Raw genomic sequence first — 111,528 nt, forward strand, 5'->3', positions numbered from 1 at the left:
CGGGGGTCGGGGGGGGGGGGGGGGGGGGGGGGGGGGGCGGGGGGGGGGGGGGGGGGGGCCGGGGGGCGGGGGGGCGGGGCGGGGGGGGGGGCGGGGGGGCCCCCCCCCCCCCCCACGCCGGAGGGATCACTTCACGCGCCCGTACCAGACGCTCTTGGTCCAGATCTTCTGGAGCCGCACCACGTCCCCGCTCTTCGGGGAGTGCCAGAGCTTGTTCTTACCCGCGTAGATACCCACGTGGTAGACGCTGCTGCCCGAGTGGAAGAACACCAGGTCCCCCGCCTTGCGGTTCTTGGCGGAGATGTGGCGCGTCTTGTTGTACTGCTGGGCGGCCGTGCGCGGGAGCTTCTTGCCCGCCTTCTTGAACGCGTACAGCGTCAGCCCCGAGCAGTCGAACCGGTGCGGTCCGGTGGCCCCGTACTTGTAGGGAGAACCCTTCTTGGAGGCCGCTATCTGGAGTGCCTTCGTCGCCGGCGTGGCCGCCGCCGCTTCGGACGTGAAGCCGGGCGCCACGATCGAGCCGCCCACGGCGGCGATGGTGAGGGCCGAGGCCGTACCGGCCCGGACCATCAGCGACGGGACACGATTGAGCGCAGTCATGCGCAACCCTTCGTCAGCCGCCTGTGAAGGATGACCTGTCGGATTCGGGCTGGCGAAGTTGCCCGGCCGCTGACGCGGCTTCACCCCAAGGGCTGCTCGGACCCGGTCATGGCGTGACCGTCCCGGCGACCCGTCGTGCTTGGGTCCTCCACTCCTGCCGATCCACTCCTGTCGACCGGTCATCCGGGCGGCGGCAGGACTCGGCGTCCGCCCGGATCGCCCCGCCGCTGCGGCGGGGGCTTGTCGTCAGACAGGGATCTTGACGCATGGTTGTCCCAAAATCCCAACGGAACCGGGGATTTGTGTTGTTACTCACCACTCACCCGTTCGGGTGGACACGTCCGTGTTCGAGCCGCCGTCCACGGCCGCGCGGACGGCCGGACCAGGGAGGGAACGCCCCATTCCGTCCCATGGCCACGCGCGTTGCGCAACCGGGAGGGGCCGAAAAAAGGATCCGTGTCTACTCCGAACAGGGGTACGTCGTTCGGGCCGTTTCGACTCGGTCGCGGACGCTCCGCCGGCAACGCGGGCGACCAGGCGGCCGGAACCGTCTCAACTCGCGGTGTCCGGGGGGAGGGTGACCCGCGCCGTGCGCCGCTCGCCGTCCAGGACCCGCAGCGCCCGGGCCAGCGTGCCGGCGTGCAGTTCCGTCTCGCCCCGCTGGTGCATCACGGCCAGCGCGTCCCGCAGCGCGGTCGCCTTGCCGACCAGGGCCTGGGCGGCGCGCAGCCCGCGGTAGGTGTCGCCGGGCAGCGCCGGGTTGATGCGGCCGAGCAGGTCGACGACGTCCAGGTAGCGGTCGATCAACTCCGCCTCGGCGCGGGTCAGGGCGGGCAGCGGAGGCAGTTCGGGAGGCAGCACCGGCCCTCACCGTCCCGTCGGCGCGGCCGGGCGGGCCGTGCGGTCGGGCACGATCCGGTCCACCAGGCCGTACTCCACCGCCTCCCCGGCGGTGAGGATCCGGTCCCGAGTGATGTCCGCGCTCACCTGCTCACGGGTGCGGCCGGTGTGGCGGGCGAGCAACTCCTCCATGCGCGCCCGCATGCGCGTCAGTTCGCCGGCTAGGACGGCCAGATCACCGGCCCGGCCTTGAACCGGCTCGGACAGTGCCGGCTGACGGAGCGTCATGCGGGCGTGTGCCAGCGTGCATCGCTTGCCGGGGGTGCCCGCCGCCAGCAGCACCGCGGCGACCGGGCCCGCCTGGCCCAGGCAGACCGTCTCCACGTCGCAGGAGAGGTACCGCATCGTGTCGTGGATCGCCGTCATCGCGTGGAAGCTGCCGCCGGGCGCGTTGATGTACAGCGAGATGTCGCGGTCCGGCGCCCGGTGCTCCAGGTGCACGAGCCGGGCGATCACGTCGTTCGCCGACGTCTCGTCCAACGGCGTGCCCAGGAAGACGATCCGCTCCTCCAGGAGGTCGGGGAGCGGATCCGTCGGCCGGGGGCCGGCCCCCGTGCGTCCGGTGAACTCGGGCATCACGGGGCGGGCGGGCGGTCGGTCCATGGCGAACCCCTCCTCGCGGGCAGGGCCGTCCCCGGCGACGGCGACAGCTGTCTCTGTAAAAAATGTACAGGACGTACGGAACGTTATGCTGGGGTCATGGCCTACGAGATTCCGGTGACGCAAGCCAGGGCTGAACTCGCCGACCTGATCAACCGCGTGGTGTACGCCGGGGAGCGCGTCGTCGTCACCCGGCACGGCAAGCCCCTTGTCGCCCTCGTCTCCGCCGACGACCTGCGGCGACTGGAGGAGGCCCCGGAGCACGCCGAGCCGGCCGAGGAGCAGGTGATCAGCGCGGTGTCCACCGTCCGTGAGGTCGCGTCCGGCTCCGGCAAACGGCAGCGCTTCGGGATCGCGGCGGAACACCGCGGGCCGGGCCCCGCCTAGCCTGCCCTCCGGCCCGAGCAGGACCGTGCACGCCCGTCCGCTGCGGCAGGGGTGCACGGTTGCTTCCGTCCGGACGGTCCGCTTCCGCGGGCCGCCCCGACTTGGGGCTAGCCGACGGCCATCGGTTCCCGCGCGTCGGCCGCGGGTGTCCCGGCCCGCCTGCGCGAGCGCAGCGCCCCGCCGAGCAGCACGGCACCCAGGCCCAGCGCCGCCCACCAGGCCAGCGTCAGGGCGGGCCCGGTGGCCGCCGCGCCGTCGAAGTACGACACCGAGCGCAGCAGGGTCGTGCCCGCGCCGGGCGGCAGCCACTGGCCGATCGCGCCGGCCGGCTCGGGCAGCATCTGCGGTGCCGACGCGGCGCCGGAGAAGGGGTTGCCGAGCAGCATCACCACACCAGCGGCGACGCCGATGCCGGCGGGGCCCATCAGCGCGGCGAGTCCGGCCACGGCGCCGCTGACCGCCAGCGACGACAGTCCGAGCACGGCCGCCTCCGCCCACCAGTCGCCGGTGAGCACCCCGAGCCAGCTGTGTGCGATCCCGGCCGCGATCACGCCCACCAGGGCGGAGGCCCCGAGCAGCGCCGCGGCGGCCCGCGTCCCGCGCAGTCCGAGCAGGGTGACCACCGCGCCCGCCGCGATGCCGGCCAGCGCCAGGGGCAGGACGGACGCGGTGAGCGCCGCGCCCCGCGGGTCGCTCTCGGGAGCGGCCACCACGTCGACCGTCCTGACCCGCGTGCCCTGCGCGGCGGCCGGACCGGTCACCGCCTGCTGGAGCAGTTGCGCCACGGCCGGGCCCGCGGCGGAGGCCGTGAGCAGCTTCGGCCCCTGGGGCGTGACCACCAGCGCGCCGTACACCGCGCGATCCTCCACGGCGTCCCGGGCGGCGGCCTCGTCGGTGTAGCGGTGGATCTCGAACGCGCCCTCGTGTCCCGCCAGCTCCCGCTCCAGCCGGTCCGCCGCGGCGGACGGTCCGGCGACGCCCAGCGGCAGGTCGCGGGGCGCGGTGCGGGCGGCGGGCCAGGCGAAGGCCCATAGGGCGAGGGCGGCCAGGACGGGAACGAGGACGACGACCGCGATCAGTCGGCGGTTCGGGGTGTGGGACATGAGGGTCTCCTGCGAGCGGCGGACCGGCCGGACGGCGGTCGACTTAAAAAGAAGGATCGTTCGTTTTGCTCTGCCACCACCGTGCTCCGCCGGTCGTGGGTTGTCAAGAATGAATATTCGTTTTACGTTGTGGACCATGGCCCGCGTGTCCCAGGAACACCTCGACGCCCGCCGCCGCCAGATCCTCGACGGCGCCGCGCTCTGCTTCGCCCGCAACGGCTTCCATGCCACGTCCATGCAGGACGTGCTGAAGGAGGTCGGCCTCTCCGCCGGCGCGGTCTACCGCTACTTCAGCGGCAAGGAGGAACTGATCGGCGCGATCGTCAACGAGGTGCTCGGCTCGGTCCGCGCCGCCTTCGAGGACGCGCTGCGCCAGAGTCCGCCCCCGCCGCCGGACGAACTCGTCGCCACCGTCCTCGGCACGGTGCTCGCCGCCCGCGAGTCCCTGGTCCTCGACGGCAGGCCCGCCCTCCCGCGCCTCGTGATCCAGGTGTGGCCGGAGACGCTGCGCAACGAGGAACTGGCGGCCGTCCTCAGGGAGGGCTACGGCTCCGTCCGCGCGGCCTGGGCGAAGATCGTGGAGGACTACCAGCGGGCCGGGATGATGCGCCCGGAGGTCGAGCCGGACCACGTGGCCCGCACGATGATCGCCGCCGTGCTCGGGTTCATCGCCCAGCAGTCCCTCTTCGGGCCCGCCCCGGTCGAGATCCTCCGTGACGGGCTGCGGGCCCTGATGAGCATGCCGGACGGCCGCGCCCCGGCCGGGGGATCACAGCCCGGTTAACCTGCCCGAAACGCGGTCCAACTAGCCTGCCGCTCCACGCCACCTGGCACTTTGCCCCGTGGCCGCGGCACCCGGGCCCCGCACGGTCCGGAGCGAGGACTGTGAGGTGGGACGTGCAGCTGACCCCGCACGAACAAGAGCGACTGCTGATCCACGTGGCGGCCGACGTCGCCGGGAAGCGCCGGGCCCGCGGCCTGCGGCTCAACCACCCCGAGGCGATCGCCCTCATCACGTCGCACGTCCTCGAAGGCGCGCGCGACGGCCGCACCGTCGCCGAACTCATGTCCTCCGGACGCACGCTGCTCACCCGGGACGACGTCATGGAGGGCGTCCCGGAGATGATCCACGACGTCCAGGTCGAGGCCACCTTCCCGGACGGCACCAAGCTCGTCACCGTCCACGAGCCGATCGTCTGAGGGGCCGCGTGATCCCCGGAGAGTTCCTCTTCGCCGAGGACCCGATCGCCTGCAACGAGGGCCGTGAGATCACCCGGCTCACCGTCCTCAACGCCGCCGACCGGCCCGTCCAGGTCGGCTCCCACTACCACTTCGCCGAGGCCAACCCCGGCCTGGAGTTCGACCGCGCGGCGGCGCGCGGCAAGCGGCTGAACGCCGCCGCCGGCACGGCCGTGCGCTTCGAGCCCGGGATCCCCGTCGACGTCGAACTCGTCCCGCTCACCGGCGCCCGGGTCGTGCCCGGCCTGCGCGGGGAGACCGGAGGTGCCCTCGATGCCTGAGCTCTCGCGTGCCGCGTACGCCGACCTGTTCGGCCCGACGACCGGCGACCGGATCCGGCTCGCCGACACCGACCTGCTCGTGGAGATCGAGGAGGACCGCTCCGGCGGGCCCGGGCGTGCCGGGGACGAGGCCGTGTTCGGCGGCGGCAAGGTCATCCGCGAGTCCATGGGCCAGTCGCGCGCCACCCGGGCGGAGGGTACCCCGGACACCGTGATCACCGGCGCGGTGATCATCGACCACTGGGGGATCGTCAAGGCCGATGTCGGCATCCGCGACGGCCGCATCACCGGCATCGGCAAGGCCGGCAACCCCGACACCATGGACGGCGTCCACCCGGACCTGGTCATCGGCCCGGAGACCGAGATCATCGCCGGCAACGGGCGGATCCTCACGGCCGGCGCGATCGACGCGCACGTCCACTTCATCTGCCCCCAGATCGCGGACGAGGCCCTGGCCTCGGGCATCACCACCCTGGTCGGCGGCGGCACCGGCCCGGCGGAGGGCTCCAAGGCGACGACCGTGACCCCCGGCCCCTGGCACCTGGCCCGGATGCTGGAGGCGATGGAGGCCCACCCGCTCAACATCGGGTTGCTCGGCAAGGGCAACACCGTCTCCCACGAGGCGATGCTGTCGCAGATCCGGGGCGGCGCGCTCGGGCTGAAGCTGCACGAGGACTGGGGCTCCACCCCGGCCGTCATCGACGCCTCGCTGACCGTCGCCGAGCGCACGGGCATCCAGGTCGCCATCCACACGGACACCCTGAACGAGGCCGGGTTCGTCGGCGACACGCTCGCCGCCGTCGCCGGCCGGGGCATCCACGCCTACCACACCGAGGGCGCGGGCGGCGGGCACGCGCCGGACATCATGACCGTGGTCTCCGAGGCGCACGTGCTGCCCAGCTCCACCAACCCGACCCGGCCCTTCACCGTCAACACCGCCGAGGAACACCTCGACATGCTGATGGTGTGTCACCACCTCAACCCGGCCGTGCCGGAGGACCTGGCGTTCGCCGAGTCCCGGATCAGGCCCTCGACCATCGGCGCCGAGGACGTGCTGCACGACCTCGGCGCGATCTCCATCATCTCCTCCGACGCGCAGGCGATGGGCCGCGTGGGCGAGGTGGTGCTGCGGACCTGGCAGACCGCCCACGTGATGAAGCGGCGGCGCGGCGCGCTGCCCGGCGACGGCCGGGCCGACAACCACCGGGTGCGCCGCTACGTCGCCAAGTACACGATCAACCCCGCGCTCGCGCAGGGCCTCGCCCGTGAGATCGGGTCGGTGGAGCGCGGCAAACTGGCCGACCTGGTGCTCTGGGAGCCCGCGTTCTTCGGCGTCAAGCCGCACCTTGTCGTCAAGGGCGGGCAGATCGCGTACGCGCAGATGGGCGACGCGAACGCCTCCATCCCGACCCCGCAACCGGTCCTGCCGCGCCCCATGTTCGGCGCGATCGGCCGGGCGCCCGCGGCCAACTCCGTCAACTTCGTCGCTCCCTTGGCCGTGGAGGACGGGCTGCCGGAACGGCTGGGGCTCGGCAAGCGGTTCGTGGCCATCGAGTCGACCCGCTCGGTCACCAAGGCCGACATGCGCGAGAACGACGCGCGGCCCGACGTGCGGGTCGATCCCGACAGCTTCGCCGTGCACATCGACGGAGAGCTGGTCGAGGCGACGCCCGCGGCCGAACTGCCCATGGCCCAGCGCTACTTCCTCTTCTGACGGCGGGGTCCCGATGTCACGTGCGGCACTGCTCGTCCTGGCCGACGGCCGGTTCCCCGCCGGTGGTCACGCGCACTCCGGCGGGGCCGAGGAGGCCGTCGAGGCCGGGCGGATCAGCGGGGCGGCGAGCCTGGCGGACTTCTGCCGGGGGCGGCTGCACACGGCCGGGCTGGTGTCGGCGGCGCTCGCGGCGGCCGCGGCGCTCGGCATCGACCCGGTCACGCTGGACGGCGCGGCCGACGCCCGTACGCCCTCGCCCGCGCTGCGGGCCGCCGCGCGCAGGCTCGGACGGCAGCTGATGCGGGCCGCCCGGGCCACGTGGCCGTCCGCCGAACTGGACGCCCTGGGCCGGGAGTTCCCCAAGGGCGCGCATCAGCCGGTGGTCCTCGGACTCACGGCGCGGGCGGCGGGCCTGGGGCCGGTGGACGCGGCGTACTGCGCGGCGTACGAGAGCGTGAGCGGACCGGCCACGGCGACGGTGCGGCTGCTGAGCCTGGACCCCTTCGACGCGACGAGGGTGCTGGCCCGGCTGGCCCCCGAGCTGGACCGGGTCGCCGACCGGGCGGTCGAGGCGGCCCGGAGGGTCGTCGACGAAGGGGCCGACGCGCTGCCCGCCGCTTCCGCGCCGCTGCTGGAGATCGGCGCGGAGCGGCACGCGGGCTGGCCCGTACGGCTGTTCGCCTCCTAGCCGCCCCCGGGGGAGCGCGGAACCGCGCGACCGGCCCCCGCCCGCCCGCACCCGGTACCAGACCCGTCACCGCACAGTCCGCCGCCCGCCACCCGGGCCCGCACCACCAGGAGCCGCACATGCACCTCGACCACGACCACGACGGCCCCGCCGCGGTGAGCGCCGACGCCCGCCGCCCCGACGGCGGCCGCCGAGCTCTGCGCATCGGACTCGGCGGTCCCGTGGGCTCGGGGAAGACCGCCACCGTCGCCGCGCTCTGCCGGGCGCTGCGCGACGAACTGGCGCTCGCCGTCGTCACCAACGACATCTACACGCGGGAGGACGCCGAGTTCCTGCTCCGGGAGGCCGTCCTGCCGCCCGAGCGGATCACCGCCGTCGAGACGGGGGCCTGCCCGCACACCGCGATCCGGGACGACATCTCGGCGAACCTGGAGGCGGTGGAGGATCTGGAGGAGGCGGCCGGGCCGCTGGACCTGGTGCTCGTGGAGTCCGGCGGGGACAACCTCACCGCCACCTTCTCCCAAGGGCTCGTCGACGCGCAGATCTTCGTCATCGACGTGGCCGGGGGCGACGACATCCCGCGCAAGGGCGGACCCGGCGTCACCACCGCCGACCTGCTCGTCGTGAACAAGACCGACCTCGCCCCGCACGTCGGCTCCGACCTGGCGCGCATGGCGGCCGACGCCAAGGCGCAGCGCGGCGATCTGCCGGTGGTCTTCCAGTCGCTGCGCGGCGAGAGCGGCGTCGCCGACGTCGCCGCGTGGGTGCGGGGCCGGCTCGCCGCGTGGACGGCCGGGGCGTGAACGCGGCCGGGGTGCGGTCCGTGGCGCGGTTCGCCGCCCGGGACGACGGCCGGGGCGGGACCGCGCTGCCCGTACTGGAGAGCGACGGGCCGCTGGCGCTGCGGCGCACCCGGGCCACCGGCGCCGGCGCGCGGGTCATGCTGGTCGGCGCCATGAGCGGCCCGCTCGGCGGCGACCACTTCACCGTGCGCGGCCGGGTCGGCCACGGTGCGCGGCTGTCCGTCGGGTCGGCCGCCGCGACCATCGCGCTGCCCGGCCAGAGCAAGGGCGAGGCCCGCTACGACGTCCGGCTCGACGTCGCCGACCACGCCGAACTGCACTGGCTGCCCGAACAGTTGATCTCCGCGCAGGGCAGTGACCTGTACGTCACGACCCGGGTCGAACTCGCCGCGACGGCCCGGCTCGTGCTGCGCGAGGAGCAGGTGCTGGGGCGGGCCGGTGAACGGCCCGGACGCCTCACCAGCCGGCTGGCCGTGCGGGTGGCCGGGCGGCTCGTGCTCGACCAGGAACTGGCCTGCGGGCCCGGGGCGCCGGGCGGCTGGGACGGACCGGCCGTCCTCGCCGGGCACCGGGCGGTGGGGCAACTCGTGGTGGTTCGTCCGGAGTTCGCCATCGAGCCGGTGGAGGGCGCGATGCTCGGCCCGACCGCGGCGCTCATGCCGCTCGCCGGCCCCGCCGCCCTGGTCACCGCGGTGGCCCCGGACGCCCTGAAGCTGCGGCGGCTGCTCGACGAGGCCCTCGCGCTGCTCGGGTAGCCGTCCGCCCAGCAGAAGCGGTGCTCCGTTTATCGGATTGGCAAAGAAGGGCGCCCGCCCCTGTCGCCGGGACCCTCGCACCGGCAAGGATCCCCCGTACTGATCGCAACTTCGTACGGGGAGGTCCCACTTGAGGGGTACGAGACCGAAGAGGCGGGTGGCGGCGCTCGGCTCGGCCGGCGCGCTCGTCACGGCCACGCTGATAGCCGGCGCCGTCGCGGCGCCCACGGCGAACGCGAGCGCGGGCAGCGGCCCCGGCCAGGACCGCGAGGCCCGGGGCGCCGCCATCGCCGCCGACCGCGCCGCGCGAGCCGGCATCGACTGGCAGGACTGCCCCGCCGACTGGAACCTGGCCAAGCCGATCCAGTGCGGGTACGTCACCGTGCCGCTCGACTACGCCAAGCCGTACGGCAAGCAGATCAAGCTCGCCGTGGACCGCATCGGCAACACGGGCACGAAGGCCGAGCGGCAGGGCGCGCTCATCTACAACCCCGGTGGCCCCGGCGGCTCCGGGCTGCGCTTCCCGGCCCGGGTCACCAACAAGAACCCGATCTGGGCCAACGCGGCCAAGGCGTACGACTTCGTGGGCTTCGACCCGCGCGGCGTCGGCAAGTCGACGCCGATCTCCTGCGTCGACCCGCAGGAGTTCGTCAAGGCGCCCAAGCCGGACCCGGTGCCGGACTCCGAGGCCGACAAGCTCGCCCAGCGCAAGCTGGCCCGCGAGTACGCCGAGGGGTGCGCGGAGCGCAGCGGCTGGATGCTGCCGCACATGACCACGCCGAACACCGCGCGCGACCTCGACGTCATCCGCGCCGCCCTCGGCGAGAAGAAGCTCAACTTCCTCGGCGTCTCCTACGGCACCTACCTCGGCGCCGTCTACGGCACGCTCTTCCCCGGCCACGTGCGCCGCATGGTCGTCGACAGCGTCGTCAACCCCTCCCGCGAGAAGATCTGGTACCAGGCCAACCTGGACCAGGACGTCGCCTTCGAGGGCCGCTGGAAGGACTGGCAGGACTGGGTCGCGAAGAACGACGCGACCTACCACCTCGGCGACACCCGCGCCGAGGTCGAGCAGCAGTGGCTGAAGCTGCGCGCCACCGCGAAGAAGAGCCCCATCGGCGGGGTCGTCGGCCCGGCCGAGCTGATCTCCTTCTTCCAGGGCGCCCCGTACTACGACTCCTCCTGGGCGCCGGTCGCCTCGGTCTTCAGCAAGTACGTCGCCGGGGACACCCAGGCGCTCGTCGACGCCGCCGCGCCCGACCTGTCGGACACCGCGGGCAACGCCGCCTCCGAGAACGGCAACGCCGTGTACACGGCCGTGGAGTGCGCCGACGCCAAGTGGCCCACCAGCTGGCGGAAGTGGGACCGGGACAACACCCGGCTCCACCGGGACCACCCGTTCCTCACCTGGGCCAACGCGTGGATGAACCTCCCGTGCGCCACCTGGCCGGTCAAGCAGCAGACGCCGCTGAACGTGAAGACCGGCAAGGGCCTGCCACCGGTGCTGATCGTGCAGTCCGAGCGTGACGCGGCCACCCCGTACGAGGGTGCCGTCGAACTGCACCAGCGGTTCAAGGGCTCGCGCCTGATCACCGAGAAGGACGCCGGCTCCCACGGCGTCACCGGCCTGACCAACCCGTGCATCAACACGCGGGTCGACGCCTACCTGCTCACGGGCGAACTGGACGGCGCGGACGTGACGTGCGCGCCGCACGCCACGCCGAAGCCGTAGCGGCACCGCGGGCGATGACGTGGGGCGGCCGGATCTCCGGCCGCCCCACACTCATGCCCTCGCCGCGAGGACGACGCGGGCGGAGGTCAACCCTGCGCGCTCCGCCGGAACTTGCGCTGTCTGGCCGCGGCCTCCTCGGCCTTCACGTCGGCCGCGTACCGGTCCACGTACTCCTGCTCGGACAGCGACAGGATCGCGTACATGATCTCGTCGGTGATGGCGCGCAGGACGGCCTTCTCGTTCTCCATGCCCTCGTAGCGGGAGAAGTCGAGGGGCTCGCCGAAGCGGATCACGACCGGGTGGATGTTCGGGATGACCTTGCCGGGCGGCTGCGCCTCGAACGTGCCGATCATCGCGCAGGGCACGACCGGGACACCGGCCTTGAGGGCCATCACCGCGACCCCGACCTTGCCCTTGTACAGGCGGCCGTCGTGCGAACGGGTGCCCTCGGGGTAGATGCCGAGCAACTCGTCCCTGCCCAGCACGCCGAGGCCCTCGCGGATGGCCGCCTGCCCCGCGTCCTTGCCGGAGCGGTCGACGGGGATCTGCCCCGCGCTGCGGAAGAAGAAGGCCGTCAGGCGGCCCTTGATCCCCGGGCCGGTGAAGTACTCGGCCTTCGCGAGGAAGGTGATGCGCCGCTTGAGGACGGCGGGCATCAGGAAGTGGTCGGAGAACGACAGGTGGTTGCCGGCGATGATCGCGGCGCCCTCCGCCGGCACGTGCTCCAGACCCTCTATTCGAGGCCGGAAGACCAGTCTCAGCAGCGGACCCAGCAGCACGTATTTCAGCAGGTAGTAGAACAAAGCGGGCGCTCCTCGACTCGGGCGGGGGACTCAACCGCCGCGTTCCAGCAGGTCAACCGGCATGTCGTGGGGTGCCAGTGTAGGTGCAGGGGCAGTCGCCGGGCACCTCGTGCGGCAGGGCCGCGCGGATCCTTCACGCTTTGACTGATGGTCAGTCAGGTTGCGGCACGGCGCGGGGTGCCTGTCCGGCCCCTGGCCCGCGCGGCCCCGCCGAGTAATCTGCGGAGCATGCGCATCTCTGTTTCCTCGGACATGGACGAGCCCGTCGCCCGCTCCCTCGTGGCCGCGCTGCGCGACCGGGGGCACGAGGTGCGCCCGCACGGCGCGCTCCGCCCCGGCGACGACCCGCAGTGGGCGGTGTGCTCCGAGGCCGCGGCCCGCGAGGTCGCCGACGGGACGGCCGACCAGGCCGTGGTGTGCTGCTGGACCGGCACGGGCGCCTCGATCGCCGCCAACAAGGTGCCCGGCGTCCGGGCGGCCCTGTGCACGGACGCCTACACGGCCGACGGGGCGCGCCGCTGGAACGACGCCAACGTGCTCGCCCTCAGTCTGCGGCTGACGTCCGAGCCGCTGCTGAAGGAGATCCTCGACGCCTGGTTCGGGGGAGCGCCCAGCACGGACGCCGAGGACCGGCAGAACGTGGACCGGGTGCGCCTGCTCGACCACGGCAGGACCCGGATGTGACGGTCACAGCCGCACGATGACCAGCGCCGTGTCGTCCGTGGCGCCGCCGGGCGGCAGCAGTTCCAGCAGCACGGTGTCGGCGAGGGTCTCCGGGTCCTGGTCGCGGTGGCGGCGCAGGGCGTCGGCGAGGCGGGCCAGCCCCGCGTCGATGTCCTCACGGCGCCGCTCGATCAGGCCGTCGGTGTAGAGCACCAGGGTGGCGCCCGGCGCGAACCGGGTCTCCGCCTGGGGCCGCGGGATCGGATCGGGCCGGGCGTCGAGCGGTGTGTCCGTGGCCCGGTCGAGGAAACGCGTGCGGCCGTCCGGGTGGACCAGCACGGGCGGGGGGTGGCCGGCGCTGCTGTAGGCGATGGTGCGCCGGTCGAAGTCGATGAAGGTCGTCACCGCCGTCGCCGACTCGGCGCCGTCGACCACATGCGCGTAGCGCCCGAGCACGTCCAGCGCCTGGGCCGGGCCCGCGGCGACCCGGGAGGCCGCGCTGAGCGCGCTGCGCAGCTGCCCCATGACACCGGCCGCCGCCAGCCCGTGCCCGACCACGTCGCCCACGGACACGCCGATCCGGCGGCCGCCGACCAGGTCGACCAGGTCGTACCAGTCCCCGCAGACGTTGAGCGCGCCCACGGCCGGGCGGTAGCGGACGGCGGCCCGGTGGTGGCGGCTGACCTGGCGCCGTGCGGGCAGCATCGCCTCCTGCAGCGCCAGCGCCACCTCCCGCTCCCGGGAGTGCGCCCGCCGCAGCCGCTCGTTGAGCTCCTGCAGCTCACGGGCGCGGGTGTACAGCTCCGCCTCCAGCACCCGCGCGCGGCCGTTGCGGCCCCCGGTGCGGCCCCGGGCGCGGAACAGCTCCGTGACCTCCTCGACGCGGTGCACGATCAGCACCACCTTCCCGTCGGGGCCCAGCACCGGGGTGTTCACCGGGCTCCAGTACCGCTCCTCCCACTCGCCGGGGCGGTCCGCATGCTCGACGTCGTAGCGCTGCAGCGCCATGGTGTCGCGCTCGCCGGTGGCCAGGACCCGGTACAGCGAGGCCTCCAGGTTGCGCATGCCGGTCGCGGCCGGGTCGTTGGGGTTGTCGGGGAAGACGTCGAAGACATGGCGGCCGACCAGCCGCGCGCGGGAGCGGCCGGTGCCCCGGACGAACTCCTCGTTGACGTCCGCGTACACCAGCTCGGGCGTCAGGAGTGCCACCATGCCGGGCAGGGACTGGAACACCGCCGCGTAGTCGATCGCCGCCTCCGCCATGGCCACCGCCTCACCGCTGCCTGAATCACACCAGTTTCGCACGGTATGGACGAACGCCGCCGGGTGTCACTCCGCGGCGGGCGTCAGCGGCTGCTCGGCCCAGATGATCTTCCCTTCGGGGATGAAGCGGGTGCCCCACCGCTGGGTGAGCTGGGACACCAGCAGCAGTCCGCGCCCGCCCTCGTCCGTCGTGCGAGGGTGGCGCAGATGGGGTGCGGTGGCGCCGCTGTCGAACACCTCGCACACCAGGGCGCGCTCCCGGATCAGCCGGAGCCGGATGGGCCCGGAGGAGTACCGGATGGCGTTGGTGACCAGCTCGCTGACCACCAGCTCCGTGGTGAAGACCAGCTCGTCCAGGCCCCAGCGCGCCAGCTGCCGGGTGGCCGTGCGGCGGGCCTCGGCGACCACGGCCGGGTCGGAGGGCAGTTCCCACGCCGCCACCTGCCCGCTGCCGAGACGTTTCGTCCGGGCCATCAGCAGGGCCACGTCGTCGTACGGACGGGCCGGCACCAGGGCGTCGACCACCGTCCGGCAGTGCGTGTCGAGCGGACCCGCCTGTTCCAGCGCCCGGCGCAGCCGCTCCCGGCCGGCGTCGACGGCCCAGGTCTCGCCGCGGGCCAGCAGCCCGTCGGTGTGCAGGGCGAGCGTGCTGCCCTCCGGCAGGGTCAGCTCGACCGCCTCGAAGGGCGGGCCGCCCACGCCGAGCGACGGGCCCTGCGGGAGATCGACGAACGCGACCGAACCGTCGGGCCGCACCACCGCCGGGGCCGGCTGGCCCGCCGCGGCCATCGCACACCCGCCGTCGACCGGGTCGTACACGGCGTACAGGCATCCGGCGCCCACGGACCGCCCGCCGCCGGCGCCCCCCGCCCCCGGCTCGGCCCCCTCCTCCCGCGCGGACCGTGCCACCAGGTCGTCCAGGTGCGCCAGCACCTCCTCGGGCGGCAGATCCAGCGCGGCCAGGGTCCGCACGGCGGTCCGCAGCTGCCCCATGGCCGCCGCGGCGTCGATGCCGTGCCCGGGCACCTCGCCCACGACGAGCGCGACCCGCGCCCCGGACAGCGGGATCAGGTCGTACCAGTCGCCGCCCAGCCCGGTCAGTTCGTCCGCCGGCCGGTAGCACGCGGCGACCTCGACGGCGTCCTGCTCGGGCAGCCGGTGGGGGAGCAGACTGCGCTGCAGGACGAGCGCGGCGTCCCGCTCGCGGGTGTAGCGGTGGGCGTTGTCCAGGCAGACGGCCGCGCGGGCGACGAGGTCCTCCGCCAGGCGCAGGTCCTCCGCGTCGAAGGGTTCGCGGTGGGTGCGCCGGTAGAAGCCGGTGACGCCCAGGGTGGTGCCGCGCGACCGGATCGGCACGGTCATCACGCTGTGCAGGCCCAGTTCCCGGAAGGTGGCCCGGCGGCCGCCCGGGGCGTCGGTCGTCCAGTCCCGGGCCGACGGGTCGAGCCGCTCCGCGCGCCAGGACCGGCCCGAGGTCAGGCAGCGCACCGGGGGCGAGCCGGCCGGGTAGGTCGCCACGTCACCGACCGGCACCACCACCGCCGGCAGATCGTCGTCCGCGCAGCGGTGGCCCGCGCGGCGCAGCGCCACCGGCTCCGCCGTGTCCGGCAGCGGCCCGGGCGCCAGCTCACCGCCGCCCAGCACCGTCTCCAGCAGGTCCACGGAGACGAAGTCGGCCAGTCCCGGCACCGCCACGTCGGCCAGCTCCTGCGCGGTGCGCATCAGGTCCAGGCTGCGGCCGATGTTCTCACCGGCCCGGTCCAGCAGCGCCAGCCGCTGCCGCGCCCGGTGCCGCTCGGTCATGTCCACGACCGTGTAGTAGACGCCTATCGGGTTGCCCCGGTCGTCCTCCAGGCGGGTGAAGGACAGCATGTGCGCCGTCTCCCGCAGCGGCGCCGACCGCACATGCCCCACGTGCTCGTAGCCGACGACCGGCTCGCCCGTCTCCAGCACGTGCCGCATCTGCGCCTCGACCGCCTGCGCGTCCAGACCCGGCTGCACGTCCGCGAACCGCAGACCGAGCCGGCGCGGGGCCGGTCCGCCGCCGAACTGCTCCAGGGCGGTGTTGGACCACACGAACCGCAGGTCCGTGTCCACGATCGCGATCCCCACCGGGGCGTCGGAGACCATTCGCTCCAGCACCGTACGGCTCATGTCCCAGCCGGGTGCGCCGGCCAGCTCCGACAGCAGCACCAGCCAGCGGAAGCCGCCGTGGGCCTCCTCGGCCGGGGCGATCCGGGCCGCGACCCGCACCGGCCCCCCGTCCTTGCGGCGGGCCGTCAGCAACCCGCGCCAGCCGCCGTCCCTGCGGCACCGCTCGACCAGGTCCGGCACCCGCTGCGCGTCCTCCGCGACCAGCAGGTCGGCGAGTTTCCGGCCCACCGCCTCACCGGCCCGGTACCCCAGCAGACGCCGGGCGTCGTCGGTCCAGCCCGTCACCACGCCCTGCGGATCGAGCAGCAGGGGCGCCGCGTCGGCCACGTCGAACCGCTGCCGGGCAGTGCCGTACTCCTCGTCTGCGCCCACGGCCGACCTCTCTGTCGCTGAGAGTGGTCTACCACCTCTTGCCCCCATCTTCACCCTTCCGGTGAAAGCGGGCGGCTTGTGCAGGGCCGGTCGGGGAGGCGCGGGCCGGGCGGCCGCCCGGCCGGCCCACGCCCTTCCGGCCGCCTACCCGAGGACCTTCTCCAGGGCCCCGAGCGCCCCCTGCAGCTCCTCGCCGGTGATGGTCAGCGGAGGTGCCAGGCGGATCGTCGAGCCGTGGGTGTCCTTCACCAGGACCCCCTCGCGCATGAGGCGCTCACTGATCTCGCGGCCGGTGCCGAGCGCGGGGTCGATGTCGACGCCCGCCCACAGGCCGCGCGCGCGGAAGCCGACCACGCCCCGGCCGACCAGCCCCGCCAGGCCCTCGCGCAGGAGCACGCCCAGCTCGGCCGCCCGCCGCTGGAACTCGCCCGTCTCCAGCAGTTCCACCACCGCCGTGCCGACCGCGGCGGCCAGCGGGTTGCCGCCGAAGGTCGAACCGTGCTCACCCGGGTGCAGCACCCCGAGCACCTCCCGGCGCCCGACGACCGCCGACACCGGCACGATGCCGCCGCCCAGCGCCTTGCCCAGCAGCACCACGTCCGGCACCACCGACTCGTGCTCGACCGCCAGCGTGCGGCCCGTCCGGCCGAGCCCGGACTGGATCTCGTCCGCCACGAACAGACAGCCCTTGCGGCGGGTCAGCTCCCGCACGCCCGCCAGATAGCCGTCGTCCGGGACGATCACCCCGGCCTCGCCCTGGATCGGCTCGATCAGCACCGCCGCCGTCGTCTCGTCGACCGCCGCCTCCAGCGCGGCCAGGTCGTTGTACGGCACGATCCGGAACCCCGGGGTGAAGGGCCCGAAGCCGGTGCGCGCGGTCTCGTCCGTGGAGAAGGAGACGATCGTCGTCGTCCGGCCGTGGAAGTTGTCCGCCGCCACCACGATCGTGGCCCGGTCCGCCGGGACGCCCTTGACGTCGTAGGCCCACTTGCGGGCCACCTTCACCCCGCTCTCCACCGCCTCCGCGCCGGTGTTCATGGGCAGCACCATGTCCTGTCCGGTGAGCGCGGACAGCCGCTCGGCGAACTCCGCGAGCCGGTCGTTGTGGAAGGCCCGCGAGGTCAGGGTCAGCCGGTCGAGCTGGCGGTGCGCCGCCTCGACCAGCGCCGGGTGCCGGTGGCCGAAGTTCAGGGCGGAGTAACCGGCCAGCATGTCCAGGTAACGGCGGCCCTCCACGTCCTCCACCCAGGTGCCCTCCGCGCGGGCGACGACCACGGGCAGCGGGTGGTAGTTGTGCGCGAGGACCGGCTCCTCCGCGCGGATGAGCTCCTCGGAGCCGCGACCGCCCCGCGCGCCGGGGTTCTCCTGCGGGCCACGGGTGGTGACGGGTGCGGTCATGAGCGGATCTCCCGGATCTCCTGGGTGCAGCACTTGATGCCGCCCCCGGCCTTGTGGAACTCGGACAGGTCGACGGGGACGGGGACGTAGCCGCGGTCGGCCAGCTGCCCGGCCAGGCCCGTCGCCCCGGGTGAGATGAAGACGTGGCGCCCGTCGGAGACGGAATTGAGCCCGAACGCCATCGCGTCCTCGCGGGTGGCGAGCACCGCGTCCGGGTACAGCCGGGCCAGCACCTCACGGCTGCCCGGCGAGAACGCCCCGGGGTAGTACGCGACGTTCTCCTCGTCGAGGACGAACAGGGCCGTGTCCAGGTGGTAGAAGTACGGATCCACCAGCGTCAGGCCGATCACCGGCACCCCGAAGTACTCCTGCGCCTCGCTGTGCGCCTGCCGGGTCGTGCGGAATCCCGTCCCGGCGAGGATCCAGCGCCCGGCGGGGACCAGATCGCCCTCGCCCTCGCAGACGGATTCGGGGTGGTAGACCTCGTAGCCCTCCGTCTTGAACCACGCCTCGTAGGGCACGGACTCGGGCCGGCGCTCGGGCGCGTGGAAGAGCGAGCCGAAGACGCGGCCGTCGACCACGACCGCCGCGTTCGCGGCGAAGACCATGTCGGGCAGGCCTGGAACGGGTTTCACACTGTCCACGGTATGGCCGTGGGCACGGTAGGTGTCGACCAGCGCCTGCCACTGGTCCAGGGCCCGGAGCACGTCGACGGGTTCGCCGGGGTGCATCCAGGGGTTGATCGCGTACTGCACGGCGAAGTGTCTGGGTTCGCAGACGAGGTAGCGCCGCCGGCGCGGCACACGGGAGTCGGGCACGAAGGGGTCCCTCCGCTTCCTCACGGTGTGTGACTGGGGGTTGACACAACGGTAGGAACTGACGGCGGGGGCGGACAAGAAACAAAGCTTGCGCGTCCACGCAGGAACGCTGCGTCTTCCGGCCGGTCGGCGCACGACCGCTGCGCCGGCCGCGGGGCTACTCGGGCGCCGGGTGGCTGGCCCCGGCCTCCGGACTCTCCGGCAGCAGATGGGACAGCACCATCACACTGATCGTCTTCCGGATGAACGGCTCCTGCCGGATCCGCTCCAGCACCTCCTCGAAGTGCTCCACGTCCCGCGCGCGCACGTGCAGCAGCGCGTCCGCGCCGCCGGTCACCGTCATCGCCGCGGCGATCTCCGGGTAGTCGCGCACCACCTCCGCCAGCCGCCGGGGCGGAGCGGCGCCCTCGCAGTACACCTCGACGTAGGCCTCCGTGCGCCAGCCCAGCGCCGACGGCTTCACCGTCGCCGTGAACCCGGTGATCACGCCCGTCTCCCGCAGCCGGTCGACCCGCCGCTTGACCGCCGTGGCCGACAGCCCGATCGCCGTGCCGATCTCCGCGAACGACGTCCGGGCGTTCGCCATCAGGGCCGTGACGATCTTCCGGTCGAGTTCGTCGAACGCCGGGGACGGCCTGCTGTTCATGCGGGCACTGTATCCACGTGTCCGCACGGCGGGGATCGCCCCTACACTCCGGGTTCATGCTGCGCGCCCTGGCTGTCGACGACGAACGCCCCTCGCTGGAGGAACTCCTCTACCTGCTGCGGGCCGATCCCCGCATCGGCAGCGCGGAGGGCGCCGGTGACGCGACCGAGGCACTGCGCCGCATCAACCGCGCGCTGGAGTCCGGCCCGGGCGGGCCCGAGGCCATCGACGTCGTCTTCCTCGACATCCAGATGCCCGGCCTCGACGGCCTCGACCTGGCCCGGCTGCTCACCGGCTTCGCCCGACCGCCGCTGATCGTGTTCGTCACCGCCCACGAGGACTTCGCCGTCCAGGCCTTCGACCTCAAGGCCGTCGACTACGTCCTCAAGCCCGTCCGCAAGGAACGCCTCGCCGAGGCCGTCCGCCGGGCGGCCGAGCTGCGCGGCGCCACGCCCCGCATCCCGGTGAGCGAACCCGACCCGGACCACATACCCGTCGAGCTCGGCGGCGTGACCCGCTTCGTCGCCGTCGAGGACATCACCCACGTCGAGGCCCAGGGCGACTACGCCCGCCTGCACACCGACAAGGGCAGCCACCTGGTGCGCATCCCGCTGTCCACCCTGGAGGAGCGCTGGCGCTCGCGCGGCTTCGTCCGCATCCACCGCCGCCACCTCGTCGCCCTGCGCCACATCGGCGAACTCCGCCTCGACGCCGGCACCGTCAGTGTCCTCGTCGGCTCCGAGGAGTTGCAGGTCAGCCGCCGCCACACCCGCGAACTGCGCGACCTGCTCATGAGGAGGACGTGACGGTGCCCCAGGACCACACCGAACGCCGCGTCGTCGTCACCGGCCCGCCCCGGCAGATCCGCAGGACGTCCGGTTACTACCGCCCGCGCACCGAGATCGACGAGCAGACCACCCTCGGCCACACCTACGTCCGCTCCCTGATGCGCACCCAGCTGCGCGCCGCCCTCACCGTCCTCGCCGTCCTCGGCCTGCTCGTCGGCCCGCTCCCGCTGCTCTTCGCCGCCCTGCCCGGCGCCCGCCGCCTGGAGTGGGCCGTCCTCGGCTTCGGCCTCTACCTCCCACTGGTCCTGCTCGCCCGCTGGTACGTCCGCCGCGCCGAGCGCAACGAGCGCGACTTCGTCCGCCTCGTCGAGGACCGCTGACGCCCCGCCCATGAACTCCAGCTACGCCGTCCCCGCCGTCGCCCTGGTCGTCGTCGCCACGGTCCTCGTCGGAGCCTTCGGCCTGCGCATCTCCCGCACCACCTCCGACTTCTACGTCGCCTCGCGCACCGTCGGCCCGCGGCTGAACGCCGCCGCCATCAGCGGCGAGTACCTCTCCGCCGCCTCCTTCCTCGGCATAGCGGGCCTGGTCCTGGTCCAGGGCCCCGACATGCTCTGGTACCCGGTCGGCTACACCGCCGGCTACCTCGTCCTGCTGCTCTTCGTCGCCGCCCCGCTGCGCCGCTCCGGCGCCTACACGCTCCCCGACTTCGCCGAGGCCCGCCTCGCCTCCCAGGCCGTACGGCGGCTCGCCGGGGCCTTCGTCGTCGGCGTCGGCTGGCTCTACCTGCTGCCCCAGCTCCAGGGCGCCGGGCTCACCCTGACCGTGCTGACCGGGGCGCCCGACTGGCTCGGCGGTGTGATCGTCGCCGTCGTCGTCACCGCCACCGTCGCCGCCGGCGGCATGCGCAGCATCACCTTCGTCCAGGCCTTCCAGTACTGGCTCAAGCTCACCGCCCTGCTCGTCCCCGCCCTCTTCCTGGTCCTGGCGTGGCAGGGCGACGGCGCCCCCCGGAACGCCTTCGACGAACCGGCCGCCTTCCGCGAGCAGCGGGTCGTCCGCGTCGACGACAGCGTCGACCTCAGACTGGAGCGCCCCCTGACCGTCACGGTCACCGGCACCGTCGACGGCCGCACCCACACCGGCACCCGCCTCGACTTGCCCGCCGGCACCCACCACATCGAGCGCGGCACCCGCCTCCTCTTCGCCGCCGGCGCCCCCGTCCCCGAGGCCCGGCGGACCGGCGGCGGCGACCTGTCCCCGTCCCAGGCCGAGAGCCGCGCCGAACGTCCCCTGTACGCCACCTACGGGCTGATCCTCGCCACGTTCCTCGGCACCATGGGCCTGCCGCACGTCGTGGTCCGCTTCTACACCAGCCCGCACGGCGTCGCCGCCCGCCGCACCACCGTCGCCGTCCTCGGCCTGATCGGCGCCTTCTACCTCCTGCCCCCCGTCTACGGCGCCCTGGGCCGCCTCTACGCCCCCGAACTGACCCTCACCGGGGACCCGGACGCCGCCGTCCTGCTGCTGCCCGACCGGATGATCGGGGGAGTGGGCGGCGACCTCCTCGGCGCCCTGGTCGCGGGCGGCGCCTTCGCCGCGTTCCTGTCCACCGCCTCGGGCCTGACCATGGCGGTGGCGGGCGTCCTCACCCAGGACGTGCTGCCCTCCCGGGGCGTACGGCACTTCCGGCTCGGGACGGTCCTCGCCATGGCCGTGCCCCTCGCGGCGAGCGTCCTGGTCGGCGGGCTCCCGGTCGCCGACGCGGTCGGGCTCGCCTTCGCCGTGTCCGCGTCCTCGTTCTGCCCGCTGCTCGTGCTGGGCATCTGGTGGCGGCGGCTGACCCCGCCCGGCGCCGCCGCCGGAATGCTGGTCGGGGGCGGCTCCGCCCTGCTCGCGGTCGCCGCGACCATGGCCGGCTACCCCGGCCGGGGCGCCGCCCTGCACGCGCTGCTCGCCTGGCCCGCCCTGTGGTCGGTGCCGCTGGGCTTCCTCACGATGATCCTGGTGTCCCTCGCCACCCCCGCCCGCGTCCCGCCCGACACGGCCGCGGTCCTGGCCCGCTTCCACCTGCCCGAGGAACTGCGCACGGAGGTGAGCGCATGAGCGACTTCCTGGCCGGTCTGTGCGTCGCCGTGCTCCCGGTCCTGGCCCTCGGCGTCTGGCTCGGCCGGCGCACCGCCCGGGCCGACAGCCTCGCCGGTCTCGGCACCCCCGTCGAGCACGCCACCTTCGAGACCCTGCACACCGCCTCCCTCGCCGCGCCCCCGCTGCGGGCCGGCCTCACGGAGGAGACCGCCCGCAAGTCCGCCCGCAAACTGCGCTCCCTGCTCGGCACCGACGCCCTCTGCCTCACCGACCGCGAACAGGTCCTGGTCTGGGACGGCGACGGCGCCCACCACCGCACCGAGATCATGGAACGCCTCGCGGGCCCCCTGGACACCGGCCGCGGCGAGGCCTTCGCACTGACCTGCGACCGTCTGGACTGCTCGGTGCGCTGGGCGGTCGTCGCCCCGCTCACCGTCGACGACCGGGTGCACGGCGCCCTGGTCGCCTGCGCGCCCCGCGAGTCCGCCGTCCTGGTCCGGGCCGCCGGCGAGGTGGCCCGCTGGGTGTCGGTCCAGCTGGAACTGGCCGACCTGGACCGGTCGCGCACCCGGCTCATCGAGGCCGAGATCAAGGCACTGCGCGCCCAGATCTCCCCGCACTTCATCTTCAACTCGCTCGCCGTGATCGCGAGCTTCGTGCGCACCGACCCCGAGCGCGCCCGCGAACTGCTCCTGGAATTCGCCGACTTCACCCGCTACTCGTTCCGCCGGCACGGCGACTTCACGACCCTCGCCGACGAGCTGCACGCCATCGACCACTATCTGGCCCTGGTGCGCGCCCGCTTCGGCGACCGGCTGTCCGTGACCCTCCAGATAGCGCCGGAGGTGCTGCCGGTCGCCCTGCCCTTCCTGTGCCTGCAGCCGCTCGTCGAGAACGCCGTCAAGCACGGCCTGGAGGGCAAGGCCGTCCCCCCGGGCAAGTGCCACATCCAGATCACCGCCCAGGACGCCGGAGCCGAGGCCCTGGTCGTCATCGAGGACGACGGCGCGGGCATGGACCCCGGACTGCTGCGCCGCATCCTCGCCCGCGAGGCCAGCCCCTCGGGCGGCATCGGCCTGTCCAATGTCGACGACCGGCTCCGCCAGGTCTACGGCGACGACCACGGCCTGGTCATCGAGACCGCCGTCGGCGCCGGCATGAAGATCACCGTCCGCCTGCCGAAGTACCAGCCGGGCGTGCACTCGGCGGGCCGGCTGACCCGGGAGTGAGCCGTCAGGTGCTGCGCGTGGTGACCACCATGCCCAGGGTGATCAGGCCCAGCACGACCCAGCCGAACCACAGCCAGCCGTTGCTGCCGAGCGCCACCGTGTAGGCCGTCACCACGACGAGGCCGCCCACGGTGAGCACCCCCATGGTCTTCGTCCCGCTGGAGCCGTTGGTGGAACCGTTCGTGGAACCTGGCATCGCGGCACCCTCCTCGTGGTCCGGTCCCTCCATGGTGCCTGGCGGGCGCCCGGCGCGCACGGGCCCGGTGCGAGCCGGTTTCAGCGCCCCTGCGTGTTCAGCGAGGCCAGATAGGCGTTGTACGCCTCCAGCTCCTTGTCGCCGTCCCGCTCGGCGGCCCGGTCCGTGCGCCGGGCCTGACGCTGCTCCGAGGCGTACCACTGGAACAGCAGCGCGATCAGGACCAGCACCGACGGGATCTCGCTGAACGCCCAGGCGATGCCGCCCGCCGCGTTCTGGTCGGACAGCGCCTCGATGCCGAGGGAGGCGGGCGGGTTCTCGAACGTCGTCACCATCGGCTGGGACGCCATCATCAGCGCGATCCCGAAGAACGCGTGGAACGGCATGCCCGCGAACAGCTCCAGCATCCGCATCAGGTAGCCCGGCCGGTGCGGGCCCGGGTCCACGCCCATGATCGGCCAGAAGAACACCAGGCCGACGGCGAGGAAGTGCACCATCATCGCGATGTGCCCGGCCTTGGAGCCCATCAGCGTGTCGAACAGCGGGGTGAAGTACAGCCCGTACAGGCTCGCGATGAACAGCGGGATCGTGAACGCCGGGTGCGTGACGATCCGCATGTACCGGCTGTGCAGGAACATCAGCAGCAGCTCGCGCGGCCCCTTGCGGCCCCGCCCCGCCGTCGGCAGCGCCCGCAGCGCCAGCGTGATCGGTGCCCCGAGCAGGATGAGGATGGGCGAGACCATGCTGATCACCATGTGCTGCACCATGTGCACGCTGAACATGACCATGCCGTAGTCGTTCAGCCCGGTGCACATCATGAGCATGATGCTCAGCACGCCCAGGGCGTAGGCGACGGTCCGGCCGACGGGCCACTTGTCCCCGCGCCGCACCAGCCGCACCACGCCCCAGCCGTACAGCGCCAGGCCCACCAGGCAGGCGACGAGGAAGAACGGGTCCGCCGACCATTCCAGACCACGCCCCAGCGTGAACGGCGGCAGATCCATCGTCATGCCGTGCCCGCTGTGATCCATTCCGCCGGCTCCTGTTTCGTGGGGGTGTGCAGCAAGTTGTCCGCCCCCAAGAGTAGAACCGCCCCCGGTCTCCGCCACGACCGGGGGCGGTGCGCCACGTCAGGGGCGCGGGGAACTGCGCGAGCAACCACCCGCGACGCGCGCTCGACGGCTCAGAGAACGGTCTCCGCCTCCGCGTACCGCTCGTCCGGCACGGTCTTCAGCGTCTCCACGGCCTGAGCCAGCGGCACCATCACGATGTCGGTCCCGCGCAGCGCGGTCATCTGCCCGAACTCACCCCGGTGCACGGCCTCCACCGCGTGCCACCCGAACCGCGTGGCCAGCACCCGGTCGTAGGCGGTCGGCGTACCGCCCCGCTGCACATGCCCGAGGATGACCGGCCGGGCCTCCTTGCCCAGCCGCCGCTCCAGCTCGACGGAGAGCTGCCGGGCGATCCCGGCGAACCGCTCGTGCCCGTAGATGTCCTTGCCGCCCTCGTCGAACTCCATGGTCCCGGCGCGCGGCTTGGCGCCCTCCGCGGCCACCACGATCGCGAAGCGCTTGCCCGCCTCGAACCGCTCGCCGACCCGCCGGGTCAGTTCCTCTATGTCGAAGGGCCGCTCCGGCACCACGATGGCGTGCGCGCCGGCCGCCATGCCGGAGTGCAGCGCGATCCAGCCGGTGTGCCGCCCCATGACCTCGACCACGAGGACCCGCTGGTGCGACTCGGCCGTGGTCTTCAGGCGGTCCAGCGCCTCGGTCGCCACCCCGACGGCCGTGTCGAAGCCGAACGTGACGTCGGTGACCGCGATGTCGTTGTCGATCGTCTTCGGCACGCCCACCACGGGCAGACCGCTGTCCGACATCAGCCGCGCGGCCTTGAGCGTGCCCTCGCCGCCGATGGGGATGATCGCGTCGAGACCGAGCTCCTGGACATGGCCCCTGGCCCGCTCCACACCGTCCCGCAGATGGGAGGGCTGGACCCGGGAGGAGCCGAGAATCGTGCCGCCGCGGGCGAGGATGCCCCCCACCGCGTCGAGGTCGAGCTTGAGGTAGTCGCACTCCAGGAGGCCCTTCCAGCCGTCCCGGAAGCCGATGACCTCGTCGCCGTGGTCGACGACGGCGCGGTGCACGACGGACCGGATGACGGCGTTCAGGCCGGGGCAGTCGCCGCCGGACGTGAGGACACCAATGCGCATAGCCCGAAAAACCTTATCGACGTGGGCCGGGACCGGACCGCGTTGTCCGGCTGGAATCCCCGCCACCCTAGCGGCTCCCAGGGGCCGGACCGAAGCACGCGTCCGCCTGCTGGACGACCCCGCTCACCTGTGCGGACGGGCCGTCATACGGGCTGTTGACCAGCAGGTTGACGCGTGCCCCGGACACGCTGCGGCGCTGTCCCTACGCGGGCTGCTGAGCAGCGGCGATGCGCTCGTTGCGCAGCGCCTCGTACCAGCGGTCGTCGGTCGGCGGCAGCGCGTTGACGTCGAGGGCCAGCTTCAGCAGCAGGTCCGCGATCAGCGGGTTGCGCGCGAGCACCGGACCGTGCATGTACGTGCCGAACACGGTGTCGTTGTACGCGCCCTCCGTGCCGTCGCCCGTGCCGTTGCCGTTGCCGAACCGCACCCGGGCGAGCGGGCGGGCGGTGGGGCCGAGGTGGGTGACGCCCTGGTGGTTCTCGAAGCCGGTCAGCGGCGGCAGCCCGAGGCGCTCGTCGACGTCGCCCAGCACGTCACCGACGCACCGCGCGCCCTCGCCGCGCACCGACACCACGTCCAGCAGCCCGAGGCCGGGCTCGCGCTGACCGAGGTCGTTGATGAACTCGTGGCCGAGGATCTGGTAGCCCGCGCACACCGAGAACACGATGGCGCCGTTCTCCACGGCCCGGGTCAGTCCGCCGTCCCGGCGCAGCCGCTCGGCCGCGAGCCGCTGCGGCCGGTCCTCACCGCCGCCGATCAGGTAGATGTCGCCGGAGGTCGGGATCGGCTGGTCGCTGCGCACGTCCAGCCGGGCCACGTCCAGGCCGCGCTGCCGCGCCCGGCGCTCCACCACGAGGACGTTGCCCTGGTCGCCGTAGGTGCTGAGCAGGTCGGGATAGATCCAGACGATGCGCAGTTGGTTGTCGCTCACAAAAGTCCCCTGACGTCTCGTGCTCAGTTGCCGACGCGGCGGCGCAGGTCCTGGAACGCGGTGTAGTTGGCGATGACCTCGATCCGGCCCGGCGGGCACGCGGCCACGGCCTGGTCGAGGTTGTCGTAGACCTGGAAGTTCTGGTCGGCCACCTCCAGGCGTACCGCCAGGTCGAGCCTGCGGTCGCCGATGACGCAGATCGGGTGGCCGGACAGGCGCGTGTAGTCGACGTCCCACAGCCAGGAGGTGTCGGTGCCGTCGGCGGAGCGCGCGTTCACCGACAGGATGACCGGCGTGGGCGGGGGGTCGATCAGCGAGAACGTCTCCAGCCAGCCGGCCGGGTTCTTCGCGAGCAGCAGGCGCAGGTCACGGCCCTGGAACTGGACGACGTCGTACCGTCCGGCGACCGCCTGCACCTGGTACATGCGCTCCAGCGCGACCTGCGGCGGCACCCCGAACACGGCGGCGACGGCGGCCGAGGAGGCGGCGTTGGCCTTGTTGGCGCGGCCGGGCAGCTGGAGGTGGATCGGCCAGGCCGAGCCGTGCGGGTCGAGGACGTGGTCGCCGGAGAGCGCCCAGCTCGGCGTCGGACGGCGGAAGCCGCACTCGCCGCAGAACCAGTCGTCGCCCGGACGCTGCATCACACCGCCGCAGGACGGGCAGGACCAGGCGTCGTCCTTCCACATCTGCCCGGCGGCGACCCAGATCACGTTGGGGGAGGAGGACGCCGCCCACACCACCAGCGGGTCGTCGCAGTTGGCCACGACGACGGCCTTGGAGCCGGCCAGTCCCTCGCGCCAGTTCTCGGCGAGCATGCGGGTCTCGGCGGCGCGGTCGAGCTGGTCGCGCGAGAGGTTCAGCAGCGCGATGCACTTCGGGGCGGTGTCCCGGGCGACGCCGGCCAGGTACTTCTCGTCGACCTCGATGACGCCGTACCGGGCGTCGGAGCCGCCGGCGAGCGCCGAGGTGATGCCGGCCGGCATGTTGGCGCCGAGCGCGTTGGAGACCACCGGTCCCGCCGCGCGCAGGGCCTCGGCGATGAGCCGGGTGGTGGTGGTCTTGCCGTTGGTCGCCGAGACCAGGATCACGTCCAGGTTCTGGGCCAGCCGGGCGAGGAGGTCGGGGTCGAGTTTCAGCGCCACCCGGCCGCCGATGACCGATCCGCTGCCGCGTCCCGCCGCACGGGACGCCGCTGCGACCGCCTTGCCCGCGGTCACGGCCAGCTTGGCCCGCGGCGAGAGCGGGTCCGAGTTGCCTGCCATCAGTTCTCGATCCTCCTTGCGTACGCGCCGCGCCTTGAAGCCTGACGGCCACGTGGTGTGGACCTCAGCCTATCGAGATCCATTCGCACTCCCGAACCGCGGCACTGTGGCGAACTCGTGTGGGAGGCGCGCACCGACAGGACCTTACTCTTGCGGCCATGCGACGAAGCCCCATCCCCGGCGCCCGCGGCCGCGTGAGACCCCTCACCCTGCACGGCGACCCCGTCCTGCACGCGCCCTGCGCGGAGGTCACCGACTTCGGTCCCGAACTCAAGCGGCTGGTCGAGGACTTGTTCGCCACGATGTACGCCGCCCAGGGCGTCGGGCTGGCCGCCAACCAGATCGGCGAGCCGCTGCGGGTCTTCGTCTACGACTGTCCCGACGACGAGGACGTCCGCCACCTCGGCCACGTGGTCAACCCCCGCCTCGTCGAGGCGGACGGGGTGGTGATCCGCGGCCCGGAGGGCTGCCTGTCCCTGCCGGGCCTGGAAGCGGGCACGGAACGTCACGACCACGCGGTGGTCGAGGGCGTCACGATGACCGGCGACCCCGTCACGGTCCACGGCACGGGCTTCTTCGCCCGCTGCCTGCAGCACGAGTGCGACCACCTGGAGGGCCGCGTCTACGCGGACCGACTGACGGGCCGGCGCCACCGCAGGCTGATGCGCCAGGTGGCCAGGGCTCCATGGCGCCGAGTGGGTGAGTGACCCCGGGGGCGCGGGGAACTGCGCGACCAGCCCTCACCGGCCCGCAGTCGGCCCACGACGGTCAGAACCCCGGGCCTCCCACCCGATCCCCGGCAGCCGCCAGCCGGCCCCACAGCAGATCGGCGAGACTGCGCACCAATTCCGCGCGGGAGCACGGCCGTTCTCCGAGCCACCAGTCCCCGGCCGCGTGCATCATGCCGACGATCCCGTGCCCCCACACCCGCGCCAGCCGCTGCCCGCCCGGCCCGAGGTCCAGCCGCTCCTCGATGACCTGTGCCAGCTCCTCGCCCATCCGCCGCAGCAGCGGAGCACTGTGCTTGCCGACGTCGAACCCCGGGTCGCCCGGCTGGCCGCCCTCGGCCGGGTGCATCAGGAAGCGGTAGACCTGGGGCCGCGCCTCGATCGCCGCCAGGTACGTGTCCAGCGTCGCCTCGACCCGCTCGCGCCGGTCCGCCGGCGCGTCCAGCGCCGCCCGCAGCGAGTCCAGCAGCGCGTCGGTGTGCCGTTTGGCAAGGGCCGCGTAAAGTCCGCCCTTGTCGCCGAAGTGCCGGTAGAGGATCGGCTTGGTGATGCCGGCCTCCGCCGCGATCGCGTTCATCGAGGCCTGCGGGCCGTCGCGCAGCACCACCCGGTCGGCGGCCTCCAGCAGTTCACGCCGCCGGCGGTCGGCGGACCGTTGCTGGTCGGTCCGCTGCGTGGTGTCCATGTGCTCTCCCCACCCGTGCTGTTTCGCTGACGCTTGCGCAAACTAACACTGAAGCATGTTCCGGACGCCGAAAGGGTGCCGGACGTTCGACAGGAGTTGACGCGGACTACCCACCGGTAACAGACTGCTGTTACCGCAAGTAACATGCACGTGTGCCGCTGGAGGGGACCGACATGGCCGAGTTCACCATGGAGCTCAACGACGAACAGAAGGAGGTCCGCGACTGGCTCCACGGCTTCGCCGCCGACGTGATCCGGCCCGCGGCCGCCGAATGGGACGAGCGTGAGGAGACTCCCTGGCCGGTCATCCAGGAAGCAGCCAAGGTCGGCATCTACTCCCTGGACTTCTACGCCCAGCAGTACTTCGACCCCACCGGCCTCGGCATCCCCATGGCGATGGAGGAGCTGTTCTGGGGCGACGCGGGCATCGCCCTGTCCATCGTCGGCACCGGCCTCGCCGCCGTCGGCGTCCTCGCCAACGGCACCGAGGAGCAGATCGGCACCTGGATCCCGCAGATGTACGGCGACGCGAACGACGTCAAGGTCGCCGCCTTCTGCTCCTCCGAGCCCGACGCCGGCTCCGACGTCGCCTCCATGCGCACCCGGGCCGTCTACGACGAGGCCAAGGACGAGTGGGTGATCAACGGCACCAAGACCTGGGCGACCAACGGCGGCATCGCCAACGTCCATGTCGTGGTCGCGGTCGTCGACCCCGAGCTCGGCTCCAAGGGCCACGCCTCCTTCATCATCCCGCCGGGCACCGAGGGCCTGTCCCAGGGCCAGAAGTTCAAGAAGCACGGCATCCGGGCCTCGCACACCGCCGAGGTCATCCTCGACAACGTGCGCGTCCCCGGCTCCTGCCTGCTCGGCGGCAAGGAGAAGCTCGACGAGCGGCTCGCCCGGGCCCGTGAGAAGGCGAAGCAGGGCGGGGAGCGCGTGAAGAACGCGGCCATGGCCACCTTCGAGGCCTCGCGCCCCGCCGTCGGCGCCATGGCCGTCGGCACCGCCCGCGCCGCCTACGAGGTCGCCCTGGACTACGCCACCACCCGCGAGCAGTTCGGCCGGCCGATCGTCGACAACCAGGGCGTGGCGTTCCAGCTCGCGGACATGCGCACCTCCATCGACGCGGCCCGCCTGCTGGTCTGGCGCGCCTCCTGGATGGCGATCAACGGCAAGCCGTTCACGGCCGCCGAGGGCTCGATGTCCAAGCTGTTCGCCAGCGAGACGGCCAAGAAGGTCACCGCCCAGGCCATCCAGATCCTGGGCGGCAACGGCTACACCCGGGAGTACCCGGTCGAGCGCATGCACCGCGACGCGGCGATCTACACGATCTTCGAGGGCACGAGCGAGATCCAGCGCCTGGTCATCGCCCGCACCCTCGCCGGCGTGCCCATCCGCTGACGTCCGCTAGCGGTGCCTGAGCGGCGTCAGCTGCTCGATGTCGTACCGCGCCCGGAGCTCCTCGATCGCCGCGTGGTCCGGCGGGCCCCCGCCGCCGAGGATCTCCAGCAGTTCCTCGAAGTACCGCTCGTGGTCCGGCGGCGGGCTCGCCTGGAAGAACATCTTCGCGGGCTCGTCCGTCGGATTGGCGAACGCGTGCGGGCACCCCGGGGGCACGACGATCACCGTGCCCGGGGTCGCCCGCACCACCCGGTTGCCGGACGCGGACTCCCACGTCCGCCAGTTGTCGGGCGTGCGGACCCGAGGCTCGAAGGCGAGCACGTCCAGCTCGCCCTCGAGGACGTAGAACAACTCCTCGCTGCGGGTGTGCACATGGGCTCCGACGTCGAAGCCCGGCGGCACCACCACCTCGAAGGTGGAGGCCATGCGGGAGTGGGTGCCGGTCACCTTGAAGGTCACGTGCTGGGCGGGGGCCTGCACGACCCGCCCCTGACCCGGCGGGACGAGCAGGCCTTCCGTCGCCGTCATCGCCGGCTCACCACGTGACGGGCAGGGCCTCGGGCCCGCGGATCAGCGCGCCCTTCTTGAAGGGCACGTCCTCGGCCGGCACGGCGAGCCGCAGCCCCGGTACGCCGTCGAGGAGCGCGTCGACCAGGAGTTCCGACTCCAGCCGGGCCAGCATGCCGCCCGGGCAGTAGTGCGGGCCGAAGCCGAACGAGACGTGCGGGTTCGGACTGCGGGAGAAGTCGATGGTCTCCGGGTCGGGGAAGACCTCCGGATCGCGGTTGGCGGCCAGGTACGACACGTAGACCGCGTCGCCCTCCCGGATCCGCGCACCCCCGATCTCCACGTCCTCCAAGGCGATCCGCGACAGCCCGACCGCGTTGCGGTGGGGGATCCAGCGCAGCAGTTCGTCGATGGCCCGCGGGCGGATCTCCGGCTCCGCCCGCAGCCGCTCGGCGAGGTCGGGCCGGGTCAGCAGCACGTAGAACATCTGGCCGCTGTTGTTGGTGACCGCCTCGCCGCCGATCTGCAGCAGCACGGCGAGCCCGACCGCCTCCTCCAGGGTGACCTCGCCCCGGCCGACCGCCGCCCCGAGCAGCGAGGTCACGTCCTCGCCGGTGCCGCCCTCGCGCTGGCCGATCAGGTCCGCGAAGTAGGCGCCCATCTGCTTCTTCGCCTTCTCGCTGACCTCGGCGCCGTGCGCGGAGGACAGGATCAGCTGCGTCCAGGTGTGCATGTCGTGCCGGTCGGCGGCCGGGACGCCCATCAGCTCGCAGATCACCGCGATGGGGAACGGGGCGAGCACGGCCTCGGTGAGATCGGCGGGCGGCCCGTCCTGGAGCATCTCGTCGACCAGTTCCGCCAGCATCCGGCGGGACCGCTCGCGCACCCGCTCCACCCCGCGCGCCGTGAAGGCGGCGGCGACGCTGCGCCGCAGCCGGGTGTGGTCCGGCGGGTCGAGGAAGCCGACCGCGCCCCGGGACGGGATGAAATGCGGGGCCAGCCGTGTGACCTGCCGGTCCATGACGGCCTCGCGGCCGAAGCGCGGGTCGTTGGTCACCGTGCGCACATCGTCGTAGCGGGTGACCAGCCAGGCCCAGCCCTCGCCGTTGGGCAGCTTGATGCGGGTGACCGGGCCCTCGTCCATCAGCTCGCGCAGGACCGGGTCGAAGTCCGTTCCGGACAGGTCCAGTGCGGGCCAGTCCCGGACCGGGGGAGGGGTCCGGGTGATCGTCTCTTCGCTCATGTCACTTCGTCTCGTCCGCGCGGTGCCAGCGGCCCAGGGCCATCTCGGCGGTGATGCCGGGTCCGAACCCGGCCAGCAGCCCGCGCGCCCCGTGCTCCGGGCCGCCCTCGTCGAACAGCCGGCGCAGCGCGTCCAGGACGACGGCGCTGGCGATGTTGCCGTACTCGGTGAGCGTGGCCCGGCTGAAGCGGAAGGCGTGCGGGTCGACGTGCAGGAAGGTGCTGAGGTCGTCGAGGATGCGGGGCCCACCCGCGTGGACTATGTAGAAGTCCAGGTCGGTGGCGTCCCAGCGGTGGTCGGCTGCCAGGTCCTTCAGCGCCGGCGCGAGCGGCTCCATGGTGGCCGGCACCCGCTTGTCCAGCAGGAAGTGGAAGCCGGTCGCCTTCACGTCGTACATGATCCACTCCTCGGTCTTGGGGATCAGGTACGAACCGTTGCGCTCCAGGCTGACGCCCACGCCGCCCCGGCCGCGCACCGCGGCGGCCGCGATGCCGTCGCCGAACAGGCCGTTGGACAGCAGCGAGCCGACCCCGATGTCGGTGGGCTGGTAGCACAGCGAGCAGAACTCGCAGGCCACGATGAGCGCGTTGGCCTCGGGGTAGGCCGTGCAGAAGTCGTGGGCCCGGTTGATCGCCGCGCCGCCGGCCGCGCAGCCCAGCTGGGCTATCGGCAGCTGCCGGGTGGTCGGGTCGAAGCCCATCTCGTTGATCAGCCAGGCCGTGAGCGAGGGCATCATGAAGCCCGTGCACGACACGTAGATGATCAGGTCGACGTCGGTGGGCAGCAGCTGCGCGTCGTCGAGGGCCCGCTGGATGACCGCGGGCACCCGTGCCTTTGCCTCGGCCTCGTAGAGCTTGTTGCGCTCCTCGAACCCGGGGTGCTTCAGGGTTTCCTCGATGGGCTGCACGATGCGCCGCGTGCGCACGCCGGTGTTCTCGATCAGCCGGAGGGCCAGCGGCAGTTGGGGGTGGTCGGCGTGGCGCTCACGCGCCAGCTCAAGCGTCTCCTCCATCGTGATCACGTGCTCTGGAACGGACACCGAAGGTCTGCACAAAGTCGCCATGAACCGTGCCTGCTTTCGCCTCCCGGAAGGCCCTTCGCCCCCCGGTCAGAAGGTGGTTCACCTCTAGGGGTGGTCCACCCACGATCACCCTTCGGCCATCGGACTTCGCGTCGGACTACTCCGTCTCGGGGACCGCGTGCCACGCTCGAACCGGCACCCACACCACGGAGGACGCCATGACGCACCCGGCCCGGGACCTGCTGCGCAGGACCACGGCGGCCCTCGCCCCCGCCCCGCGGGCCAACCCGCTGGTCCCCCTGATCGCCGCCGGCACGGCACCCCGCGCCGCGCTCGCCGCGCTCGCCCTGGAACAGAGCTGGGTGATCCCCGCGGACCGCCGCGCGTTCGAGCACCTGGCGGCCCGCTCCGAGGCGGCCGACCCCGAGGCGGGGGCCTTCTTCGCGGCCCTCGCGCAGGGCGAGGAGCTGGCGGGCGAGCGGCTGGTCGCCTTCGCGCGGGCGTGCGGTGCCCAGGAGGCGTCGTACGAGCCGCTCCCCGGCGCCCAGGCGTACCCCGCGTACGTGGCCTGGCTGGCGCTGAACGCCGCACCGGCGGACGCCGTCCTGGCCCTGACGGCCAACTTCTCGGCGTGGGGCGGCTATTGCGCGACCATCGCCACGGCCCTGCGGGAGCGCTACGGCTTCACGGACGAGGCGTGCGCCTTCTTCGACTTCTTCGCCGAGCCGTCACCCGACCTGGACCGGCTGGCGGAGACGGCGGTGGGCGCGGCCCTGGACGCCGGGCGCCTCGACGAGCGGCGCGCGCACACCTACGGCCGCCTCCTGCAGCAGTACGAGGCGAGCTTCTGGTCGGCGCTCAGCGCGACGGAGTCCCCCTGAGCGCCAGGGCCTGTCGTTCGGATCAGGTCGCGCGTCCGCGGCGTGATCCAGACGACACGGCCTAGGTCGCGGTCCCGCTGCTGTGCGCGATGCAGGCCACGTCGATGCGGTCGGCCAGCTTGGCCAGCTCGATGGCCAGTTCGGCCACCGTGTCCTCGTCCAGGCCCGACTCCCCGCCCTCCACCAGCCGCACCCACCGGCCCCCCACGGTCCGCAGGAGCTTGCTGACATCCGCGGCAGCCACCTGCAAGGTACCGCGGTCGTCGACGATCAGAGGCAGAGTCACTTCGCGGTTCACAGACGGGATCGTAGCCCCGCAACACTCACGCACCATGCCAAACGGTGGTGATGTTGCAGAACTCGCGGATTCCGTGCCCGGACAGCTCACGCCCGTAGCCGGAACGCTTCACCCCGCCGAACGGGAACGCCGGGTGGGACGCCGTCATCCCGTTGAAGAACACGCCCCCGGCCTCCAGGTCCCGGGCGAACCGGTCCACCTCGGCCTCGTCGCGGGTCCACACGTTGGAACTCAGGCCGAAGGGCGAGTCGTTTGCGAGCAGCACCGCCTCGTCCAGGTCGGCCACCCGGTACAGCGTGGCGACCGGCCCGAACGCCTCCTCCCGGTGGATGCGCATCTCGCGCGTGATGCCGGCCAGGATCGTCGGCGCGTAGTACCAGCCGGGCCCTTCCGGCCGTTCGCCACCGCACAGCACCTCCGCTCCGCCGCGCACCGCGTCGTCGACCAGTTCCTCCAGGTCGCGCAGCCCCTGCTCGCTGGCCAGCGGCCCGACCTCGGTGTCCTCGGACAGCGGGTCGCCGACCCTCAGCGCCCGCATGCCCGCGGCGAAGCGCTCGGCGAAGGCGTCGTAGACGTCCGCGTGCACGATGAAGCGCTTGGCGGCGATGCAGGACTGGCCGGTGTTCTGCACCCGCGCGGTCACCGCCACCTGCGCGGCCCGCTCGAGGTCGGCGGAGGGCATCACGACGAACGGGTCGCTGCCGCCCAGCTCCAGCACCGTCTTCTTGATCATCTCGCCGGCGGTGGAGGCGACCGCGCGGCCCGCCGGCTCGCTGCCGGTGAGCGTGGCGGCCTTGACCCGCTCGTCGCGCAGGATGTCGTCCACCGCGGCGGAGCCGATCAGCAGGGTCTGGAAGCAGCCCTCGGTGAAGCCCGCCCGGTGGAAGAGGTCCTCCAGGTACAGGGCGGTCTGCGGGACGTTGGAGGCGTGCTTGAGCAGGCCGACGTTGCCCGCCATCAGCGCGGGCGCCGCGAAGCGCACCACCTGCCACAGCGGGAAGTTCCACGGCATGACCGCCAGCACCGGGCCGAGCGGACGGTAGCGGACCCGCACGTGCGAGGCGCCGGAGTCCTTGACGTCGGCGTCGGCCGGTTCCTCGTCGGCGAGCAGTTCCTCGGCGTGGTCGGCGTACCAGCGCATCGCCTTGGCGCACTTCGCCGCCTCGGCCCGGGCCTGCTGGATCGGCTTGCCCATCTCGGTGGTCATCACCCGGGCGATGTCCTGCTGGTCCTCGTCGAGGAGGTCGGCGGCCCGGTGCAGCAGCCGGGCCCGCTCGCCGAAGGTCGTCGTCCGGTACGTGCGGAACGTGGCCTCCGCGAGCCGGAGCCGGCGCTCGATCTCCTCCTCGCCCATGGCCTGGTACGTCTTGAGCGTCTCGCCGTTCGCCGGGTTGACCGTTGCGATGGGCATGGCTGACCTCCCTCGGAGCGGGCTGTGTCTCGACCTTCCCGCGCGGCGGAGGGGACCGCAACGCGGGAACGTCTCCTCAGGGCGAGTGCTCCGCCAGGCGGTCGAGAAACGCCGCCTGGGCCGTGACGATCACCTCGCGGGCCCGCTCCAGCCCGAACCACGCCACCCGGTCCAGCTCCGGGAACTCCCGCAGCTGCCCGGAGCGCGGCGGCCACTCCATCCGGAACGTGCCGGGCACGATCGTCGCCGGGTCGAGATCCGCCGCGACCGCCCAGGCCGTGACGATCTTGCCGTTGGCCTGGCGGACCTCGCCGAGGTCGATGGCCTCCCCGTCGGGCGGGGGCAGCCCCAGTTCCTCGCGGAACTCGCGCCGGGCCGCGTCCCAGGCGGACTCGCCGGGCTCGTACTCGCCCTTGGGCACGGTCCACGCCCCGGCGTCGCGCCGGGCGAAGAACGGGCCGCCCATGTGGCCGAGCAGGACCTCGGGGCCGGAGCCGGAGGGGCGGAAGAGCAGCAGTCCCGCGCTGCGCTTCACGGCCTCACCTCCGGATGGGCGGCCAGCAGCGTCTCCACCGTGTCGGCGTCCTCCGGGCGCTTGTCCTCGCGGTAGCGGATCACGCGGGCGAAGCGCAGGGTGACGCCGGCCGGGTAGCGGGTGGAGCGCTGCAGGCCGTCGTAGGCGATCTCGACGACGAGTTCCGGGCGGACGGTGACGACGTGGCCGTCGTCGTCGACGGCGAGTTCCCGCAGCCGCTCGGTCTGCCAGGCCAGCATCGCGTCGGTCATGCCCTTGAAGGTCTTGCCGAGCATGGCGAGACCGCCGTCGGCGGTGCGGGCGGCCAGGTGGAGGTTGGAGAGTTTGCCGGTGCGCCGGCCGTGGCCCCACTCGGCGGCCAGGACGACCAGGTCGAGGGTGTGGACCGGCTTGACCTTCAGCCAGGACGCACCGCGCCGGCCCGCGCTGTAGGAGGCGTCGAGGGCCTTGGCGACCACACCCTCGTGGCCGCGCCCGATGGTGTCGGCGAGGAACTCCTCCGCCGACGGCGTCTCGTCCGGCCCGGACACCAGCGTGCGCCGCACCCGCATCGGCTCGGGGACGAGCCGGGCCAGCTCGGCGTGCCGCTCGGTGAACGGCAGATCGAGCAGGTCGCGGCCGTCGACCGACAGCGCGTCGAAGAAGACGGGGGAGACCGGCACCGCGCGGGCGGCCGTCGCCACGTCCGTGCGCGAGCCGACGCGCCCGGCGGTCTCCTGGAACGAACGGGGGCGCCCGTCCTCGTCGAAGGAGATGACCTCGCCGTCCAGGATGAACCGCTCCCCGCGCAACTCCAGCGCGGCCGCGGTCACTTCGGGCAGCCGGTCGGTGATGTCGTCGAGGGTGCGGGTGTACAGGCGCACGGTGCCGCCGTCGCGGTGCACCTGGACCCGGATGCCGTCCAGCTTCTCCTCCACCGCGCACGCGCCCAATTTCGCCACGGCCTCGGCGACGGAGGAGGCGCTGTGCGCCAGCATCGGCAGCACCGGGCGGCCGACCGTGAGGCGGAACCGGTCGAGGGAGGCCGGGCCGTCCGCGAGCAGGGCCTCGGCGACCGCCTGGAGGGAACCGGCGAGCATCACGGCCCGCCGTACGTCCGCGCTCGGCGCCCCGGTCGCCTGGACCAGGCCCTCGACCGCCACCGCGTCCAGCGCGCCCTGCCGTACCTCGCCGGTGAGCAGCCCGAGCAGGAACCGCTGCTCGTCCTCGGTGGCCGCGCCCATCAACTCCCCGACCAGGCGGGTGCGTTCCGCCTGGGAGCCGGGACCGGACACCTCGGCGAGCCGCGACAGCCGGGCGTCGACGTCCCGCACGGTCAGGCTCGGCTCCGCCGCCGGGTCGACCGGGCGGCCCAGCACCTTCCAGCCCACGCCGATCCGGCCCTGCGGCAGCCGCCCGGCCAGATACGGGATGACGATCGGCACGTCCTCCGCCTCGGCGTCCCGGAAGAGCTCCGCGAGCAGAGCCGTCTTCCGGGACCGCGCCGAGGTGGCGGCGACCTCCTGGGACACTCGGGCCAGCCGGTGCAGCAGCATGCAGCCATGGTGCACCGCAGGCGGTGCCCTTACACCTGGGCGGGCCGGTGCGCCCGCGGTCGCGGAAGCTCTCAGACGGCGTCCAGGTCCGCCATCAGCAGATCCCCGACGATCGCCGACGCGGCCCGGTACCCGCCGCTCGCCGCGTGCACGACCTGCTCGGCGAAGCCGATCGCGTTGCCCGCGGCCCACACACCCGGCACGGTCGTCAGTCCGGTCGCGTCGACCACCGGGTACGCGCCGAACGGCGTCTCGTGCAGCTCGGCGCCCAGCCGCTCCAGCAGACCGGTCTGCGGCACGGGCCGCGGGGCGGTGAACACCACTGAGCGGGCGTGCGCCGTACCGTCCGCGAGCCGCACCCCGGTGAGCCGGTCCTCCTCGATCACCAGCTCCGCCACCTCCCCGGGCACCACGTCCACCCGGGCCGCGGCGAGCCGGCGCAGGTCCTCGTCGGACAGCTCCGCCTCGGAGACCGTGTGCAGGAAGAGCCGCACGTCCTTCGACCACTGCGACACCATCAGCGCCTGGTGCACGCTCGCCGGGCTCGTCGCGAGCACCCCGAACGGCTGGTCGCGCACCTCCCAGCCGTGGCAGAACGGGCAGTGCAGCACGTCCCGCCCGAACCGCTCGGCGACCCCGGGCACCGGGGGCAGCTCGTCCTTCAGCCCGGTCGCGACCACCAGCCGCCGGGCCCGCACGGTGCGGCCACCGGCCAGCACCACGGCGAAGTCCTCGGCGCGCTCGACGTCCACCACCCGGTCGCGTACCAGTTCGACGCCGTAGCGCGCGATCTCCTCCCGGCCGATCGCCAGGAACTCGGCGGGCGGCATCCCGTCGCGCGACAGGTAGCCCTGCATGTGCGCCGCGGGGGCGTTGCGCGGCTCGCCCGCGTCGACGACCAGCGTGCGGTGCCGCGCCCGCCCCAGCACCAGCGCCGCGGACAGGCCCGCCGCGCCCCCGCCGACGACGACCACTGCGTACTTCTCGGTCATGTGACCACCTCCGCTGCCGAGCGTCGCTCCAGCGGTACGGGATTGACAAACACGTTTGCCGAAACTGCAATACGAGCATGACCACGGACGAGGTACTCGCGGGCGTAGGCCCCCGGCTGCGGCAGATGCGCAAGGAACGGGAGGTGACCCTGGCCGAGCTCTCCGAGGCCACCGGCATCTCCGTCAGCACCCTCTCGCGGCTGGAGTCCGGGCTGCGCAAACCCAGTCTGGAACTGCTGCTGCCGATCGCGCGCGCCCACCAGGTGGCGCTCGACGAACTGGTCGGGGCGCCGCCGGCCGGCGATCCCCGGGTGCGCGCGAAGCCGATCGTGATGTTCGGCCGCACCCACTGGCCGCTCACCCGCCAGCCCGGCGGCCTCCAGGCGTACAAGGTGCTCGAACCGCAGCGCAGCCTGGAGCCCGAACCGCGCACGCACGAGGGCTACGAGTGGCTGTACGTGCTGTCCGGGAAGCTGCGGCTGGTGCTGGGGGAGCACGACGTGGTGCTCACGGCCGGGGAGGCCGCCGAGTTCGACACCCGCGTGCCGCACTGGTTCGGGTCGACGGGGGAGGGGCCCGTGGAGTTCCTCAGCCTGTTCGGGCCGCAGGGGGAGCGGATGCATGTGCGGGCGCGGCCGAAGCGGCCGTGACGCACGCGATACCGCACGGCGGGACTCTTCCCGGGAAGACGGTTCCCTGATCGGCAAGCGACCGCTTAGTATGCGAACGACCCCGGTCAGACGAAGCAGTCCCCCGTGGAGGCACCGCATGCAGGCATGGCACGTGCACGAGAACGGCGAGCCGAGCGAGGTGATGCGGCTCGAGGAGGCGGAGCCGCCCACGCCCGGCGAGGGCCAGGTGCTGCTGAGGGTGCGCGCCGCGAACGTCAACTTCCCCGACGCCCTGCTGTGCCGCGGCCAGTACCAGGTCAGGCCGCCGCTGCCGTTCACGCCGGGCGTGGAGATCTGCGGCGAGACCGAGGACGGCCGCCGGGTGATCGCCAACCCGGTGCTGCCCCACGGCGGCTTCGCGGAGTACACCGTCGCCGACGCCGCCGCCCTGCTGCCCGCCCCGGACGCCCTCGACGACGCCGAGGCCGCAGCCCTGCACATCGGCTACCAGACCGGCTGGTTCGGCCTGCACCGCCGGGCCGCCCTCCAGGCCGGGGAGACCCTGCTCGTCCACGCTGCCGCAGGAGGGGTCGGCAGCGCGGCCGTGCAGCTCGGGAAGGCCGCCGGCGCCACCGTCATCGGTGTCGTCGGCGGCTCCGGGAAGGCGGCCGTCGCCAAGGAGCTGGGCTGCGACGTGGTCGTCGACCGGCGTACCGAGGACGTCGTCGCCGCCGTCAAGGCGGCCACCGGCGGCCGGGGCGCCGACGTGATCTACGACCCGGTCGGCGGCGAGGCCTACACCCAGTCCGCCAAGACCGTCGCCTTCGAGGGCCGGATCGTCGTCGTCGGCTTCGCCGGCGGCACCATCCCCAACCCGCACCTCAACCACGCCCTGGTGAAGAACTACTCGATCCTGGGCCTGCACTGGGGCCTGTACAACACCAAGAACCCGCAGCTGGTCCGGCGCTGCCACGAGGAGCTCACCGAACTGGCGGCCCGGGGCGCGATCAAGCCGCTGGTCAGCGAGCGCGTGCCGCTCGGCGAGGCGGCCGCCGCCGTGCAGCGCGTGGCGGACGGCCGCACCACCGGCCGGATCGCCGTCGTCATGGAGGAGCCGGCATGACCACCGCCGAGGAACTGCGCGACACGACCCGCGCGTTGCTGGCCGCCCACCCGCCGGCCTCCACCGACCGCCTGGACTTCCTGCGCGCCCGCTTCGACGCCGGGCTGGCCTGGGTGCACTTCCCGCAGGGCCTCGGCGGGCTCGGCGCCGCCCGCTCCCTGCAGGCGGTCGTCGACGCCGAACTGGCCGCGGCCGGAGCGCCCGACAACGACCCCCGGCGCATCGGCATCGGCCTCGGCATGGCCGCCCCGACGATCCTCCAGTACGGCACCGAGGAGCAGCAGCGGCGCTACCTGCGGCCGCTGTGGACCGGGGAGGAGGTCTGGTGCCAGCTGTTCAGCGAGCCGGGCGCCGGTTCCGACCTGGCCGCGCTGGGCACCCGGGCCGTGCGGGAGGGCGACCACTGGGTGGTCAACGGGCAGAAGGTCTGGACGTCCAGCGCCCACATCGCCCGCTGGGCCATCCTCATCGCCCGCACCGACCCGGACGTGCCCAAGCACCGCGGCATCACCTACTTCGTCTGCGACATGACCGACCCGGGCGTCGAGGTGCGCCCGCTGCGGCAGATCACCGGCGAGGCCGAGTTCAACGAGGTGTTCCTCACCGACGTCCGCATCCCGGACTCCCGGCGCCTCGGCGCGATCGGCGACGGCTGGAAGGTCGCGCAGACCACGCTGAACAACGAGCGCGTCGCCATCGGCGGCATGCGGCTGCCCCGCGAGGGCGGCATGATCGGCCCCGCCGCGAAGACCTGGCGCGAGCGGCCCGAGCTGCGCACCCACGACCTGCACCAGCGGCTGCTGAAGCTCTGGGTGGAGGCCGAGGTCTCCCGCGTCACCGCCGAGCGGCTGCGCCAGCAACTCGTCGCCGGCCAGCCCGGCCCCGAGGGCGCCGGCATGAAGCTCGCCTTCGCCCGCCTCAACCAGGAGATCAGCGGCCTTGAGGTGGAACTCCTCGGCGAGGAGGGCCTGCTGTACGACGACTGGACCATGCGGCGCCCGGAACTGGTCGACTTCACCGGACGCGAGGCCGGCTACCGCTACCTGCGCTCCAAGGGCAACAGCATCGAGGGCGGGACCAGCGAGGTCCTGCTCAACATCGTCGCCGAGCGCGTCCTCGGCCTGCCCCCCGAGCCGCGCACCGACAAGGACGTCGCCTGGAAGGACCTCGCCCGATGAGCGACCTGCTGTACGCAGAAGAGGAAGAGGCGCTGCGCGCCGCCGTCCGCGACCTGCTCACCGACCACTGCGACGCGCCCGGCGTCATCGCCCGCACCGAGTCGGACACCCCGCACCACCGGGCCCTGTGGAAGGCCCTCACCGACGGCATGGGCCTCGCCGGACTGCTGGTGCCCGAGGAACTCGACGGCCAGGGCGCCACCCACCGCGAAGCCGCCGTGGTGCTGGAGGAACTGGGCCGCGCGGTCGCGCCCGTGCCGTACCTGACGAGCGCGGTCGTCGCCACCGAGGCCCTGCTGGCCTGCGGCGCCGACGACCTGCTCCGCGAACTCGCGACCGGAACGACGATCGGCGCCCTCGCGGTCGCCCTCAACGTCGCACCCGGCGCCGCCCACCGGACCGCCCGGCTCGACAACGGCCTGCTGCACGGTGAACTGACCGGCATCGCCGACGCCGCCGTCGCCGACGTCCTGCTCGTCCCCGCCGACGACGGCGGCCTCTACGCGGTCGACGCGGCCGCCGCGACCGTCACCCCGCAGACCTCGCTGGACCTGACCCGGCCCCTCGCCACCGTCACCCTCGACCAGGTCCCGGGCCGGCTGCTGGGCGACGCCGGACCCGCCGTCCGCCGCGCCCTGCGCGCCGGAGCCGGGCTCCTCGCCTCCGAACAACTCGGCCTCGCCGACTGGACGCTGACGGAGACCGTCCGCTACCTGAAGGAACGCAAGCAGTTCAACCGCCCCGTCGGCGGCTTCCAGGCGCTCAAGCACCGCCTCGCCCAGCTCTGGCTGGAGGTCGTCAACCTCCGCGCCGCCGCCCGCAACGCCGCCGACGCCCTGACGACCGGCGAGGACACCGACATCGCGGTCACCGTCGCCCAGGCCTACGCGGCACCGGTCGCGGTCCACGCCGCCGAGGAGGCCCTGCAACTGCACGGCGGCCTCGGCATGACATGGGAGCACCCGGTCCACCTCTACCTGAAGCGGGCGAAGGCCGACTCGATCGCCTACGGCACCGCGGGCGCCCATCGCGAGGCGCTCGCCCGCCTGGTGGACCTCCAGGCTCCCTGACGCCCACCTGACCGGCGACCGGGAACCTCCGGCTGGCCCGCGCGTGAAGCCCGTCCCACCTGGGGCGGGCTTCTCGGTGCGCCGTGCCCCGGCACGGCGGCGGTCCGGCCAACTCCGCACCCGCACCTGCCCCTTGGCGCCGTCCCGACCCCATACTCACAGGGTTCCCGTACGGCACCTCCAGGGAGGCAGAGCATGGCCCTCACCACCCGTCGCAGAGCCCTCACCACCCTCGGCGCGGCCCTCGCGGGCTCGATCGCCCTTCCCGCAACCCACGCCGTGGCCGGTGAACGAGGCCACCGGCCACGCCCGTTGTGGCGGGCCCACGCCCACAACGACTACGAGCATCCACGCCCGCTGTCCGACGCCCTGGACCACCGCTTCGGCAGTGTCGAGGCCGACATCCACCTCGTCGGCGACCAGCTCCTCGTCGCCCATGACCCGGAGGACCTGGACCCGTCCCGCACGCTGGAGTCCCTCTACCTCGACCCGCTCGCGGCCCGCGTCCGGGCCAACCACGGCTCGGTGTACCGGGGCCACCGCGGCTCACTGCAACTGCTGATCGACATCAAGACCGAGGGCTCGTCGACGTACCTGGAGCTCGACCGGCATCTGCGGCGCTACCGGCACCTGTTCACCACCTGCGCCCACGGCCGCGTCCACCACGGCGCGGTCACCGCCGTGATCTCCGGCGACCGCGCCGCCCGCGCCCCCATGGAGGCCCAGACCGTCCGGCGCGCCTTCTACGACGGCCGGCTCGCCGACCTCGGCGGCCCGGCCCCGGCCTCCTTCATTCCGCTGATCAGCGACAACTGGACGCTCAACTTCACCTGGCGGGGCGAGGGCCCGTTCCCCGACGCCGAGCGGCTCAAGCTGCGGGGCATCGTCGAAGCCGCCCACCGGAGCGGCCGGAGGGTGCGTTTCTGGGCGACCCCCGATCTGCCCGGACCCGCCCGCGACGCGGTCTGGGGCGAACTGCTCGCCGCCGGCGTCGACCACCTCAACACCGACGACCTCGCCGGCCTGGAGGCGTTCCTCGACGCCCGCCGGACGGCCTAGAGGCGAGCCGAACACCACACGTTCGGCGGACAGGTCAGCCGCCCGGACGAACCCTCCGCTACGCCACACTTACGGCCGAACGCCGTGAACCGGACAAGGCGGCGTGGCGGAGGAGTCGACGATGGCCATTTCCATCTCTGTGGTGCTGCTGCTCGTGATCCTGGCGGTGATCTTCCTGCGCAATGGCGGGCTGAAGTTCTCCCATGCGCTGGTCTGCCTGCTGCTCGGCTTCTATCTGGCGAGCACCAGCATCGCCCCCACCATCCACAGCGGCCTCACGGCGACGGCGGACATCGTCAGCAGCCTGCGTCCCTGACGGCCTTCACTGACTCACGGTCCTCACTGACGGTTCTCACGGTGCCGAGAACACGCCGATGCCGTTGGGGACGGCCCGTTCGGCGCCGCCGCTGGGGTGGTTGCGCACCGTGACCGCGCTCGCGCCGGGCTTCCGGGCGACCAGCGTCGACGAGCCGCCGCCGTCCAGGCTGAACGCGTCGGCCGCCCCCAGCTTCCGCATGGTGTCGGCCACTTCGGCGATCGTCAGCCCAGTGCGGTAGGCGGCGGCTCCGTCCAGCGCGAGCAGCAGCACCCGCCGCCCGCCGTCGGCGATGCCCACCGCCGTGCGGACGGCCGACGTCGTGTCGTCCAGCCCCGTCAGCGGCCGCCCGCCCGAGAGCACCGGGTAGCCGCCGAGCGCGAGGCGGTACGCGGCGCCGTCCGTGGCCGCCACCAGACGGTGCTCGACCTCGACCGCCGCACCGGTGGAGAGCTTGCGCAGCTGCTGGGCCCCCGCCTCCCGGCCGACCAGCACCGTGGTCCCCGCGGCGATGGCACCGCTGCCCGGGGTGTCGGCCGCCGAGACGACCTTGCCGTCGCGGACCGTCACCTCGTACGTGTCCGTGCTGCAGGGCGCGGCCCGGTCCGTGTCCGTGCCGCAGGTGGCACGCACCCGGGAGACGCTGCCCCACTCGGACGTGAAGGCCCCGACCGAACCGACCGGCAGCGCGTACTGGTTGAGCCCGCCGAGCGGCAGCTGGCCCTCGGCCGTACGGACCGAACCGTCCAGGGCCAGCCGGTCCAGCCGCGCCACGCCGTCGGTGCCGACGCCGAACACGTCCTCGGTCGTGGTGCCGGGCGGCAGCGCCGGCCCGAACCGCTGCCCCTTGGGAACAGCCGCCTTCAGCGTCCGCCCGGCCGCGATCGCCGGACCCACGCTCGCCCCCGTCACCTCCACCCCTGGGTGCTGCGCCTCGCTGATGTTGAAGAAGTCGCCGTTCACACCGGCGACCGCCCCCTGGGCATCGGCCATCCGAGAGACCTGCGCCCGGGAGGCCACCGCCCCCGGATACAGCAGATCCACCTTCACCTGCGGGTTGCCCAGGTCCACCCGCACCACGTGCGCGCGGGTCACCCCCTTCGCCGCCTTGATGTCGAACTGCTCGTAAGTGACGCCCGGCGCGACCCGCACGGCCTTCTGGACGGCGCCGGCCGGTGCCGCCCCCGCCAGGGCCGCACCGGCCAGCGCGCCGAACGCCGTGAGAAGCGCCAGCACCGCTCGTCCCGCTCCGCGTCTGTGACGACCTGTCACCGTGCCCCCTGATGTCTCGTCAGCTGTCCCGACACTCAGGGGCAGTGCACCAGACCGCGCGGGCCGTGGGGGTGGCTGGGCGCCGACCACGCGGGAACGGCTGAAAAAACGCACTCCTCCGGGTGCTTCAGCGGTCGCCCGTTCCGGTGCCGTACGGCGTGAAACGCGCCGGCGCGTGGTCGATCGGCAGACCGGGTCGCCACGCCGTGAGCGCCTGCGCGCTGCACACGAAGAGCTGCTCCGGCAGCCGGTCGAGCGCGAACCAGCGCCAGCGGCCCACGCTCTCCCCGGGCTGGTCCGAGGGCTCGCCCCGCCAGGCGGTGACCCGGGCGGCCACGGTCACCCGGACGACACCGCCCGCGTCGTCCAGGAGCGTCCCGAGCAGCCGGACGTCCTCCGGCCGGGCCACGAGGCCGGTCTCCTCGCCCAGCTCGCGCACCACCGCCTCCTGCAGCGACTCCCCGGGCTCCACCGTGCCGCCCGGCAGCTCCCACGTGCCGTGCCGGTGCCGCCCGAGCAGCAGTCCGCGCGGTCCGTGCAGGACGGCACCCACCCCGAGCGCCGCGTGCGCCACCGGCGGCTTGCCGGTGCGCGGCCGGGAGGAGACCCGGACGGGCCGTGTCACCCGGAACAGCCGGTAGGACGCCCGGTTGCCCGGCTCGGGCGCGTCCAGCACGTCGACATGCTCCACGCGCAGCCCGTACTCGGTGAGCAGGGCCGTCCACAACCCGGTCGTGAGGACCCACATGTGCACCGTGACGTTCCCGCCGCCGGCCAGCCGCAGGGTTTCGGGCCGGGCGGCCACCCGGTCCGACGGGCCGTCACCCCGGGAGTTGGTGTGCAGCACGGTGAAGCAGAGCCTGCCGCCCGGCTTCAGTGCCCCGGCCAGGACGGGCAGCAGCCGGTGCGGGCCGATGTACGGGACGGCGTTGACGGAGTAGACGACGTCGTACGGCTCCGCCGTGCGCAGATGCTCCACCGCGTCGGCCAGGATCAGCCGCAGCCCGGGCAGGGAGCCGTACCGGGCGCGGGCCCGTTCGTACTGGCCGGCCGAGGCGTCGACCGCGTCCACCCGCGCGCCGTGAGCCCTGACCAGATGGGCCGCGTGCCGGGCCGGACCGCACCCGAGGTCCAGCACCCGCCGGCCCGCCAGCTCCCCGAGCACCTCCACGCCCGGGCCCCCGCCCTCGAAGCCCCAGTCGACGCGGACCGCCTCGGGCAGCACCGTGCCGCGCTCCAGGTGGTGGATGCCGTACGCATGCCATGCCTCGGCGTTGACGGCCTCGGGTCGTCCGGTCGCCACGTCTCAGCCACCCGCCACGGCGTCGCGCGGCAGCACGGTGACCCGGTGGAAGTTGCATCCGGGCTGCGCGGGCTCGGCGGCCGCCGGTCGGGTCTGGTGGGCCTTGAGGGCGCTGCTCACGAGTGTGAGCAGCAGGTCGACGTCCGCCTCGCAGTCGAGGTGGACCGTCACCCACCCGGAACCGGGGAGCAGGTGGATGGCGCTCGACCCGGACAGGTCGTAGCGGAGGCGCTGGATGGCCCGGCGGGTGAGGTGGAGGTCCACGTCCCGGTCCGAGTGGAAGTGGACGATCTCGTCGCGGGCGGAACGGAGCGCCCGTCCGGTGCCGCAACTCGCCGGGCCCGCCGACAGATCGGGCCAGGCCTGCAGACGCTCCAGGGCGCGCTGGGCCAGAGTCATGCTCCCATCGTCGCCCGCTCACCGCGCCGCAACCAGTGGTTGAGTGATTTGTAACCGGGACGTGAGGCGGGCCGACCTCCCCACCGGCCGGGTGCTCAGGCCGATTTGACGAGTCTGAGGTAGCGCTTCCAGTCCCAGTGCCGGCCCGGATCCGTGTGGTCGCTGCCCGGTACCTCGTGGTGGCCGATGATGTGCGCGCGGTTCCGGGGGATGCCGTACCGCGCGCAGATCGCCGCCGTGAGCCGGGCCGACCGCTCGTACATGGCGTCGGTGAAGTACCTCGGCTGGTTCACCCAGCCTTCGTGCTCGATGCCGATGCTGCGGGTGTTGTAGTCCCAGTTCCCCGCGTGCCAGGCGATGTCGGCCTCGCGCACGCACTGCGCCACGTGCCCGTCGGAGGAGCGCACCACGTAGTGCGCGGACACCCTCTGTGCGGGGTTGCGGAAGACGGACAGGGTGCCGGAGTACGTCGTCTGGGCGACGTGGATGACCACATAGTGCAGCGGATGGGCTCGGGGGCGGTTCGACGGCGTGTAGTTGGCGCGGCTCGCCGGGTGCCACGCCGCTCCGGGATGGTCGACGGCCTGTGGCCGGGCCGCGGCACGCGTGTCGTGGAGCAGGGCGGAGGGGACGGCGGTGAGAGCGGCTCCGAGGAGGAGTCCGCGCCTGCTGGGGAGGGAGGTTGTCCGGTCCATGATGGTGCCTTCCGGGTCCGACGGGGCAGGGGTCACTTGCTCTCGCTCGCTCCCGTGCGGGGAGCGGTGGACGGAGCGGCGGCCCGGTGCGGCCGCGGCCCGCCTGGATCAAGTTACGGCGCCGGCCGGGTGCTCCGAGGGACACGAGGCGTTTCGGTGGAGGGGCCTGGGATTGTGGACAACTCGCTCACCCGGTCGGGTGATTGCGGCAGGTGGATGCCGTACCCGGGCGTGTGACAGGGGGGTTGGCGCGGGGGTGCGCCTGTGCGTGAGCGGTGATCGGCGAGTGGGGATCGGCGAGTGGGGATCGGTAGTCGGTCGGTGACCGGCAATCGGCGGCTGGTGATCGGTGATCGGTGATCGGCTACCGGTGGCGGGCAGCCGTTCGTCGGTGTGGACCGGTGCCTCGGCACCGCCTGCCGGGCGCGGTCGTCAGGTCCGCTCGGCGACGGCGGCCGGATCGTCCAGCACCGCTCGTACGACCGAATGCGCCGCTCCGAGCAGCGGTCCCTCCGGGCCCAGCCGGGACACGGACACGGGACACACCGGTCCGGCGGTGCGCCGGGCCAGCTCGTCCTGGAGCGCGGGCAGCAGCCACGGCGCCAGCCCGGACAGCTCCCCGCCGAGCACCACGCTCTCGGGGTCGAGAAGGTTGACCGCGCCGGTCAGGGCGATGCCGAGCGCGGTGCCCGCCTCGCGCAGGGCCCGGCGAACCTCCGTGTCGCCCTCCGCCGCGCGTCCCGCGAGCAGACCGACCCGGTCCTCGTCCGGCTCCAGGCCGGCCGCGCGCAGCACCGCCTCCTCACCGGCGTACTGCTCCAGACACCCGCGGCCCCCGCACGCGCACGGAGGGCCGTCGGGCCGGACCGGCACATGTCCCAGCTCGCCCGCGAAGCCGCGCGTTCCGCGCAGCAGCCCGCCGTCCACCACGACCGCCGCGCCGATGCCGATCTCCGCCGACACGTGCAGGAAGTCGCGCGGGGTGCCCTCGCCGAGCCAGAGTTCCGCCAGGGCGCCGAAGTTCGCCTCGTTGTCCACGGTCAGCGGGAGGTCCGCGGGCAGCAGCGCACCGAGGTCCGTGTCGTGCCAGTCGAGGTTCGGGGCGCGGACCACGGTCCTGGCGTCACGCGCCACCAGGCCCGGTACGGCCACGGCGAGTCCGGCGGGCCACAACCCCTCGTCCTCCGCCTCGGCGACGACCCGGCGGATCAGTTCGGTGAGTTCGGCGAGCACCGGTTCGGGGGAGCGGCCGCGGTTCGCGCCCTGGCGTATCGCCCGGGCCCGGGTCGTACCGCGCAGGTCGACGGCGCAGACCGCGAGGTGGTCGACGCCGACCTCCGCACCGATCCCGGCCGGGCCCCGTCCGCTGACCGCGAGCGCGGAGCCGGGGCGGCCCACGCGGCCGGGGCGCTCGGGCCCGAGTTCCTCGAGCAGGCCCGAGCGGATCAGTTCGTCGACGAGCGTGGACACCGCCGCCCGGGTCAGGCCGATCCGCGAGGCGACGGCGGCCCGGGACAACGGCCCCTCGGCGCGCACAGTGTGCAGGACGCGGGCGAGATTGCGGCGGCGCATGCCCTGCTGGGTGTCGGGCAGCGCGCGGCCCGGCCCGGCGGGGTGGGGCTCGGACGGCGCGCGTCCCGGCCCGGCCGGACGGGTCTCGTGCAGCGGTGCGGTCATGCCTGACGCCAGTCCTCAGTGGATGTCGGTGGGCCGCTCCAGCAGCGGAGCCGCGTCGGAGAGTACCCCGGCGATCCGGGCCAGCGTCTCCTCGTCCCGCTCCACGGCGTCGAGGACAGGTCCGGCCGCCGTGTCCCACCGCCGTGCGACCGCAGCCGGGTCCTCCCCGGTGAGCAGCCCGGCCGCCTGCGCGGCGGCCCCCAGCGCCACCAGTTCCTTCGCCTCGGGCACCTGCACCGGACGCCCCGACAGCCGCCGTACGGTGTCCTGCCAGGCCCTGCCCCGGGCGCCGCCGCCGATCAGCAGCAGGGGCGCCGAGCGGTCGGCGTCCTCGTCGAGGACCAGGTCGAGCGCGCCCAGCAGGGAGTGGACGGCCCCGTCGTAGGCGGCCTGGAGGAGCTGGCCGGCCGTCGTGTCGTGGCGCAGGCCGTGCAGCACGCCGGAGGCGTTCGGCAGGTTCGGGGTGCGTTCGCCGTCCAGGAAGGGCAGCAGCGTGACGGCCGTGCCGGGTTCGACGGCCTCGCGGTCCAGGCCCAGCAGCGTCGCGATCCGGTCGACGGCGAGCGTGCAGTTGAGGGTGCAGGCCAGCGGGAGCCAGTCGCCGCGGGCGTCGGCGAAGCCCGCCACCGTGCCGCTCGGGTCGGCGGGCCGGTGGCGCGACACGGCGTACACCGTGCCCGAGGTGCCGAGGCTCATCACCGGCGTGCCCGGACGCACGCCCAGCCCCAGCGCGGCCGCGGCGTTGTCGCCGGTGCCCGGCGCGACCAGGGTCCCCTTGGAGAACGGCAGATCATGGCTGTCACGCACCGTGCCCGCCACCTCGCCGGGCCGGACCACCCGCGGCAGCAGGGCCGGGTCGAGTCCCACGTGCGCCAGGATCTCCTCGTCGTACGCCTCCGTCCCGGACGCCCACCAGCCCGTGCCCGAGGCGTCGCCGCGGTCGGTCGTGCCCTGGCCCGTGAGCCGCTCGGTCAGGTAGTCGTGGGGGAGGCGCACGGCCCTCGTGGCGCGCACCGCGTCCGGTTCGTGCTCCGCCAGCCAGGCCCACTTGGTGACGGTGAACGAGGCGGCCAGGACGCTTCCGGTCCGCTCCGCCCAGAACTTCGCCCCGCCGAGTTCCTCCGTGAGCCGGCGGGCCTGCGGCGCCGAGCGCACGTCGTTCCACAGCAGGGCCGGGCGCACCGGCTCGCCCCGCTCGTCCAGGGTGACCAGGCCGTGTTGCTGGCCGCCCACCGACACGGCGGCGGCCTCGTGCGCGGCCTCCCCGCACTGGTGCAGGGCCTCGCGCAGCGCGTCCCACCACTGGCGCGGGTCGCTCTCGCGGCCGGCCCCCGAGGAGACCGTGTGCGGCGCCTGGCCGCTCGCGACGACCCGGCCGGTGGCCACGTCGACGACCAGCGCCTTGGTGGACTGGGTGGACGAGTCCACGCCGACGACGAGCGGACCCTCGGCTGCTGACATCGGGCTTCTCCCTACTGCGCGCGGCACGTGTCTTCGTTCTGAAGGCACGTCGTCTCTTCCCAGAGAGGTGTTCGCATACTAATTTGTAAATCGGCATGACGAAATACCCTCAGCGAGCAAGGAGCCGCGGCATGAGCTACCAGCCCACCCCCGAGGACAAATTCACCTTCGGCTTGTGGACCGTCGGCTGGCAGGGACGGGACCCCTTCGGCGACGCCACGCGGCGTGCCCTCGACCCGGTCGAGACGGTGCAGCGCCTGGCCGAGCTCGGCGCCCACGGCGTCACCTTCCACGACGACGACCTGATCCCCTTCGGCTCGAGCGACACCGAGCGCGAGGCCCACATCAAGCGCTTCCGGCAGGCGCTGGACGCCACCGGCATGAAGGTGCCGATGGCCACCACCAACCTCTTCACGCACCCGGTGTTCAAGGACGGCGCGTTCACCGCCAACGACCGCGACGTGCGCCGTTACGCGCTGCGCAAGACCATCCGCAACATCGACCTCGCCGTCGAGCTCGGCGCCGAGGTGTACGTGGCCTGGGGCGGCCGCGAGGGCGCCGAGTCGGGCGCCGCGAAGGACGTCCGCGCGGCCCTGGACCGGATGAAGGAGGCCTTCGACCTGCTGGGTGAGTACGTCACCTCCCAGGGCTACGACCTGCGCTTCGCGATCGAGCCCAAGCCGAACGAGCCGCGCGGCGACATCCTGCTGCCGACGGTCGGCCACGCCCTGGCGTTCATCGAGCGTCTGGAGCGTCCGGAGCTGTACGGCGTGAACCCCGAGGTCGGGCACGAGCAGATGGCCGGGCTGAACTTCCCGCACGGCATCGCGCAGGCGCTGTGGGCGGGCAAGCTGTTCCACATCGACCTCAACGGCCAGTCCGGCATCAAGTACGACCAGGACCTGCGGTTCGGCGCCGGTGACCTGCGCGCCGCGTTCTGGCTCGTCGACCTGCTGGAGTCGGCCGGATACGCCGGTCCCCGCCACTTCGACTTCAAGCCGCCGCGGACCGAGGACCTCGACGGCGTATGGGCCTCGGCTGCCGGCTGCATGCGCAACTACCTCATCCTCAAGGAGCGCGCGTCCGCGTTCCGTGCCGACCCGGAGGTCCAGGAGGCCCTGCGGGCGGCCCGCCTGGACGAGCTGGCCCAGCCGACCGCCGCGGACGGCCTGCAGGCCCTGCTCGACGACCGCTCGGCCTTCGAGACGTTCGACGTCGAGGCGGCCGCGGCCCGCGGCATGGCCTTCGAGCGCCTGGACCAGCTGGCCATGGACCACCTGCTGGGCGCGCGCGGCTGATCCCCGTGCGCGGGGGTGGGCGCGGGGTCCGCTGCACGCGCGTGTGCTGTCGAGGCTGTCCAGGCTCCACGGGGTGGGGTTCTGGCGGTCGGTCGCCACGCGCGTGGCGGCGACCGACCGCCGGACAGCGCACGCGCGCGTGGTGTCGGCGGTGAGCCGTGCACGCGCGCGTCGTGCCGGTGGTCAGTCGCGCACGCGCGCGTGGTGTGGGCGGTGAGCCGCGTACACCTGCGTCGTGCCCGCGTCTCACCCGCCTGTGCGGGCCCTGCGGCCGGTCGGGGTGGCTGGGCGGGGTGGCCGGTCGGGGTGGCCGGCCGACGACGCCGTGCTCGCTGTCGCCGGCATCGACTGGGCGCGGTTCGCCGTCGTGCACCGGAACCATGCGGTCCGTGCCATGAGTCCGTATCAGCTTCCGCGCGCCCCTCCCGCGGCGAGCGGTACGCCGCGACTCTGGTCCGTATGGCCATGCCGCCCGTACCGCCCCGTCCGCCCGGTCCTCCCCGGCGCCGGAACCCGCTGTTCCTGCTGCTGGCCCTGCTCGTGGCCGTCGCAGCCGTGTCCCTCGTGGTGCTGATGGCCTCGGGACGTGACGACTCGCCGGACGAGGACGAACCGCCCGGCGCGGGCTCGAGCGGCACGTCCGCGCCCTCCATCGGCATTCCCACCCGGCTGCCGAGCGGCCTGCCGACCTCATTGCCCTCGGGGTTTCCGACCCGGCTGCCGAGCGACCTGCCCAGTGACCTGCCGACCCGGCTGCCGAGTGATCTGCCCAGCCATCTGCCCAGCGGGCTGGAATCGCTTGTTCCGTCCCTGGACCTCGGTCAGTGAGCTACTGCCCTGAGCCCGGCGCGGCCGCCTCGGCGGCGAGTTGCGCCGACACCAGTGCCGTGGCCGGGTCCAGGGTCGCTGCTCCGGCGGGCAGCCAGCGGCCGCCTTCCTTGCGGTAGGGCCACCACCGGCCGTCCCGGCCGAGGCGCAACTGGACCGGTGCGCCGGTGGCCGTCCAGCGGTTCGCCCGCGCCCGCAGCCCGGGCCGTTCGTCCGCGTCCCAGGCCGAGTCCAGGGCGGCACGCGCGCGTGCGAGCACCTCGCCCTCCACGCGCCACTCCTCGTCGAGGACGGACAGCGCTTGAGCACCACCGAGGCGCCACGCACGGACGGCGGCCGCCAGCCCTTCCCGGCCGCGGCCGGAGCCGTCGGCGAGACGGTCCGCCACCTCCCGGCCGGGAGCGGTCTCCTGCCCTGCGGACGCCTCCTGCCCGGCCTCGCCCGCGGCCAGCCGCACCGCGTCCTGCTCGGGCGTCAGTTCCGCCTCGAAGACACCCCGGAGCGCTTCTCCGAGCAGCCGGTGGGCCCGTCCGGCCGTGCGCGCGGCCAGGAACTCCAGCGCGGCCGGGTCGACGCCCGGCGCGGGCGCCGTCTCGGCGTCCAGGGACGGCGGCACACCGGGCCCGTCGGGCAGTGCCGGAAGCTCCGGGAGCGGCGGCAGGATGTCACCGGCGGCGTAGGCCTCGGCGGCGTCCACGCCCTCCGGTCCGGCGGGTTCCGCGGCGGATGTGGCACTGCGCCGCTGCAGGTCGCCCAGCAGTCCGTCCTCGCCACGCCCGCGCATCAGCAGCAGGACGAACGGGTCCTGGTCCAGCAACCGTGCCACCTGGTAGCAGAGCGCCGCGGTGTGCCCGCAGTGGTCCCACGCCCCGCAGTCGCACTGCGGCTCCAGATCGCCCAGACCGGGCAGCAGGTCGACGCCCGCCGCCGCCGCGTCCTCGACCAGGTGCGGCGGCATCTCCCGGTCCAGCAGCGCCGCCACGTGCCCGGCCCGCTCCACCGTCATGTCCAGCAGGCGGTCCCACTGCCCGGGCGACAATTCCTCCAGCAGGACGTCGGCCCGGTGCGCCGTGCGGTCGCGGTCCTGGACGACGGCCGTGAGACGGCCCGGGCGGACCGACACCGCCCCGACCGCTCCCGCGCGGGCGAGCCGACGGCCCGCCTTGAGCTGCGCGTTGTCCAGCGCCGTGTCCTCCAGCGCCTTCAGCCACGCCTGACCCCACCAGGTCTGGGCGAAGCCCCGCCCGCGCGCGGGTGGCAGCGCCGCGAACGTGCGTTCCGTGTCGCCGTCGTACCTCGTCATCGCAGGCCCCCTCGCAGTGCGACCAGATCGGCCAGTTCCGCGTCCGTCAGTTCCGTGAGCGCCGCCTCGCCCGAGCCGAGGACCGCGTCCGCCAGCTCCCGCTTGCGGGTCAGCAGTTCGGCGATGCGGTCCTCGACGGTTCCCTCCGCGATGATCCGGTGCACCTGCACGGGCCGGGTCTGCCCGATGCGGTAGGCACGGTCCGTCGCCTGGGCCTCGACGGCAGGGTTCCACCAGCGGTCGTAGTGCACGACGTGCTCGGCCCGGGTGAGGTTCAGGCCGGTGCCGGCCGCCTTCAACGAGAGCAGGAACACGGGCACCTCACCGTCCTGGAAACGCTGCACCATGGCCTCGCGCTCGGCGACGGGCGTGCCCCCGTGCAGGAACTGCGAGGGCGTGCCGCGGGCGGTCAGGTGCCGTTCCAGGAGGCGGGCCATCCGCACGTACTGCGTGAAGACCAGCACGCCCGCGCCCTCGGCGAGGATCGTGTCGAGCAGTTCGTCCAGCAGTTCCAGCTTCCCGGAGCGACCGGAGATCACCGGCCGCTCCTCCTTGAGGTACTGCGCCGGGTGGTTGCAGATCTGCTTCAGGCCCGTCAGCAGCTTCACGATCAGCCCGCGCCGCGCCATGCTGTCCGCGCCGGAGATGTCCGCGAGCGCCTCCCGCACCACGGCCTCGTACAGCGCCGTCTGCTCGGAGGTCAGCGACACGGCGTGGTCGGTCTCCGTCTTCGGCGGCAGCTCCGGCGCGATACCCGGATCGGACTTGCGGCGGCGCAGCAGGAACGGCCGTACGAGCCGGGCCAGACGGTCCGCCGCGGCCGGATCCCGGCCGCCCTCCACGGCCTGCGCGTACCGCCTGCGGAAGGTGCCGAGCCGGCCCAGCAGTCCCGGCGTCGCCCAGTCGAGGATCGCCCACAGCTCCGACAGGTTGTTCTCCACCGGGGTGCCGGTGAGCGCCACACGCGCGCGTGCCCCGATGGAACGCAACTGCCGCGCCGTGGAGGAGTACGGGTTCTTCACGTGCTGGGCCTCGTCCGCCACGAGCAGGCCCCAGGGCACCTCCGCCAGCCGGGCCGCGTCCAGGCGCATGGTGCCGTAGGTGGTGAGCACGAACTCGCCGTCCACGAGGCCCGCCAGGTCCCGGCGCGGGCCGTGGAAGCGCCGCACCGGCGTGCCGGGCGCGAACCGCTCGATCTCCCGCTGCCAGTTGCCCATCAGGGACGTCGGGCAGACCACCAGGGTGGGGCCGGCGGACTGCGCGTCGGCCTGCCGATGCAGGTGCAGCGCGATCAGCGTGATCGTCTTGCCGAGACCCATGTCGTCGGCGAGGCAGCAGCCCAGACCCAGCGACGTCATGCTCGCGAGCCAGTTCAGTCCCCGCCGCTGGTAGTCGCGCAGAGTGGCCGCGAGGGCGGCCGGCTGCGCCACGGGCCGTTGCGCCTCGGGGTCCGCCAGCCGCTCCCGCAGCGCCGCCAGCCAGCCGGTGGGCCGTACCTCGATCCGCCGTCCGTCCACCTCGGTCCAGCCCGTCAGGGCGGCTCCCAAGGCGTCGACCGGGGTGACCTTGCGGTCCTGCCGGGAGCGGGCGAGCGCCACTTCCCGGGGGTCGAGCAGGATCCACTGGTCGCGCAGTCGCACCACGGGGCGCTTGGCTTCGGCGAGCCGGTCCAGCTCCGCGCGGCTCAGTGTCCGGTCGCCGACGGCGAAGGACCAGTCGAACGCGAGCAGCGCGTCGGCGGAGAGGAACGACGGCACGGCGGCGAAGGAGCGGCCGTCGTTCCGCTCGTCGCCGGAGGGCCCCACCTCCGCGCGCGTGGTGAGCTCACGGACCAGTTCCCGCGGCCAGTGCACGTCCACGCCGGCCGCCGCCAGGGCGTGGGCGCCCGCGCCGAGGAGTTCGGTGACCTCGTCGTCGGTGAGTTCCATGGCGTCCGGCACGGTCGCGGACAGCAGCGGGGTGAGCGGGGTCCAGGCCCGGGCGGCCCGGCGCAGGGCGAGCAGGGCGTCCATCCGCGCGCGCGGGCCGAGTGCCTCGCCCGCGGTGCCCGCCCAGACGTCCGCGGCGTCCGCGACGAGCGCCGGGTCGCTCACGCCGTGCACCTGGAGCACGGCCCGGAACCTCACGCCGGCGTCGGTGTTGGTGTCGGTTTCGGTGTCGTCCCAAGGATTGGTGTCGGTGTCGGCCCAAGCGTCGGTGTCGGCGTCGGCGTCGGCGGTCCCGCCATCGGCCGTCCCGGGCAGACCGCGCACCTCGACGCGCAGCGACAGCCGCACGCCCGCGTCGAGACCCGCGGCGATGTCGGCGGCCCAGGGGCGCAGTTCGGGCAGATGCACCGGTTCCGGTGACGCGTAGGCGGGTCCGCCGGTCACCAGGGCCGCGGCGGGGGAGCGGGGCAGGCTGTCGGCCACGGCGTCGAGGAAGGCGCGCAGGTGCTGCTCCGGGTCGGGCAGCCGCAGGGGCCCGGTGCCCGGCAGCGGCACGGCGTGTGCCTCGGGCGGCATCGCGGCGGCGAGTCGGCGCAGGGCCTCGATGTCCGGGGCGCCCAGCGGGCCGGTGCGCCAGGCGTCCTGGTCGCCCGGCGACAGCCCCGGCAGCAGCAGTCCACGGGCCACGAGGTGCAGCGCCTGGAACGCGGCCGCGCCCCAGAAGACGGTGGCGCGGTGGCCTTCCCCGGCCACCCGCGCGCGGGTGAGGAGCGGCAGGGCCGCGCCCACCGGCATCAGCACGGCGGGCACGTCCACCGCCTCGGGCCCGTCGCTGCCGGGCACGGCGACGGTCAGCTCCGCGAAGGTCGGCCCCGCGACGGTCGGCCCCGCGACAGATGCCGGCGTGACGGCCGGAGGAGGGGCGCCGTCGGGGCGCCAGAAGGCGACGGTGCCGGTGCGGGCCGGGTCGCCGGGCAGGAACACGGCACTGCACCAGGCCAGTTCCGGAAGGTCGGAGAGGCTGGAGGAGGAAGCGGAGGAAACGGAGGACGGTGCCGGGGGAGTCGACTGCTCGGTTATGGCTGATTCCTCAAATTTGACTAGTGGAGTCGGAGTCGCCGAGGATACAGCAATCTGTGAACGGGTGGGTATGGCTTCGGTGTGAGGTGGGTCACCATGGATGCGCGGTGAGGTGCGTTGCGGTGTTCCGCCGCGGCGGTTCCTCTTCTCAGGGTCGCCTAGGGGCGCCTAGGGGTTAGGGGTCGCCTCGGGGTCGCACCTCAGGGATGTCTCAGGGGTGGCGGTGGAACCGCCGGAAACGCGGTGCCGTTTTCAGGACAGAGAGCGGCACAGGCCGCGAAGGAGGCGACAGTCATGTCGAAGAACGCCAAGATCGCCGCGGGTGGTGTGGCGGCCGGGCTCATCCTGCTGATCTGGCTGCCCTGGTGGGCCGCGCTTCTGATCATCCTGGGAGTCCCGGCCGCCGCCTACCTCACGCTCGATCCCGCACAGCGGCGCAGGCTGCGCCGCGTCACCCGCAAGGAACTGGGCCGCTGATCGCCCGGATCGCTCAGGCCGGCCGTACCGCCATCTTGTCGAGTGCCGCGAGGAGGCCCGGCAGCTCCGGCCCCCGCCCCACCGGCAGGACCTCGCCGGGCTCCTCGTCCAGCAGCACGAAAGCGATGTCGTCGGTCCTGGCCACCAGCGACCAGCCGGGACCGTCGGCCCGCAGGGTCCGCGCGTCACCCGGCGCGAACGACGAGCGGACCCGCCCCAGCGGCGGTGGCGTGTCGATGTAGGTGCGCGCCTCCGCCAGGACGCGCCGGATGCCGCTGTGGCCCGCCGACCCGTTCCCCGTCCCGCCGGCCGGACCGTCGGCGGCCTCGCCGTCGTCATCCGGCGTCGCCGCCGTCCCCGGCTGCGGGAAGGCCGCGTCGTCGACCTGCTCCCGCCAGGTCGCCCACTGCAGTGCGATCTCGTCCGCGCCCAGGCGCCGCTGGGCCGGACCCCACACGCTGGTGTCCGGCGGAGTCAGCGGCGGCCGGTCGTCGGCCTCCGGGCCGGGGTCGTGCGGCGCGGGCACGCCGGGCGCCGCGACGGCCACCGCGAGGGGCCAGCCGGGCAGGGCCGCGACCACCGTGCGCTCGTCGGGCGACAGCTCGTACTCCATGCCGCAGTCCCACGAGGCGATCGCGACCGCCACCAGGGAGACGTCGTCGATGACGACCGTCCACCGGGCGCCCTCGCCGTCCTGTCCGAGTACCAGCCCGTAGCCGTCGGCGAGCGGCGCGAGGCCCAGCGCCGCGCACGCCTCCGGGTAGTCGTCGCCCAGCACACTCGGGAACTTCGCCGGCGTCAGCAGCACCGCCGTGAGCACATAGAGCGCATCGTCCGCGGCGGCGACGGCGTCCTCGTCCGTCCCGGCCATCCCAGTACCCCCATCCATTCGTCCGACGGCGCGCACCCTAGTGCGAGCGGAAGCCGCTTGTCACGACCTCGCAAGCGCACGCGGAGCTGCAGTTTTCCGGCGGACAGGGGCGAATCGGCCGTCCCGCGCCCCGGCTCTCACGCCGCCGGCAGCCCCAGCAGCTCACGGGCCACGGCTCCGGGCGACTCGCCGCGCTCGCGCGCCAGCGCCACCACGGCCCGGCAGGCCAGCTCGTTCACCCCGAACGACAGCGCCTCGGGTGACACCCAGCCGGCCGCCTCGTCGGCCCGTTCCCGGTCGTCCTGCGCGCTCGCCGCGACATAGACGGCGGCGGCCTCGAAGAGATTGTGCGGACGCTCACCGCCGCCCGTCCTCGGCTCCGGGCGAAGGGCGTGAGCGACCCTCTCCCCGGCCTTGCGGACCTTGTCCCACATCGCTGACCACCTTCCCCCGGCGCGCTGTCCCCGCTCACGGGTCATCTCCAGGTCACCAACGTAGAGTTGGAAGTTCGCAGGCAGAAGGGGGACGGCACGGTGAAGCGGTTCGAACGGCTCGAACGGATCCGCGGGATGGACCCGTACCGCGAGGCCACGGAGATCTACCGGCTGAGCGTGGCCTACGAGTTCCCCTGGGACTTCGCCCGCTCCCTGGAACTGGCGCTGTACCGCACGTACGCCGTCCCCAGCATCGGCCGGCTGCTCGCCCGGACCGCGGAGCTCACGGACCGCACGCAGAAGCGCTACGACGACACGTCGCTGCTCCTGGACACCATCGTGGAGCACGGCTTCGGCAGCGAGCAGGGCCGGACCGCGATCCGCCGCATCAACGGGATGCACCGCAGTTACGACATCAGCGACGAGGACATGCGGTACGTCCTCTGCACGTTCGTCGTGATGCCGAAACGGTGGATCGACGCCTACGGCTGGCGCAGGATGTCGCGCCACGAGACCGTCGCCGGCGTGGTCCACTACCGCACGCTCGGCCGCCACATGGGCATCAAGGACATCCCCCGGACGTACGAGGAGTTCGAGACCTGCCTCGACGACTACGAGGCCGCCCACTTCGCCTGGGACGAGGACGCCCGCCGCGTCTCGGACGCCACGCTCGACCTGATGGCCTCCTGGTACCCGCGCCCGCTCGCGCCGCTGCTGCGCACCGCGACGCTCTCGCTGCTCGACGACGCGCTCCTGGAGGCGTTCCGTTACACCCCGCCGAGTGCCGCCACACGCGCGTGGGTGCGCCGCGCGGTACGGCTGCGGGGGCGTGCCGTCCGACTGCTGCCGCCGCGGCGCGCCCCGCACTTCGCCCGCCAGAACCGGGAGATCAAGGGCTACCCGAACGGCTACGAGATCGCCGCACTGGGGACGTGGCCGGTCCCGGGCGTCCGGGGCTGCCCGGTGCGGCACACCGGAGTGTCGGACGCCGCGGCCGGGTGAGGGGCCGCCATCTCCTCGGGGCAGCTCAGCCCTCGCGTACGGCCAGGGCCAGGAAGCGGGTGTACTCGTCGACGTACGAGGTCAGCCGCCACCCCGAACCGGCCAGGAGCGGGCGGAGGTTGGGCTCCGCGCGCAGGTCGTCCGGGGTGAGCGGACGGCCGTGGCGGGCCGCGAGGGCGGCCCTGCCGATCGGGTGGAACAGCGCCAGCACACCACCGGGGCGCACCACACGCGCCAGCTCCCGCAAGTCCTCGGCGGGCTTCGGCAGATGCGAGATGAGCCCCGCCCCGAACACGGCGTCCAGCGACCCCGCGCGCAGGGGCAGCGCGGCGACATCCGTGAGCAGCAGCGTCCCGTCACGGTCCCGCCCGGCCCGCACGGCCTCCCGCAGCATGGCCGGGGTCAGATCGGCCCCGAGCACCACCCCTGATGGCCCCACGGCGGCACGCAGGGGCGGCAGGGCCCGTCCGGTGCCGCACCCGGCGTCGAGCACACGGTCCCCCGCCCGCAGCCCGAGCTCCGCGACGGCGGCGGCGTAGGCCGGGCCGTCGTCGGGGAACCGGGTGTCCCAGTCGGCGGCGCGGGCGGCGAAGAACTCCTGGACACGTGTCTGGTCGTCGCTCATGCACCGCATGATTCCTCACCGGCAGGGATGACGCCTCAGCGCACACGTTCGAGCGTGACCCGATCGTTCCGGCGCATCGTGCGTCATATTGCAATACCTTTCGGAATGTGCCCCCTTTGTGCGCCTGTTCCGGGTCTAGCGTCCCGAGGTCATGGGACACCAGGACCACGCCGTCCTGGGGTGGCTGACCCCCGCGCTGTCGTACGTGATGGCGTGTGCGGGCGCCGCCCTCGGCGTGCGCTGCACCGTCCGCGCGCTCGCCGCCACCGGGCGCTCACGCCCTGGAGCCCGGCTGTGTCACCATCAGCCGCCCCGTGCCTCCGGCGCAACGGCCCGACGAGCGCATGCTGCGCGAGGTGATCGAAGGGCTGAGGGCGCTGTGACCGAACCCGCGCGGACGGCCGCACATCCGGCGTGGAGGAACTCGCATCCCATCCGCAGGCACGTCACCGTTGCCGACAGTCCCGAGAGAAGTGATCAATGGTCTCCGAGCACCCCGACGCCGCGGACGGCGAGAGCGCCGCGCTGGCGTTGAAGATTCTGGTCGCCGGCGGGTTCGGGGTGGGCAAGACCACCCTGGTCGGCGCCGTCAGCGAGATCCGGCCGCTGCGCACCGAGGAACTCCTCAGCGAGGCGGGCCGGTCGGTGGACGACACCGACGGCGTGGACCGCAAGACCACCACCACCGTCACCATGGACTTCGGCCGGATCACCCTCCGCTCCGACCTGTCCCTGTACCTGTTCGGCACGCCCGGCCAGGACCGCTTCTGGTTCCTGTGGGACGAGTTGGCGCGGGGGGCGCTCGGTGCGGTGGTGCTCGCCGACACCCGGCGCCTGGAGGACTGCTTCCCGGCGGTCGACTACTTCGAGCACCGGCGCATCCCGTTCGTCGTGGCCGTCAACTGCTTCGCGGGGGCCGGGCGGTACGGCGCCCCGGACGTCTCGCGCGCCCTCGACCTGGACCGGGGGACGCCCGTCGTGCTGTGCGACGCGCGCGACCGCGACTCGGGGAAGGAGGTGTTGATCCGGCTCGTCGAGTACGCCGGGCGGATGCACACCGCCCGGCTCCTCGAGTCGGTCGGCTGACCCTGGTGCCGCTGGTGTTTCTGGTCTTCGGCGGCTCTGGTGATCTCGGTGAGGCCGATGAGGCGGTATCCCGGTGACCCGAGTGACCGCGGTGCCACCGGGTCAGTCCGCGACGTTCCGCTCCGCCAGGACCCGGTCGATGGTGACGCGGACGAGGAGTTCGCCCGGCACGCCGTTGCGGGCGCCGAACTCCTCCGCGCGCTCCTCGCCCATGTACCGGGCGCCGATCCGGGTGGCCCAGCGTCGCACCTCGTCGAGGTCCTCGGAGACCCGCGCGCGGCCCGTCAGCACGACGAACGAGTACGGCGGCCGGTCGTCGTCCACGCACACGGCGACCCGGCCGTCCCGGACGATGTTGCGCCCCTTCACACTGCCCTTGCCGGTGTTGAACACCAGCTCGTCGCCGTCCAGCACGAACCAGATCGGGGTCACGTGCGGGCTGCCGTCGGCGCGCACCGTCGAGAGCTTTCCGGTGCGGGTGCCGTGGGAGACGAACTCCCGCCATTGCGCGTCGGTCATCTTCTCTGCCATGGCTCCCATCCTCCTTGCCCCGACCGCGGTCCTGGGGAAGGCTGGCGTGGAGATCCTCCGGCCAGGAGGAGAATCGCACGGGGAGAAAACGGGGAGATCAGGACATGGCGCAGAACCAGGGACTCGACTGGCTGCTGGACGACCTGACCGAGCGCGTCCACGACGTCCGGCACGCACTGGTCCTGTCCAACGACGGCCTGGTGACGGGCGCGAGCACCGGACTGCGCCGCGAGGACGCCGAGCACCTCGCGGCCGTGTCGTCCGGCCTGCACAGCCTGGCCAAGGGCTCGGGACGGCATTTCGGCGCGGGCAGCGTCCGGCAGACGATGATCGAGTTCGACGACGCGGTGTTGTTCGTCACCGCGGCCGGCACGGGCAGCTGTCTGTGCGTCCTCAGCGGCGCGGAGGCCGACATCGGCCAGATCGCGTACGAGATGACACTGCTGGTCAACCGGGTCGGCGAGCACTTGGACGTGGACGCCCGCCAGCCCGAGCCCAAACCGGCGAAGGACGCCTGACCTGCGAGTTCTTCGTCCCCCGGGGAGTTATCCACAGGCTCGCCACGAGGTGGGCGGAACGGGCTACGGTCTTTCCACGACGACCGCACACCGCCACGGCACGCGGTGACCGCACGCCACCACGCCACGCGGTGACCGCACGCCGCCACGCCACGCGGTGGCCGCACCGCACACCGCCACGCGGTGACGGCACCCGTTCACCGACTCCACGGGGGAGAAGACCATGTCAGGAACGCTCGCGAAGACCGACCCCTCCACCTTCGGACCCAGCCGAGCCGCTCGCGAACTCGGCTTGAAGCGCGGCGAGTTCGATCTCGCGGTGAACCTGGGGCTCGTCCGGACCACCCCGGACGAAGGTGGGGGAGGCCGACGCGTGACACGCGCCGAACTCGACCGGCTGCGTGCCGCCGACGGCTTCCCCGACGGCCTCCGGGAACGGGTCAGTACCACCGGCACCCAGGAGGGCGCCGCGCTCATGGAGATCGCGCCCACCCGGTTCACGACTCTGGCCCGCTTCGGCCTGCTCGTACCGGTGAGCTTCTACCTCAACCGCTACCGGGCCGTCGTCTGGCTCTATCTGACCGAGGAGCTTCGGCAGTTCACGGCCGAGGCGAGCAACGCCCGGCTGCTGTCCGGACGCCTGCCGGCGGAGATCCGTGAAGGACTGAAGGCCGGGCTGGACCGCCGCCCCCGGAACTGGCGAGGGCGGCACAGCGGTTTCCTGCTGCGGCAGGCGGGTGACGACCCGTGGGCGCGCGCGGCAGCCGTCGCCGCCCTCCTCGACCCGGCCGACGTGGCGGAAGTCGTCCAGGACCCCGCCGAGCGAGCCCGGCTGGACCGCTTCCGCCCCCGCCTCCCCGGCCACGGAGCGCCCGGCTCACCGGCCGCCGAGCTCGTCCAGCGGCTCACGACGGCGACCGACCCCGACGAAGTGGCCTGGTTCCGCGCGGACCTGGCCCACACGCTGGAGGCGGCCCGCGGGGAAGGCCCGGCACCGCACCCGCTGCCGGAACCGACCCCATCCACGCTTCCGGCCTCATCCACGCTTCCAACCCCACGCACGCTTCCGGCCCCACCCACGCTTCCAGCCCCACCCACCGTCCCGGCACCCCCCGAGCACCCGAAGCCGACCGGTCTGCTGACCCGGCTGCGATGCAGAGGCCGTCGCTCCGCCAGGAGTACGTGATCCCCCCGGTGCTCGACCCGCCTCCGCCGGTCAGGGCGCGTCCACCGTCCGGCGCTCCTCGCCCGGTGCCACCAGCGACTGGGTGAGCGGGATGCGCGCCAGGGCGAGCACCCCCGCGGCGATCAGTGCCACGCCGAACAGCTGGGGCAGCAGCCACCACCCGGTACGGACCGTCTCCTCGTACAGCAGGATGCCGAGCGCGAGGCTCACCAGCGCGTCACCGAGGGTGAGCGCCGGCTGCGAGGCGACCAGCGGACCGGCCTGCATGGCGTTCTCCAGCAGGAACAGCGCGCACACCCCGGTCACGGCGAAGGCGTACGTCTGCCAGGCGGTGAGGAAACCGGCCAGTCCCTGCTGGTCGAGGATGTGCGTCGCCGCCTTCATCAGGGCGGCGGTCACCGCGTAGCTGATCGCCGTCGCCGCACCGAGGCAGGCCGCCCGGGCACGGCCCTCCGGCCGCTTCAGAGCCGCGAGGGCGAGACCGGCCACCGCACCCGCGCACACGGCGAGCGCGGGGATCCAGCGGTCCAGCTCCACATGGGTGCGGTTGCCGGACGGGGCGGCCGCGGCCAGCGCGACCGCCAGCCCCGCCACCACCACCGTCACAGCCAGCCAGCCCGACCCCGGCAGCCGCCGGTGCATCAGCAGAGAGGCGACGACCAGCGTGAGCGGCAGTTCCAGCACGAACAACGGCTGCACGATCGTCAGCGGCCCGGTCGCGAGCGCCAGCGCCTGGCAGACGGCGGCGCCGATCACCGCGACGATGCCGGCCAGCCAGATCGGCCGGCGCAGCAGATCGAGCATCAGCCCGGCCCGCAGGCCCTCGGAGCGCGGCACGGACAGCGCCGCCTTGCGCTGCAGCACCGTCGCGACGGCGTTGCTGAGAGCCGCGCAGACCGCGAACACGACGGGGAGCACGGTGTGCAGCGTGGACACCTCCCGGATCGGCGGACGGGTGACGCCGGCTGGGCCGCCTCCTGCCATGGTCGCCGGAGCGGGGCACCGGCGCGATCGGAGCCGTCCGGGCGGTGCACGCCGCGCGTCAGCCCAGCTTCCGGAAGAGCCCCTCCTGCACGACCGAGACCACCAGCCGGCCGTCCCGGTCGTAGATGCGGCCGCGGGCCAGACCGCGGCCGCCGACCGCGATGGGGGACTCCTGGTCGTACAGCAGCCAGTCGTCCGCGCGGAAGGGGCGGTGGAACCACATGGCGTGGTCCAGCGACGCCATGTCGAAGCCGCGCGGCCCCCACAGCGGCTCGACCGGGATGCGCACGGCGTCCAGCAGGGTCATGTCGCTGGCGTAGGTCAGGGCGCAGGTGTGCACGAGCGGGTCGTCGCCCAGCGGTCCGACGGCGCGCATCCACACGGCGCTGCGCGGCTCGGCGTCGCGGACCTCCTCGGCGGTCCACCGCAACCGGTCCACGTACCGGATGTCGAACGGCTGGCGGCGGGCCATTCGCTCCAGCTGCTCGGGCAGCGTGCCCAGGTGCTCGCGGATCTCGTCCGTGACCGTGGGCAGGGACTCGGGGTCGGGGACTTCGCGGGCCGGGGGCAGCTGGTGATCGAAGCCACCGTCCTCCGGCTTGTGGAAGGAGGCGGTGAGGTTGAAGATCGTGCGGCCCTGCTGGACGGCCGTGACCCGCCGGGTGGTGAAGGAGCGCCCGTCGCGCACGTGCTCCACCTGGTAGACGATCGGCACACCCGGGCGGCCGGGGCGCAGGAAGTAGGCGTGCAGCGAGTGCACGGGCCGGTCGCCCTCGGTGGTGCGGCCGGCGGCGACCAGGGCCTGGCCCGCCACCTGCCCGCCGAAGACCCGCTGCAGAGACTCCTGCGGGCTGCGGCCACGGAAGATGTCGACCTCGATCTGCTCCAGGTCGAGCAGGTCGACGAGTCTCTCGGCCGGGTTCGTCGTCATGGGTGAGATGCTCCTGTGCTCGCTGCTGCCCGGCCGGTCACAGCTGGCCGACGTCGGTGACGCGCACGACCGCGCGGCCCTCCGCGTCCGAGGCGGCGAGGTCGATCTCTGCGCTGATGCCCCAGTCGTGGTCGCCGTTCGGGTCGTGGAAGATCTGCCGGACCCGCCACAGTCCGTTGTGCGGCTCCTCCTCGATGATCAGCAGCTTGGGGCCGCGGGCGTCGGGGCCGGTGCCGAGGTCGTCGTACTCGTCCCAGTACTTGTCCATCGCCTCGCCCCACGCGTCGGCGTCCCAGCCGGACTCGGCGTCCATCTCGCCCAGTTCCTCCACCTGGTCCAGGGCGGCCAGTTCGACGCGGCGGAACATGGCGTTGCGGACCAGGACGCGGAAGGCGCGCGCGTTGGCGGTGACCGGCTTGACCTCGTCGGCCTTCTCCTGGGCCTCCTCGGCGGTCATCTCCTCCGGGTTGGCCAGCTGCTCCCACTCGTCGAGCAGGCTGGAGTCGACCTGGCGCACCATCTCGCCCAGCCACTCGATCAGGTCCTGCAGGTCCTCGGACTTGAGACCGTCGGGGACGGTGTGGTCGAGGGCCTTGTAGGCGCTGGCGAGGTAGCGCAGCACGATGCCCTCGGTGCGAGCCAGCTCGTAGTGGGACACCAACTCCGTGAAGGACAGCGCCCGTTCGTACATGTCGCGGATGACCGACTTCGGCGACAGCGGATGGTCGCCGACCCAGGGGTGGCTCTTGCGGTACGTGTTGTACGCGTGGAAGAGCAACTCCTCCAGCGGCTTCGGGTACGTGATGTCCTGGAGGCGCTCCATGCGCTCCTCGTACTCGACGCCGTCGGCCTTCATCTGGGCCACGGCCTCGCCGCGCGCCTTGTTCTGCTGGGCGGCGAGGATCTGCCGCGGGTCGTCCAGGGTCGACTCCACGACGGACACCATGTCGAGCGCGTACGACGGCGACTCGGGGTCGAGCAGTTCGAACGCGGCGAGGGCGAACGTGGACAGCGGCTGGTTGAGGGCGAAGTCCTGCTGGAGGTCGACGGTGAGCCGGACGATGCGGCCGGTGGGATCCGGCTCGTCCAGCTTCTCGACGATGCCGCCGTCGAGCAGGGAGCGGTAGATGGCGATGGCCCGGCGGATGTGCCGCAGTTGCTGCTTGCGCGGCTCGTGGTTGTCCTCCAGCAGCCGGCGCATCGCCTCGAAGGCGTTGCCGGGGCGGGCGATCACCGACAGCAGCATCGTGTGCGTCACCCGGAAGCGGGAGGTCAGCGGCTCGGGTTCGGAGCCGATCAGCTTCTCGAAGGTCTGCTCCGACCAGGCGACGAACCCCTCGGGGGCCTTCTTGCGGACGACCTTGCGGCGCTTCTTGGGGTCGTCACCGGCCTTGGCGAGGGCCTTCTCGTTCTCGACGACGTGCTCGGGGGCCTGGGCGACGACGAAGCCCTCGGTGTCGAATCCGGCCCGGCCGGCCCGGCCCGCGATCTGGTGGAACTCCCGGGCCCGCAGGGTGCGCACGCGGGTGCCGTCGTACTTGGTCAGGGCCGTGAACAGCACGGTGCGGATGGGCACGTTGACGCCGACGCCGAGGGTGTCGGTGCCGCAGATGACCTTCAGCAGTCCGGCCTGCGCGAGCTTCTCCACCAGGCGGCGGTACTTGGGCAGCATGCCCGCGTGGTGGACGCCGATGCCGTGCCGGACGTAGCGGGAGAGGTTGCGGCCGAACTTGGTGGTGAAGCGGAAGTTGCCGATCAGGTCGGCGATCTGCTCCTTCTCCTCCTTGGAGCACATGTTGATGCTCATCAGCGCCTGCGCCCGCTCCACGGCCTGGGCCTGCGTGAAGTGCACGATGTAGACGGGCGCCTGCCGGGCCTGGAGCAGGTCGGTCAGCGTCTCGGTGAGCGGCGTGTAGCGGTACTCGTAGGACAGCGGGACCGGGCGGGTCGCCGAGCGGACCACCGCCGTCGGGCGGCCGGTGCGGCGGGTGAGGTCCTTCTCGAAGAAGGACACGTCGCCGAGTGTCGCCGACATCAGCACGAACTGTGCCTGCGGCAGCTCGAGGATCGGGATCTGCCAGGCCCAGCCGCGGTCGCCCTCGGCATAGAAGTGGAACTCGTCCATCACGACCTGGCCGACGTCCGCGTCCTTGCCGTCGCGCAGCGCGATCGAGGCGAGGACCTCGGCGGTGCAGCAGATGACCGGGGCGTCGGCGTTGACCGACGCGTCGCCGGTGAGCATGCCGACGTTCTCCGTGCCGAAGATCTTGCACAGCTCGAAGAACTTCTCCGACACCAGTGCCTTGATCGGAGCCGTGTAGAAGGTGACCTCGTCCCGGGCCAGGGCCGCGAAGTGCGCGCCCGCCGCGATCATGCTCTTGCCGGAGCCGGTGGGCGTCGACACGATCACGTTCGCGCCGGAGACCACCTCGATCAGCGCCTCCTCCTGGTGGGGGTAGAGCGTGAGCCCCCGCTCACCGGCCCACGCCTCGAAGGCTTCGTACAGGGCGTCGGGGTCGGCGGTCGGCGGCAGCTGATCGATGAGGGTCACGCCCCCATCTTGCCCGGCCCGGTGCCCGATGCGGGAATCGGCTGCGGTGCGGAAGATCACGAACGCTACGCTGGGGCGCCGACGACGCGTCAGCGCTCCGGTCAACTGGACAGCGGCACACGAGGAATGGGGCGGGCAACGGCCATGATGGGACCAGCACACTCACTGTCGGGTGCCGCCGCCTGGCTCGGCGTCGGCGCGGCCGCGGCCGCCGCCGGGCGGCCGATGCCCTGGCCGGTCCTCCTCGTCGGCGCCCTGATCTGCGCCGGTGCGGCCCTCGCCCCGGACCTGGACCACAAGGCCGCCACCATCTCCCGGTCCTTCGGGCCGCTGTCGCGCTGGCTGTGCGAGATCGTGGACAAGCTGTCGTACGCCGTCTACAAGGCCACGAAGAAGCAGGGCGACCCGCGCCGCTCGGGCGGGCACCGCACGCTCACGCACACGTGGCTGTGGGCGGTGCTGATCGGCGTGGGCACCTCGGCGGTGGCGCTCACCAGTGACCGCTGGGGCGTCCTCGCCATCCTCTTCGTGCACCTGGTCCTGGCCATCGAGGGCCTGCTGTGGCGGGCGACGCGCGGCTCCAGCGCCGACGTTTTGGTGTGGTTGCTGGCCGCGACCACGGCGTGGATCCTGGCGGGCATGCTCGACCAGCCGGGCAACGGCGCGCACTGGCTGTTCACGGCACCGGGCCAGGAGTACCTGTGGCTGGGGCTGCCGGTGGTGCTGGGCGCGATCGTGCACGACATCGGGGACGCGCTCACCGTGTCCGGCTGCCCGATCCTGTGGCCCATCCCGGTCGGGCGCAAGCGCTGGTACCCGGTGGGGCCGCCGAAGTTCATGCGGTTCCGGGCGGGCAGCTGGGTCGAGCTCAGGGTGCTGATGCCGGCGTTCATGCTGCTCGGCGGGGTCGGCTGCGCGGCGGCGCTCAACGTCATCTGACCGCCGGGCAGCCCACCGGCAGGGCTCAGCCGCTGCCGTAGCGCCGTTCGAAGGCGGCCACCCGGCCCTCGGTGTCCACCGTGCGCGCCTTGCCCGTGTAGAAGGGGTGGCTCTCCGAGGAGATCTCCACGTCCACCACCGGGTAGGTCTCGCCGTCGTCCCACTCGATGGTCTGGTCGCTGGTCGCCGTGGAGCGGGTGAGGAAGGCGTACCCGGCGGCGCGGTCGCGGAAGACGACGGGGTGGTAGTCGGGGTGCTTGTCCTGCTGCATGGGTGCTCCTCGTGGGGCTTGCGGCCGGGTCCGTCGCTGCGATCGGCCGGTGCGATCGGCGCCTTCGGGTGTGATCAGCCGGGCAGGGTGTCCTCGTCGACGATGTGGACGGCCGCCTCCTCGGCGGACGCCGCGGCACCGTCGATGCCCACGTCCGTGGCGACCAGCGCGGGCTCCTCGTCCTCGTGGGCGCCCTCGTCGGGGGCGACCAGCCGGCCGGAGCGGGCGGCTCCGACCTCGTTGTCCAGGAGTTCCCCGTCGCTGCCCGCGCAGTCCCCGAGGCCGTCGCCGTCCTGCGCGACGGTGTCGGGCAGTTCCTCGGCGAGCCGCTGGTCCAGCGTCTCGCCCCGCAGCCGCTCGGCCGCCGTGACCCCGAGGTGCTCGACGGCCCAGGGCCGCTCCGGCGGGGACCAGCCCCGGTCCAGGGGATCGTCGACGCCGTCGTACTCCAGGGTGTCCTCGGCGTCGAGCAGCCCTGTGTCCTCTCTCTGCTCGTCCTGGTCCGGCTGGTAGACGTCGTCTCCCCAGCCGTCGGAGCTGTTCACGGGTACCTCCAGAGGGTGGGGACGGGCCCGTCGTCGGGGCCCGCGCCGGGCCGCCGCCGCACCGCACCGGCGCCGCCCGGGGCCGTTCGTTTCGCGGACCTCCCCGAGCCGGTGCCTGCTTCCAGCCTTCCACCGAGCCTCGGCACCGCGCAACGCCACGGCCCTGCGGACGCCCCTGACCCGGCCGGCTCGGCCCACCCCGCGGGCGCCCCCCGCGCCGTCCGGCTCAGCCGTGCCAGGACCGCGACAGCGCCCCGGCCGGCTCAGCCGTGCCAGGACCGCGACAGCGCCCCCGGTCGGCTCAGCCGTGCCAGGACCGCCACAGCGCCGCGTACGCCCCGTCCGCCGCGACCAGCTCGTCGTGGCTGCCCAGCTCGCTGATCCGCCCGTTCTCGACGACGGCGATGACGTCGGCGTCGTGCGCGGTGTGCAGCCGGTGCGCGATGGCGACCACCGTGCGGCCGTCGAGGACCCGGGCCAGGGAACGCTCCAGGTGGCGGGCGGCGCGCGGGTCGAGCAGGGACGTCGCCTCGTCCAGGACCAGCGTGTGCGGGTCGGCCAGCACCAGGCGGGCCAGGGCGATCTGCTGGGCCTGCGCCGGGGTGAGCGCCAGGCCGCCCGAGCCGACCTCGGTGTCCAGGCCGTCGTCGAGGGCCCGGGCCCAGCCGTCCGCGTCGACCGCGCCCAGCGCCGCCCACAGTGCGGCGTCGACCGCCCCGGTGCGGGCGAGCCGGAGGTTGTCGCGCAGGGAGCCGACGAAGACGTGGTGCTCCTGGTTGACCAGGGCCACGTGCGCGCGGACCCGCTCGGCCGGCATCCGGGACAGCTCGGCGTCGCCCAGGGTGATGCGGCCGTCCCTCGGCGCGTAGATCCCGGCGAGCAGCCGCCCCAGGGTGGACTTGCCCGCACCGGACGGGCCGACCAGGGCCAGCCGGGTGCCGGGCGCGACCTCCAGGGACACCTTGCGCAGGACGTCCACGCCCTCCAGGTAGCCGAAGTGGACCCGGTCCGCGCGCACATGGCGTCCCTCGGGCACCACCGCGGCGTCCCCGGCGTCCGGCTCGATGTCGCGGACCCCGACGAGCCGGGCCAGCGACACCTGCGCCACCTGCAGCTCGTCGTACCAGCGCAGGATCATGCCGACCGGGTCGACCAGCATCTGCGCGATCAGCGCGCCGGTGGTGAGCCGGCCGACGTCGATCCAGCCCTCCAGGGCGAACACACCGCCGATCAGCAGCACCGAGGCCAGCACGGTCACGTGGGTGACGTTGATGACCGGGAAGAGCACCGACCGCAGCCAGAGCGTGTAGCGCTCCCAGGCCGTCCACTCCCGGATCCGCTGCTCCGACAGCGCGATCCGGCGCTCGCCCAGGCGGTGGGCCTCCACGGTCCGGCCCGCGTCCACGGTCTCGGCGAGGACGGCGGCCACCGCGGCGTACCCGGCGGCCTCCGATCGGTAGGCGGCCGGGGCCCGCCGGAAGTACCAGCGGCAGCCGGCGATCAGCAGCGGCAGCGCGACCAGCACGGCGAGCGCCAGCGGCGGCGCCGTGACGACCAGCCCGCCCATCAGCAGGACCACCCACACCACGCCGATCGCCAGCTGCGGCACGGCCTCGCGCATCGCGTTGGCCAGCCGGTCGACGTCCGTGGTGATCCGGGACAGCAGGTCGCCGGTCCCGGCCCGCTCCAGCACGCCCGGCGGCAGCCCGACCGACCGCACGAGGAAGTCCTCGCGCAGGTCGGCCAGCATCCGCTCGCCCAGCATCGCGCCGCGCAGCCGCACCTGGCGGACGAACACCGCCTGCACGGCGAGCGCCGCCACGAACAGCCCGGCGGTGAGCTCCAGCCGCAGGTCCCGGGCCCCGTCGGACACCCGTTCCACGAGCCCGCCCAGCAGCCACGGACCGGCCATCGAGGCGAGGACGGCCGCCGTGTTGACGGCGATCAGCAGCAGGAACGCCCGGCGGTGGCGCCGCAGCAGTTCGGCCACGTACGCCCGGACGGTCGCCGGGGCGCCGACGGGCAGGGTGCTCGCCGTGGTCGGGGCCGCCGGGTCGTAGGCCGGGGGCGCGACGCCGATCATGCCTTCTCCTCGATCTCTTCCAGTTCCTGCAGTACGTCCGTCAGGGCGACCGAGCCGTCCGGTGCGGCCTCGTCGTCCGTCTCGCGGGTGACCACGGCCCGGTAGCGGGGCTCGGTGTGCACCAGTTCGCGGTGGGCGCCCACGGCCACGACCTCGCCCTCGTGCAGGAACGCCACCCGGTCGGCGCGGTCAAGCAGCAGGGGTGAGGAGGTGAACACCACGGTCGTGCGCCCGGCGCGCACCTCCCGTAGGCCCTGGGCGATCCGTGCCTCGGTGTGCGAGTCGACAGCGGAGGTCGGCTCGTCCAGAACGAGCACCTCCGGGTCGGTGATCAGCGACCGGGCGAGCGCGAGCCGCTGCCGCTGGCCACCGGACAGGGACCGGCCGCGCTCGGTGATCCGGGAGTCCATGGGGTCGGCCGCGTCCAGCGAGCCCTGCACCAGCGCCGCCAGCACGTCGTCGCACCGCGCGGCGGCCAGCGCCTCCTCGGGCGAGACGTCGCCCGAGGAGGGCACGTCGAGCAGCTCGCGCAGCGTGCCCGACAGCAGCACCGGGTCCTTGTCCTGGACGAGGACGGCCGTACGGGCGCTGTCCAGCGGGAGGTCGTCGAGCGGCACCCCGCCCAGCAGCACGGAGACGCCGGCCTGCGAGGGGTGTCCGCCGAGCCGTTCGGCCAGCCGGCCCGCCGCGTCCGGGTCGCCGCACACGACGGCGGTCATGAGGCCGGCCCGCGCGAGCAGTCCGGTCCCCGGGTCGTACAGGTCGCCCGAGGGGATCTCGGCGGCGCGCGATCCCGCGGTGTCCGTGGCCCGCTCCAGCGACAGCACGCCGGCGGCCCGCTTGGCCGAGGGCCGGGAGAAGGAGTACGCCATGGCGATCTCCTCGAAGTGCCGCAGGGGATAGGTGAGGACCATCACCGAGCTGTAGACGGTGACCAGTTCACCGACGGTGATCCGGCCCTCGCGGGCCAGCCCCACGCCGTGCCAGACGACGGCGATGAGCAGCAGTCCGGGCAGCAGGACCTGGATCGCGGAGATCAGGGACCACATCCGGGCGCTGCGCACGGCCGCGTGGCGCACCTCCTGAGAGGCGCTGCGGTAGCGGTCGAGGAACAGTTCCTCCCCGCCGATGCCGCGCAGCACGCGCAGGCCGGCGACGGTGTCCGAGGCGAGTTCGGTGGCCCGTCCGGCCTTCTCGCGCTGGACATCGGCGCGCCGGGTGGCGCGGGGCAGCAGCGGCAGCACGGCGAGTGCCAGGGCGGGCAGGCCCACGGCGACGACCACGCCGAGCGCCGGCTGGTAGACGAGCAGGCCGGCGCAGACGAGCACGACGGTGACGAGGGCCGCGGTGAAGCGGGACAGGGCCTCGACGAACCAGCCGATCTTCTCCACGTCGCCCGTGGACACGGCCACGACCTCCCCGGCCGCGACGCGCCGGGTCAGCGCGGAGCCCAGCCGGGCGGTCTTGCGGGCGAGGAGCTGCTGGACACGGGCGGCGGCGGTGATCCAGTTGGTGATGGCGGTGCGGTGCAGGAAGGTGTCCCCGACCGCGTTGCCGGCGCAGGCCAGCGCCAGCAGACCGCCCGCCAGGGCCAGGTGCGAGCCGGAGCGGTCGACGACGGCCTGGACGGCGACACCGACGCAGAACGGCAGCGCGGCGACGGACGCGAAGTGCAGCAGCCCCCAGGCCAGTGACTTGAGCTGACCGCCCAGTTGATTGCGGAAGAGCCACCACAGGAATCGGGGCCCCGAACGCGCGTCCGGCACGCCCGGGTCGGGATACGGAAGGTCTTGGATCTGCATGACGTCCCAGTGGCTCGTGTCAGGGGGATGGGAGGGAAGACGGAAGGCAGCAAACCGTGACAGGTTCGCGTCGTCGCGCGGTCGGAGGCAACAGGTTTTCCGCGCACCGAACGGAACCGGCCGACACGGGCGGGAACCGGGCCGCCCCGAGGGACCGCTGCGCATTGCGCGGGCGCCCGACTCCCCGTAGAACACCCCCCATGAAGAGCCGGATCGTCATGTCCATGCTTGCCGGAGCGACCCTCCTGGCGAGCACCCTCCCGGGGACCGGGCCCGCCCACGCGGCCGACGTCCCCGCCCACGCGGCCGACGTCCCCGCCGAGTTCGGCACCGACTGGCACGACCCCGTCACGGCCGCCCCGCCCGTCGAGCGGCCGTCGGGGAAGTCCTGCGACGTCACCCTCGCGCGGGCGCAGTTCCGCGACTTCACGCCCTACCGCGGCACCTACACCCCGCCCGAGGGCTGCGGCGACCGCTGGAGCAAGGTGGTGCTGCGCCTCGACGGCAAGGTGAAGGGCCGTCAGTACGACCGGCTCGGCCACCTCCACGTCGGCGACGTCGAGATCCTCCGCACCTCGACGCCGCAGCCCTCGCCCGACGGCATCCGGTGGTCGGTGGAGAAGGACGTCACGCGCTACAGCGACACCTTCCGCCGCAGCCAGGACGTCGAGATGCTCATCGGGAACGTCGTCGACGACACCTACACCGGCGTGCTCGACGTCGAGGTGACCCTGACCTTCTACCCGGGCCGCCCCGGCCCCGCGCACCCCGACCGGGTCCTCACCCTCGACGGCGGCACGACCCTGACCACCCCGCGCAACAGCGAACGCATCGTCGCCGAGGTCTACGCGACCGGCTCCGGCGGCGGCTGCGAGGAGTACTGGTACCTGACCGTGCCCGACCCGGCGCCCTACTCCTGCAAGGCCGGCCGCGGACCCTACCGCGAGGTGCAGATCCGCGTCGACGGGCGGCTGGCGGGCATCGCCACGCCGTTCCCGACGGTGTGGACCGGCGGGTGGTCCAACCCGTTCCTGTGGTACGTGATCCCCGGCCCGCGCGCCTTCGACGTCAAGCCGATCACCTACGACCTCACGCCCTTCGCCGGGATCCTCAACGACGGCCGCCCGCACCGCGTGGAGGTCTCGGTGGCGGGCGTGCCCGAGGGGCAGACTGGCTGGAGCACCCCCGTCAACGTCCTCGTCTGGCAGGACGAGCGGCGGGAGCGGGTCACCGGGCGGCTCACCGCGCACCGTGCGGGGGACCCGACCGGTTCCTCCGTCCATACTCCGGGCCCGGAGCACCGGGTGGACACCGACGGCGCCCACCGCCTCACCGTCGCCGGTTACGTCGACACCTCGCACGGCCGCGTGCACACCACCGTCGCCCGCGATCTCACCCACACCTCCGCGCACCGCTGGACCGACGGCGAGACGAGCGACGCGCTCGAAGCCGTCTGGACCGACGCCGAGTCGGTGACCGTCGACGGCCGCACCACGCGCACGCACCGGACCTACACGATGGACGGCACGACCACGCTCGGCGCGGGCGACCGGCTGCGCACCGTCCTGACCCTCGGCGACCGCGCCACCACCGTCGAGACAAGTGGCACCCGGCGCATCGCCTGGTCACGGCTCGACGACACCTACACGGGCGACGCGACCTACACGGCGAACGTGCCCCGCGACCAGCGGCACGCGGTCGGCACCACGCGCGAACGTCACCGGCTGTACGGCTCGCACGGCTGCCACGACCGCACGCTGACGACCGTGCAGGGCGTACTCACGGAGGACCGCAGCCGCTGCTGACGAGGCGGATCCGGCGCCCCCCGCACCTGGCCGGGTGACCCGTCACCGGCCGCTTCCCGCCCGGCGCCCCGCACCCGGTCGGATGACCCCGTCACCGGCCGCTTCCCGCCCGGCGCCGTCAGCAGGACCGCGCGGGGGTGCCGTCGATCAGCGTGTCCAGCAGCCCCCCGAGCGCCTCGCGCTGCTCCTCCGTCAAGGGCGCGAGGATCTCCTCCGCGGCCGACCGGCGCGCCGCGCGCAGCTCACGCAGCGCGGCCCGTCCGTCGTCCGTGAGCTCGATGCGGATCACGCGGCGGTTCGCCGGGTCCGGCACCCGCCGCACCTTGCCGCTCGCCTCCAGGGCGTCGACCAGGGTCGTCACGGCCCGGGGCACCACCTCCAGGCGCTCGGCCAGATCGGCCATGCGCGGCGGCGAGCCCCAGTGCGCGAGCGTGCGCAGCAGCCGGGACTGGGCCGGGGTGATGCCGAGGCCGCGCTGCTCCAGATGGTGCTTCTGGATGCGGTGCACCCGGCGGGTGAGCCGGAGCAACTGCTCGGCGAGCAGGCCGTCGGAATCGGGCGTGGTCATGCGGGAACAATATCAGGATGCAGTTCATTGTGAGCATAGGTAACAATGAGCTGCGATCCGGCCCGCCGCACCCCTCGAAGGAGCCCATGCATCCCGACCGTGAAGCCCCCTGGACCCCACCCGCCGGAGCGGAGGAACAGCCCCGGCAGGTCCGCCGCATCCTGCGCCTCTTCCGCCCCTACCGAGGGCGGCTGGCCGTCGTCGGCCTGCTGGTCGGCGCCGCGTCGCTGGTCTCGGTCGCCACGCCCTTCCTGCTGAAGGAGATCCTCGACGTCGCCATCCCCGAGGGGCGCACTGGCCTGCTCAGCCTGCTCGCCCTCGGCATGATCCTCAGCGCCGTCCTCACCAGCGTCTTCGGCGTGCTGCAGACCCTCATCTCCACCACGGTCGGCCAGCGCGTCATGCACGACCTGCGCACCGCGGTCTACGGCCGCCTGCAGCGCATGTCGCTGGCGTTCTTCACGCGCACCCGCACCGGTGAGGTGCAGTCCCGCATCGCCAACGACATCGGCGGCATGCAGGCCACCGTCACCTCCACCGCCACCTCGCTCGTCTCCAACGCCACCAGCGTGATCGCCACGATCGTCGCGATGATCGCCCTGGACTGGCGGCTGACCGTCGTCTCGCTGCTGCTGCTCCCGGTGTTCGTGTGGATCAGCCGCCGGGTCGGCGACGAGCGCCGGAAGATCACCACCCAGCGCCAGAAGCAGATGGCCGCCATGGCCGCCACGGTCACCGAGTCGCTCTCCGTCAGCGGCATCCTGCTCGGCCGCACGATGGGCCGCTCCGACTCGCTGACGCGGTCCTTCGCCGACGAGTCCGAGAAGCTGGTCGACCTGGAGGTGCGCTCCAGCATGGCCGGCCGCTGGCGCATGGCCGTCATCACGATCGTCATGGCCGCCCTGCCCGCCGTCATCTACTGGACCGCCGGCATGGCCCTCCAGCTGGGCGGCCCCGAGGTCTCCATCGGCACGATCGTCGCCTTCGTCTCGCTCCAGCAGGGCCTGTTCCGCCCCGCCGTGAGCCTGCTGTCGACCGGGGTGCAGATCCAGACCTCGCTCGCCCTCTTCCAGCGCATCTTCGAGTACCTCGACCTGCCGATCGACATCACCGAACGCCCCGACCCGGTCCGCCTCGACCGGATCAGGGGCGAGGTCCGCTTCGAGAACGTCACCTTCGGCTACGACGACAAGGGCGGCCCGGTCCTCGCCGGCATCGACCTCACGGTCCCGGCCGGTGGCAGCCTCGCCCTCGTCGGCCCGACCGGCGCCGGCAAGTCCACGCTCGGCTACCTGGTGCCCCGGCTCTACGACGTCACCGGCGGCCGGGTCACGCTCGACGGGGTCGACGTCCGCGACCTCGACTTCGACACCCTGGCCCGCGCGGTCGGCGTCGTCTCGCAGGAGACGTACCTCTTCCACGCCTCGGTCGCCGACAACCTGCGCTTCGCCAAGCCCGACGCCACCGACGAGGAACTGCACCGGGCGGCGAAGGCGGCCCAGATCCACGACCACATCGCGTCCCTGCCCGACGGGTACGACACCGTCGTCGGCGAACGCGGCCACCGCTTCTCCGGCGGGGAGAAGCAGCGCCTGGCCATCGCCCGCACGATCCTGCGCGACCCGCCGGTCCTCGTCCTCGACGAGGCCACCAGCGCCCTGGACAACCGCACCGAGGCCGCCGTCCAGGACGCCATCGACGCCCTGTCGGCCGACCGGACCACGATCACCATCGCCCACCGGCTGTCCACCGTCCGGGGCGCCGACCAGATCGTCGTCCTCGACGCGGGCCGGGCCGTCGAACGCGGCACGCACGAGGAACTCCTGCGGCAGGACGGCCGTTACGCGGCCCTCGTACGCCGGGACGCCCAACTGGAGCCGACAAGATGAAAATATGCCGGGTTTGTGGCGAAATGCGGGTTACCGTGCCCGCATGCAGAAGAACACTCCGCCACGGAGCACGATTCGACTGACGCGCCGGGGCCGTATCGCCCTCGTCGTGACCGGGGCCGTCGTGGTCGGTACCGCCGTGGCGGTGCCGCTGCTGACCCTGGCGCCCGAGGAGGAGACCCGCCCCACCACCCTGGTGATCCCCGAGGGCTGGCGCGCCGCCCAGGTCTACGCCGCCGTCGACAAGGCCCTCGCCCTGCCCGCCGGAAGCACGAAGAAGTCCCTCGCGAAGGCCCGGCTGAAGCTGCCGCACGACGCCGACGGCAACCCGGAAGGGTACCTCTTCCCGGCGACCTATCCGCTCCCGGACCGGGCGAAGCCGGAAAAGCTCCTGCAGTTGATGGTCGACACCGCCAACCAGAAGTTCAACGGCGCTCCCATCGCCGCCGGCGCGCAGCGCAACGCCATGAACGTCTACCAGGCCGTCACCATCGCCAGCATCGTCCAGGCGGAGGCCGCCACCCGCGCCGACATGGGCAAGGTCGCCCGGGTGATCTTCAACCGCCTGGAGCGCGGCATGCCGCTGCAGATGGACTCCACCCTCAACTACGCCCTGAACCGCTCCACCCTGCGCACCACCGCGAGCGACACCCGCATCGACAGCCCCTACAACTCGTACCAGCGCATGGGCCTGCCGCCCACCCCCATCGACAACCCCGGCGAGGACGCCGTGCGCGCCGCCGTCAACCCGCCCCCGGGCGACTGGCTCTACTTCGTCACCGTCCGCCCGGGCGACACCCGCTTCACCGCCGACTACCGCGAACACACGCGCAACGTCGCGGAGTTCAACGCCCAGCGGGCCAAGAGCGCCGAGGCGCGCCCCTGAGGAAGACTGCCGCGGGCGCGCTCTACGCCGCGGCCGGTGCCCGTTCCAGCAGCCGCCTGATGTCGCGCACCGCGGCCCGGCCCGCGCGGTTCGCGCCGATCGTGCTGGCCGAGGGGCCGTAGCCGACGAGGTGGACGCGCGGGTCGGCGGCCGCGTGCGTGCCCTCCATGCGGATGCCGCCGCCGGGGCCGCGCAGCCGCAGCGGAGCCAGGTGGTCCAGGGCCGGGCGGAAGCCGGTGGCCCACAGGATGACGTCGGCGCCGACGTGCCGCCCGTCGTCCCACGCCACCCCGTCCGGGGTGATCCGGTCGAACATCGGCTGCCGGTCCAGCACCCCGTCCGCCAGGCCCTGCCGGATCGCGTCGTTCAGCGGCAGTCCCGTCACCGAGACCACGCTGCGCGGCGGCAGCCCCTGCCGTACCCGCTCCTCGACGAGCGCGACGGCCGCCCGGCCCGCGTTCTCGTCGAACGGCCCCTCGCGGAAGACCGGCGGGCGCCGCGTCACCCACGTGGTGGCCGCCGCGTACGGGGCGATCTCCAGCAGGTGCTGCGTGCCCGAGGCGCCACCGCCCACCACGACGACCCGCCGCCCGGCGAACTCCTGCGGGCCGGGGTACTGCGCGGTGTGCAGCTGCCGCCCGGTGAAGGTCTCCTGGCCCGGGTAGCGCGGCCAGAACGGCCGGTCCCAGGTGCCGGTGGCGTTGATCAGCGCCCGCGCCGACCACACCCCGTCCGAGGTCTCCACCAGCAGCCGCCCGCCGGTGCCCTCGCGCACCGCCCGTACGTCGACCGGCCGCCGCACCCGCAGGTCGAAGGCGCGCTCGTACCGGTCGAAGTAGGCGCTGATCACCTCGGCCGACGGGCGCGCCGGGTCCGCGTCCGTCAGCTCCATCCCCGGCAGCGCGTGCATCCCGTGCACCCTGCCGTACGTCAGCGACGGCCAGCGGAACTGCCAGGCGCCGCCGGGCCCGGGGGAGTGGTCCAGCACGACGAAGTCGCGCTCCGGCTCGAAACCGGAGCGCCGCAGGTGATAGGCGCCGGCCAGACCCGCCTGACCCGCGCCTACGACGACCACTTCGACCTCGCGTGTGTCCTTCACGCTTCCACCGACGTCCACGCCTGTGCCAACCGCGCCGGAGGCCGGGATCTTCCCGCGCTACGAGGTCTCGGAGGGCAGGGCCGCCGACGTCGACGGCGGCAGGTCGCCGTTGAACCGGGTGTCGGTGAACTCGGCGAAGTCGACCTTGCGCGGGATGAGCTTCAGCGCCGTGAAGGTGTCGGCGATCTCCTGCTCGGAGGCGATCAGCGGCTCGTCGACCGCCACCGCGATCCGCGTCGTGTACGTCCGCTTCACCGCCGCCAGGGCCACGTCCTCGGGGAGCCCGGTCTCCTTCGCCCAGACCTTCGCCCACTCCTCCTCGTGGTCGCGGACCCAGGTGTAGGCGCGGCGCAGCCGCTCCAGGTAGTCCTCGACGGCGGCCGCCTTCTTCCCGTCCTTCAGGGCAGCCGGCGCGGCGACCTGGAAGGTGTGCCCGTTGGTCACCCCGTCGCCGTCGGTCAGCACCCGGCCCTGCCCGCCCCGGAGGATCTGCGAGGTGTACGGGTCCCACACCGCCCACGCGTCGACCTTGCCGGCGGTGAACGCGGCGAGCGCGTCGGCCGGCTGGAGGTACTTGACCCGGACGTCGCTCAGCTTCAGCCCGGCCTTCTTCAGGGACGCGACCAGCTGGAAGTGCGCGGAGGAGCCCTGCGCGACGGCGACCGAGCGGCCCTCGAGCTGCTCGGGGCGCTTCAGCGGCGAGTCGTCCGGGACGAGGATGGTGTCGCCCTTGGAGGTGCCGTGCCAGGCCGCCACCACCTTGATCTTCGAGCCCGCCCCGGCCGCGAAGACCGGCGGGGTGTTGCCCACGCCGCCGATGTCGACGGCCCCCGCGTTGACGGCCTCCAGCAGGGGCGGGCCGGAGGTGAACGTCGACCACTTGATCCGGTAGTCGAGGTCCTCCAGCTCCCCGGCGGCCCGCAGGATGGCCTCCGAGCCGCCCTTCTGGTCACCGACGCTGATCGTGACCGGGCCCCGGCCGTCGGTGCCACCGCCCGAGGTGCCGGCGGACGAGTTCCCGCCGCAGGCGGTGAGCAGCAGGGCCAGGGGCAGGAGCAGGGCGGCGGGGGTGAGACGTCGTCGCATGGCGGTTCCGTTCGTATGGGCCGTACGGCGGGGGCGTACGGGCGGGTTCTGCGGTCGTTCCCGGGGAGGGTCAGGCGGCGTCGGCGGCCGTCGCCTCGACACCGAGCCGTTCGAGCAGACCGGCGCGCAGCGCGGCGAAGCGCGGGTCGGTGATGTCGCGGGGCCGGTCGAGATCGATGCGCTGCTCGTGCGCGATGACACCGCCGTCCATCACCAGGACCCGGTCGGCGAGCAGCACGGCCTCCTCGACGTCATGGGTGACGAGCAGCACCGCGCAGCCCCGGCGCTGCCACAACTCGCCCACCAGCCGCTGGGCCTTGATGCGGGTGAGCGCGTCGAGCGCGCCGAACGGCTCGTCGAGCAGCAGCAGATCGGGCTCGCGCACCAACGCCCGTGCCAGAGAAGCGCGTTGGGCCTCGCCGCCGGACAGGGTCTTGGGCCAGGCGTCCGAACGGTGCCCGAGGCCGACCTCGTCCAGGGCCTGCTCGGCGACGGCGCGCTCGGGCTTGCCGGGCAGCCCGAGCAGGACGTTGCGCCACACCTTCTTCCACGGCATCAGCCGCGGCGACTGGAAGGCGACGGCCTTGCGGCGCGGCACCAGCACGGTGCCCTCGATCTCGCGGTCGAGTCCGGCGAGGATGCGCAGCAGGGTCGACTTGCCGCAGCCGCTGCGGCCGAGCAGGGCCACGAACTCGCCCGGCCGGACGTCCAGCCGCAGGTCGTCGATGACGGCGCGCCCGTCGAAGGAGCGGGTGAGCCCCTGGACGTGGACGGCCTGCGGGATCACCGGCCGGTGAACGTCGGTCGCCATTGCAGCAGCAGCCTTTCGAGGGAGCGGACGATGAAGTCGGCCAGCAGGCCGAGGAAGGCGTAGACGACCAGGCAGACCACGATCACGTCGGTCCGCAGGAAGTCCCGTGCCTGCACCATGAGGAACCCGATGCCGGAGTCGGCGTTGACCTGCTCGGCGAAGACCAGCGCGAGCCAGGCGATGCCGAGCGAGTAGCGCAGGCCGGTCATCGCGCCGGGCAGGGCGCCCGGCAGCACCACGTGCCGCACGAGCCCCCGGCGCGAGAGCCCCAGCGACTCCCCGGCCTCGATCAACTGGGCGTCCACGCCGCGGATCCCGGCGTAGACGTTGAGGTAAAGCGGGAAGGTCACGCCGAGTGTGATGATGGCGACCTTGGGGGCCTCGCCGATGCCGAACCAGATGATGAACAGCGGGATCAGCCCCACGAACGGCACGGTCCGCAGCATCTGCACCGGCGCGTCCACGAGATCCTCGCCGATCCGGAACAGGCCGGAGACCAGGGCGAGTCCGGTCCCCACGACCAGGCCCAGCAGCAGTCCGGCGGCGACCCGCCGCAGCGAGGTGCCCATGGCCGCGGGCAGCGAACCGTCCGCCACCAGGTCGCCGGCGACCTGCGCGATGCGGCCGGGCGAGGCGAGCACGTCCGAGGGCAGTACGCCGGTGCTGCTGAGGAGTTGCCAGAGCGCCAGCAGCAGGACCGGACCGCTGGTGCGGCGCAGCCAGCGGGGGACACGGGCGCGGCGGGAGGAAGCGGGGACCAGGGGCTGAAGGTCGGGACCGGCCCCCTCGACCGGCGGCCCGTCGGGTTTCGAAGGGGTGGGCGGGGCATGGCTGATGCTCATGAAGGCTCCACGGGGAGGAGAGCGGGGCCCGGGTGAGGGCACGCCTCAGCCGCGCGTCACGCCGAGCCGACCGGGAGCGGTACCGGCCGGCGGGCAGGCGCGACGACGGCGGGGAAAGGAAGGTGAAGGGGGAGGAAAGGCGTCAGCGGCCGCGGCGACACGCGGCGGAGGCCACCCGCAGCAGGTCGATGTGACCGCGCGTGGTGAGCAGGGCTGAACGCAACATGCCGCAGAACCTAGTCAGATGGCATGCGCACGGTCAACGGGCGTCTCGGCCAGTGGACCTCGGTCCCGCAACACGATCGGCCGGATCCGGGTGAACCCCGCCGGGTGCGTCAGGATGGAGGGCATGTCAGATGCCTTCACCACCCGAGTTCTGCACGTCACCACCGGTTCCGCGGAGAGGGTCGTCGACATCACCGGCGACTGCGAGTCCTTCCTGCGCGAGGCGGCCGCCGGGCGCGACGGCCTGCTCAACGTCTTCGTCCCGCACGCGACGGCCGGCATCGCCGTGCTGGAGACCGGCGCCGGCAGCGACGACGACCTCCTGGCCGCGCTGCACACGCTGCTGCCGGCCGACGACCGCTGGCAGCACCGGCACGGCAGCCCCGGCCACGGCCGCGACCACGTCCTGCCCGCCCTCGTCCCGCCGCACGCGACCCTGCCGGTCATCGACGGGCGGCTGGAGCTCGGGACCTGGCAGTCGGTGTGCCTGGTCGACACCAACCGGGACAACCCCGATCGCACGGTGCGGCTGAGCTTCCTGGGGTGAGCGGGCACGGGAGACTTCGCACCCCGCCCCGTCCGTCGGCCACCCCCCGTCGCTGCCCGCGCGGAACCCCTGGGGTAGGGTCCCCACCGTTTCCGGCTACCGACTGATGGTGTGCCGGTACAGGGCGTGTCGGAGGGTGGCAAGACGATGGACTCCCAGTGGGATGACGGCGGATCCGTGGACCTGGACGACACGCGGCTGGAGTCACTGAGTCCCGAACCGCTGCTGACCCGGGACTACGAGACGCGTCCCGCGCTCGTGTACGAGCGGCTGCGCCGGCAGCACGGCCCGGTCGCCCCCGTCGACCTGCTGGGCGTGCCCGCCTGGCTCGTCCTCGGCTACCGCGAGGCGCTCCAGGTGCTCCAGGACGACGACGCCTGGCCCAAAGGGCTGGAGAACTGGCGGGCCCGTTCCGAGGGCCGGGTGCCCTCCGACTGGCCGCTCGGCCCGTCCCTGGAGGTCAACCACATCCTGATCCAGGGCGGCCCCGGCTACCCGCCGCTGCGCACCGCGTGGGACGTCGCCCTCAAGCCCTTCCAGGACCCGCGCCACCCGCAGGCCAAGCGCCTGAAGTCCGCCGTCACCGCCTACGCCGACGAGCTGATCACCCTGATCGGGCAGGGCGGGAAGGCCGGCGTGGCCGACCTGTCCGCGCAGTTCTCCCGGCCGCTGCCGCTGATGGTGGCGAGCCACCTGCTCGGCTTCCCCGGCTCCCAGGGCGACGACGCGCTGATGGACATGTGGCGCGTGCTCGACGCCGGCCCGGACGCCGAGGCCGCGCTGGAACGACTGCTGGCGACCCTGGCCGAACTGGCCGCGCTGAAGCTCAAAAAGCCCGGCGACGACTTCCCCTCCTACCTGCTGGCCGCCCACCCGGACCTGTCGCTCGACCATCTGGCCCGCGAACTGTTCATGCTGCTCGGCATGACCTCCGACCATGTCGGCATCCTCATCTCCAACACCGTCGTGGAGGTCATCTCGGGCGAGAGCAGCGTGCGCGCCAGCCTGTCCGCCGGCATGGTCAGGGAGACCATGAACCGGGTCGTCATGCGCAAGCCGCCGCTGGTCAACTTCGTCCCGCGCTTCGCGGCCCGGGACACCCCGCTCGGCGACTACACGATCCGGGCCGGCGACCCGGTGTGGGTCTCCTCGGCCGCGGCGCACGCCGATCCGCTCTTCGCCGACCACGTCGCCTCCGGCACCACCATCAGCACCCGGGCACACCTGTCCTGGGGGGCGGGCCCCCGCCAGTGCCCGGCCCGCGAACTGGCCTCCACGGTCGCGGCGGTGGGGGCGGGGCGCGTCTTCGAGCGGTTCGACCACCTCGACCTGGCCCTGCCCGCCGACCAACTGCCCTGGCGCTCCTCCCCGTTCATGCGCGGCCTGCGCTCACTGCCGGTGCGCTACGAGCTCGCCGCGACGCCCGCGCCACGGACGGGGACGGTGGACGACCCCGCCCCCGAGGTGGCCCAGGAGGTCCTGCCCGACCCGTCCGCCCGGCAGCGCTCCTCGCTGTGGCGCTATCTCACGGGCCTGATCCGCGGAGGGCGCTGACCGGCAGCGTCCGGGCCCGGCAGGGCTCAGACCCAGCCGGACTCGGTGGCGATCCTGATCGCGTCGATGCGGGTGCGTCCGCCGGTCGTGCGGGTGATCGCCGACAGGTGGTTGCGCACCGTGGCCGCGGACAGGCACAGCCGCTCGGGCGTCATGGCGGCCATCACCGGCAGCAGCCGGCACTCCGGCAGCCGTTCCCGCAGCTCACCCCGGACGGCGATCTCCTCGCCCGCCCGGGAGTCCACGTCGATCACGGCCACGTCGATCACGGCCACGTCGGGCCGGCACGCCAGGGCGCGCGCCACCACGTCACCGTCCCCGTCGGCCTCGGCGACGACCTCGGTGTCGTCCTCGCGGGACAGCAGTGCGGCGAACGCTCCCCGCACGAGACGGGCGTGCTGGACGAGCAGAACGCGGATCACGACCGGATCATCGCCGCCCGCCCGGGCGACCGCCCTCCGGGTCGCCGGCGCGACGGGAGTGCCGCACGGCACGAGTGGTGAGGTCCGGGAGGCGGGCGTACCGTCGAACGGTGGACACCGCAGGCAGCAGCCCGCAGCCGGCCGCACCTCGGACGACCGCCACCAGGGAACCCGGTGGCGGCGGCAACGCGATGGCGCTGTTCGTCATCGCGTCCTGCCAGTTGATGGTGGTCCTCGACATCACCATCGTGAACATCGCGCTCCCGCACATCCAGAGCTCGCTGGACTTCTCCACCACGAGCCTGTCGTGGGTGGTCAACGCCTACACGCTCACCTTCGGCGGACTGCTGCTGCTCGGCGGCCGGGCCGGCGACATCCTGGGCCGGCGGCGCGTGTTCGTCTTCGGCGTGCTGCTCTTCGTACTGGCCTCCCTGCTCGGCGGGTTCGCCCAGAACTCCGGCCAACTCCTCGGCGCCCGCGCCCTGCAGGGCGTCGGCGGAGCCATCGCCTCCCCGACGTCCCTGGCCCTGATCAGCACCACATTCCGCGAGGGGCCGGAACGCAACCGGGCCTTCGGGGTGTTCGCCGCGGTCTCGGCGGGCGGCGGGGCCATCGGCCTGCTCGCCGGCGGAATGCTGGTGGAGTGGCTGAACTGGCGGTGGGTGCTGTTCGTCAACGTGCCCATCGGCCTGCTCATCGTGCTCGCCACACCCAAGTGGATCAAGGAGTCCGAACGCCACCCCGGACGCTTCGACATCACCGGCGCACTCACCTCCACCGCGGGCATGGTGCTGCTGGTCTACGGGTTCATCCGCGCCGCGCAGGACGGCTGGCGCGACGCGCTCACCCTGGCCTCGTTCGCCGGGGCGGTCGTGCTGCTCGTGGCGTTCATCCTGATCGAGCGGCGTTCCAGACAGCCCATCACCCCCCTGCACATGTTCGCCGACCGCAACCGCGCGGGCACCTACGGCATCATGCTGTGCCTCGCCGCCGCGATCTTCGGGATGTTCTTCTTCCTCACGCTCTTCGTGCAGAACGTGCTGGGTTTCAGCCCCCTGGCGGCCGGTCTGGCCTTCCTTCCGGTCAGCGCGGTCATCGCCGTCGGCGCCGGACTGGCCTCGCGGTTCCTGCCCGTGTACGGACCCAAGCCCTTCATGGTGCTCGGCGCGATCCTGGCGGCGGCGGGACTGGCCTGGCTCACCCTGACCGACGTGCACTCCACCTACGCCGGAAGTGTCCTCGGCCCGATGCTCGTCTTCAGCCTCGGCATGGGCATGGAATTCGTGTCCCTGACCCTCATGGCGCTCTCCGACGTGCCCACCCCGGAGACCGGCGCGGCCTCCGGCCTGCTCAACGCCACCCAGCAGGTCGGCGGTTCCCTCGGCCTGTCCATCCTGGTGACGATGTACGGCACGGCCAGCACCAACGAGGCCGACAAGCAGGTCCCCGACTTCCTCCGCCAGGCCACCCCGGCCGAACGCCTGCGCTTCGAACGCACCGGCCAGCTGCCCAAACCCTGGTCGGACGAGATCCTCACCGCCGGTGTCTCGGCCGCCTTCATCACGGCGGCGATCTTCACCGCCGTCGCCGCGGTGATCGCCCTGCTCGTCATCCAGGTCCGCCCCTCCGACCTGGAACGCCTCAAGGGCGGGACGGGCCCCGGCCCGATGTGAGGCACGCGCGGCTTCCCGGAGCAGCCGGGGCACCGGGCCCCGGCCCACCGCGCGGTCGCGCTCGGCGGCGGGGCCGGGGCACGTCAGCGGCCCGTCCGGGGGCAGGCGGTCAGGGCGTCGGCCAGCCCCGTCGCGTCCGTGCCGAGCTTGCGGAAGACCGACGACAGATGCCGGCGTACGCCCTGCTCCGTGATCCGCAGCTCCTTCGCGACCACGGAGACCGGGTGGCCCCGGGCCGTCAGCTCGGCCGCCCGGCGTTCCTGCGCCGTGAGCATGTCCGTGTGGGCGTAGCGCAGGGGGAGCGGGCGCAGCCCGGCGGCGGAGAGCTCCCGCCTGGCCCGGGCGGCGAGCCCTTCGGCGCCGCAGTGCACCGCGCCCTCCAGTCCCTGGTAGAGCCGGTCGGCGGCGTCGTGCAGACGGCCGTTGCGGGCCAGCGCGGCGCCGTGCCCGACCAGGGCACGGGCCAGCTCGTACGCGGCCGGGGAGCGCTGCAGATGGTCGACGGCCTGCGCGTACAGGTCGAGCGCCGCCTCACCGCCCGTCACCTCCGCCTGGGCGTGCAGCGCCTGGCCGATCGCCGAGGCCGCGCCGAAGTCCCGGGCCCGCTTCACGGCGTCCCGCGCGTGGTGCACGGCCCGGTCGGGAGCACGCCGGGACAGGGCCTTCGCCAGGCCCAGCTGCCAGGGGCACCAGGCGGGGTTGCGCCAGTCCCGGCCCTCCAGCCACTCGCCGACGGCGGACAGCAGGGCGGCCGCCTCGTCCGGCCGGTCCTCCGCCAGGAGCAGCTCGGCGTAGACGGTGCGCGGGTCGGGGTAGATGACGGCGTTCGGGATGACGTCCCCGTAGCGGTACTCGTCGGCGAGCCGGCGCGCCGCCGCCACCCGGCCGCGGGCCAGCAGGGTCTGGATGAGGATGCCGACGGCGAACCACTGGGCGGGCACGGCCCCCTCGACCCGGTCGGCGATGTCCAGCCCTTCCCGGACCAGGTTCTCGGCCTCGGCCAGGCTGCCCCGCCGGTAGCGGATGTAGGCGGACAGGGTCTGGCCCAGGGCCAGGTGGGAGCCGCGCCAGCCCTTCGACTCGCACTCGGCCATGCCCCTGGCGAACAGCTCCTCGGACCGGCGCGGCTGGTCGCAGTACATGAACACCAGGGCGACCGAGACCGGCACCTCGAAACCGCGGTTCTCGTGGGTCCAGCTCAGCCCGCCGTCCAGGGCCTTCTCGGCGTACGCCAGGGCCTTCTGCCGGGGCTCGCCGCACACGATGGCGTCCCAGGCGCGCAGCCCGAGGATGTAGCGCTCCTCCAGCCGGCGGCCGGTGAGCCGGTCGGCCAGCCGGGCGAGTCTGCGCGAACGGCCGGCCGAGTCCTGCTCGTCGGTGCGGAACGCGCTCCAGACGAAGTGGTCGGCCTGCATCCGCAGCCGGATGCGCGGGTGGTCGGCCGCCCGCCGCGCCTCGTCGGCGGCCACCGTCGCGGCCTGCGCCATCCGGTCCGTGTGGGCCAGCGCCTGGGTCAGCCGGTACACCATCGAGGCGCGCAGCTCGGGATCGATGCCGCGCTCCGTCAGCGCCTCCCGCAGATACGTGACGGTGGCGGTGGGCTTGATGAGGAAGGTGGCGCAGGCGAGTTCGTGCAGCAGGGCGGCGCGCTCCTCGGGGAGGGGCGGCTCCTGCAGCGCGCGGTCGAGCAGCCGCCGGGCCGCCTCCGGCGCGCCGGAGTGCAGATACTCCCGCGCGGCCTGCCGCAGGCAGGCGACGGCCTCGGTACTGCCCTCGCAGGGAACCTCCAGCAGGTGCCGGGCCGCCGCCGCGGGGCCGAGCCCGGCCGCGCGGACGGCCTCGGCGGCCGAGTTGTGCATGCCCTCCCGCAGGCTCGTCCCGATGGCCCGGTAGATCGTGGTGGCGATGGTCGGGTGGACGAACTCCAGGCGGTCCCCGGGCCCGTCCCCGTCGGTCAGGATGCGGGCGGCGCGCAGCCGGTCGGCGGCCTCGGCCGCGGCCGTGCTGCCGATCGCCGCGATCCGGGCGGCCAGCTCCGGCGAGATCGCCTGGCCCAGCACGGCGGCCGCGTAGGCGAACCGGACGGTCGTGGTGCCGAATCCGTGGAGGCGCTCGATCAGCCCCGGCCCGGTCACGGCGGCGGCCAGGTCGCGCATGACGGGCAGGTCCTCGCCGGTGCCGCGCACCCGCCGCTCGCCGAGCCTGATGGCGAGTTCGACGGCCTCGAACGGGCTCCCTCCGGTCACCTCCCAGCACTCCTCGCAGAACCCGTCCTCCGCCTGCTCGCCCACTTCGTCCCGGACGATCCGCGCCACGGCCGTGGCGCTGAGCGGCGCCAGGGCGAAGGGACGGTGCCCCGTCTCCGCGGTGCCGAACGAGTCGGCCTGCGGGGGCAGTTCGTCGGGCCGGTAGGCGACGACCATCAGCAGGGACAGGTCCACGGCCCGGGGAGCGAACGAGGAGAGCCAGGTCAGCGACTCCACGTCGGCCCAGTGCAGGTCGTCCAGGAGGAGCACCACGGGGGCCTTCTTGACCGCCAGCCGCGTCATCACCCAGTCCAGGCCGTCCCGCACCCCGGTCGGGTCCGGAGCGTGGCCGCCCGGTCTCGCCACCAGGCCGAGCGCGGCGGCGACGATGTCGTACCAGCTGCCGAGGAAGGTACGGAGCTCCGTCTCGTCCATGGTCGCCAGCGCGGGCTGCACCAGCTGGCGCACCACATGGAACGCCAGCTCCTGCTCGTTCTCACCGCCCCGGCCCGACAGCACGGTGAAGCCCTGGGCGCGGGCCCGGGTCCGGGCCTCGGTCAGCAGGGCGGTCTTGCCCATCCCGGCCGGTCCGGTGAAGGCGAGCAGCCCGCCGCGCGGCGCCTGGGGCACGCCGTCGGCGCTGTCCCGCAGAGCCGCCAGCGCCGAGTCGAGGGCTCTCAGCTCCCGGCGGCGTTCGAGCAACGGCCGGGACTCGGGCGGGGGTTGCCGCAGCTCGTTCGCCATGTGCCGTACCGCTTCCTGTCGTCGGCCATCGGGAGGCAGCGCAGAGCGTACGCCTCCCGACAGGGCACCTGACCACATTCCGGAACGAGCACGACGAAGAAGGGTGAATGACCCGCTACGGCGGAGTGGAGCACGGACCACGTGGGTAACGTGGTCCGAATGCGCGCCTGCTGATCGGGCCGAACGGGCGGGGCCGGGAGACACCCATCCGGCCCTGTCGGAGGGATGCCCCGCCGACAGGGCCGGGGGCCGGCCTCACTCCAGGGCCGCGGCCGTCCCCGCGTCGGCGTACCGCGGCACGGTGCGGGACCAGTAGTAACACCCGCGGATCCAGCCGGCCATGCCTTCCACGTAGCCGACGCCCGAAGGGCTCAACTCCGGTGCGATCTCCTCGTACAGCCTCTCGAACTCCCTGATGGTCCGGTTGATCCGCCGGACGGCCAGGGTGACGGCCACCGGCAGGGGGCAGCGGTGCGCCCGCTGGTAGGCGAGGGCCAGGTTGATCAGCTCACCCGCCCGTTGCTCCTTGACGGCGGAGAAGAGGTCGGGAATCCACACCGCCGCGTCGGCCGACAGCCGGCTCAGGTGCCGCATCAGCGGGTGGTGCAGCTCCCGGTCGGTCAGCTCGTCCGGCTGCGCCGCCTCGCACAGCGGGTGGAACGGCTCGACGCCCGCGGTGAGGGACCGTACCGAGGTGCAGATCCCGGACCGCACCGGTGAGGGGTGCGTCTGGGCCACCGCTTCGTAGAGCAGTCCGTGCACGTACTCGCGGCTCCGGTCCGCCCAGCGCGCGGCCTGGGCGGGGGTGCACCGCTCGCGCACCTGCCGGTGGAGGTCCGCCAGGGCCCCTCCCAGCGGGGTGCTCGGCGCCGCGCCGTCGCGCAGGATCGCGATGCTCTCGCACAGCATGGGCAGCAGCTCGCCGGGCCGGTGCCGTCCGACCTCCTCCGCGCGGTCGTCGTAGACGAACTGGTAGGCGATCTGCCGGGCGACGAGGCGGAGGATGCCCGCGTCGGCGTCCGGGCTGTTGTAGGAGGCGAGTTCGGCGGGACGGGTGAGGGAGATCATCGCCGTGACGCCCGGTTCGCCGTCCAGACCGGTCGCGCGCAGCCAGTGGTCGACGTCGGCGGCGACCTCGGACTCGTGCGGGCTGCGCCGGAACGGGAAGGGCATGTGCAGCTGGGTGTCGATCAGCTCCACCAGGGTGGCGGCCGGTGTGCCGCCCGGCGCGACGGCCGAGACGTCCTCATGCGTGGTGCACATCCTGGTCACCGTCCCTCCGGGTGTCTCCCGCCGCCGCCGCGGCCACGGCCGGGGCTCCGGGTGCCAGGGTGGCCGCTCGCGGCGGGGTGCCGCCCGGTGCGTCCGCCCGTGGTTCGCAGATCATCGTCAGGGACCGCGGCCCCAGCGTCGCCCCGGGGCGCGGGGGAGCGACGGGTCCCGGCGGACGGCGCAGCCGCCAGCGCCCGGCGAGGGTGGCGAGGGCCACCGTCATCTCGGCCAGGGAGAACAGGTCGCCGATGCACTTGCGGCTGCCCGCGGAGAAGGGGATCAGAGCACTGTGCGGCCCGGCCGCCGCCTCGCCCTCCAGCCAGCGCTCGGGCAGGAACCGCTCCGGCTCCGGGAACGACGTCGCGTCATGGTGCAGCAGGTAGGGGCTGTACAGGACGGTGGTGCCGCGCGGCAGGTGCTGCCCGGCGAACCGCGTCTCCCGGGTCGTGACCCGGGTGAAGAGCCAGCCGGGCGGGGAGTGGCGCAGCGTCTCGGTGAGGACGGCCCGGGTGTAGACCAGGCGCGGCAGGTCACCGGCCCGCGGCAACCGCCCGGCGAGGACGGAGTCCACCTCCGCGTGCAGCCGGCGCTCCACCTCCGGGTGGTGCGCCAGCAGACCGAAGGTGGAGGCGAGGCACATCGAAGGGCTCTCGGAACCGGTCAGCAGCAGGGAGACCACCTGGTCGTGGATCTCCTGGTCGGTGACCGGCTCCTGCTCGCCGTCCCGGTCCGCCGCGGCGAGCAGGAGCCCCAGCAGATCGTCGCGCGGGGCTGCCCGGCGGCGCTGCGCGATCGCGGCGTCGATGAGTTCGTGGGTCCGCTCCACCGCGCGCCGGTAACGGCGGTTGGCGGGAGTGGGGATGCGGAACAGGGCGTCGACGGGGACGACGGTGCGGACGAACAGGCCGCGGACGATGGCGGCGAGACAGCGCCGCACCTCGTCCGCCGCGGCCGGGCCGAGCGCGTCCGACAGCAGGACGCGGCTGATCAGCCGTGTCGTCAGGCCCAGCATGGCCGCGCTGACGTCGACCCGCTGTCCGGCTCGCCAGTCCCGGCACAGTGACGCCGTCTCCTCGGCCATCAGGTCCGTGTGCCCGGCGACGGCGGCCGGGCGGAAGGTGGGTTGCAGCAGCCGGCGCTGCCTGCGGTGCTCGCTGTGCGGGCAGGTGACGACCCCGCCGCCCATCAGGGCCCGCAGCCGCTCGTACTGCGGGCCGCCCTTGTCGAACGTCCGGGTGTCCCGGAGCATGCGGTGAACGAGTTCCGGGTGACACACCATCCACGCGCGCTGGGGGCCGAGGTGTATCTCGACCAGATCCCCGTGCGCGGGAAGAGAATTCAGAAACTCCAGCGGCCGGCGGAACAAGGCGATACCGTGGCCGATGGATGGGAATATGCCTGGAGCAGTACCAACCGTCCATGCCTGTTCCGGATTCGGAAGGCAGCCGTTCATCGAATACCACCTGCTTCGATCGGCGAGAAAATAAGGTGCCGTCACACCTGCATGGCACGTGCATCAATTCCTGCCCAGTTGAAGCAGTCGCCGACTTGATGAACCCATTCTCCAGGGGGGCGCACGGGTGCACGCCGAAGCGCTGGGGGAATCACTTCCGAGGCATGTTCCGCAGTTCATGAATGGCGAAAAAAGGGCTGCGGCCGGACCACGCAATTATCTTCTCCACCGCCCTTCCCATGCCCCCCACGAGCGCCGGGCCCCGGCGCGTCTACGCCTCGTCCGCCCCGGTCGGCAGTGGGGGTTCCGACTCGGTGCGGTGCAGTTCCTCGTCCGTGAGGAGTCGGGAGCGGAGCAGGAAGCGGACGCCCTCCGGGGCCTCCAGGGAGAAGCCGCTGCCCCGGCCGGGGACGACGTCCACGGTGAGGTGGGTGTGCGACCAGTACCGGTACTGGTCGGCGCTCATCCAGAACGGGACGTCCCCGGCGACGTGCCCGAGCAGGACGTCCGAGGCGCCGACCCGGAACTCGCCGCGCGGGTAGCACATCGGGGCGCTGCCGTCGCAGCAGCCGCCGGACTGGTGGAACATCACCGGGCCGTGCGCGGCGGTCAGCCGACGCAGCAACTCCTCGGCGGCGGGCGTCAGTTCGACACGTGTCGTGCGCGTGGTCATGCGTTCCCTCCCGGGCCGGACCGGCAACCACAGCAACGTACCCCCTCGTGGGCCGGAACGGACCGGTGCGAGCGGCCGGTCCCGCCGACGGGCCGGCTCACGCCCCGGGGGACAGGGGCAGTTCCGCCCAGATGGTCTTGCCCGTGGCCGTCTGGCGGGTGCCCCACCGCTCGGCGAGCTGCGCGACCAGGAGCAGCCCGCGTCCGCCCTCGTCGAAGACGCGGGCCCGGCGCAGGTGCGGCGCGGTGCTGCTGCCGTCGGACACCTCGCAGATGAGGGTGGCGTCGCGGATCAGCCGCAGTGCGATGGGGGCGCCGCCGTAGCGCAGCGCGTTGGTGACCAGCTCGCTGACGATCAGCTCGGTGGCGAACTCCGCCTCCATCAGGCCCCAATCGGCCAGCTGCTCGCCCGCCGTCTTCCGGGCCCGGGCCACCGCCGCCGGTTCGGCCGGCAGCTCCCAGGTGCGGACCTGCCCCTCGTCGAGCACGGCCGTGCGGGCCAGCATCAGGACGATGTCGTCGTCGGGACGGCCGGCCGGCACGGCACGCAGCACCCGGTCGCAGGTCTCCTCCAGGCTGCCGGCCGGTTCGCCCAGCGCCCGCCGCAGCAGGGTCACTCCCACCTCGACGTCATGGTCGGCCGCCTCGATCAGCCCGTCGGTGTACAGCGCGAGCAGGCTGTTCTCCTCCAGAACCACCTCGGCGGCCTCGAACGGCAGCCCGCCCAGGCCGAGCGGCGGACCGGCCGGCAGGTCGAGGATGCGGACGTCACCGCCGGGCGTGACCAGAGCGGGCGGCGGATGACCCGCCCGGGCCATGGTGCAGCGCCGGGACACCGGGTCGTACACGGCGTACAGGCAGGTGGCGCCGATCTGCCCCGACGCCTCCGCGGCCCCCCGCGCCTCCGGCCCCTCCTCCCGGTCGAGCCGGATGACCAGGTCGTCCAGCTGGGTGAGCAGCTCGTCGGGGGCGAGGTCGACGTCCGCGAGCGTGCGCACGGCGGTGCGCAGCCGGCCCATCGTCGCCGAGGCCTGGATGCCGTGGCCGACCACGTCGCCCACGACCAGCGCGACGCGGGCGCCGGAGAGCGGGATGACGTCGAACCAGTCGCCTCCGATGTCCGCTCCCTGGGCGGCCTGCGGCGGCCCGGAGCCGGTCGGCAGATAGCGGTAGGCGACCTCCATCGCCGCCAGCCGCGGCAGCCGCTCGGGCAGCAGACTGCGCTGGAGCGCCAGCGCGGTACGGCGTTCGCGGGTGTAGCGGCGGGCGTTGTCCACGCTCACGGCCGCACGGGCGGCGATCTCCTCCGCCAGCAGCAGGTCGTCCTCGCTGAACGGCTCGGGCGTGCGGTGCCGCAGGAAGTGCACCAGGCCCAGGGTCACGCCGCGGGCGCGCAGCGGCACCATCATCACCGAGTGGATCATGTGCCGGGTCATGGACTCGGCACGGGCCGGGGTCGTCGTGAGCCACCGGCGCAGCTCCGGGTCGCCCGGGCGGTGCCGGGTGGCCCGGCCCGCGGCCAGCGTCCGCAGCGGGAGCGTCCCCACCGGGTAGCGGGTCGCGTCGCCGGCGGCGACCACCGACTCCGGACAGCCCGGGAGCACCGACCGCTGCGCGGTACGCCGCACGGTGACCGGGGCGTCGGCCGGGAGCGGGCCCGGCTCCGCACCCAGCGCCACGGACTCCAGCAGGTCCACGGTGACGAAGTCCGCGAAGGCGCCGACGGCCACCTCGGCCAGCTCCTCGGCCGTCCGGGTGACGTCCAGGGTGCTCCCGATCCGCAGACTGGCCTCGTTGAGCACCGCCAGCCGCCGCCGGGCCCAGTACTGCTCCGTGGTGTCGAACACGGTCGCCGACATGCCCTGCACGGCGCCGGACTCGTCCTTCAGCGGCGACAGGAACATCGACCAGGCGTGCGGCCGGGTCTCGCCCGGGGCCTGCCCGTTCCCCTCGTGGAAGATCATCTCGCCGGTGCGCAGCACCTCCCGCTGGAGCCGGTCGTAGGTGTCGAAGGGCGGGCTGGGCTGGATCTCCCACAGCGTCAGGCCCCGCATCTCCTCCTCCGTCTTGCCCATCACCTGCGTCATGATCTCGTTGGCCGCGACGAGCCGCGCCTGCCGGTCGTAGACCGCCACGGGCACGGGGAGCTGGGACAGGGTGAGGTCCCACAGGGCCGTGGGCCGCTGCCCGGTGCGCCGGGCCAGGTGCGCCGGGGCGCTGCCGGTCACCAGCCACAGCCGCCTGCCGTCCGCGTCCAGCAACGGCGTCCCCTGCAGCCGGACCACGACCCGGTCACCGTCCCGGTGCCGCAGCGCGACCTCGCCGGACCACGGCCGTCCCTCGGCCACGTGCCGTCGCGTGGCCGAGGGGAGGTCGGCGGCCAGCAGGTCGGCGACGGGTCTGTCCACGATCTCGGCGGAGGTGTGCCCCAGCAGGCGGCGGGCCCCGTCGCTCCACACCAGGACCGCCCCGTCGGCGTCGACGACCACCGCCAGGTCCTCCGGTACGCGTCCCTCCACGGTGCCTCCGGATGTGACGCCCTCGGCTGCTCACGATGTTCCTGCCCCGATTGTCCCGCGGTCGCCCCCGCACGGCGCGTCTGCCGATGGGGGCGCCGGTGACCAGCCGCGACACCTCAGATGACCGCGCGGATCGCCCGCTCGAACCCCTCGACGTGCCCGCGGGCCAGCCGCGCCGCCCGCTCCGGCTCACCGGCGACGACGGCGTCGATCAGCGGCCCGTGCTCCGCGACGTGACCGGCCATGGCGGGCAGCCGGTCGAGGAACAGGCACCAGATGCGGGTGGCGAGGTTGCCGTGGCGGACCAGGGTGTCCTCCAGGTAGGGATTGTGCGCGGCCGCGTAGAGCGCGCGGTGGACCGTGAGGTCGAGGTGCATGAGCTCGGCGTCCGGCCGGCCGGGAGCCGCCTCGTCGAGTTCCCGCCGCAGCGCGGTCAGCACCGCCCGGTCGGCGGCCGTGGCCCGGCGTGCGGCCCGGGCCGCGGCCAGTGGCTCCAGCTCCAGACGCACCTCGGAGATGTGGGCGAGGTCGGTGATGTTGACCTCGGTGGCGAAGGTGCCGCGGCGCGGGTAGGCCGTGATCAGCCGCTCGTGCTGGAGCCGCTTGAGCGCCTCGCGCACCGGCGTGCGGCCGACGCCGAGGGACTGGGCCAGCTGCTCCTCGTGGACGGGCGCGCCGGGGCGGATCTCCAGCATGACGAGGCGGTCGCGCAGGGCGCGGTAGGCGCGTTCGGCGAGGGAGTACTCCTCGCTCCCGGGTTCGCCGGCCCCGGGCTCCCCGGCCCCGGGGCCGGTCACCAGGTGCTGCATGAAGGCCCCCTTGACCCGTCGGATGAGGTCCCATACCGTACCGCACACACTGATATATCAGTTGTGCACAAGTCGGCCGTCAGGATGGAGCCCCCGGCATGACCGACCGACCGCCGCCCGAGCACCCCGACTTCCTGCGGCGCAACCCCGAACCGCGCTCCTCCTACGACGTCGTGATCGTCGGCGGCGGCGGACACGGCCTGGCCACCGCCTACTACCTGGCCAGGAACCACGGCATCACGAACGTCGCCGTCCTGGAGAAGGGCTGGCTGGCCGGCGGGAACATGGCCCGCAACACCACGATCATCCGCTCCAACTACCTCTGGGACGAGAGCGCCGCCCTCTACGAGCACGCGCTGAAGCTGTGGGAGCGGCTCCCCGAGGAACTGGACTACGACTTCCTGTTCAGCCAGCGCGGCGTCCTCAACCTCGCCCACACCCTCCAGGACGTCCGCGAGGGCGTGCGCCGCGCCGGCGCCAACCGGCTCAACGGCATCGACGCCGAGTGGCTGGAGCCGGACGAGGTCGCCCGGGTCTGCCCGGTCCTCGACGTCTCGCCCGACATCCGTCATCCGGTCCTCGGCGCCACCTTCCAGCCCCGGGCCGGCATCGCCAGGCACGACCACGTCGCCTGGGCGCTGGCCCGCGCCGCCGACGCCCTGGGCGTCGACCTGGTCCAGGGCTGCCAGGTCACCGGCTTCCTCAAGGACGGCGACCGGGTCGTCGGCGTCGAGACCGACCGCGGCCGCATCCACGCCGGGCGGGTCGGCCTCGCCGCGGCCGGGCACAGCAGCGTCCTGGCCGCACGGGCGGGCGTCCGGCTGCCCGTGCAGTCCCACCCGCTCCAGGCGCTGGTCTCCGAGCTGCACGAGCCCGTGCACCCGACCGTCGTCATGTCCAACCACGTCCACGTCTACGTCTCCCAGGCCCACAAGGGCGAGCTGGTGATGGGCGCGGGCATCGACTCCTACACCGGGTACGGGCAGCGCGGCTCCTTCCATGTGATCGAACGCCAGATGGCCGCCGCCGTCGAGCTGTTCCCCGTCTTCGCCCGCGCCCACGTGCTGCGCACCTGGGCCGGCATCGTCGACGTCACCCCGGACGCCTCCCCGATCATCGGCCGCACCCCCGTACCGGACCTGTACGTCAACTGCGGCTGGGGCACCGGCGGTTTCAAGGCCACCCCGGCGGCCGGCTGGACCTTCGCGCACACCCTCGCCACGGGCGAACCGCATCCGCTGAGCGCGCCCTTCGCCCTCGACCGCTTCACGACGGGCGCCCTCATCGACGAACACGGCGCGGCGGCCGTGGCCCACTGAGGAGGACACCACCGTGCTGCTGATCACCTGCCCGTGGTGCGGCCCGCGGGACGAGACGGAGTTCCACTACGGCGGACAGGCCCATGTCCCGTACCCGGCCGCTCCCGCCGAGCTGAGCGACGAGGAGTGGGCCGCCTACCTCTTCCACCGCGACAACCCCATGGGCGAGTTCGCCGAGCGGTGGATGCACGGCACCGGCTGCCGCCGCTGGTTCAACGTCCTGCGCGACACCGCCACCCACGAGGTGCTGACCTCCTACCGGCTCGACCAGCCCCGCCCCGGAGGGACCCGATGACCGACCAGCCCTTCCGGCTCCCGCGCGGCGGCCGGGTCGACCGCGCCACCGTGCTGCGGTTCAGCGTCGACGGACGGCAGCTCACCGGCCACCCCGGCGACACCGTCGCCTCCGCCCTGCTCGCCCACGGCCTCGTCGAGGTCGCCCCCTCCCCACGCCGGGGGCGCCCGCGCGGCATCGTCGCCGCGGGCGTCGAGGAGCCCAACGCCCTGCTGCGCGTGGCCGGCCCCTGCGCGGAGAGCATGCTCCCGGCGACGGCCGTGGAACTGTACGACGGCCTGTGCGCCACCACCCTCTCCGGCCGGGGCCGCCTCGACCCGGCCCTCGACCCGGCCGTCTACGACAAGAAGTACGTCCACACCGACGTGCTCGTCGTCGGCGCCGGACCGGCCGGGCTGGCGGCCGCCGCCACCGCCGCCTCGTCCGGCGCCCGTGTGCTCCTCCTCGACGACCAGCCCGAGCCCGGCGGTTCCCTGGCGGCCGGCGGCCTCGACCGGGTCGCCGGGCTGCGCGCCGCGATCGAGGCGGCCCCCGACGCCCTCGTCCTGCCGCGCACCACGGCCTTCGGCGCGTACGACGACACCTATGTGACGGCCCTCCAGCGGCGCACCGACCACCTGGGCCCGGCCGCTCCCGAGGGCGTCTCCCGGCAGCGGCTGTGGCACATCCGGGCCCGCCGGGTGGTGCTGGCGACCGGCGCGCACGAGCGGCCCCTGGTCTTCGCGGGCAACGACCGGCCCGGGGTGATGCTCGCCGGGGCCGTGCGCACCTATCTCGGCCGCTACGGCGTCGCGGCGGGCTCGCGGGCCGTGGTGAGCACCACCGGCGACAGCGCCTACGACACGGTCGCGGAGCTGCACGCCGCGGGCGTCGCCGTGGCGGCGGTCGTGGACGCGCGCGCCGAACCGTCCGCGCGGGCCGCCGAGGTCACCGCCGCGGCCGGCGTGCCCCTGCGCACGTCAGCGGAGGTCGTCGGCACGGACGGCGCGGCACGGATCACCTCCGTCACGGTCCGCGGGATCGACGCGGACGGCGAACCCACCGGTGCGGCCGAGTCGTTCGACTGCGACCTGCTCGCCGTCTCCGGCGGCTGGAGCCCGGTGGTGCACCTGCACAGCCAGCGCCGGGGCCGGCTCCGCTGGGACGCGGCCCGGGTCGCCTTCGTCCCCGACGGGACCGTCCCCGGACAGTGGATCGTGGGCGCGGCCAACGGGACGTACGACCTGGACGGCTGTCTGGCCGAAGGAGCCCGGGCCGGAGCGCTGGCGGCGACGGAGGCCGGTTTCCCGGTGCCCGTACCGCCGCCCGCAGCCGCCCCGCCCGTCGCCCCGACCCGCCCCCTGTGGCTCGTCCCCGGCCCCGACGGCACGTGGGACACGCACTTCGTCGACCTCCAGCGCGATGTCACGGTCGCCGACGTACGGCGGTCCACCGGCACCGGCATGCGCGGTGTCGAGCACGTCAAGCGCTACACCTCGCTCGGCACGGCCAGCGACCAGGGCAAGACGTCCGCCGTCAACGCCATCGGCGTGATCGCCGGGCTCCTCGGCGGGTCCCCCGGCGAGATCGGCACCACCACCTACCGGGCGCCGTACACACCGGTCGCCTTCGCCGCCCTGGCCGGGCGCGAGCGCGGCGCGCTGTTCGACCCGGTGCGGACCACCTCCCTGCACGGCTGGCACATGGCGCACGGGGCGGTGTTCGAGAACGTGGGGCAGTGGAAGCGCCCCCGCTTCTACCCCCGGCCCGGCGAGGACATGGACCAGGCCGTGGCCCGGGAGTGCCGCGCGGCACGCGAGGGCGTGGCCTTCATGGACGCCTCCACCCTCGGCAAGATCGAGATCCGGGGCGCGGACGCGGGCGCGTTCCTCGACCGCGTCTACACCAACGGCTTCGGGAAGCTGAAGCCCGGCACGGCCCGCTACGGCGTGATGTGCAAGCCCGACGGCATGATCTTCGACGACGGCGTGACCCTGCGCCTCGACGCCGACCGCTACTTCACGACCACCACGACCGGCAACGCCGCCGCCGTCCTGGACTGGCTGGAGGAGTGGCTGCAGACGGAGTGGCCCGAACTCGACGTGTCCTGCACCTCGGTGACCGAGCAGTGGGCGACGATCGCGGTGGCGGGCCCCCGCGCGCGCCAGGTCGTCGCGCCGCTCGCACCGGACCTGGACCTGTCGCCCGAGGCGTTCCCCTTCATGGCCTTCCGCGAGACCACCCTGGCCTGCGGCGTCCCGGCCCGCATCTGCCGGATCTCCTTCTCCGGCGAACTCGCCTACGAGATCAACGTCTGCGCCTGGTACGGCCGGACCGTCTGGGAGCACGTGCACCAGGCCGGGCAGCCGTACGGCATCACCCCCTACGGCACCGAGGCCATGCACGTGCTGCGCGCCGAGAAGGGCTACATCGTCGTCGGGCAGGACACCGACGGAACCGTCACCCCGCAGGACGCGGGCATGGCCTGGGCGGTGTCGCGGCACAAGGACTTCCTCGGCAAACGCTCCTTCTCCCGTGCCGACACCGCGCGCCCCGACCGCAAGCAGCTGGTCGGCCTGCTGCCGGCCGACCGTACGACCCGGCTGCCCGAGGGCACCCAGCTCGTCGCCCCGGACGTCTGCCCGGACGCGGTGCCCGTGCCGATGCTCGGGCACGTCACCTCCAGCTACCGCAGCCCGGCCCTCGGCCGCCCGTTCGCCCTCGCGCTCGTCGCCGGCGGGCGGTCACGCATCGGCGAGACCCTGCTCGCCGCCGTGGGCGGGGACCTGGTGCCCGTCGAGGTGACCGACAGCGTCCTCTACGACCCGGAAGGGACCAAGCGCGATGGCTGAGCCCACGCCCGGCGCACGGGTGAGCCCCCTGGCGCACCTCGCGGAGCGGATGCGCGCCGCCGCCGTCACCGGCGCCCGGGGCGTCACGCTGACCGAGCTGCCGTTCCGCACGATGGTGAGCCTGCGTGCCGACCCCGCCCGCGAAGCCGCCGCACGCCTGGCGAAGACCCTGGGCGCACGGCTCCCGGACCACTGCGGCCACACCACCGCGTCCGGCCGCCACACGCTGGTCTGGCTCGGACCCGACGAGTGGCTGGTGCTGTCCGGAACCGACGGGCCGGCCCTGACCGCCGAGCTGCGGGAGGCCCTGGGAGCGGGCCCCGGCTCGGTCGTCGACGTCTCCGCGCACCGCACCACACTGGAACTGAGCGGCCCCGCCGCCCGGCAGGTGCTGGAGAAGGGCTGCCCGCTGGACCTGCACCCCCGGGCCTTCGGACCCGGCCGCGCGGTGTCGACCACGGTCGGCCCGGTGGGCGTGCTGCTCTGGCAGGTGGACGACCGGCCGGCCTACCGCCTGTTCCCGCGCTCCTCGTTCGCCGACCACCTCGGGCGCTGGCTCATCGACGCGATGGGCGAGTTCCGCGCACCGGAGGTGCCGTGACGGTGGTCGCCACGCAGACCGGCCTGCTCGGCGCCCTGCACATGACCGCCTGCGCGGTCGTCTAGCTACCAGACCCGCCACGGCGAGCAGCGTGTAACCCGCGTAGCCGGCCACCAGCCCGGCGACCGCCGGCACGACCGACCGGTCGCGCAGGCCCGCCGTGATCGCGAAGGCCCAGTCCGCGCCGGGTGAACACCAGCAGCAGACCCATGGCCAGGAAAGCCGTCAGGGTCGTCGTGTCCATGAATCCGATCCCTCTCGCATGCCGTGGTGCGGAAGGAAAGCTGGGCCGCATCGGCGCGAAAGTGTTCCTTTCTTTACTTCATGATCGCGGCATCTGGGGCAGAATCTTCGCCATGGATGCCCTCGACCGGAAAATTCTCACCGAGCTGCAGCGGGACGGCCGTCTCACCGTCACCGAGCTGGCCGCCCGCGTGCGGCTGAGCGTGTCGCCCTGCCACCGCAGGCTGCGCGACCTGGAACGCGAGGGCGCGATCCGCGGGTACCGCGCGGTGGTGGACCCGACCGCCGTGGGCCTCCACTTCGAGGCCCTCGTCTTCGTCACCCTGCGCTGGGAGGACGCCGACACCGTCTCCGCTTTCGAGGAGGGCGTGGCGGCCGTCCCGCACGTGCTGCAGGCCCAGCGCCTGTTCGGCGACCCCGACTACCTGCTGCGCGTCGCCACCGCCGACCTGGCCGCCTTCCAGCAGCTCTACGACGAGCGCCTCGCCCGGCTGCCGGGGGTCCAGCGCCTGAACTCCACGCTGGTGATGAAGCACGTGGTGGACGACCGGCCGCTGCCCGAGTGAGCCGGTTCCCAGCGGCCGGGAACGACCTCGAGTGCCCGGTCGTTGCCCGGGAGTTCGCCCACGTCGCCGACCCCGGGGAGCATCGTGCCCGACACCCTGCCCGACCCGTCCACCGTCCTCCCCGCACTGCCGCCCCCGGCCGCGCAGGCCGAGCGGCTGATCGAGCTGGGGGTGCACGAGAGCGCCGGGCTGTCCGCCGCCGAGGTCCGGGCCTTCGCCGCCGCGGCCGAGGACGGGGCCCTGCTGGCCGTGCATCCGGACCGGGCTCCCGCCTCCGCCCTCGCGCCGCTGCTGCGCCGCGGCGGCAAGCCGGGCTTCGTCGTCGCCGACATGACCGACGTGGACGCGTTCACACCGTGCGGCGTCGAACTGCCCGACGCCCCGCTCTACCTCGTCATGGGCGTCGACCGGGGCGACCGCATGGCCGACTGGAGCCCCGAGGAGGCACTGCCGGCGCTCACCGGGGAGGACCGCACCCCGCTCGTCCTGACCGAGGGTATCCACTGGCTGCTCCAGCAGCCGGAGGCCCTGGAGCGCAACCGCTGCTTCATGACCATCGGCTCCCGGCTGCGCAAGCCCGACGGCACGCTGGACGCCCGCACGCCGGCGATCTGGATCAGCAACGGCACCGGGCGGGACGGCCGTGAGCGCCGTGACGCCCCGAAGGTCGGCTGGTGCTGGTGGAACAACCGCCACACCTGGCTCGGCTTCGCCTCCGCGACGGATCGCGCGGCCCAGGCCTGATCCCGCGGTGTCCGCGCCCGCTCGCCCCGTGGACGCCCGCGGGCCGCGAACCGGACGGTGTGTCCTGCTCGCGGCCCGCGGCCCCCACCGGTGCGGTGCGGGGTCAGAACCTGGGACGCGGGGTCTGCGCCTCGACCAGTTCTCTGGCCTCCGCCTCCGTCTCGACGGACGGAGGGGAGCCGGCCAGGGGCTCGTTGGCGGTCTCCCGCATGCACAGCACGGCGATCACGCCGACGGCCGCCGCGCCGGTGGCGTAGTACGCCGGCATCAGGGTCGAGTCGAAGGCGCTGATCAGCGCGGTGATCACCAGCGGTGTCGAACCGCCGAACAGTGAGGTGGCCAGGTTGTAGGCCACCGACAGGGAGCCGTAGCGCACCTGCGTGGGGAAGATCGCCGGAAGCGCCGCCGACATCGTGCCGAGCAGCGCCACCAGGGACAGCCCCATCAGCAGCAGGCCCAGCGCGATGAGCACGACACCGCCCTGCCGGATCAGCAGGAAGGACGGCAGCGACAGGAGGAGGAAGCCCAGCATCCCCGCCATCAGCAGCGGCTTGCGCCCGAACCGGTCCGACAGCCGCCCCACCTGGTTGATGGCGCACATCTGCAGCACCATCACCAGGAGCAGGATCAGCAGCCCGTGGTTGGTCCCGTAGCCCAGCTCGTCGGACAGGTACGTCGGCATGTACGACAGCAGCATGTAGTCGGTGATGTTGTAGGCCGCGACCAGCGCGAGGCACAGCAGCAGCGGCCGCCGGTACCGGGTGAAGATCTCACCGAGGCCGGCGGCGGCCGAGGTCTCCGCGGACCCGGCGGCCTCCCCGGCCCGCACCTGGCCGTCCTCCAGCTTCCGGAACGCGGGCGTCTCGTCCAGCTTCAGCCGCAGATACAGACCGATGAGGCCCAGCGGCGCCGCGACCAGGAACGGCACCCGCCAGCCCCAGGCGAGCATCTGCTCGTCGCTGAGGAGCGTCTGCAGCACCACGACGAGACCGGAGGCCCCGACGTAGCCGGCCAGCGTGCCCAGCTCCAGGAAGCTGCCGAAGAAGCCACGCCGCCGGTCCGGCGCGTACTCCGCGATGAACGTGGAGGCGCCCCCGTACTCCCCGCCGGTCGAGAAGCCCTGCACCAGCCGGAAGAAGATCAGCAGGGCGGGGGCCCACAGGCCGATGACGGCGTGCGAGGGGATCAGGCCGATGGCGAAGGTGCCCACGGCCATCATGATCATCGTGAGGGACAGGATGCGCTTGCGGCCCAGCCGGTCACCGAGCGGCCCGAAGACCATGCCGCCGAGCGGGCGCACCAGGAAGGCCACCGCGAAGGTCGCGAAGGAGCTCAGCAGTTGGGCGGTGTCGTTCCCGGAGGGGAAGAAGACCCTGCCGAGGGTCGAGGCCAGATAGCTGTAGATGCCGAAGTCGTACCACTCCATCGCGTTGCCGAGGGCGGCGGCCTTGGTGGCGCGCTTCACCGCCGCCTCGTCGGTCACCGTGATGTCGCTGCGGCGCAGCTTCGGACGGCGTCGTTTCTCGATCGCCCGGAACAGCACCCGGTGCCGTCTCACCGCCGCGGGATCCGGCGATGCGTCGTAGTCGGGCACCGTCATCAGTCGTTCCTTTCGCCGGTCGTGCAGTCCAAGCAGAACGCCTGCACGGATCTCGGCCGCTCAAACGATCTCCTTCGCACCGCGTCCGGCTGATCACCCTGTGTGACGGACGGTGTCCGGGTGAAGGGCCGGGTCCGCCCGCGGTCGCGGACGCGCGTCCGGTCGTGTGTGCTGGTGCCCTGGTGGGGAACCTGGTTCGCCCGGGTCGGCCTCTGGCGGAAGGAGCTCATGTGACGGCATCGGCGCCGGGCGGCGGGAGCGGGGGCGCACCGGAGAGCGACTACCAGCCGGAGCCGCGCCGCTGGCGAGCCCTGTGGGTCACCCTGGTCGCCGGCTTCATGAGCCTGCTGGACGTGTCGATCGTGGCGGTGGCCCTGCCCACCATCCAGCGGGAGCTGCACGCCTCCGCCGCGCAGGTGCAGTGGGTGGTGTCCGGGTACGCCCTGAGCTTCGGCCTGGCCCTGGTCACCGCCGGCCGCCTGGGCGACGCGCTGGACCGGCGCCGCATCTTCCTGCTCGCCCTCACCGGCTTCGTGCTGTTCAGCGCGGCCTGCGGAGCGGCTCCCAGCATCGCCCTGCTGGTGGCGGCCCGCCTCGCCCAAGGCCTGGCGGCCGGCTTCATGGCACCGCAGAACTCCGCCCTCATCCAGCAGATGTTCCGGGGTGCCGAACGCGGACGCGCCTTCGGTTTCTTCGGCGCCACCGTCGGTATCTCCTCCGCGGTCGGCCCGCTCGCCGGCGGTCTGATCCTCGCGCTGGCCGACGGCCCCCAGGGCTGGCGCTGGATCTTCTACATCAACGTCCCCATCGGCATCCTCGCCGTGCTCCTGGGCCGCCGGCTGCTGCCCCGCACCCGGCGGTCGGACCGCGAACACGTGGACCTGCCCGGTGTGCTGCTCCTCGGCCTGGGCGTGCTCGCGCTCATGTACCCGCTGGTGCAGGCCGAGGGGGGCGGCCTCACCCGCCTGTGGTGGCTGTTCCCCGCCGGCGCCGCCCTGCTCGTCGTCTTCGCCCTGTGGCAGCGCCGCCTGGTGGCCCGGGGCACCCAGCCGCTGCTCGACCCGCGCCTGTTCACCACGGTGCGCGGCTACGCCGTCGGCGCCGGCGTCGGCACGCTCTACTTCATCGGCTTCAGCGGCGTCTGGCTGGTCTTCGCCCTCTTCTACCAGCACGGACTCGGCTTCTCACCGCTGCGGTCCGCTCTCGCGGTGACCCCCTTCGCCGTCGGCTCGGCCTGCGCGGCCGCCGTCTCGGGCCGGCTGGTGGACCGGCTCGGGCGGCTGCTGACCGTGGGCGGGCTCACGGGGGTGATCCTCGGGCTGGGGTGCACCGCGCTGCTGCTGCGCTTCGCGCCGATCGGCATCGCGCCCTGGCTGTCCGCGCCGGCCCTGTTCCTCGGCGGTCTCGGCGGCGGGTGCGTGATCTCGCCGAACATCACCATGACCCTGCGGGACGTTCCCGTGCACATGGCCGGGGCGGCGGGCGGCGCGCTGCAGACCGGGCAGCGGCTCGGTGCCGCCGTGGGCACCGCCGCTCTGCCCGGGCTGTTCTACCTGGTGCTCGCTCACCGCGACGACGACTACCGAGGCGCCCTCTTCCTCGCGCTGGTCGCCGGCATCGTCGGCATGGCGGCCTCGCTGGCCCTCGCGGCGTTCGACTGGCGGCGCGACCGGCGTTCGCGGGAGCCGCACCGCGCGTGCCCGGACGACGTCGCCCACAGTCCGGTGCACGCCCGGCACAGCTGAGCCGTCAGGCGTCGGCGGCGGGGACGGGGCCCGACAGCTCGCCGCGCAGGGCGGCCAGGACGAAGGCCGTCATCGACGCCGTGCCCAGCACGGCGAGCGGGCCCCAGATCGCCGGGATCGCCCAGAGCGGCCAGCCGTTGGCGGACCGCGCCCAGAGCGTCAGGATCGCCAGAACGGCCAGGACGGCACCGTGCCACCGCACCACCTGCCCCGCCGTCGCGTGCCGGCGGTCCCCGCGCCGCAGGAGCGGCCACACCGCGCCCACCAGCCCGGCCAGGCCGAACGAGAGGCAGGCCAGCGCCCCGCCCAGCCGGTCCGCCGGCCACCCCACGGGCCCGTCGGCCGTCTGCTGACGCCGGCCCTCGGCGTCCCGGACCTCGACGAGCCGCCCGCGCCAGATCACGCCGACGACCCTGTCCCCGGCCGCCAATTCGGACAGCACGGGCTCCGTGTCCGGGAACGCCACGTGCCGGGCGGCGCCGGAGGACGGCACCAGCAACGCCTCGGGGGACTCGTGGCGCTCCCCGCGGTTCGGATCGGCCGAGCGCACGGTGAACTCCCGCTCCCACCGGCACCGCGCCGCCCGCGCCGGTGCCGCGGCGGATCCTGCCGACGATCGGCCCGATCGTCGAGCCGGGCCCCCTGCGGTCCGCCACCGGCGGGATCCCCCGGTCGCCTCCACGCACCGGATGACGTGTCAACCTGCGTAGACTGCGCCCATGGCAGAAGAACCGCGATGGCTGACGCCTACGGAGCAGCGTGCCTGGCGGGGGTTCGTCCGTCTGCAGGAGCGGCTCACCGGGCGCCTGGGACGTCTGCTGCAGTCGGAGTCGAACGTCTCGCCCGCCGACTTCGCGGTCCTCGTCCAGCTGACGGACGTCCCGGACGGGCGCCGCCGCCACCAGGACCTGGCCCGCGCCCTGGAGTGGGAGAAGAGCCGGATGTCCCACCACGTCGCCCGCATGGCCGGGCGCGGCCTGGTGGTGCGCGAGGAGTGCCCGGAGGACGGCCGCGGCGCGTTCGTGGTGATCACGGACGCGGGGCGGGCGGCGATCGAGGCCGCCGCTCCCCGGCATGTCGCCGCGGTGCGCGAGCTGTTCCTCGACCATGTCACCCCGGCGGAGCTGCGGACCCTGACCGAGATCTCCGAGCGGGTGCTCGCCCGGATGGACGAGGCAGGGCCCTGACGACGTCCGCCGTGACCGTCCGCCGTCTCGCGTGACATAGTGGTTGATGTGACAACCAGAGCGGGTGGAGGGTGGTCCCGGTGAGCAACGTGGAAACCGCGCCGGAGGAGCTGCGCTGCGGGGCGAGCGCGGACGGCGGCACCGCGGCCGGGACACCGCAGGTCGAGGTCCTGTCCGCACGGGAGGTGCCCCTGGGCGGCCCGCGCGCCCTGCCCGTGCGCCGGACGCTGCCCCAGCGGGCCCGGTCCCTGATCGGGGCCTGGTGCTTCGCCGACCACTACGGCCCGGTCGACGCCACCGCGACGGGCATGGTCGTGCCGCCGCATCCGCACACCGGCCTGCAGACCGTCAGCTGGCTCTTCAGCGGGGAGATCGAGCACCGCGACAGCCTCGGCACCCACGCCCTCGTCCGCCCCGGCGAGCTCAACCTCATGACCGGCGGCCACGGCATCGCCCACTCCGAGGTCTCCACCCCGGCGGCGACCGTCCTGCACGGCGTCCAGCTGTGGGTGGCCCTGCCCGGCGAACACCGCGACACCGCACGGGACTTCCAGCACCACGTCCCCGAGCCGGTACGCGTCGGCGGCGCCACCGTCAGCGTCTTCCTGGGCACGCTCGCCGGCCGGACCTCCCCGGTGCGCACCTTCACGCCCCTGCTCGGCGCCGAGATCACCCTCGAACCGGGAGCGACGCTCACCCTCCCCGTGGACCCCGCCTTCGAGCACGGCCTGCTCGTCGACACCGGCGACGTCCACCTCGCCGGCACCCCGCTGAAACCGGCCGAACTCGGCTACGTCCCCTGCGGATCCGCCGGCCTGACCCTCGCGAACGACTCCGGCGCCCCGGCCCGGACGATCCTGCTCGGCGGGCCTCCCTTCGAGGAGGAGATCATCATGTGGTGGAACTTCATCGCCCGCTCGCACGAGGAGATCGTGCAGGCGCGCGAGGACTGGATGGGGGGCGCGCGGTTCGGCGTCGTCCAGGGCTACGACGGCGACCCCCTCCCGGCGCCGGCCCTGCCCACCATGCCGCTGAAGCCGCGGGGAAGGGCCCGCTGACCGGGAGACCCGGTGCGCCGGGCCCGCCGGTGCGGGGGACGTCTCCCCGGCCGTACGGAAGGGCCCCGGCGTCGCCCCCCGGGCCGCCGCACGAGCTGCCCGGGCGTGGACCCGCGGGAAACGGCCCTGCCGCCGCTGCCCGGCGGCAGGGCCGCCCGTCAGGCCGGCGGTGTCGACGACACGGTCCCGGGGGCCTGGGGAGACGGCGCGACGGCCGCCGACGCCGTCCGGGCCTCCAGGGCGCGCAGGACGGCCACCATGTCCTCGGCGCCGTGGCCCCGCGCCACGGTTTCCTCGAACAGGGCGTGGCAGACGTCCAGGAGCGGGGAGGCCAGGTTTGCCGCCCGGGCGGCCTCGGCGATCAGGCGGTTGTTCTTCAGGACGTCCGCGGCGGCCGCCTGGACGGCGAAGTCGCGCTCCAGCAGCTTCGGTGCCTTGCCGCGGGAGACGGCACTGGCCATCGGCCCGGCGTCCAGCACCTCCCGGAGCAGCCGCGGGTCGACGCCCTGCCGGTCCGCGAAGTGGAACGCCTCGGCGAGCCCTGTGACCAGGGTGATCAGGAACAGGTTCACCGAGAACTTCATCAGCAGCGCGCCCGGGACCGCCCCGCATCCGAACGCCTTCCGGCACATCGGGGCGAGCAGGGGCCGCACGGCCGCCACCGCGGCGTCGTCACCCGCCAGCATGCCCACCAGCTCGCCCCGCTCGGCAGGGACGCGCGACCCCGACACCGGAGCCTCCACGTACCGTCCGCCCGCGGCCCGGATGTCGTCCTGGAGGGCGCGGGAGAACTCCGCCGACGTCGTGCCCATGTGCACCACGGTGCGCCCGGCGACGCGGGCGGCGAAGTCCGGGCCGCCTCGCCCCAGCACCGCGTCGACGGCGGCCTCGTCGGCCAGCATGAGGAACACCGTGCCGCACCGCCGGAAGACCTCGGCCGCGCTCGCGGCGACCTCGGCACCCGCGGCCCGCACCGGTGCGCACCGCTGCGCGGTGCGGTTCCACACCACCAGCGGCGTTCCGGCGCGGGCGAGATGGAGCGCCATGGGCTGCCCCATGACCCCCAGGCCGATGAAACCGACGTCCACGATGACCGCCTCTTCCGGCCCGGCGCGGGCCGGGCCGCTCCTGCCGCTCTCGCTTATGACAGCGGTCATAGTAGCCGCGTTTATGACACCGGTCATAGGGTGGTGCCGTCGGTGAGCGGACGCGGCGTGGAGGTCGGCGATGGCGGGGTCGGAGCGGGGGCCGCGCGAGCGGATGGTGTTCAGCGCGGCCCAGCTGATCCGGCGCGACGGCGTCGTCTCCACCGGCATGCGCGAGGTCGCCGCCGAGGCCGACGCCCCTCGCGGGTCGCTCCAGCACTACTTCCCCGGCGGCAAGACCCAGCTGGTCGAGGAGGCCGTCGGCTGGGCGGGCCGCTACGCGGCGGGCCGGGTCGCCCGCTACCTGGCGGCCCTGCCCGAGCCCACCCCGAGCGGGCTGTTCGCCGCGATGGTGCGGCAGTGGACCGACGAGTACCGGAGCGCCGGCTTCGCGGGCGGCTGCCCGGTGGCCGCCGCCACGGTGGACTGCGCCGAGTCGGCGCCCTCCACCCGGCAGGCCGCCTCCGCCGCGTTCACCGCCTGGACGTCGGCGGTCGCCGGGGCCCTGGTCGAGACGGGCGTGCCCGAGGAACGGGCCCGACCGCTCGCCACGCTGATGATCAGCGCCCTGGAGGGGGCGATCCTCCTGGCCCGGGCCGAGCGGGACGTGCGCCCCCTGACGACCGTCGCCCGCGAACTCGGGCCGCTGCTCGACGCGGCGGCGCGCACCGACGGCTGAGCGGCCCCGGCGCGCGGCGGGGCCGCTCAGCCGCCGGTCAGCCCACCCGGATGCCCACGATGCACGTGTCGTCGTCCGTGTCCGACTTGCTGTAGGTC

The 111,528-nt window shown here is 73.5% G+C and carries 106 protein-coding genes, 3 pseudogenes and 1 riboswitch (1 of these 110 running past the window's edge); of the genes and pseudogenes, 48 read left to right on the forward strand and 61 right to left on the reverse strand.

The window, feature by feature from the left end; all coding sequences use genetic code 11:
- Positions 1–126 precede the first annotated feature (126 nt).
- The 3 genes from ACIGAN_RS24585 to ACIGAN_RS24595 all read right to left on the reverse strand — a co-directional run bounded on the left by ACIGAN_RS24585 (position 127) and on the right by ACIGAN_RS24595 (position 2,103).
- Positions 127–600: a C40 family peptidase gene (locus ACIGAN_RS24585; protein WP_365089015.1), complete on the reverse strand. Its 474-nt coding sequence runs from the start codon at positions 598–600 to the stop codon at positions 127–129.
- Positions 601–603: 3 nt separating this feature from the next.
- A riboswitch (cyclic di-AMP (ydaO/yuaA leader) is annotated at positions 604–816 on the reverse strand.
- Positions 817–1,152: 336 nt separating this feature from the next.
- Entirely contained in the window at positions 1,153–1,461 is a 309-nt protein-coding gene (locus ACIGAN_RS24590) for a hypothetical protein (RefSeq protein ID WP_399860528.1), read from the reverse strand.
- Positions 1,462–1,467: 6 nt separating this feature from the next.
- Positions 1,468–2,103: an ATP-dependent Clp protease proteolytic subunit gene (locus ACIGAN_RS24595; RefSeq protein ID WP_399860531.1), complete on the reverse strand. Its 636-nt coding sequence runs from the start codon at positions 2,101–2,103 to the stop codon at positions 1,468–1,470.
- 96 nt (positions 2,104–2,199) lie between these two features.
- Between ACIGAN_RS24595 and ACIGAN_RS24600 the strand changes: the two genes are divergently transcribed.
- Positions 2,200–2,487 carry a type II toxin-antitoxin system Phd/YefM family antitoxin gene (locus ACIGAN_RS24600; RefSeq protein WP_399860534.1) on the forward strand — a complete coding sequence of 96 codons (288 nt, stop codon included), beginning with the start codon at positions 2,200–2,202 and terminating at the stop codon, positions 2,485–2,487.
- Positions 2,488–2,594: 107 nt separating this feature from the next.
- On the opposite strand, the gene ACIGAN_RS24605 is transcribed toward ACIGAN_RS24600, so the two are convergent.
- Positions 2,595–3,590: an ABC transporter permease gene (locus tag ACIGAN_RS24605; protein WP_399860536.1), complete on the reverse strand. Its 996-nt coding sequence runs from the start codon at positions 3,588–3,590 to the stop codon at positions 2,595–2,597.
- A 136-nt stretch (positions 3,591–3,726) separates the two neighbouring features.
- On the opposite strand from ACIGAN_RS24605, the gene ACIGAN_RS24610 reads away from it, so the two are divergent.
- From ACIGAN_RS24610 to ACIGAN_RS24645, 8 genes are all read left to right on the forward strand, one after another.
- Positions 3,727–4,374 carry a TetR/AcrR family transcriptional regulator gene (locus ACIGAN_RS24610; RefSeq protein WP_399860539.1) on the forward strand — a complete coding sequence of 216 codons (648 nt, stop codon included), beginning with the start codon at positions 3,727–3,729 and terminating at the stop codon, positions 4,372–4,374.
- A 113-nt stretch (positions 4,375–4,487) separates the two neighbouring features.
- Positions 4,488–4,790, forward strand: coding sequence for an urease subunit gamma (locus ACIGAN_RS24615; RefSeq protein WP_365089004.1), 303 nt, complete (start codon positions 4,488–4,490; stop codon positions 4,788–4,790).
- 8 nt (positions 4,791–4,798) lie between these two features.
- The gene (locus ACIGAN_RS24620) at positions 4,799–5,110 is read left to right on the forward strand and encodes an urease subunit beta (RefSeq protein WP_365744935.1); all 312 of its coding nucleotides are present in this window, start codon (positions 4,799–4,801) and stop codon (positions 5,108–5,110) included.
- Entirely contained in the window at positions 5,103–6,824 is a 1,722-nt protein-coding gene (locus ACIGAN_RS24625) for an urease subunit alpha (protein WP_399860542.1), read from the forward strand. The genes ACIGAN_RS24620 and ACIGAN_RS24625 overlap by 8 nt, the downstream gene beginning before the upstream one ends.
- 13 nt (positions 6,825–6,837) lie before the next feature.
- Positions 6,838–7,512, forward strand: coding sequence for an urease accessory protein UreF (locus tag ACIGAN_RS24630; RefSeq protein WP_365088999.1), 675 nt, complete (start codon positions 6,838–6,840; stop codon positions 7,510–7,512).
- 119 nt (positions 7,513–7,631) lie between these two features.
- The gene (gene ureG / locus ACIGAN_RS24635) at positions 7,632–8,315 is read left to right on the forward strand and encodes an urease accessory protein UreG (RefSeq protein WP_365744931.1); all 684 of its coding nucleotides are present in this window, start codon (positions 7,632–7,634) and stop codon (positions 8,313–8,315) included.
- On the forward strand, positions 8,297–9,070 hold the full coding sequence (locus tag ACIGAN_RS24640; protein ID WP_399860545.1) for an urease accessory protein UreD: 774 nt from the start codon (positions 8,297–8,299) through the stop codon (positions 9,068–9,070). The genes ureG and ACIGAN_RS24640 overlap by 19 nt, the downstream gene beginning before the upstream one ends.
- Before the next feature lie 130 nt (positions 9,071–9,200).
- Complete coding sequence (locus ACIGAN_RS24645) at positions 9,201–10,802, forward strand: alpha/beta hydrolase (protein ID WP_365088994.1); 1,602 nt, start codon at positions 9,201–9,203, stop codon at positions 10,800–10,802.
- An 86-nt stretch (positions 10,803–10,888) separates the two neighbouring features.
- Here ACIGAN_RS24645 and ACIGAN_RS24650 read toward each other — a convergent pair whose 3' ends face one another.
- On the reverse strand, positions 10,889–11,605 hold the full coding sequence (locus tag ACIGAN_RS24650) for a lysophospholipid acyltransferase family protein (protein WP_365744472.1): 717 nt from the start codon (positions 11,603–11,605) through the stop codon (positions 10,889–10,891).
- Positions 11,606–11,833: 228 nt separating this feature from the next.
- On the opposite strand from ACIGAN_RS24650, the gene ACIGAN_RS24655 reads away from it, so the two are divergent.
- The gene (locus tag ACIGAN_RS24655; RefSeq protein ID WP_399860549.1) at positions 11,834–12,289 is read left to right on the forward strand and encodes an RpiB/LacA/LacB family sugar-phosphate isomerase; all 456 of its coding nucleotides are present in this window, start codon (positions 11,834–11,836) and stop codon (positions 12,287–12,289) included.
- Between the two features lie 3 nt (positions 12,290–12,292).
- On the opposite strand, the gene ACIGAN_RS24660 is transcribed toward ACIGAN_RS24655, so the two are convergent.
- From ACIGAN_RS24660 to ACIGAN_RS24680, 5 genes are all read right to left on the reverse strand, one after another.
- Positions 12,293–13,531 (reverse strand): PP2C family protein-serine/threonine phosphatase, encoded by a 1,239-nt coding sequence (locus ACIGAN_RS24660; RefSeq protein WP_399860551.1) that lies wholly within the window; start codon positions 13,529–13,531, stop codon positions 12,293–12,295.
- Positions 13,532–13,597: 66 nt separating this feature from the next.
- The gene (locus ACIGAN_RS24665) at positions 13,598–16,057 is read right to left on the reverse strand and encodes a SpoIIE family protein phosphatase (RefSeq protein ID WP_399860554.1); all 2,460 of its coding nucleotides are present in this window, start codon (positions 16,055–16,057) and stop codon (positions 13,598–13,600) included.
- 144 nt (positions 16,058–16,201) lie between these two features.
- On the reverse strand, positions 16,202–17,455 hold the full coding sequence (rocD, locus tag ACIGAN_RS24670) for an ornithine--oxo-acid transaminase (RefSeq protein WP_399860557.1): 1,254 nt from the start codon (positions 17,453–17,455) through the stop codon (positions 16,202–16,204).
- Complete coding sequence (gene ddaH, locus ACIGAN_RS24675; protein WP_365744482.1) at positions 17,452–18,273, reverse strand: dimethylargininase; 822 nt, start codon at positions 18,271–18,273, stop codon at positions 17,452–17,454. Before ddaH ends, rocD begins: the two co-directional genes overlap by 4 nt.
- Positions 18,274–18,430: 157 nt before the next feature.
- Positions 18,431–18,919: an Lrp/AsnC family transcriptional regulator gene (locus tag ACIGAN_RS24680; protein WP_365088982.1), complete on the reverse strand. Its 489-nt coding sequence runs from the start codon at positions 18,917–18,919 to the stop codon at positions 18,431–18,433.
- 56 nt (positions 18,920–18,975) lie between these two features.
- Here ACIGAN_RS24680 and ACIGAN_RS24685 point away from each other — a divergent pair, with 56 nt between their 5' ends.
- From ACIGAN_RS24685 to ACIGAN_RS24700, 4 genes are read left to right on the forward strand one after another with little or no spacing between them, the layout of a single operon-like run.
- Complete coding sequence (locus ACIGAN_RS24685; protein WP_365744486.1) at positions 18,976–19,725, forward strand: LytR/AlgR family response regulator transcription factor; 750 nt, start codon at positions 18,976–18,978, stop codon at positions 19,723–19,725.
- A gap of 2 nt (positions 19,726–19,727) precedes the next feature.
- The gene (locus tag ACIGAN_RS24690) at positions 19,728–20,087 is read left to right on the forward strand and encodes a hypothetical protein (protein WP_365089032.1); all 360 of its coding nucleotides are present in this window, start codon (positions 19,728–19,730) and stop codon (positions 20,085–20,087) included.
- Between the two features lie 10 nt (positions 20,088–20,097).
- Complete coding sequence (locus ACIGAN_RS24695; protein WP_365088978.1) at positions 20,098–21,813, forward strand: sodium/solute symporter; 1,716 nt, start codon at positions 20,098–20,100, stop codon at positions 21,811–21,813.
- Positions 21,810–23,024, forward strand: a complete 1,215-nt coding sequence (locus ACIGAN_RS24700) for a sensor histidine kinase (RefSeq protein WP_399860560.1) — start codon at positions 21,810–21,812, stop codon at positions 23,022–23,024. Before ACIGAN_RS24695 ends, ACIGAN_RS24700 begins: the two co-directional genes overlap by 4 nt.
- Positions 23,025–23,028: 4 nt before the next feature.
- Here ACIGAN_RS24700 and ACIGAN_RS24705 read toward each other — a convergent pair whose 3' ends face one another.
- The 5 genes from ACIGAN_RS24705 to ACIGAN_RS24725 form a co-directional block, all read right to left on the reverse strand.
- On the reverse strand, positions 23,029–23,220 hold the full coding sequence (locus ACIGAN_RS24705; protein WP_309096777.1) for a hypothetical protein: 192 nt from the start codon (positions 23,218–23,220) through the stop codon (positions 23,029–23,031).
- Between the two features lie 80 nt (positions 23,221–23,300).
- A complete protein-coding gene (locus ACIGAN_RS24710; protein WP_365744492.1) occupies positions 23,301–24,251 on the reverse strand; it encodes a cytochrome c oxidase assembly protein in 951 nt (316 codons plus the stop codon).
- A gap of 152 nt (positions 24,252–24,403) precedes the next feature.
- On the reverse strand, positions 24,404–25,429 hold the full coding sequence (locus ACIGAN_RS24715) for a 6-phosphofructokinase (protein ID WP_399860564.1): 1,026 nt from the start codon (positions 25,427–25,429) through the stop codon (positions 24,404–24,406).
- 202 nt (positions 25,430–25,631) lie between these two features.
- Positions 25,632–26,360 (reverse strand): type 1 glutamine amidotransferase, encoded by a 729-nt coding sequence (locus ACIGAN_RS24720; RefSeq protein ID WP_365744494.1) that lies wholly within the window; start codon positions 26,358–26,360, stop codon positions 25,632–25,634.
- Positions 26,361–26,383: 23 nt separating this feature from the next.
- A complete protein-coding gene (locus tag ACIGAN_RS24725) occupies positions 26,384–27,622 on the reverse strand; it encodes a MurT ligase domain-containing protein (RefSeq protein ID WP_365088968.1) in 1,239 nt (412 codons plus the stop codon).
- Between the two features lie 158 nt (positions 27,623–27,780).
- On the opposite strand from ACIGAN_RS24725, the gene def reads away from it, so the two are divergent.
- Entirely contained in the window at positions 27,781–28,329 is a 549-nt protein-coding gene (gene def / locus ACIGAN_RS24730) for a peptide deformylase (RefSeq protein ID WP_399860567.1), read from the forward strand.
- A 61-nt stretch (positions 28,330–28,390) separates the two neighbouring features.
- Here the strand turns inward: def and ACIGAN_RS24735 are convergent, their stop codons facing one another.
- Positions 28,391–29,035 (reverse strand): TetR family transcriptional regulator, encoded by a 645-nt coding sequence (locus tag ACIGAN_RS24735; protein ID WP_365744497.1) that lies wholly within the window; start codon positions 29,033–29,035, stop codon positions 28,391–28,393.
- A gap of 173 nt (positions 29,036–29,208) precedes the next feature.
- Between ACIGAN_RS24735 and ACIGAN_RS24740 the strand changes: the two genes are divergently transcribed.
- Positions 29,209–30,435: an acyl-CoA dehydrogenase family protein gene (locus tag ACIGAN_RS24740; protein ID WP_365089030.1), complete on the forward strand. Its 1,227-nt coding sequence runs from the start codon at positions 29,209–29,211 to the stop codon at positions 30,433–30,435.
- 6 nt (positions 30,436–30,441) lie between these two features.
- Here the strand turns inward: ACIGAN_RS24740 and ACIGAN_RS24745 are convergent, their stop codons facing one another.
- The 3 genes and pseudogenes from ACIGAN_RS24745 to ACIGAN_RS24755 form a co-directional block, all read right to left on the reverse strand.
- Positions 30,442–30,963, reverse strand: coding sequence for a cupin domain-containing protein (locus ACIGAN_RS24745; RefSeq protein WP_365088963.1), 522 nt, complete (start codon positions 30,961–30,963; stop codon positions 30,442–30,444).
- A 7-nt stretch (positions 30,964–30,970) separates the two neighbouring features.
- The gene (locus tag ACIGAN_RS24750) at positions 30,971–32,185 is read right to left on the reverse strand and encodes a cytochrome P450 (RefSeq protein ID WP_365744501.1); all 1,215 of its coding nucleotides are present in this window, start codon (positions 32,183–32,185) and stop codon (positions 30,971–30,973) included.
- Position 32,186: 1 nt separating this feature from the next.
- Positions 32,187–33,254: pseudogene (locus tag ACIGAN_RS24755) on the reverse strand (type III polyketide synthase); the annotation flags it as partial.
- A 170-nt stretch (positions 33,255–33,424) separates the two neighbouring features.
- Here ACIGAN_RS24755 and ACIGAN_RS24760 point away from each other — a divergent pair.
- Entirely contained in the window at positions 33,425–34,087 is a 663-nt protein-coding gene (locus ACIGAN_RS24760) for a transcriptional regulator (RefSeq protein ID WP_399860571.1), read from the forward strand.
- Between the two features lie 61 nt (positions 34,088–34,148).
- Here the strand turns inward: ACIGAN_RS24760 and ACIGAN_RS24765 are convergent, their stop codons facing one another.
- The 5 genes from ACIGAN_RS24765 to ACIGAN_RS24785 all read right to left on the reverse strand — a co-directional run bounded on the left by ACIGAN_RS24765 (position 34,149) and on the right by ACIGAN_RS24785 (position 38,858).
- Positions 34,149–34,385: a DUF6213 family protein gene (locus ACIGAN_RS24765; RefSeq protein WP_033307522.1), complete on the reverse strand. Its 237-nt coding sequence runs from the start codon at positions 34,383–34,385 to the stop codon at positions 34,149–34,151.
- 25 nt (positions 34,386–34,410) lie between these two features.
- A complete protein-coding gene (locus ACIGAN_RS24770) occupies positions 34,411–35,796 on the reverse strand; it encodes an NADP-dependent succinic semialdehyde dehydrogenase (RefSeq protein WP_399860574.1) in 1,386 nt (461 codons plus the stop codon).
- A gap of 76 nt (positions 35,797–35,872) precedes the next feature.
- Positions 35,873–36,331 (reverse strand): NUDIX domain-containing protein, encoded by a 459-nt coding sequence (locus ACIGAN_RS24775; RefSeq protein WP_399860577.1) that lies wholly within the window; start codon positions 36,329–36,331, stop codon positions 35,873–35,875.
- A complete protein-coding gene (locus tag ACIGAN_RS24780) occupies positions 36,328–37,866 on the reverse strand; it encodes an ATP-dependent DNA ligase (protein ID WP_399860579.1) in 1,539 nt (512 codons plus the stop codon). The genes ACIGAN_RS24775 and ACIGAN_RS24780 overlap by 4 nt, the downstream gene beginning before the upstream one ends.
- 71 nt (positions 37,867–37,937) lie before the next feature.
- Positions 37,938–38,858 carry an NAD(P)/FAD-dependent oxidoreductase gene (locus ACIGAN_RS24785; RefSeq protein WP_399860580.1) on the reverse strand — a complete coding sequence of 307 codons (921 nt, stop codon included), beginning with the start codon at positions 38,856–38,858 and terminating at the stop codon, positions 37,938–37,940.
- Between the two features lie 77 nt (positions 38,859–38,935).
- On the opposite strand from ACIGAN_RS24785, the gene ACIGAN_RS24790 reads away from it, so the two are divergent.
- The 6 genes from ACIGAN_RS24790 to ACIGAN_RS24815 all read left to right on the forward strand — a co-directional run bounded on the left by ACIGAN_RS24790 (position 38,936) and on the right by ACIGAN_RS24815 (position 44,215).
- A complete protein-coding gene (locus ACIGAN_RS24790) occupies positions 38,936–39,508 on the forward strand; it encodes a helix-turn-helix domain-containing protein (protein WP_365088951.1) in 573 nt (190 codons plus the stop codon).
- A gap of 118 nt (positions 39,509–39,626) precedes the next feature.
- A complete protein-coding gene (locus tag ACIGAN_RS24795; RefSeq protein ID WP_365088949.1) occupies positions 39,627–40,592 on the forward strand; it encodes an NADPH:quinone oxidoreductase family protein in 966 nt (321 codons plus the stop codon).
- Positions 40,589–41,770: an acyl-CoA dehydrogenase family protein gene (locus ACIGAN_RS24800; protein ID WP_399860585.1), complete on the forward strand. Its 1,182-nt coding sequence runs from the start codon at positions 40,589–40,591 to the stop codon at positions 41,768–41,770. Before ACIGAN_RS24795 ends, ACIGAN_RS24800 begins: the two co-directional genes overlap by 4 nt.
- Positions 41,767–42,840 carry an acyl-CoA dehydrogenase family protein gene (locus ACIGAN_RS24805; RefSeq protein WP_399860588.1) on the forward strand — a complete coding sequence of 358 codons (1,074 nt, stop codon included), beginning with the start codon at positions 41,767–41,769 and terminating at the stop codon, positions 42,838–42,840. The genes ACIGAN_RS24800 and ACIGAN_RS24805 overlap by 4 nt, the downstream gene beginning before the upstream one ends.
- A gap of 195 nt (positions 42,841–43,035) precedes the next feature.
- Positions 43,036–43,899, forward strand: coding sequence for a phosphatidylinositol-specific phospholipase C/glycerophosphodiester phosphodiesterase family protein (locus ACIGAN_RS24810; protein ID WP_399860591.1), 864 nt, complete (start codon positions 43,036–43,038; stop codon positions 43,897–43,899).
- 121 nt (positions 43,900–44,020) lie between these two features.
- Positions 44,021–44,215 carry a hypothetical protein gene (locus tag ACIGAN_RS24815; RefSeq protein ID WP_365088943.1) on the forward strand — a complete coding sequence of 65 codons (195 nt, stop codon included), beginning with the start codon at positions 44,021–44,023 and terminating at the stop codon, positions 44,213–44,215.
- Positions 44,216–44,251: 36 nt separating this feature from the next.
- On the opposite strand, the gene ACIGAN_RS24820 is transcribed toward ACIGAN_RS24815, so the two are convergent.
- The 6 genes from ACIGAN_RS24820 to xylB all read right to left on the reverse strand — a co-directional run bounded on the left by ACIGAN_RS24820 (position 44,252) and on the right by xylB (position 51,022).
- Positions 44,252–45,451, reverse strand: coding sequence for a phosphodiester glycosidase family protein (locus tag ACIGAN_RS24820; RefSeq protein WP_365088942.1), 1,200 nt, complete (start codon positions 45,449–45,451; stop codon positions 44,252–44,254).
- Positions 45,452–45,614: 163 nt separating this feature from the next.
- Positions 45,615–46,790, reverse strand: coding sequence for a bifunctional class I SAM-dependent methyltransferase/NUDIX hydrolase (locus tag ACIGAN_RS24825; protein ID WP_399860594.1), 1,176 nt, complete (start codon positions 46,788–46,790; stop codon positions 45,615–45,617).
- A 3-nt stretch (positions 46,791–46,793) separates the two neighbouring features.
- On the reverse strand, positions 46,794–47,189 hold the full coding sequence (locus ACIGAN_RS24830; RefSeq protein WP_399860597.1) for a luciferase domain-containing protein: 396 nt from the start codon (positions 47,187–47,189) through the stop codon (positions 46,794–46,796).
- 95 nt (positions 47,190–47,284) lie between these two features.
- On the reverse strand, positions 47,285–47,884 hold the full coding sequence (locus ACIGAN_RS24835; RefSeq protein WP_399860600.1) for an N-acetylmuramoyl-L-alanine amidase: 600 nt from the start codon (positions 47,882–47,884) through the stop codon (positions 47,285–47,287).
- A gap of 432 nt (positions 47,885–48,316) precedes the next feature.
- Complete coding sequence (locus ACIGAN_RS24840; protein ID WP_365741006.1) at positions 48,317–49,561, reverse strand: ROK family transcriptional regulator; 1,245 nt, start codon at positions 49,559–49,561, stop codon at positions 48,317–48,319.
- A 15-nt stretch (positions 49,562–49,576) separates the two neighbouring features.
- A complete protein-coding gene (xylB, locus tag ACIGAN_RS24845) occupies positions 49,577–51,022 on the reverse strand; it encodes a xylulokinase (RefSeq protein ID WP_399860603.1) in 1,446 nt (481 codons plus the stop codon).
- Positions 51,023–51,153: 131 nt separating this feature from the next.
- Here xylB and xylA point away from each other — a divergent pair, with 131 nt between their 5' ends.
- Positions 51,154–52,320, forward strand: coding sequence for a xylose isomerase (xylA, locus tag ACIGAN_RS24850; RefSeq protein ID WP_399860605.1), 1,167 nt, complete (start codon positions 51,154–51,156; stop codon positions 52,318–52,320).
- A gap of 459 nt (positions 52,321–52,779) precedes the next feature.
- The gene (locus ACIGAN_RS24855) at positions 52,780–53,148 is read left to right on the forward strand and encodes a hypothetical protein (RefSeq protein ID WP_399860608.1); all 369 of its coding nucleotides are present in this window, start codon (positions 52,780–52,782) and stop codon (positions 53,146–53,148) included.
- A 1-nt stretch (position 53,149) separates the two neighbouring features.
- Here the strand turns inward: ACIGAN_RS24855 and ACIGAN_RS24860 are convergent, their stop codons facing one another.
- Both ACIGAN_RS24860 and ACIGAN_RS24865 read right to left on the reverse strand, forming a co-directional pair.
- Entirely contained in the window at positions 53,150–54,451 is a 1,302-nt protein-coding gene (locus ACIGAN_RS24860; RefSeq protein ID WP_365741000.1) for an SWIM zinc finger family protein, read from the reverse strand.
- Positions 54,448–57,363, reverse strand: coding sequence for a DEAD/DEAH box helicase (locus ACIGAN_RS24865; RefSeq protein ID WP_399860610.1), 2,916 nt, complete (start codon positions 57,361–57,363; stop codon positions 54,448–54,450). Before ACIGAN_RS24865 ends, ACIGAN_RS24860 begins: the two co-directional genes overlap by 4 nt.
- A 390-nt stretch (positions 57,364–57,753) precedes the next feature.
- Between ACIGAN_RS24865 and ACIGAN_RS24870 the strand changes: the two genes are divergently transcribed.
- Positions 57,754–57,936, forward strand: coding sequence for a hypothetical protein (locus ACIGAN_RS24870; protein WP_365740998.1), 183 nt, complete (start codon positions 57,754–57,756; stop codon positions 57,934–57,936).
- 13 nt (positions 57,937–57,949) lie between these two features.
- On the opposite strand, the gene ACIGAN_RS24875 is transcribed toward ACIGAN_RS24870, so the two are convergent.
- Both ACIGAN_RS24875 and ACIGAN_RS24880 read right to left on the reverse strand, forming a co-directional pair.
- Positions 57,950–58,807, reverse strand: a complete 858-nt coding sequence (locus tag ACIGAN_RS24875) for a hypothetical protein (protein ID WP_365088923.1) — start codon at positions 58,805–58,807, stop codon at positions 57,950–57,952.
- A gap of 137 nt (positions 58,808–58,944) precedes the next feature.
- Positions 58,945–59,241: a hypothetical protein gene (locus tag ACIGAN_RS24880; protein WP_399860613.1), complete on the reverse strand. Its 297-nt coding sequence runs from the start codon at positions 59,239–59,241 to the stop codon at positions 58,945–58,947.
- A 99-nt stretch (positions 59,242–59,340) separates the two neighbouring features.
- Here ACIGAN_RS24880 and ACIGAN_RS24885 point away from each other — a divergent pair, with 99 nt between their 5' ends.
- Entirely contained in the window at positions 59,341–60,243 is a 903-nt protein-coding gene (locus ACIGAN_RS24885) for an oxygenase MpaB family protein (protein WP_365740992.1), read from the forward strand.
- Positions 60,244–60,268: 25 nt separating this feature from the next.
- Here ACIGAN_RS24885 and ACIGAN_RS24890 read toward each other — a convergent pair whose 3' ends face one another.
- Entirely contained in the window at positions 60,269–60,868 is a 600-nt protein-coding gene (locus ACIGAN_RS24890; protein ID WP_399860615.1) for a class I SAM-dependent methyltransferase, read from the reverse strand.
- Between the two features lie 281 nt (positions 60,869–61,149).
- On the opposite strand from ACIGAN_RS24890, the pseudogene ACIGAN_RS24895 reads away from it, so the two are divergent.
- Together ACIGAN_RS24895 and ACIGAN_RS24900 are read left to right on the forward strand one after the other, a co-directional pair.
- Positions 61,150–61,251 (forward strand): annotated as a pseudogene (locus ACIGAN_RS24895) (DUF742 domain-containing protein); the annotation flags it as partial.
- A gap of 97 nt (positions 61,252–61,348) precedes the next feature.
- Positions 61,349–61,954, forward strand: a complete 606-nt coding sequence (locus tag ACIGAN_RS24900) for a GTP-binding protein (protein WP_399860618.1) — start codon at positions 61,349–61,351, stop codon at positions 61,952–61,954.
- Between the two features lie 102 nt (positions 61,955–62,056).
- On the opposite strand, the gene ACIGAN_RS24905 is transcribed toward ACIGAN_RS24900, so the two are convergent.
- Positions 62,057–62,485 (reverse strand): PPOX class F420-dependent oxidoreductase, encoded by a 429-nt coding sequence (locus ACIGAN_RS24905; RefSeq protein WP_399860621.1) that lies wholly within the window; start codon positions 62,483–62,485, stop codon positions 62,057–62,059.
- A gap of 104 nt (positions 62,486–62,589) precedes the next feature.
- On the opposite strand from ACIGAN_RS24905, the gene ACIGAN_RS24910 reads away from it, so the two are divergent.
- A complete protein-coding gene (locus ACIGAN_RS24910; protein ID WP_365088914.1) occupies positions 62,590–63,003 on the forward strand; it encodes a roadblock/LC7 domain-containing protein in 414 nt (137 codons plus the stop codon).
- A 223-nt stretch (positions 63,004–63,226) separates the two neighbouring features.
- Complete coding sequence (locus ACIGAN_RS24915; protein WP_399860623.1) at positions 63,227–64,189, forward strand: DUF6397 family protein; 963 nt, start codon at positions 63,227–63,229, stop codon at positions 64,187–64,189.
- Positions 64,190–64,219: 30 nt separating this feature from the next.
- Here ACIGAN_RS24915 and ACIGAN_RS24920 read toward each other — a convergent pair whose 3' ends face one another.
- From ACIGAN_RS24920 to ACIGAN_RS24930, 3 genes are all read right to left on the reverse strand, one after another.
- Positions 64,220–65,116 carry a DMT family transporter gene (locus tag ACIGAN_RS24920; protein ID WP_399860869.1) on the reverse strand — a complete coding sequence of 299 codons (897 nt, stop codon included), beginning with the start codon at positions 65,114–65,116 and terminating at the stop codon, positions 64,220–64,222.
- Positions 65,117–65,231: 115 nt separating this feature from the next.
- Positions 65,232–66,104 carry an acyl-CoA thioesterase gene (locus tag ACIGAN_RS24925; RefSeq protein ID WP_365088910.1) on the reverse strand — a complete coding sequence of 291 codons (873 nt, stop codon included), beginning with the start codon at positions 66,102–66,104 and terminating at the stop codon, positions 65,232–65,234.
- 37 nt (positions 66,105–66,141) lie between these two features.
- Entirely contained in the window at positions 66,142–68,655 is a 2,514-nt protein-coding gene (locus ACIGAN_RS24930) for a DEAD/DEAH box helicase (RefSeq protein WP_399860626.1), read from the reverse strand.
- 144 nt (positions 68,656–68,799) lie between these two features.
- Between ACIGAN_RS24930 and ACIGAN_RS24935 the strand changes: the two genes are divergently transcribed.
- A complete protein-coding gene (locus ACIGAN_RS24935) occupies positions 68,800–69,594 on the forward strand; it encodes a metal-dependent hydrolase (protein WP_365088907.1) in 795 nt (264 codons plus the stop codon).
- 25 nt (positions 69,595–69,619) lie between these two features.
- On the opposite strand, the gene ACIGAN_RS24940 is transcribed toward ACIGAN_RS24935, so the two are convergent.
- From ACIGAN_RS24940 to ACIGAN_RS24955, 4 genes are all read right to left on the reverse strand, one after another.
- Positions 69,620–69,865: a type B 50S ribosomal protein L31 gene (locus ACIGAN_RS24940; RefSeq protein WP_311682041.1), complete on the reverse strand. Its 246-nt coding sequence runs from the start codon at positions 69,863–69,865 to the stop codon at positions 69,620–69,622.
- Between the two features lie 74 nt (positions 69,866–69,939).
- Entirely contained in the window at positions 69,940–70,410 is a 471-nt protein-coding gene (locus ACIGAN_RS24945; protein WP_309094680.1) for a DUF5709 domain-containing protein, read from the reverse strand.
- A gap of 301 nt (positions 70,411–70,711) precedes the next feature.
- Entirely contained in the window at positions 70,712–72,493 is a 1,782-nt protein-coding gene (locus tag ACIGAN_RS24950; protein ID WP_399860631.1) for an ABC transporter ATP-binding protein, read from the reverse strand.
- On the reverse strand, positions 72,490–74,295 hold the full coding sequence (locus ACIGAN_RS24955) for an ABC transporter ATP-binding protein (RefSeq protein ID WP_399860634.1): 1,806 nt from the start codon (positions 74,293–74,295) through the stop codon (positions 72,490–72,492). The genes ACIGAN_RS24950 and ACIGAN_RS24955 overlap by 4 nt, the downstream gene beginning before the upstream one ends.
- A gap of 200 nt (positions 74,296–74,495) precedes the next feature.
- On the opposite strand from ACIGAN_RS24955, the gene ACIGAN_RS24960 reads away from it, so the two are divergent.
- On the forward strand, positions 74,496–76,100 hold the full coding sequence (locus tag ACIGAN_RS24960; protein WP_399860636.1) for a peptide-N4-asparagine amidase: 1,605 nt from the start codon (positions 74,496–74,498) through the stop codon (positions 76,098–76,100).
- Positions 76,101–76,218: 118 nt separating this feature from the next.
- Here the strand turns inward: ACIGAN_RS24960 and ACIGAN_RS24965 are convergent, their stop codons facing one another.
- Complete coding sequence (locus ACIGAN_RS24965) at positions 76,219–76,668, reverse strand: MarR family winged helix-turn-helix transcriptional regulator (protein WP_365740973.1); 450 nt, start codon at positions 76,666–76,668, stop codon at positions 76,219–76,221.
- Between the two features lie 86 nt (positions 76,669–76,754).
- Between ACIGAN_RS24965 and ACIGAN_RS24970 the strand changes: the two genes are divergently transcribed.
- Together ACIGAN_RS24970 and mltG are read left to right on the forward strand one after the other, a co-directional pair.
- Positions 76,755–78,557 (forward strand): ABC transporter ATP-binding protein, encoded by a 1,803-nt coding sequence (locus tag ACIGAN_RS24970; RefSeq protein WP_365740971.1) that lies wholly within the window; start codon positions 76,755–76,757, stop codon positions 78,555–78,557.
- A 43-nt stretch (positions 78,558–78,600) separates the two neighbouring features.
- A complete protein-coding gene (mltG, locus tag ACIGAN_RS24975; protein WP_399860640.1) occupies positions 78,601–79,443 on the forward strand; it encodes an endolytic transglycosylase MltG in 843 nt (280 codons plus the stop codon).
- Positions 79,444–79,465: 22 nt separating this feature from the next.
- Here the strand turns inward: mltG and ACIGAN_RS24980 are convergent, their stop codons facing one another.
- From ACIGAN_RS24980 to ACIGAN_RS25000, 5 genes are all read right to left on the reverse strand, one after another.
- Entirely contained in the window at positions 79,466–80,542 is a 1,077-nt protein-coding gene (locus tag ACIGAN_RS24980) for an NAD(P)-binding domain-containing protein (protein ID WP_365740967.1), read from the reverse strand.
- A gap of 57 nt (positions 80,543–80,599) precedes the next feature.
- Positions 80,600–81,628, reverse strand: coding sequence for an ABC transporter substrate-binding protein (locus tag ACIGAN_RS24985; protein WP_399860643.1), 1,029 nt, complete (start codon positions 81,626–81,628; stop codon positions 80,600–80,602).
- 70 nt (positions 81,629–81,698) lie between these two features.
- Positions 81,699–82,439, reverse strand: a complete 741-nt coding sequence (locus tag ACIGAN_RS24990; protein ID WP_399860646.1) for an ABC transporter ATP-binding protein — start codon at positions 82,437–82,439, stop codon at positions 81,699–81,701.
- Positions 82,412–83,281, reverse strand: coding sequence for an ABC transporter permease (locus ACIGAN_RS24995; protein ID WP_399860648.1), 870 nt, complete (start codon positions 83,279–83,281; stop codon positions 82,412–82,414). Before ACIGAN_RS24995 ends, ACIGAN_RS24990 begins: the two co-directional genes overlap by 28 nt.
- Positions 83,282–83,423: 142 nt before the next feature.
- Entirely contained in the window at positions 83,424–83,507 is an 84-nt protein-coding gene (locus ACIGAN_RS25000; protein ID WP_313884353.1) for a putative leader peptide, read from the reverse strand.
- A 123-nt stretch (positions 83,508–83,630) separates the two neighbouring features.
- Here ACIGAN_RS25000 and ACIGAN_RS25005 point away from each other — a divergent pair, with 123 nt between their 5' ends.
- Together ACIGAN_RS25005 and ACIGAN_RS25010 are read left to right on the forward strand one after the other, a co-directional pair.
- The gene (locus ACIGAN_RS25005; RefSeq protein WP_399860650.1) at positions 83,631–84,053 is read left to right on the forward strand and encodes a secondary thiamine-phosphate synthase enzyme YjbQ; all 423 of its coding nucleotides are present in this window, start codon (positions 83,631–83,633) and stop codon (positions 84,051–84,053) included.
- A 147-nt stretch (positions 84,054–84,200) separates the two neighbouring features.
- On the forward strand, positions 84,201–85,607 hold the full coding sequence (locus tag ACIGAN_RS25010) for a cytochrome P450 (protein WP_399860653.1): 1,407 nt from the start codon (positions 84,201–84,203) through the stop codon (positions 85,605–85,607).
- A 26-nt stretch (positions 85,608–85,633) separates the two neighbouring features.
- Here the strand turns inward: ACIGAN_RS25010 and ACIGAN_RS25015 are convergent, their stop codons facing one another.
- Positions 85,634–86,029 (reverse strand): response regulator transcription factor, encoded by a 396-nt coding sequence (locus tag ACIGAN_RS25015; protein ID WP_399860655.1) that lies wholly within the window; start codon positions 86,027–86,029, stop codon positions 85,634–85,636.
- A 191-nt stretch (positions 86,030–86,220) separates the two neighbouring features.
- Here ACIGAN_RS25015 and ACIGAN_RS25020 point away from each other — a divergent pair, with 191 nt between their 5' ends.
- Positions 86,221–87,702, forward strand: coding sequence for an MFS transporter (locus tag ACIGAN_RS25020; RefSeq protein WP_365741021.1), 1,482 nt, complete (start codon positions 86,221–86,223; stop codon positions 87,700–87,702).
- A gap of 83 nt (positions 87,703–87,785) precedes the next feature.
- On the opposite strand, the gene ACIGAN_RS25025 is transcribed toward ACIGAN_RS25020, so the two are convergent.
- The 6 genes from ACIGAN_RS25025 to ACIGAN_RS25050 form a co-directional block, all read right to left on the reverse strand.
- A complete protein-coding gene (locus ACIGAN_RS25025) occupies positions 87,786–90,692 on the reverse strand; it encodes a helix-turn-helix transcriptional regulator (protein ID WP_399860657.1) in 2,907 nt (968 codons plus the stop codon).
- A 255-nt stretch (positions 90,693–90,947) separates the two neighbouring features.
- Entirely contained in the window at positions 90,948–91,955 is a 1,008-nt protein-coding gene (locus tag ACIGAN_RS25030; RefSeq protein ID WP_399860660.1) for a (-)-alpha-amorphene synthase, read from the reverse strand.
- Positions 91,939–93,417 (reverse strand): cytochrome P450, encoded by a 1,479-nt coding sequence (locus tag ACIGAN_RS25035; RefSeq protein WP_399860663.1) that lies wholly within the window; start codon positions 93,415–93,417, stop codon positions 91,939–91,941. Before ACIGAN_RS25035 ends, ACIGAN_RS25030 begins: the two co-directional genes overlap by 17 nt.
- Before the next feature lie 271 nt (positions 93,418–93,688).
- Positions 93,689–94,090, reverse strand: coding sequence for a DUF779 domain-containing protein (locus ACIGAN_RS25040; protein WP_365740948.1), 402 nt, complete (start codon positions 94,088–94,090; stop codon positions 93,689–93,691).
- A 97-nt stretch (positions 94,091–94,187) separates the two neighbouring features.
- Positions 94,188–96,608, reverse strand: coding sequence for a SpoIIE family protein phosphatase (locus tag ACIGAN_RS25045; RefSeq protein ID WP_399860666.1), 2,421 nt, complete (start codon positions 96,606–96,608; stop codon positions 94,188–94,190).
- Between the two features lie 116 nt (positions 96,609–96,724).
- On the reverse strand, positions 96,725–97,417 hold the full coding sequence (locus ACIGAN_RS25050) for a GntR family transcriptional regulator (protein WP_399860668.1): 693 nt from the start codon (positions 97,415–97,417) through the stop codon (positions 96,725–96,727).
- A 98-nt stretch (positions 97,418–97,515) separates the two neighbouring features.
- Between ACIGAN_RS25050 and ACIGAN_RS25055 the strand changes: the two genes are divergently transcribed.
- The 4 genes from ACIGAN_RS25055 to ACIGAN_RS25070 are packed head-to-tail and all read left to right on the forward strand — an operon-like array spanning position 97,516 to position 102,463.
- Entirely contained in the window at positions 97,516–98,736 is a 1,221-nt protein-coding gene (locus ACIGAN_RS25055; protein WP_399860671.1) for a sarcosine oxidase subunit beta family protein, read from the forward strand.
- A 13-nt stretch (positions 98,737–98,749) separates the two neighbouring features.
- The gene (locus ACIGAN_RS25060; RefSeq protein ID WP_365088867.1) at positions 98,750–99,031 is read left to right on the forward strand and encodes a sarcosine oxidase subunit delta; all 282 of its coding nucleotides are present in this window, start codon (positions 98,750–98,752) and stop codon (positions 99,029–99,031) included.
- The gene (locus tag ACIGAN_RS25065; RefSeq protein WP_399860674.1) at positions 99,028–101,862 is read left to right on the forward strand and encodes a sarcosine oxidase subunit alpha family protein; all 2,835 of its coding nucleotides are present in this window, start codon (positions 99,028–99,030) and stop codon (positions 101,860–101,862) included. The genes ACIGAN_RS25060 and ACIGAN_RS25065 overlap by 4 nt, the downstream gene beginning before the upstream one ends.
- Positions 101,855–102,463 (forward strand): sarcosine oxidase subunit gamma, encoded by a 609-nt coding sequence (locus tag ACIGAN_RS25070; RefSeq protein WP_399860676.1) that lies wholly within the window; start codon positions 101,855–101,857, stop codon positions 102,461–102,463. Before ACIGAN_RS25065 ends, ACIGAN_RS25070 begins: the two co-directional genes overlap by 8 nt.
- Before the next feature lie 69 nt (positions 102,464–102,532).
- Here the strand turns inward: ACIGAN_RS25070 and ACIGAN_RS25075 are convergent.
- Positions 102,533–102,707 (reverse strand): annotated as a pseudogene (locus ACIGAN_RS25075) (LysE family translocator); the annotation flags it as partial.
- Between the two features lie 112 nt (positions 102,708–102,819).
- Here ACIGAN_RS25075 and ACIGAN_RS25080 point away from each other — a divergent pair.
- Both ACIGAN_RS25080 and ACIGAN_RS25085 read left to right on the forward strand, forming a co-directional pair.
- Complete coding sequence (locus ACIGAN_RS25080) at positions 102,820–103,272, forward strand: Lrp/AsnC family transcriptional regulator (RefSeq protein WP_399860679.1); 453 nt, start codon at positions 102,820–102,822, stop codon at positions 103,270–103,272.
- Positions 103,273–103,356: 84 nt separating this feature from the next.
- Positions 103,357–104,016, forward strand: coding sequence for a DUF5701 family protein (locus ACIGAN_RS25085; RefSeq protein ID WP_399860681.1), 660 nt, complete (start codon positions 103,357–103,359; stop codon positions 104,014–104,016).
- A 103-nt stretch (positions 104,017–104,119) separates the two neighbouring features.
- Here ACIGAN_RS25085 and ACIGAN_RS25090 read toward each other — a convergent pair whose 3' ends face one another.
- Positions 104,120–105,616: an MFS transporter gene (locus ACIGAN_RS25090; protein ID WP_399860683.1), complete on the reverse strand. Its 1,497-nt coding sequence runs from the start codon at positions 105,614–105,616 to the stop codon at positions 104,120–104,122.
- Between the two features lie 230 nt (positions 105,617–105,846).
- On the opposite strand from ACIGAN_RS25090, the gene ACIGAN_RS25095 reads away from it, so the two are divergent.
- Positions 105,847–107,361 (forward strand): MFS transporter, encoded by a 1,515-nt coding sequence (locus ACIGAN_RS25095; RefSeq protein WP_399860685.1) that lies wholly within the window; start codon positions 105,847–105,849, stop codon positions 107,359–107,361.
- Positions 107,362–107,365: 4 nt separating this feature from the next.
- On the opposite strand, the gene ACIGAN_RS25100 is transcribed toward ACIGAN_RS25095, so the two are convergent.
- Positions 107,366–107,911 (reverse strand): hypothetical protein, encoded by a 546-nt coding sequence (locus ACIGAN_RS25100; protein ID WP_399860687.1) that lies wholly within the window; start codon positions 107,909–107,911, stop codon positions 107,366–107,368.
- Positions 107,912–108,080: 169 nt separating this feature from the next.
- Between ACIGAN_RS25100 and ACIGAN_RS25105 the strand changes: the two genes are divergently transcribed.
- Complete coding sequence (locus ACIGAN_RS25105) at positions 108,081–108,548, forward strand: MarR family winged helix-turn-helix transcriptional regulator (protein WP_365088854.1); 468 nt, start codon at positions 108,081–108,083, stop codon at positions 108,546–108,548.
- A gap of 80 nt (positions 108,549–108,628) precedes the next feature.
- Positions 108,629–109,606, forward strand: a complete 978-nt coding sequence (locus ACIGAN_RS25110) for a pirin family protein (RefSeq protein ID WP_399860690.1) — start codon at positions 108,629–108,631, stop codon at positions 109,604–109,606.
- 158 nt (positions 109,607–109,764) lie between these two features.
- On the opposite strand, the gene ACIGAN_RS25115 is transcribed toward ACIGAN_RS25110, so the two are convergent.
- Entirely contained in the window at positions 109,765–110,694 is a 930-nt protein-coding gene (locus ACIGAN_RS25115; protein ID WP_399860871.1) for an NAD(P)-dependent oxidoreductase, read from the reverse strand.
- Positions 110,695–110,833: 139 nt separating this feature from the next.
- On the opposite strand from ACIGAN_RS25115, the gene ACIGAN_RS25120 reads away from it, so the two are divergent.
- Complete coding sequence (locus ACIGAN_RS25120) at positions 110,834–111,430, forward strand: TetR/AcrR family transcriptional regulator (RefSeq protein ID WP_365088849.1); 597 nt, start codon at positions 110,834–110,836, stop codon at positions 111,428–111,430.
- 37 nt (positions 111,431–111,467) lie between these two features.
- Here the strand turns inward: ACIGAN_RS25120 and ACIGAN_RS25125 are convergent, their stop codons facing one another.
- Positions 111,468–111,528, reverse strand: the 3' end of a protein-coding gene (locus ACIGAN_RS25125) for a SpoIIE family protein phosphatase (protein ID WP_399860693.1). 2,483 nt of this gene lie beyond the right edge of the window; 61 of the gene's 2,544 nt are visible here — the last part of the coding sequence; the start codon falls outside the window, past its right edge; the stop codon is at positions 111,468–111,470.

This window comes from Streptomyces sp. NPDC085931, assembly GCF_044540565.1.
Classification (GTDB): domain Bacteria; phylum Actinomycetota; class Actinomycetes; order Streptomycetales; family Streptomycetaceae; genus Streptomyces.

Bases quoted from the DNA above. Each gene is read 5' to 3' on its own strand.
- ACIGAN_RS24585 (WP_365089015.1), bottom strand. From the start codon at position 600: ATGACTGCGCTCAATCGTGTCCCGTCGCTGATGGTCCGGGCCGGTACG.
- ACIGAN_RS24595 (WP_399860531.1), bottom strand. From the start codon at position 2,103: ATGGACCGACCGCCCGCCCGCCCCGTGATGCCCGAGTTCACCGGACGC.
- ACIGAN_RS24600 (WP_399860534.1), top strand. From the start codon at position 2,200: ATGGCCTACGAGATTCCGGTGACGCAAGCCAGGGCTGAACTCGCCGAC.
- ACIGAN_RS24605 (WP_399860536.1), bottom strand. From the start codon at position 3,590: ATGTCCCACACCCCGAACCGCCGACTGATCGCGGTCGTCGTCCTCGTT.
- ACIGAN_RS24610 (WP_399860539.1), top strand. From the start codon at position 3,727: ATGGCCCGCGTGTCCCAGGAACACCTCGACGCCCGCCGCCGCCAGATC.
- ACIGAN_RS24625 (WP_399860542.1), top strand. From the start codon at position 5,103: ATGCCTGAGCTCTCGCGTGCCGCGTACGCCGACCTGTTCGGCCCGACG.
- ACIGAN_RS24630 (WP_365088999.1), top strand. From the start codon at position 6,838: ATGTCACGTGCGGCACTGCTCGTCCTGGCCGACGGCCGGTTCCCCGCC.
- ureG (WP_365744931.1), top strand. From the start codon at position 7,632: ATGCACCTCGACCACGACCACGACGGCCCCGCCGCGGTGAGCGCCGAC.
- ACIGAN_RS24655 (WP_399860549.1), top strand. From the start codon at position 11,834: ATGCGCATCTCTGTTTCCTCGGACATGGACGAGCCCGTCGCCCGCTCC.
- ACIGAN_RS24660 (WP_399860551.1), bottom strand. From the start codon at position 13,531: ATGGCGGAGGCGGCGATCGACTACGCGGCGGTGTTCCAGTCCCTGCCC.
- rocD (WP_399860557.1), bottom strand. From the start codon at position 17,455: ATGACCGCACCCGTCACCACCCGTGGCCCGCAGGAGAACCCCGGCGCG.
- ACIGAN_RS24680 (WP_365088982.1), bottom strand. From the start codon at position 18,919: ATGAACAGCAGGCCGTCCCCGGCGTTCGACGAACTCGACCGGAAGATC.
- ACIGAN_RS24685 (WP_365744486.1), top strand. From the start codon at position 18,976: ATGCTGCGCGCCCTGGCTGTCGACGACGAACGCCCCTCGCTGGAGGAA.
- ACIGAN_RS24695 (WP_365088978.1), top strand. From the start codon at position 20,098: ATGAACTCCAGCTACGCCGTCCCCGCCGTCGCCCTGGTCGTCGTCGCC.
- ACIGAN_RS24700 (WP_399860560.1), top strand. From the start codon at position 21,810: ATGAGCGACTTCCTGGCCGGTCTGTGCGTCGCCGTGCTCCCGGTCCTG.
- ACIGAN_RS24705 (WP_309096777.1), bottom strand. From the start codon at position 23,220: ATGCCAGGTTCCACGAACGGTTCCACCAACGGCTCCAGCGGGACGAAG.
- ACIGAN_RS24710 (WP_365744492.1), bottom strand. From the start codon at position 24,251: ATGGATCACAGCGGGCACGGCATGACGATGGATCTGCCGCCGTTCACG.
- ACIGAN_RS24715 (WP_399860564.1), bottom strand. From the start codon at position 25,429: ATGCGCATTGGTGTCCTCACGTCCGGCGGCGACTGCCCCGGCCTGAAC.
- ACIGAN_RS24725 (WP_365088968.1), bottom strand. From the start codon at position 27,622: ATGGCAGGCAACTCGGACCCGCTCTCGCCGCGGGCCAAGCTGGCCGTG.
- def (WP_399860567.1), top strand. From the start codon at position 27,781: ATGCGACGAAGCCCCATCCCCGGCGCCCGCGGCCGCGTGAGACCCCTC.
- ACIGAN_RS24735 (WP_365744497.1), bottom strand. From the start codon at position 29,035: ATGGACACCACGCAGCGGACCGACCAGCAACGGTCCGCCGACCGCCGG.
- ACIGAN_RS24740 (WP_365089030.1), top strand. From the start codon at position 29,209: ATGGCCGAGTTCACCATGGAGCTCAACGACGAACAGAAGGAGGTCCGC.
- ACIGAN_RS24745 (WP_365088963.1), bottom strand. From the start codon at position 30,963: ATGACGGCGACGGAAGGCCTGCTCGTCCCGCCGGGTCAGGGGCGGGTC.
- ACIGAN_RS24750 (WP_365744501.1), bottom strand. From the start codon at position 32,185: ATGAGCGAAGAGACGATCACCCGGACCCCTCCCCCGGTCCGGGACTGG.
- ACIGAN_RS24760 (WP_399860571.1), top strand. From the start codon at position 33,425: ATGACGCACCCGGCCCGGGACCTGCTGCGCAGGACCACGGCGGCCCTC.
- ACIGAN_RS24770 (WP_399860574.1), bottom strand. From the start codon at position 35,796: ATGCCCATCGCAACGGTCAACCCGGCGAACGGCGAGACGCTCAAGACG.
- ACIGAN_RS24780 (WP_399860579.1), bottom strand. From the start codon at position 37,866: ATGCTGCTGCACCGGCTGGCCCGAGTGTCCCAGGAGGTCGCCGCCACC.
- ACIGAN_RS24785 (WP_399860580.1), bottom strand. From the start codon at position 38,858: ATGACCGAGAAGTACGCAGTGGTCGTCGTCGGCGGGGGCGCGGCGGGC.
- ACIGAN_RS24790 (WP_365088951.1), top strand. From the start codon at position 38,936: ATGACCACGGACGAGGTACTCGCGGGCGTAGGCCCCCGGCTGCGGCAG.
- ACIGAN_RS24795 (WP_365088949.1), top strand. From the start codon at position 39,627: ATGCAGGCATGGCACGTGCACGAGAACGGCGAGCCGAGCGAGGTGATG.
- ACIGAN_RS24800 (WP_399860585.1), top strand. From the start codon at position 40,589: ATGACCACCGCCGAGGAACTGCGCGACACGACCCGCGCGTTGCTGGCC.
- ACIGAN_RS24805 (WP_399860588.1), top strand. From the start codon at position 41,767: ATGAGCGACCTGCTGTACGCAGAAGAGGAAGAGGCGCTGCGCGCCGCC.
- ACIGAN_RS24810 (WP_399860591.1), top strand. From the start codon at position 43,036: ATGGCCCTCACCACCCGTCGCAGAGCCCTCACCACCCTCGGCGCGGCC.
- ACIGAN_RS24815 (WP_365088943.1), top strand. From the start codon at position 44,021: ATGGCCATTTCCATCTCTGTGGTGCTGCTGCTCGTGATCCTGGCGGTG.
- ACIGAN_RS24830 (WP_399860597.1), bottom strand. From the start codon at position 47,189: ATGACTCTGGCCCAGCGCGCCCTGGAGCGTCTGCAGGCCTGGCCCGAT.
- ACIGAN_RS24835 (WP_399860600.1), bottom strand. From the start codon at position 47,884: ATGGACCGGACAACCTCCCTCCCCAGCAGGCGCGGACTCCTCCTCGGA.
- ACIGAN_RS24840 (WP_365741006.1), bottom strand. From the start codon at position 49,561: ATGACCGCACCGCTGCACGAGACCCGTCCGGCCGGGCCGGGACGCGCG.
- xylB (WP_399860603.1), bottom strand. From the start codon at position 51,022: ATGTCAGCAGCCGAGGGTCCGCTCGTCGTCGGCGTGGACTCGTCCACC.
- xylA (WP_399860605.1), top strand. From the start codon at position 51,154: ATGAGCTACCAGCCCACCCCCGAGGACAAATTCACCTTCGGCTTGTGG.
- ACIGAN_RS24855 (WP_399860608.1), top strand. From the start codon at position 52,780: ATGGCCATGCCGCCCGTACCGCCCCGTCCGCCCGGTCCTCCCCGGCGC.
- ACIGAN_RS24860 (WP_365741000.1), bottom strand. From the start codon at position 54,451: ATGACGAGGTACGACGGCGACACGGAACGCACGTTCGCGGCGCTGCCA.
- ACIGAN_RS24870 (WP_365740998.1), top strand. From the start codon at position 57,754: ATGTCGAAGAACGCCAAGATCGCCGCGGGTGGTGTGGCGGCCGGGCTC.
- ACIGAN_RS24875 (WP_365088923.1), bottom strand. From the start codon at position 58,807: ATGGCCGGGACGGACGAGGACGCCGTCGCCGCCGCGGACGATGCGCTC.
- ACIGAN_RS24880 (WP_399860613.1), bottom strand. From the start codon at position 59,241: ATGTGGGACAAGGTCCGCAAGGCCGGGGAGAGGGTCGCTCACGCCCTT.
- ACIGAN_RS24890 (WP_399860615.1), bottom strand. From the start codon at position 60,868: ATGAGCGACGACCAGACACGTGTCCAGGAGTTCTTCGCCGCCCGCGCC.
- ACIGAN_RS24900 (WP_399860618.1), top strand. From the start codon at position 61,349: ATGGTCTCCGAGCACCCCGACGCCGCGGACGGCGAGAGCGCCGCGCTG.
- ACIGAN_RS24905 (WP_399860621.1), bottom strand. From the start codon at position 62,485: ATGGCAGAGAAGATGACCGACGCGCAATGGCGGGAGTTCGTCTCCCAC.
- ACIGAN_RS24910 (WP_365088914.1), top strand. From the start codon at position 62,590: ATGGCGCAGAACCAGGGACTCGACTGGCTGCTGGACGACCTGACCGAG.
- ACIGAN_RS24915 (WP_399860623.1), top strand. From the start codon at position 63,227: ATGTCAGGAACGCTCGCGAAGACCGACCCCTCCACCTTCGGACCCAGC.
- ACIGAN_RS24925 (WP_365088910.1), bottom strand. From the start codon at position 66,104: ATGACGACGAACCCGGCCGAGAGACTCGTCGACCTGCTCGACCTGGAG.
- ACIGAN_RS24935 (WP_365088907.1), top strand. From the start codon at position 68,800: ATGATGGGACCAGCACACTCACTGTCGGGTGCCGCCGCCTGGCTCGGC.
- ACIGAN_RS24940 (WP_311682041.1), bottom strand. From the start codon at position 69,865: ATGCAGCAGGACAAGCACCCCGACTACCACCCCGTCGTCTTCCGCGAC.
- ACIGAN_RS24950 (WP_399860631.1), bottom strand. From the start codon at position 72,493: ATGATCGGCGTCGCGCCCCCGGCCTACGACCCGGCGGCCCCGACCACG.
- ACIGAN_RS24955 (WP_399860634.1), bottom strand. From the start codon at position 74,295: ATGCAGATCCAAGACCTTCCGTATCCCGACCCGGGCGTGCCGGACGCG.
- ACIGAN_RS24960 (WP_399860636.1), top strand. From the start codon at position 74,496: ATGAAGAGCCGGATCGTCATGTCCATGCTTGCCGGAGCGACCCTCCTG.
- ACIGAN_RS24965 (WP_365740973.1), bottom strand. From the start codon at position 76,668: ATGACCACGCCCGATTCCGACGGCCTGCTCGCCGAGCAGTTGCTCCGG.
- ACIGAN_RS24970 (WP_365740971.1), top strand. From the start codon at position 76,755: ATGCATCCCGACCGTGAAGCCCCCTGGACCCCACCCGCCGGAGCGGAG.
- mltG (WP_399860640.1), top strand. From the start codon at position 78,601: ATGCAGAAGAACACTCCGCCACGGAGCACGATTCGACTGACGCGCCGG.
- ACIGAN_RS24985 (WP_399860643.1), bottom strand. From the start codon at position 81,628: ATGCGACGACGTCTCACCCCCGCCGCCCTGCTCCTGCCCCTGGCCCTG.
- ACIGAN_RS24990 (WP_399860646.1), bottom strand. From the start codon at position 82,439: ATGGCGACCGACGTTCACCGGCCGGTGATCCCGCAGGCCGTCCACGTC.
- ACIGAN_RS24995 (WP_399860648.1), bottom strand. From the start codon at position 83,281: ATGAGCATCAGCCATGCCCCGCCCACCCCTTCGAAACCCGACGGGCCG.
- ACIGAN_RS25000 (WP_313884353.1), bottom strand. From the start codon at position 83,507: ATGTTGCGTTCAGCCCTGCTCACCACGCGCGGTCACATCGACCTGCTG.
- ACIGAN_RS25005 (WP_399860650.1), top strand. From the start codon at position 83,631: ATGTCAGATGCCTTCACCACCCGAGTTCTGCACGTCACCACCGGTTCC.
- ACIGAN_RS25010 (WP_399860653.1), top strand. From the start codon at position 84,201: ATGGACTCCCAGTGGGATGACGGCGGATCCGTGGACCTGGACGACACG.
- ACIGAN_RS25020 (WP_365741021.1), top strand. From the start codon at position 86,221: ATGGCGCTGTTCGTCATCGCGTCCTGCCAGTTGATGGTGGTCCTCGAC.
- ACIGAN_RS25025 (WP_399860657.1), bottom strand. From the start codon at position 90,692: ATGGCGAACGAGCTGCGGCAACCCCCGCCCGAGTCCCGGCCGTTGCTC.
- ACIGAN_RS25030 (WP_399860660.1), bottom strand. From the start codon at position 91,955: ATGTGCACCACGCATGAGGACGTCTCGGCCGTCGCGCCGGGCGGCACA.
- ACIGAN_RS25035 (WP_399860663.1), bottom strand. From the start codon at position 93,417: ATGAACGGCTGCCTTCCGAATCCGGAACAGGCATGGACGGTTGGTACT.
- ACIGAN_RS25040 (WP_365740948.1), bottom strand. From the start codon at position 94,090: ATGACCACGCGCACGACACGTGTCGAACTGACGCCCGCCGCCGAGGAG.
- ACIGAN_RS25050 (WP_399860668.1), bottom strand. From the start codon at position 97,417: ATGCAGCACCTGGTGACCGGCCCCGGGGCCGGGGAGCCCGGGGCCGGC.
- ACIGAN_RS25055 (WP_399860671.1), top strand. From the start codon at position 97,516: ATGACCGACCGACCGCCGCCCGAGCACCCCGACTTCCTGCGGCGCAAC.
- ACIGAN_RS25065 (WP_399860674.1), top strand. From the start codon at position 99,028: ATGACCGACCAGCCCTTCCGGCTCCCGCGCGGCGGCCGGGTCGACCGC.
- ACIGAN_RS25070 (WP_399860676.1), top strand. From the start codon at position 101,855: ATGGCTGAGCCCACGCCCGGCGCACGGGTGAGCCCCCTGGCGCACCTC.
- ACIGAN_RS25080 (WP_399860679.1), top strand. From the start codon at position 102,820: ATGGATGCCCTCGACCGGAAAATTCTCACCGAGCTGCAGCGGGACGGC.
- ACIGAN_RS25090 (WP_399860683.1), bottom strand. From the start codon at position 105,616: ATGACGGTGCCCGACTACGACGCATCGCCGGATCCCGCGGCGGTGAGA.
- ACIGAN_RS25105 (WP_365088854.1), top strand. From the start codon at position 108,081: ATGGCAGAAGAACCGCGATGGCTGACGCCTACGGAGCAGCGTGCCTGG.
- ACIGAN_RS25120 (WP_365088849.1), top strand. From the start codon at position 110,834: ATGGCGGGGTCGGAGCGGGGGCCGCGCGAGCGGATGGTGTTCAGCGCG.